The organism is Pseudomonas typographi (genome assembly GCF_014694385.1).
In the GTDB taxonomy this organism is placed as follows: domain Bacteria; phylum Pseudomonadota; class Gammaproteobacteria; order Pseudomonadales; family Pseudomonadaceae; genus Aquipseudomonas; species Aquipseudomonas typographi.
On record NZ_JAAOCA010000012.1, the window covers coordinates 1 to 115,343 of the forward strand.

The following is a 115,343-nucleotide window of genomic DNA, read 5'->3' on the forward strand; positions in this document are numbered from 1 at the left end:
ACAAGACCCGGTGCCGTTGAAACCTACCGTACCCCCCACCATCGGCGACCCGCCAAGCGAAACGCCGCCGGAACGGGTATGAGCGTAGCTCACCGGCTATGCTCAGGGGCTGTGCAATCGCTGTGCGGGAAGAAAACCAGGCGTACTCGCCCGACAACGGCACCGCCCTGTGGCGCCTATACGGGTGCCGCCCCGCCCGGCGGCAAAAGGCACCGTCTACAGTGTGCAGGTAACGGCTCAGACACCCTACCAGCCCAAAACAACTGCGGGGAACCCAGATGACGGCAGCGGCGACCACCTCCGACAGTGCGTTACAGCCCGCGGTAAAGGCCCATGTTGACAATGGCCTGGGCTGGCTGACCCTCAACCGACCAAGCGGCCTGAATACCCTCACGTTGGAGATGCTTCGCCAACTACAGGCGGCCCTCGATGCGTGGGCGCAAGATGCCGAGGTGCAGGCGGTGGTGCTGCGCGGCGCTGGCGACAAGGCGTTCTGCGCCGGGGGCGACGTGCGTGCGTTGTACCACAGCTACCACCACCGCCTGGCCCTGCATGAAGCTTTCTTCAGCGAGGAATACGCGCTGGGCCTGGCGTTACACCACTACCGCAAACCGGTGTTGGCGATCATCGACGGCTATTGCCTGGGCGGTGGCATGGGCTTAGCCCAGGCCGCCGCCCTACGGGTAGTGACCCAATACAGCCAGTTGGCCATGCCGGCGACCGCTGTCGGCTTTTTCCCCGACGTGGGTGGCAGTTATTTTTTGTCTCACGTACCCGGGGAACTGGGCACCTATTTGGGCATTACCGGTGAGCGCATCGATGCGGCCAATGCGTTGTATTGCGGCTTGGCCGACTGGTACCTGGCGCGTGAGCGGCTGGCAACGCTTGAGGCACGGCTACTGCGTATCCAATGGTCCGCCGCCCCGCTTAAAGACCTACAAAACGTTCTTGCCAAGCTCGGTGTGCAAGTGCTGCCCGAACCCTCATTGGCCCCGTTGCGCACGGCTATCGACCATTTTTTCGGCCAGGCCGACGTGCCGGCGATGATGGAACAACTACGCCAGGTCGAGGTGGGCGGCAGCCGCGCTTGGGCATTGCGTACCGCCGCGACGATGGCGCAACGCTCGCCGCTGGCGATGGCCGTAACCCATCAGTTGCTCTTGCGCGGGCGCCGCTTACCGCTGGAGGCCTGCTTTGCCCAGGAGACCCACGTAGGCAAGCAATGGTTGGCCCACGGTGAGTTTCTGGAAGGGATCCGGGCCCTGTTGGTCGACAAAGACAACCAACCCCGTTGGGCCCCGCGCACGCTCGCGGGCCTGGACCCGGCCATCGTCCATTCGTTTTTCGAACGCCTGTAGCCCATTGCAGGGGGCAGCCGATGAACGCCGGGGGACCGCCAGAAGAAGACCAGCAGTTCCATGGCATGGCCCACCCAGTCACCCAGGCCGAGATCCCCCCGCGCGCCTACGAACTAATGGCGAAGCCGGCAGCTAAGTGCCGGATACCCTCATCCCGCAAATGGGCCTACTCAGGCGCGCAGCCGACGACCGTTCGTCGCCATAGTGGCACTGAGGCAGCGTTGTGAAGCCCAACCTTCATACCCCGCAGACCAAGAGGTCCATCATGAAAAAGCATTTGATCAGCCTGACCTTGACCAGCGTACTGGCCGCGATGTCCCTGGGCGCCATGGCCGCCCAGCCCGACGCCGGTGCGTCGAACACCCCGGAACATAACACTGGCAACCCCAGCACCCAGGCCAACCCGAGTTCCAAAGGCACCGGTGGTAACGGCGGCGCGTCGATTCCCGACCCGCAACAAACCCCCGCGGGCCACAGCAAAGCCACGAAGGGCGATGCCAGTGCCCCGTCTGGGAGCGGTGCGGTGGGTGGCAATAGCCAAGGCAAGGGCAGTGAAAAACAGGAATAACCTGGGCGGTGCAGCCCCGAGGCCGTACCGCCAGGCGGCTCAGGGCCAATTCCCGTGGATTATTTCCCCAGTTAAGTGCCCGATCAATACACGTTCGGCCTGGGCGCGGGCCTCGAGCAACAACTGCCCGGCGCGTTGGTACAGTGCACTTTCCCCAGGGTAGCGGCCGGCCGCCAGGCTAATACGCTGCAAGGCGCCATTCACTCGCCAAGCCAGGCCAGGCACATCGCCCAGTTCGCGCTCCAGCGCTTCGATGTAAGGCGTAGGTACGCGCGGGCCGGCATAAGGCCCAGGTGCGCCGGCCGCCTCGCTCAACTCGGTGTAATACTCGGCAGCAGCATCCCACTGCCGGCCGAAGCCAGTGAATGCCTGCGGGCGCAGGCGGCGTAGCCACGTGGTCCAAAATGGTTGCTCTATGGCCCAATTGCCAATCGCCTCTCCGGTGGCCTCGGCCAACACCGCATCGCCCAGGTGGGCTAACGTCGCCTCGCTTAACCTGGCCAATTCGCCGAACAGGATGTGCTGCGGTTGCGGTGGCAAGCCTAAGCGGTCGAACAATGCCATGCGCGCGTACAACGCCATTTCTATCTCATCGACCAAATAATCCGGTGCGGTCAGTGCCTCGTCGCTGAGGTCATCACCCGCCTGTAAGGCCGGCGCCTCCCCCGCCTGTGGGGCCTGCTCGGCATTGGCCAGGGCGCGGCGCCGGGCGACCCGGGCGTTGTAGAAGGCACCCACGCGTTCATCCAACAGGTTCTGCCGCAGCAACCCAGCGGCGGTACTTACGGCGACAACTTCAGCGTTTTCCCCAGCCGCGGCACCGTTGACCATGTGCCATACCAGCACATCGGTTTCGATACGCTGGAATAACAAGCTGGCCTGGTCAACGCAGGTTTGCGTGGCATCGCGCAGGTGCTGGAGCACCTGCTCATGCAGGCCCGCCCGGCCCCAGGCGGGCCCATCGGGGCCGCCATCAGCGCCAAGCGTACGCAATACATACTGTATGCGCAGGCGCATGCCCTGCGAGTTACTCAAGTAATCGCCGGTATTGCCCAAGCGGTTGAACAAATCATAAAGTGGTTGCCAATCCGGAGCTTGGGCGTAGGCCTGCCAATGGGCCTGCAAACCCGGCGCAAGTTCGGAATACCAAGGCGGGTTATCGGGCTCGCCGGCGACCGCCGGCAACCCCGCCCCGGCCAAGTTGCGCAGGGCTTGTTCGCTGAAGGGGTTGCCATCGAACTCATAGCTCACCCCCGGCCGCCCTTCTAGGATGGCCCTTGCGAAGGTACTGCCATGGAGCCTCGGTGCGTCTGTCAAGGCGTTGCCTGCCAAGTCGATGTCGCGCAACACCAAAGGGTCCTGGTTCAGCAACGCTTCCAGCCCCGGCGGCCACTGCGTCAAATTGCATTGCGAAAGATCGAGCCGTTGTAAATGTACCCAACCGCTGAGGTCTGGCGGCATGCCCAGCGGGTTTTCTTCCATGAACAACGCCTGTAAATGGCTCAGTTGCGCCAATGCGGCGACGGCGTCTTCGGTTAGGATAATTTCGTTCGAGCCCAACGCCAGTATCTTCAGCGCAGGCCAGCGCTGCAAGGCTTGGAAGTGTTCGGCGCCCAGTTCCAGATCGTTCAGGTCCACATACAAGCCTTCCAACTGGGGCAATTCGGCCAGTTGGTCCAGCACCGCTACCGGCAAATCGACCAGGGCATCCATGACGCTTAGCCGGTGCAGTGAGGTTAAGCGTCGCAGCACGCCCAGGTTATGTTCAGTACTGAGGTCGATGCGGTTTTCCGACAGGTCCAACGACTCAAGGCTGGCTAGGTCACCCATCTCGGTCGGTATTTGGGCAAGCCTATTGCTGCCCACATCCAGGTGTTGGACGCGCGGAAACGCGCGCAAAAATGGGCCCAACATGGGCGTCTCGTTCACGCCATCACCGGTAATCGTCAGCGAACGTACGGGCTCTAGCTGCACCGGCAATTCGGGAACGCCTCCGGCGTCCTGGGTGTGAATCACCAAATGAACGTAATCATGGCTACCGGTGGGCGCATCGGGGTTTTCCCGCCGCCACGCACGGCGTATCTGCTCGGCCATGCGCCTGCGGGCAGCTATGCGCGTTTCCTGGCCGCCTTCGATAGGCGGCTCTGGGTGGCCATTAACCCAGCTTTCCAGCGCCGTGTTCAGTTGGCGGTATTCACTACGCAACCGCTCAAGCAAACGCCCGAACGCGCCTGGCCTACTGCCCGCTTGGTGGCGCAAATGCTGCCGGAGCAGCGGGCGGCCATCGCCTTCGGCGCTGGGGTACAACTCGTCGAACAACTCGTCTTCGGTCAACCAGCCACGGCCCCTGCCGCTGAGCCGGTAGCCGATGTGTCGTCCATCGACGGCACGGCTGGGCAAACGATACAGCGGGCGAACCGGCGCCAGGCCGAGCTGCGCCGCGGTTCGTGCGCGGCGTTGGGCCGCACGTTGGAACAACCCATCACGCAGCTTCAGTGGCTCATGGATATCCATACCCAACGCGCGGCGTTCGCTGTCGGGCAGCGCGTTGAGCACCGCGTGATACACATCGACGTAACCGGCCAGGGCCTGCCCCTGCTCATCGCGCGGCTCATAGCCTTCGGCCCGGCGCACCACCGTCTTGGTCACCCCCCCGCCACCGCTGGCATGCACCACGGCGCCGGTGGCGCTACCCTCACGCAGTTCCACGCGCACGTTGCCGGTCCAGCCCGGCAAGTGCTTAAGCCCTTGGATCACCAAAGCGTCGCGGTCGGCAGCCGGCCCCGCAGCCTGGTAAAAACGCGCCAGGGCCCGGTTGATACGCCCTTCGCGCAGGTATAGCCGGGCGCTTTCGCCCAGCGCCAGCGGTACTTGGCCGCGTTCGCGCAGGGCGGTGAGGTCCGCCGGGCGCGCATGTTCGAGGATTTCAACCTGGGCGCGCCGGCTCAAACCGGGAAAATCCCGCGCCAGCAGCGCGCTGTTTGGGTGCGTGGGCGGTGCCAGGCCTTCGCCGCCAAACGCCTCCAGCAGGTCCAGCAGCAATGCCGGCGTGGCGCTGTGGTCCAGGTGCACGCGGCGCAGCGCCGCCTCGCTGTAGCCGCCGCAGTGCAATGCCCGCATCAGCGTATCGTCGCTCAAGCCCTCTGCGGCCGGGCCCAGCCGCCGCAGCAACTGCGGCCCTTGCCACGCCAGCGGCCGCTCATGCGCCAGGCGCCAGGCACCCTGGCCATTGCCCAGCAGCCGCGGCTGGTAATGCTGCCCCGGCGCACGCTGCAGTTGCCACAGGCCATCGTCGCCGGCCTCCAGCGGATATGCTTTGCCCTCCAAGCCCAGCCAGCTTTGCCCGTGCCAAGCGTACAGGCCCTCGGCATTGGCCGCGGTGCCCGCCGGCCAGGGGGTCGCCCGGGCAAACGGCGCCAGCTCGCCATGCCACAAGCGCTCGCCTTCGGGCCCCGGCACCGCCACCCAGTCGTGCAGTGGGCCCAGCGGCTCGGCCACATGGCTCGCGGCCCCCAGCGCGGCAAACTGTGCCAGGGCCTCGAACACTTCGAACAGGTGTGCGACGGCCGCGTCGGCCTGCCCTTCGTCGGCCGCATGCACGCCTTCGAGAAACTCATCGACCACTTCGGCGCCACCCACTATCAGCAGCCCTTCGGCCAACCCCGGCACGAAAAAACTTGCCACGTTCAGCACGGTCAGCCCCACGCCCAGCCAATGCTCCACCCGCGCCCACTGCGCGGCACTGTCCAACTGGCTGACCGGCACCACCAGCGCGGCGGCATCGAGCAACTGGCGTTCGACCTGTACCCGCGCCCGTGCGCTGAAGCAGTCCCCCAGCCACGGGCTGAGCTCGAACGGCAGGCGGACGTTTTCGTCCAGGGTTTCCTGCCAGAGGTCGCGCGGGCCGGGGAACAGGCGCTTGAGCCAGCTAACGGCCTCACCTTTTTTCAGCACCGGTGTGGTGCCGTGCAACTCGCGGTAGGGGTAACGTGGGAATAGCGTTGCCCGCAGGCGCGTGGCGAACTGCGGCTGTTGCGCATGGCCCACGAAGCGGCAGAAGTACGGCCAATAGGCTTGCGACCACAGTTTACGGGTCAGCGCCATGGCCACAGCCTGCGCCGAGGGGTACTGGCGCAGCGCCCCTTCGGGGTCGCCGGGCAGGTACAACAGGCATGGCTCCGGCTGGTTTTGCGGCGCCAGGCGCAGCAGCAATGGCCCGCTCAAGGGGGTGCCGAACAGGCTCAGGTAATTGCACTGCAAGGGCCGCCGCGCCGGGCCGACCTCGCTCACACCGGCCAACAGCGATTCGGCCAACGCCTCACCGCGGCTGTCTAGCCGGCCCTGCAACAACCCCGCCGTCACCTCCGCGGCGAATGCTGCACGGTCCTGCCCGCGCAGGGTGTTGCGAAAGGTGTCGGTGTCCAGGTGGTCACCCAGGTGGTCGCGGTAACGCCGCCCCAGGTCGAGGTTACGCACCCCGCTCACGAACCGGCCAGGGTCCAGCCCCAGCGGGGCGGCGGCCTCTTCATCGGCATAGAGGGTCACGCGGGCACCGGCTTCAAGATTTTGCATCGCCACTTCAAGCCAGCACAGCACCCGCCGCTGGCCCTCAACATGGCGCACCAACCGGGCCCTTGCCAGCGGCGGCAGCGTGGCGCCGGGGTACCAATGCACCAGCGCTCGCTGTAACAGCGGGGTGCAGAACGCTTTCGGGGTTTGTACCGGGGCCAACGCCTGGGCCAATTGCCTATGCGCGCGCAGGCTGGCACGGATACGCTGTTGCAGCAGTGTGCGCCGGGCCTGGGTGGCTTGGCGCAGCCAGGCGGGCAGGCGCTGGTCGATCAGCGCCAGATTGGGGGACAGAAAGCGGGGCATGGGGCCGGTCCTTACGCGAAAAAACCAGTAGCCTAGGGGCCCGAAACGCCTTGCCTGCCCTATACCTTTACTACCTCGCCGCTTGCAACACCTCCAGCGTGAGGTGACGAACTTGCCCAACCTGTTCTAGCCGTGAACGCAACCGCACCGGTTCCACAGGGCCAACCACGCTCACAATAGCCGCGCACGCTTGCGGCCCCACCCGCCATACGTGCAGGTCTGCCAACTGTGCTCCGGGCAGGGCTTGCACCTCGCGCCGCAGGTGCTCGGCCACCTGCGCCTCGGTACGGTCCAGCAGCACCTGGGCACTGGCGCGCAACAGCGACCACCCCCAGCGCAGAATCACCAGGGCGCCCACCACGCCCATGGCCGGGTCAAGCCAGACCCAACCGAGAAAACGCCCGGCCAGCAGCGCGACGATGGCCAGCACCGAGGTAAGCGCATCGGCCAGCACATGCACATAGGCTGAACGCAAGTTGCTGTCGTGGTGCGCGTGGGCCGTGTGACCGTGATCGTGATCGTGATCGTGATCGTGATCGTGATCGTGATCGTGATCGTGATCGTGATCGTGATCGTGATCGTGATCGTGATCGTGATGAGCATCACCGTGGCCCAGCATCAAGGCGCTGGCGATGTTAACCAGCAATCCCACAGCGGCAATGGCCATGGCCGTGTCAAACGCCACCTGGGTTGGGTTGACCAAACGCACCAGCGATTCGCCAGCAATGCCAACGGCCACCAACATCAGCACCAGCGCCGAGGCGAACCCGGCCAATTCACCGACCTTCCCAGTACCAAAGCTGAAGCCCGGGTCATCGCTGTGGCGGCGCGCATAGCCATAGGCAGCCGCGCTAATCCCCAAGGCGCCGGCGTGGGTGGCCATATGGAAGCCATCGGCAAGCAGCGCCATGGAGCCGGTCACGTAGCCCATGACGATTTCGCCGAACATGGCCAGCAGGGTTAGCCACATCACCGCGCGGGTGCGGCGGGCATTGTCGTCGTGGCTGGATGAGAGAAACCGGTGATCGTGGCTCATTTGCCGTAACGGCGCAGCGCGCCGAGCAGTTGCTCAAGGCCCACGGGCCGAGCATCGCTCAATGCAGGGTGAGCTACGTGCTCACGCGGGTGGTGTTGGATGCTTTCGTCGAGTAGGCCATTGAAGGCACGGCGCGTGGCGGCGACCAAGCGCAGTGTTTTGCCGTGGTCGGCGCCGCTTTCCAGCACCCGTTCGATAGCCTGGACCTGGCCGCCGATGCTGCGAACCCGTTGCAGCATCGGCTGGTGGTTCGCATGTGTGTTCATATACCCTACTCCCTGTGCCTATAGGGTACGAATACTGCCCGAGCCGGGCCGGAAGGGCAATCGGCCCCGGGCGATGCCTGAACACGGCCGGTAAAGCCACAGGCGCCCTACAGCTCGCGCAGGATCCACGCCAGTGCCCGCCACGGGTACTGGTCGCCCACGTTGCCGCCCCGGCAGCCGGGGTCATGCACGAAGGAACGGTCGGCATGCAACGCCGTTTGCACACTGTGGCAGAACGGGCAGCGGACCATGTCCGCTTCAAGCGCCCACTGGCGACCCCATTCGACCATCTGCTCGCCCATTTTCAAGCGGCGCAATCGGCTCTCGTCATTATTCAACTGACGGCGCCCTCCCTTGCGAAAAGCAGCCACGTTCTGAAATACCACACGTGCCGCGAGGGTACAGGATGCCGCGGGTTTTACCTAGTGTGGTGTCTCAGAAGTTGCGTGGCCCTTTTGGCGGTGCTTTTGCCGCCGTGCTGCGTTGCCCTTATACCGGTTGCGGTGGCCACTGCTGCGTACGTTCCACCCGTGCCACCCGCACATTGAAGCGGGCATACCATTGCGCCTTGCCCAAGTGGCGGGCGCCGCTATGCTCGGCGTGCTCGCGCCAGGCGGCAATGGCCTGCAGGCTCTCCCAGTACGATACCGTGATGCCCAAACCATCGTCGCCGCGGGCCGACTCGGCACCGAGAAACCCCGCTTGGCCTGCGGCCAGGGCCAACATCCGTGTGGCCATGGCGGCGTAACCCTGTTCAACCGGTGTGCGCAGCGAGCTGAACACCACGGCGTAGTACGGCACCGCGGGTGTAGGCGCCAGCATCGGGCGTGGTAAGGCACGGTGTTGCGCGGCGCGCAGCAAGGCGACCGCCAACGGCGGCACGTGCCCATCGAGCGCCGTGCGTTCCGGTTGGAACAGTGCCAACACGTAAAACGGGTGCCCGGCCAGCTCCAGGCCGCGAACCTGCCCGTCGGCATCCCAGGCTATCGGTTGCAGGCCAGTGCCGGCCAACTGCGCCTCGAAGCCCGGCGCCATCTCATAGTGGCAGCGAAACCGCCCCTCTACCGACAGGCTGGCGTGCGCGCCTGCGCAGTGCGAGCCTGGCGCCAGGCGCAACGGCAGCCGCTGCTCGATCAACGCACAGGCCAGGGGTGTGATGACCGGGTTGGCCGCGTGAGGGTGGATTTCCCCGTGGGCGGCATCGGCCTGGCCTAATACTGAACGGGCAAACTCCAGCACCCCATGCTGGAACCCGGCGCAGGTACCCAGCAAGGGGATACCTTCGGTGCGTGCCTGGCCGATGATGGCCAACACCGCGTCGGTGTCGCGATAAGGGCTACCCGGGGTAACCCACAGGGCGTCGAATGATGCCGCGGGTATGTCTCTCAATTCGGTCGTCGGCAGCCAGGTCATCGCTACCGCTACGCCCAGCACGGCCGCCGCGCCGTCCAGGGCCAGAGGGATCGCACGGTGCGCGGCAATATCCGGGCTGTAGTCACCAACCAAGCCAATACGCAATGGTAAACGCTCATACATGCGGGGTTTCCTTTCGCTGGGCAATCAGGGCCAGGCCAGCTTAAGATCGCCGTACCCCTGACGGAATAGGCGCGGCCACACAGCATGCTTGCACCCACGCACTACCCCTTGGAATACCACGACCTTCGCCTGGTGCTAGCACTGGTGCGTGGCGGCAGCCTGGCCAAGGCCGCCGACCTGTTGGGCCAGGATGTATCCACCGTATTCCGGGCCATCCAGCGCCTGGAAAAAGCCTTGGGCACCCGCCTATTCGACAAACCTCGCAGCGGTTACAGCCCTACACCTTTGGCCGAGGCATTGGCGGCACAGGCACAGCAAGCGGAACAAGCATTGGCACGCGCACGCCAACACACCCTGGGCGGCGAGCAGGTCCAGGGCTGCGTGCGCCTGACCTGCAGCGAAGCGGTACTGCAAGCGCTGGTCGCACCCGCCCTGGGTGCGGTGCTCGAGGCGCTGCCGGGGGTGGAGTTGCGCCTGCACGGCGGGCCGGGTTTCGCCAATTTGAGCCGCCACGAGGCCGACATTGCGGTACGCCTATGCCAGCAGCCGCCACAGCACCTGGTCGGCCGGCCATTGGCAACGGTGCCGTTCGTGCTGTGCGCGCATCCGCGGCTATTGCAAGGCGACGGCGGTGGCGCGCCACCCTGGATCGCGCTGGAAGAAGGGCCCGGTGAAGACCCGACCGGCGATTGGCGCCGGCAGCATTTTCCGGCCGCGCGCATTGCCCATAGCGCCCACGGCCTGCATGGTGTGGCCCAGTTGGCGCGGGCCGGGCTGGGCCGGGCGCTGTTGCCCCGCTGGCTGATCGAGGCGCCGCTGCAAGTGCTCGATGAGCCCACCGTCGCCTGCGCTAGCACCCTATGGCTGTTGATGCGTCCGGATTGCCGCCATATCCCCGCGGTGGCGAAGGTGTTCGAAGGCCTGGCACGGCACTTCACGACCGCCGCCAATCACTGATCGCGCCACGGCACCTGCAGCGCTGCACGGCCACGGTGGGCTTCGATGGTACGCGCATTGGGCTCGTCGGTTTGCTGTACCCAGCGCTCGGCCTGCTCACGGCTGCGGCCATAGCGCATGTGCCGCTGCACGAGGCGCAGGCGGCGCTGCTCGGCCGGTACATCAACATACCAACATTCGGCGAACAGGTTCGCCACCGGCGCCCAGGGGCCTTCTGGCAGCAACAGGTAGTTCCCCTCGCTGATCACCAGCCGCACCTGCGGCGCGACGGCGATGCCACCGGCAATGCCCTCCTCCAGTTCGCGATCAAAATACGGCGCATACACCACCTCCCCTGGGCGTACTTCGGCCAGCCGTTGTAGCAAGGCGCGGTAGCCCTCGGCATCGAACGTATCCGGAGCACCCTTGCGCTCGCTACGCCCCAGCCGGGCCAGCTCTCGGTTGGCCAAATGAAATCCATCCATCGGCACGATCACCGCCTGCTCGCCTAACGCTTGCGCGAGCAATTGGGCCACGGTGGATTTGCCCGCACCGGGCGCACCCGCGATGCCGAGCAAGGTTCGTGGGCGGTTGCCCATCAGCGCGTGGGCCCGGCGGATCAAGGCATCAGGTAACTGCATAGCGGGGGTGGCCTCTGAGGATAAAACCGTTCAAACAAGACATTTTTTATTACAAATAATTGCACTAATTGTGCTTACGCACGTCTTTAACGGCGAGTAAACCCTCAGCGCATCGGCAAGGAGACTGCTATGCATTCGAATAATAATCCGCAAAACCCTGCCAGGCGCCAGCCCGGCCTGGTCATTTGGATCGCGGTGATCGCTGCCCTGGGCGGGATGTTGTTTGGTTACGACACGGGCATCATCGGCGTGGCCCTGCTGGGCCTGGGCCGCGAATTCGCGCTTAACGATACGCTCAAACAGTTGGTCACCGGCGGCATCATCTTCGGCGCACTGTTTGGCTGCCTGGGCACCGGGCCGGTGTCGGACCATTTTGGCCGGCGCCGCTCGATCATCCTGGTGGGCGTGGTGTTCGCCCTCGGCTCGCTGCTGTCGGCTGCGTCCGGCAGCGTGCTGATGCTGGTGCTGTCGAGGTTTCTGTTGGGTTTGTCGGCGGGCAGTTCGACGCAGATTATCCCCGTGTACATCGCCGAAGTGGCACCGCCAGAGCACCGCGGCAAGCTGGTGGTGCTGTTCCAATTCATGGTGGTATTCGGCATCACCGTTGCCTACTTCACAGGGTTTGCCCTGGGCGAACATTGGCGCTGGATGTTCGCCCTCGGGGTGCTACCGGCGTTGATACTGCTGGCCGGCATGGTGGTATTGCCGGAGAGCCCACGCTGGTTATTGATGAAACAGCGCGAAGCCGATGCTCGGCTAGTGTTGGAAAAGGTGCGGGGTAACCCCGAACGCGCCCAGGCCGAGATCGAAGAGATCAAGACCGTTTCGCTCAAGCAGCCCGAAGGCAGTTGGAAAGACCTCTTCCAGCCGTGGGTGCGGCCCGCGCTGGTGGTGGGCGCAAGCATCTCGATGTTCTCGCAGATCACCGGCAACAACGCGCTGATTTACTATGCGCCGACCATCCTCACCAAAGCGGGGTTCTCTGACGAAATGGCCGTGCTGGCCACCGGCGGCAGCACGCTGTTGATCGTGATCATGACGGTGATCGGCAGCGTGCTGGTCGACCGCTATGGCCGGCGGCGCTACCTGCTGTGGATGATCCCCGGCTCGATCGTGGCATTGGCACTGATGGGCTATTTGTTTCAGGGCGCGGGGCCGACCACTGACAACGAACGCTACCTAGCCGTAGCCTGCCTGGCGGCCTACCTGATGCTCAATTGCGGCGGCTTCGGGGTGTGTATCTGGCTTATAAACTCAGAGGTGTACCCGCTGTTCGTGCGCGGCAAGGGTGCCAGCGTGGGCGCGTTCAGCCACTGGTTCTTCGACCTGTTGGTGACGCTGACCACCCTCAGCCTGGTGACTTGGTTGGGCATCGCCCATACCTTATGGGTCTATACGGCTATTTCGCTGGTGTCCCTGGTGTTTATCTACCGTTATGTGCCAGAAACTCGAGGCCGCAGCTTGGAATCGATAGAACACGCCCTGCGTGCCGATCACTTTTACCCTTATAAAGAAAAACGCGCCGGCCAACGCGCTCAGTAGCGGCCCTTCATTAGCGCGCGCACGTCTATGCGTGCCCATTCCCGCGCCGGCCCTTGGGCCGGTGGCGGCACCCAGCGCTCGGCGGCCTCGCTGATCTGCCCGTGCAGGCGTTCCCACTCGGCGAAACCGTCTAGCAGCCCTTGATAATACAAGGCATTGAGCCACCCCAAGGCCATGCCCGTGCTTAACATCAACGCGTGCTGATCGTCGCTGTATTCAAGGTCTGCCACCAGGTCGTCGAACTTGGCCAGCAATTGTTGTTTGTCCATGCGGCGCGGCCTCCCATGTGCCTATGGCACTTCGACTCGGCCTGAGGATGATCGGTTTCTTTTCATGTTTCAATAGGGTTTCCGGCGAACGGCCAGCCATTGGGCGGCGGCACCTTCAGCCGGCCAGCAACGCCTCAAGCGAGGCCAGCGCTTGGGCCTGGCATTCGTCGCCTAGCCAGGCACGCAGGGCGTTGGGCGGTAAGTAGCTGCCGGGATAAGCCTGCGCCCACGATGTAACCAACGCATTCACGTACGCCACCTTCTGCTGCAAGGCACCCGCACCACGAACGCCCGGCACGCCGATGGCGCCATTGTGCCCCCAGCCCGGCATGGCCGAACCCGGCGAATAGAACACCGTGGCCTGGGCCTCGGTGCAACCCAGCATGCAGTCCCAGATCAATTTGCTCTGCACGGCCGCGGCACCGCGTGGGGCGAATGCCGCCGGGTAGCGCCATGGCACCGCCAAGCACAACCCAGGGCGCACCGCGTAAAGCAACTCGGCGAAATGCTCAGCGTGCCAAGTCATCAAGGCAGGGTCTAGCGAGCAATACTCAACATCGGCGCGCCGCTCCAGCGCTACCCCAAGTTCGAGTAGGCGCTCGCTACTACTGGCGCCTTCAAGCCGGTACAAGTTATTGAAGCGCCGCAACACCGGCGCTTGCGCGCAGGCCGGGGCCAGCAGCCCGGCGTTGAATACCGCCCGCAGCCACTCACCGCGGCGCAGTTCAGGCAGCGCCTGGGTGCTGGTCAGGCGGTCTTCGCGGAACATCACGTGTAACTCGGCACGGCCCTTGAACCGGCCATGCAGGCTGCCCTTCAGGCCCGTGCGGGCCGCCACTGAAGGCGGGGTAAGCTGGGCCCACTGGGCAGCCGTGGGCAAACACGTACTCATGGGCTCCAAGGCACCATTGCGCGTGCAAAAGCCATACAGCCGATAATCGGTGCCCGCCTCTACCGCCCACACCAGCAGCCGGCCACCGCTGATATCGGCCGAATGGGACAGGGTTTCAAATCCGCCAAACCGTTGTTTGAACAATTTGAGCGTCAGCCGTGCGCCCTGCGGCGGCTTACACAGTACATGTAGGCGCCCGGGCGCCGTGGGGCACCGCCAAACACACACTGGATACCGCACTGCAATCATCTCCAACCCGCGATGGCGCATGATAGGCAGCGACGGACACATTTCGTAACTGTTACATAGAACAGGTCACGCCGGCTTGCCTAACCGCTCATGCAAAAAACGCCGGCGGCAGCAAGAGGCACCGGTAACATTGTGCGAACTTCTGAAACACCCTGCCCAGGCGGTACACTGCCCTACCCATTGTCGATAGAGGCCACCCATGCTCACACTTCGCAAGCACACCGACCGCGGCGTCGCCCACCACGGCTGGCTCGAATCGCACCATACCTTTTCTTTTGGCGCGTATCGCGACCCGCAACAGCAAGGTTTTTCCGACCTGCTGGTGATCAACGACGACCGCGTGGCGCCGGCCAAGGGCTTCGGCCAACACCCGCACCACGACATGGAGATTTTTTCCTACGTGCTCGAAGGGGCATTGGCGCACAAAGACAGCCTGGGCACCGGCTCGGTGATCCGCCCGGGCGATGTGCAATTGATGAGTGCAGGCACAGGGGTGACCCATAGCGAGTTCAACCACTCTTCCAGCGAAGGGGTGCATTTTCTGCAGGTCTGGATCGTGCCCAACGTGGCCGGTGCCGCACCGCGCTACCAGCAGCAGCACTTCAGCGAAGCCGACAAACGCGGCCGCCTGCGCTTGATCATTTCGCCAGACGGTGCGCAGCAGTCGTTGCAGGTGCGCCAGGATGCACGCGTGTACGCCGGCTTGTTCGACGGCCCGGACAACGCTGAATTGACCTTGCCGCCAAACCGCTACGCTTATGTTCACGTGGCACGTGGCAGCCTGGTACTCAATGGCCAAACGCTGCAGGCCGGCGATGGAGTGCGGGTGCGCGAGGAGCGCACCCTGCAGCTGGGTGGCGGCAACGCTGCCGAGGTATTGGTGTTCGACCTGCGGCCACATGAGCTACCGGAGGTTTAGGGTGCCATCTGCTCCGGTTTTTCAATGAACAACTGCCCCTGTTATGCCACCGAGCGCCGGCGCATGATTGCACCTACCCCACTCTGAAGCCCTCAAGGAGGTGCGATATGGACGGTATCATCATGTTGATCATCGTGGCCGGCACGCTGGGTTCGTTCGCCTACACCATGTACCTGATTCACAAATCAAGCCGCGACGATCAGTGAAAACGGCTAGGCTTGGCGGGTTTCCACAATAAAAAGGCCCCGCCATGCTTCGCCGTTACCTTCGCCTCGCCGTTACCCTGCTCACCCTTACCGGCCCGCTGGCGCCCTTGGCCCAGGCCGCTGAAGTCAATGTGATGACCTCCGGCGGCTTTACCGCCGCGTACCAAGTGCTCGGGCCGAAGTGGGCCCAGGCCACCGGCAACACCTTGCACACCGAACTCGGCCCGTCCATGGGCCAGGCGCCCCAGGCCATTCCCAACCGCCTGGCCCGGGGCGAGCCCGCCGACGTGGTGATCATGGTCGGCTATGCCCTGGATGAACTCATCAAGCAAGGTAAAGTGCGCGCGGATTCACGGGTAGAGCTGGCCGATTCGCGCATTGGCGTGGCAGTGAAAGATGGCGCGCCGGTGCCAGACATTTCCACCGAAGCCGCGTTCAAGGCCACCTTGCTCAACGCTCGCTCGATCGGTTACTCCGACAGCGCCAGCGGGGTGTATATCGAGCAACAGATGTTCAAGAGGCTGGGCATCGAGGCGCAGGTAAAAGGTCGCGCGCAGATGATTCCGCGCATTCCCGTGGCCTCGCAGGTGGCCGAAGGCAAGGTTGAGTTGGGCCTGCAGCAGGTGAGCGAACTGTTGCCGGTTAAGGGTGCGCATTTCGTGGGCAAGATCCCGGAACTGCTGCAGTCGGTGACGCGGTTTGCGGCCGGGGTGCCGACGGGTGCCCGGCATACTGAAGAAGCGAAGGCACTATTGCGGTATCTGGCTGCACCTGAATCTCAGCCAACCGTACAACGAACCGGGCTGGACTCTGTATCAAGCGAGTAGGGTAACGATACGAAAAGTGCGCACGGCCGCCTAGGCGCGAACCAGGTGTGCCCAGCTCATGCGGGCTTGAAATATCGCGGCTTATAATATTCGGAGATCCCGGACGGACTTTCCGGCTGGTCGCTGTATTTAACCCAGGGAAGTTCGATGTTTTTAACTTGAGCCCTGGTGCGGATATGTTCAAACCAATTATCATAGGGCTCGGGAGTGGTCGCAATAACCGGCCCACGATACGCTTTAACGCGCAACCCGCTATTGTTCGCCAAGTCTTGGGCAAAGGGAAGCGGGCCAGGCGTCACTGTACCTGCGCCGTAGCACATAATGAGCTCAATACTACGGCTTTCAGCCAGCCAGCCATTAACAGCCGGGTCGTTTCGCAGCAACTCATGAACCTCTGTCGCAGTGGCGAAGTGTCTTTCTGAGCCAGGCCCAGTTATCTGCATGCGAGATTCGGTGTTGCCATGGCCCTGTATGACCAGGCGGTGCTTTTTAGGGGCAAACCCGACGGCCATGCCGTTACCCATAAACACCGCCGGCCCAGTCCTGCTCGCGCGGTCTACCAATTCGGCCGCTCGCCCCTGCCCGACTGAGCGCCCGCTTCGCCCGAATAACGAGCGCAATGCCGACGACAGCGAAAAATGGCCCGTAGGGTCCAAGCGGTTGATGGGATCTGCTATCGCGTATGCATAGGCGTTGGTGCCACCGGCGTTAAATGGACTCAATGCATCGGCGCCCGAGAAACGCAGCATGCTGGCTAGATAAGTACGGTAACCGTTGCCCAACGCATATCGGCCAGCAGGCTCAGCCCACTGGCCGTTGAACGCTGAGCGGCAACCAGTTAGCGGCGCAAAACCGAATGGGCCATAATTCGTCATCCCGGTACTGGCACCGCCTAGGCGCCGCATAACGCTCCCATTCATCTCCACGCTCAGCAGGTTTCCAGCCATGGTCACTCCTACCTTTGGCAACTTGGACGTCCGGCGACGTTGGCAGGTAGCCAGCCCAACCACAACTAGTAGCCTTGCTAGGTTTCGACGTATCGCTAAAGTGCTGTTCGGATCGAATAAAATGTTCAGTATTCAGTCTCAGTTGAGTACTTGACCACTTCAGGAGCGAACGATGGACACAAAAGCCCTGCTCGCCTGCTTGGTATTTCTCGGCTGCCTGAGCGACGCCAGCCTGATCGCCCAGGCCGCCGAAGATATCCAGGCCCAGGCCCTCATCCGCGATGAACTGAAAGTAGGCGACGCGGCGCCAGACAAATACACCCGCAGCGACACGCAACTGTCAGACTGGCAACAACGCGGCCTTAAACAGCCGCCGGCCGGTACGCAGTGGGTGCAGTTCGGGGGGAAGTATGTGCTGGTCAACCGCGCCAGTTCGACCATCGAACAGATCGAGCCGGGGGTTAACTAACACTTTTATGCGACGTTCCCTCGCTGGGTTTATTTTTCGGCGGGTGAACCCCTGGTGCCCAGTTAGCCTCGCACCTGGCAGTGCAAAATAGTATCACCCCGGGTGCGGCGCTGGCGTTGTTCAACCGCCACCACAACGTTGTAATGCATGAACGCACCTGCCCTGTGCAGTACAGGTGAAAACAACAATAATCAGGAGAGCACGATGCGCATTCCAGCAAACGCGTGGCTGGCAGCCGCCTGCCTGGGCTTGGCAGGGCCGGCATTGGCTGCAGAGACGTTGACCATTGCCACGGTCAACAACAGCGACATGATCCGCATGCAGCGGTTGAGCAAGACGTTCGAAGAGCAGCACCCGGATATCAAGCTGAACTGGGTGGTGCTCGAAGAAAACGTGCTGCGCCAGCGGCTGACCACCGACATCGCCACCCACGGCGGCCAATTCGACGTTTTGACCATCGGCATGTACGAAGCCTCACTGTGGGGGGAGAAGAGTTGGCTGGTGCCGATCAAGGACCTGCCGGCCGATTACAACCTTGATGACGTGTTCCCCTCAGTGCGCGAGGGCTTGTCGGCCAATGGCAACCTTTATGCCCTGCCGTTTTACGCCGAAAGCTCGATCACTTACTACCGTACCGACCTGTTCAAGCAAGCCGGCCTAACCATGCCGGAAAAACCCACCTGGGAGCAGATCGGCCAATTCGCCGCAAAACTCACTGACAAAGGCAAAGACCAGTACGGCCTGTGCCTGCGCGGCAAGCCGGGCTGGGGTGAAAACATGGCGCTGCTCACCACGCTGGCCAACGGTTACGGCGGCACCTGGTTCGATAAAAGCTGGGCACCGCAATTCAAAGGCGATGCCTGGAAAAACGCGCTCAATTTCTACGTCGACAACATGAAAAAATCTGGGCCACCCGGCGCGTCGAGCAACGGTTTCAACGAAAACCTGGCGCTGTTCAACAGCGGCAAATGCGCGATTTGGGTCGACGCCTCGGTGGCCGGCTCGTTCGTGACCGACAGATCGCAAAGCAAGGTGGCCGACAGCGTAGGCTTTACCTTCGCCCCGCACCAAAGCACCGAGAATGGCACATCGTGGCTGTACTCCTGGGCATTGGCGATCCCTGCCAGTTCCAAAAAACAGGCTGCGGCGAAAACCTTCGCCGCCTGGGCCACCTCGGTCGATTATGCCAAGCTGGTCGCCGACAAAGACGGCATCGCCAACGTGCCTCCAGGCACTCGCGCCTCGACCTATAGCGAAGCCTACTTGCAAGCGGCGCCGTTTGCCAAGGTTACCCTCGAGTCGCTGAAAGTGGCCAACCCGGCCGCCACGGCAGACAAACCCTACGTGGGTATCCAATTGGTCACGATCCCAGAGTTCCAGGCCATCGGCACCGAGGTGGGCAAGATTTTCTCTGGCGCCCTGACCGAGAAGATGAGCGCCGACCAAGCCCTGGCCGACGCGCAATCGAGGACCGAGCGTGACATGCAACACGCGGGCTATCCGAAGTAAACCGCCGTTGGCCCGGCCGGCGCCCGTCGGCGCCAGCCGGGCCTGGCCCTTCGCAGGTGCGAACCCCATGACGACCCAAACCGCCAACAAGGCCCAGCTTCGCGACACACGCAAGGCTGTGGGCCGCCGCAGCAGCAACCCAGGCTGGTTCCTGGTCAGCCCCTCGGTACTGCTGCTGTTGCTCTGGATGATCGTGCCGCTGGGCATGACCCTTTATTTTTCGTTGATCCGCTTCAACCTGCTGTACCCCGGCGAAAACGAATTCGTCGGCCTTGAGAATTTCAGCTTCTTCCTCACCGACTCGGGCTTCCTACCCGGCATTTGGAACACGGTGGTGCTGGTGCTCAGTGTGCTGATCATCAGCGTGGTCGGCGGCGTATTGGTCGCCGCGCTGTTGGAAGCCTCGGACTTTATCGGCCGCGGCATCGTGAGGGTGATGTTGATTTCACCGTTCTTCATCATGCCCACGGTGGGCGCGCTGGTGTTCAAGAACCTGATCTTCCACCCGGTGTCGGGCATTCTCGCGGCGCTGTGGCGGGCGTTTGGCGCACAGCCGATCGACTGGCTGGCCAACTACCCGTTGGCGTCGATCATCATCATCGTGGCCTGGCAATGGTTGCCGTTCGCCATTTTGTTGTTGATGACCGCCATCCAATCCCAAGACCTGGAACAAAAAGAAGCCGCACGCCTGGACGGCGCGGGCCCGGGGGCGATCTTCTGGCATTTGACCCTGCCACACCTGTCGCGGCCGATCGCGGTGGTGGTGATGATCGAGACGATCTTCCTGCTGTCGGTGTTCGCCGAGATCTTCACCACCACCAACGGCGGCCCGGGCTTCGCCTCGACCAACCTGGCGTACCTCATCTACAACCAGGCACTGGTGCAATTCGACGTGGGCATGGCGTCAGCCGGCGGCCTGATCGCCGTGGTCATCGCCAACATCGCGGCGGTCATCCTGGTACGGATGATCGGCAAGAACCTGACCGACAAAGGCTGAGGGCCGGCTCATGATGACGCTCAAACAATCCCGCCGTTTGCAAAGTGTGGCGCTGGGTGGCCTGTCGTGGCTGATTGCGCTGCTGATCTTCTTCCCCATCCTGTGGATGGTGCTGACCAGCTTCAAAACCGAAATCGACGCCTTCGCCACGCCGCCGCTGTTTTTCTTTCATCCTACCCTTGAGAACTACATCCACATCCAGGAGCGCAGCGACTACCTGCACTTTGCCTGGAACTCCATCGCCATTTCCTTCAGCGCGACGATTCTGTGCCTGCTGATCGCGGTGCCAGCGGCGTATTCGATGGCCTTTTACGAAACCAAGCGCACCAAACAAACCCTGCTGTGGATGCTCTCGACCAAAATGCTGCCACCGGTGGGCGTACTGATGCCGATATACCTGCTGGCCAAGGGCACCGGCCTGTTAGACACCAAGCTGGCCCTGATCATCATCTATACGTTGGTGAACCTGCCGATCGTGGTGTGGATGGTGTACACCTACTTCAAGGACGTTCCCCGCGACATCCTCGAAGCCGCGCGCCTGGACGGCGCCACCCTGCTGCAAGAGATGCTGCGGGTGCTGTTGCCGATCAGCAAGGGCGGGCTGGCGTCCACCGCATTACTGTCGCTGATCCTGTGCTGGAACGAGGCGTTCTGGTCGCTGAACCTGAGCAGTTCCCAGGCCGCCCCGCTCACCGCGCTGATCGCCTCCTATTCAAGCCCCGAAGGGCTGTTCTGGGCCAAGCTTTCGGCCGTCTCGACCTTGGCCTGTGCGCCGATCCTGATTTTCGGCTGGATCAGCCAGAAACAACTGGTACGCGGCTTGTCTTTCGGCGCCGTGAAATGAACCGCGCGCAACCGACCTTACGCATTGCAACGAGGAGCCAGCCATGGCGACGTTGAAACTGAAAAACCTGAAAAAAGGCTTCGAAGGCCTGCAGATCATCAAAGGCATCGACCTTGAAGTGCTCGACAAAGAATTCGTGGTGTTCGTCGGCCCCTCGGGCTGTGGTAAGTCCACCCTGCTGCGGCTGATCGCCGGGCTTGAAGATGTGTCCAGCGGGCACATCGAACTGGACGGGCGCGATATCACCGAGGTCAGCCCGGCCAAGCGCGACCTTGCCATGGTGTTTCAAACCTATGCGCTGTACCCGCACATGACCGTGCGCAAGAACATGTCGTTCGCCCTAGACCTGGCAGGGGGGGACAAAGCCGAGGTGCAGCGCAAGGTCGATGATGCCGCGCGCATCCTCGAACTTACCCCCCTGCTCGATCGTAAACCGCGCCAACTCTCTGGCGGCCAGCGCCAGCGGGTGGCGATCGGCCGGGCGATCGTGCGTAACCCGAAGATTTTCCTGTTCGATGAGCCGCTGTCTAACCTGGACGCCGCGTTGCGCGTGCAAATGCGCCTGGAATTGGCGCGCCTGCACCAGGAGCTGCAAGCCACCATGATTTACGTTACCCACGACCAGGTCGAGGCGATGACCTTGGCCAATAAAGTGGTGGTGCTCAATGGTGGGCGTATCGAGCAGGTCGGCTCGCCATTGGAGTTGTACCACCACCCGGCCAACCTGTTCGTGGCGGGTTTTCTCGGCACCCCGAAAATGGCGTTTCTCAAGGGCAAGGTCAGCGCGGTGGATACAGGCGGCTGCGAAGTCAGCCTCGACGCCGGGCTGCAGTTGGCGTTGCCCCATAGTAGCGCCGCGCTCAAGGTCGGCGATCCAGTGACCCTGGGCATCCGCCCCGAGCACCTGGAACTGGCCACCGCGGGCCAACCGGGCCTGAGCGTGACCGCCGATGTGAGCGAACGCCTGGGCAGCGACACCTTCTGCCACGTGCTAGCCGATTCGGGCGAGCCACTGACCGTGCGCCTGCGCGGCGACCTCAATAACCCGTATGGCCAGCGCCTGCAACTGCACCTGGGCGCCGAGCACTGCCACTTGTTCGATGCCAATGGCGATGCCGTAAGCCACGCGCTGCGTGCCGCCGCCTGACCGCCCTGGAGTTCCCATGAGCCAACCGCCGATCAAACTGTGCTCCGCCAACCTCGAATACCTGCCCGATAACGTGAAACGCCCGGCTTATCCGCGCGGCCGCATCAGCGAAGGCATCGTACACATCGGCGTGGGCGGTTTTCACCGCGCCCACCAAGCGTTCTACACCGATGCCCTGATGAATCAAGGCCAGGCGCTGGACTGGGCCATTTGTGGTGCCGGGCTGCGTGCCGAAGACCGCAAGGCCCGCGACGACCTGAAAGCGCAGGATTACCTGTTCACCCTGTTCGAGTTGGGCGACACCCCCGACACCGAGGTGCGGGTGATCGGGTCGATGCAGCAAATGCTGCTCGCCGAAGACGACCCCCAGGCGCTGATCGCCAAGCTCGCCGAACCGAACATCCGCATCGCCTCGCTGACCATCACCGAAGGCGGCTATTGCATCGACGACAGCACGGGCCAGTTCATGGCCCACTTGCCGCAGGTGCAGCACGACCTGGCCCACCCCGAAGCCCCCAAAACCGTGTTCGGCTTTTTTTGCGCGGCCCTTGAGCGCCGCCGCCAAGCCGGCATCAAGCCGTTCACGGTGATGAGCTGCGATAACCTGCCGCACAACGGCCAGGTGGCCCGCAAGGCGTTGCTCGCCTTCGCCGCCCTGGCCGGCGATGCCTACGGCGCCGGGCTGCACGGTTGGATCGCCGAGCACGTGAGCTTTCCCAATGCCATGGTCGACCGCATTACGCCTATGACCAGCGCCGCGCACCGCCAGCAATTGCTGGAGCAACAGGGCGTGGACGACCACTGGCCGGTGGTGTGCGAGCCGTTCGTGCAGTGGGTGCTAGAAGACAGGTTCAGTGCTGGCCGCCCGGCCTGGGAAAACGTTGGCGTACAGTTCACCGAAGACGTGACCCCCTACGAAGATATGAAAATCAAGCTGCTCAACGGCAGCCACCTGGCCCTGACCTACCTCGGTTTTCTCAAGGGTTACCGCTTCGTTCACCAAACCATGAACGACCCGTTGTTCGTCGAGTACATCCAGACGTACATGGACCGCGACGTGACGCCGCAACTGGCACCGGTGCCGGGCATCGACCTGGTGGCCTACAAGGCCAAGCTGATCGAGCGGTTTTCCAACCAAGCGATTGCCGACCAACTGGAACGGGTGTGTTCCGACGGCTCGTCGAAATTCCCCAAGTTCACCGTGCCCACCCTTAACCAGTTGATCGCCAGCGGCGGCGAGCTCGACCGCGCCGCGCTGGTAGTGGCCGCCTGGGCGCTGTACTTGAAGGGTACCGACGAAACCGGCGCCACGTACCGCATCCCCGACCCGCGCGCCGCGTTTTGCCAAGCCCTGGTGGCCAGTGACGAGGGCTTGACCGGCCGCCTGCTGGGTGTTGAGGAAATCTTTGGCCAGCACATCCCAGCCTCGGCTGCGTTCGTCGAAGCCTTCGAACGCCAACTGCACAACCTGCGTACACTCGGCGTGACCGGTACACTCACCGCCCTGTTGGGCAAACCCTGAGGAGGCGCCATGTATCTGGGCATCGATTGCGGCACCCAAGGCACCAAGGCCCTGCTGCTCGACGCAGACACCGGCCAGGTGTTAGGCCTGGGCTCGGCACCGCACAGCATGATCAGCGGGCCGAACGGCCGCCGCGAGCAAGACCCGGCGCAGTGGGTCGCCGCCGTCGAACAGGCGACCGCTCAGGCCTTGGCCACCGCCGGTGCCCATGGCGAGCAAGTGCTGGGCATCGGGGTGTCCGGCCAGCAGCATGGGCTGGTGATGCTCGATGGCCAAGGCCACGTGCTGCGCCCGGCCAAGTTGTGGTGCGACACCGAAACCACCCCAGAGAACGACCGCCTGCTCGAACACCTGGGCGGCGTGCCGGGCTCGCTGGAGCGCCTGGGGGTGGCGATCGCCCCAGGCTATACGGTGTCTAAGCTGTTGTGGAGCAAAGAACAATTCCCTGAATTGTTCGAGCAGGTGGCTTCGATCTTGCTGCCCCACGACTACCTCAACCACTGGCTCACCGGCCAGCACTGCAGCGAATACGGCGATGCCTCCGGCACCGGCTATTTCAACGTGCGCACGCGCCAATGGGACCGGGCCCTGCTGCGCCACATCGACCCCAGCGGCCGGCTGGAAGCGGCATTGCCGCGCTTGCTCGGCCCAGACGAAAGCGTAGGCCGCCTGCGCCCGGACGTGGCCCGGCGCCTGGGGCTGAACCCGCACGCCCAGGTGGCCAGCGGCGGCGGCGACAACATGATGGGCGCGATCGGCACTGGTAACATCACCGCTGGGGTGGTCACCATGAGTTTAGGCTCTTCGGGCACCGTGTACGCCTACGTAGGCCAACCCCAGGTGAGTGAAGCGCCGGCGGTCGCGACCTTTTGCTCATCCAGCGGCGGCTGGTTGCCGCTGATCTGCACCATGAACCTGACCAACGCCACGGGCGCGGTGCGCGCATTGCTTCAACTGGACCTGCCGGCCTTCAACGAGCACGTGGCCGCCGCGCCGATCGGGGCCGACGGCGTACTGGTGCTGCCGTTTCTCAACGGTGAACGGGTGCCGCCCCTGCCCCATGCCACGGGCAGCGTGCACGGCCTGACCAGCACCAACCTGAACCGCGCCAACCTGTGCCGCGCGGTGGTCGAAGGCACCACCTTCGGCCTGCGCTATGGCCTGGACCTGCTGCGCGAGGGCGGCTTGCCCAGCGATGGCATCCGGCTGATCGGCGGCGGCGCAAAAAGCCCGGTGTGGCGGCAGATCGTCGCCGACATCATGGCCACCCCGGTGGTGTGCGCCGAACAGCCCGAAGCCGCCGCCCTGGGCGCGGCCATCCAGGCAGCCTGGTGTGCCGGCGGCGGGGGCGCAACCCTGCTGGGCCAACTGTGCGAGCGCTGCGTACGGCTCGATGCGACCAGCCGCGCCGAACCCAACGCCGCAAACGTTGTGGCCTATGAACAGGTCTACGCACATTATCGCCAGCAGGTGCTGGCCACCGAAAACGGCTAAGCTGCCGCCCTGCCCCCTCAAGCCACCCACACCCAGATCCAAAGCGTTCCAGGAGCCACCCATGTACCTCGTCTGCGGCGAAGCGCTGTTCGATTTTTTCTCCGAGCCGGACACCGGCGACCTGGCCCACGTCAGTTACCAGGCCGTGGCCGGTGGCTCGCCGTTCAACGTCGCCATTGGCTTGGCGCGCCTAGGCACCGCCAGCGGCCTGTTGGCAGGGCTCTCCACGGATTACCTGGGCCAGCGCCTGGCCGGCCTACTCGAGGCTGAGGGCGTGAGCGAACGCTACGTGCAGCGCTTCGACGCCCCGACCACGCTGGCGATGGTGGCGCTGGGCGCCGACGGCTCACCGCAATACAGCTTTCGTGGCGAAGGCTGCGCCGACCGGCAGATCACCCAAGCCAGCCTGCCGGCGCTGGGTGATGACGTTCGCGGCCTGCACGTGGGGTCTTTCTCGCTGGTGGTCGAGCCAATCGCCACGGCCTTGGCTGCACTGGTTGCACGCGAGGCCGAGCGGCGGTTGATCAGCCTCGACCCGAACGTGCGGCTGAACCCGGCCCCCAGCATCGACACCTGGCGCGCGCGCATCGAGCCCCTGGCCAGCCAGGCGCACGTGATCAAGGTCAGCGATGAAGACCTGCACCTGCTCTACCCCGGCCAAAGCCCAGCGAGCATCGCCGAGCGCTGGCTCGGTGGGCGCTGCCAATTGGTATTCGTGACCCACGGTGGCGACGGCGCCGAAGTGTTCAGCCGCACGTTCGGGCGCTTCAGCGAAACCGCCAGCGCCGTGAATATCGCCGACACGGTGGGCGCCGGCGACACGTTCCAAGCCGCATTACTGGCTTGGCTGGCCGAACAAGGGCTGGACAGCCCTAACGGTTTGCAACAATTGCAGGCGGGGCAACTGCAGCAACTTTTACAGTTCTGCGTGCGTGCTGCGGCGATCACCTGCAGCCGCACCGGGCCGGATCTTCCGCGCCGCGCCGAGCTTTAACTTTTTTGTACTTTCGGCCCAGCGCAGGCCTTGCACCAAGGCGCTTAGCGAGGCTGCCAGTTCCATTGACCCGGTTAACAAATATTGTCGGATTGCCCGCGAGATACTATTCTATCGGGCAAATCCACCTATTAGCCGGAGCCTCATCATGTCCAGACTCGCCGAATTCCGCGCCGCGGAAAAAGCACTTCAAGAACAACTTGCCCAGTTGGAAGCGCTGAAAAACGACGCGGGCCTTAAAAAGGAAATCGAATTCGAGGAAAAGCTCAAAAAGCTGATGGACCATTACGGCAAGAGCCTGCGCGAGGTAATCGCCATCCTCGACCCGGGCAAGGTATCGAGCAAACCCGTGGCGGCGCCCAAGCAAACGCGCAAGCCGCGCGTGGTCAAGGTGTACGAGAACCCCCACACCGGCGAATTGATCGAAACCAAGGGCGGCAACCACCGTGGCCTGAAGGCGTGGAAGGCCGAATATGGCGCGGCCACCGTCGAAAGCTGGGTGCGCGGCTGAGGCGTTGGCCGGCGGCGCGGCCTTTCACAGATTTTTCACGGCCTGCGGTGCAGGATGAAATCTGCTGAAGGACCAGCGCCCCATATGCCCGCTTCGGCGGGCTTCTTATTTTTTAAATCTCGTTGTTTCCCCCTACATTCCCGACCCTGACCGGAGTTCACATGAGCCTTCATGCGCTGAACAACCTGCCGGGCGTTACCGCTGTACCGGATAGCGCCACCCAACACTTCGTGTTCAACCACACCATGCTACGGGTAAAAGACATTACCCGCTCGCTGGACTTCTACACCCGTGTGTTGGGTTTTAGCTTGGTTGAAAAACGCGACTTCCCCGATGCGGCCTTCAGCCTGTACTTTCTGGCGTTGGTCGATAAAACCCAGATTCCCGAGGGCGATGCCGCGCGCAACCAGTGGATGAAAGCCATACCGGGCATTCTTGAACTCACGCACAACTATGGCACGGAAAACGACGAGGGCTTCGCCTACCACAACGGCAACACCGAGCCGCGCGGTTTTGGCCATATCTGCGTGTCGGTGCCAGACATCCACGCGGCTTGCGCACGCTTCGAAGAACTGGGTGTGGAGTTCCAAAAGCGCCTGGCCGACGGCCGCATGAAAAGCCTGGCCTTTATCAAAGACCCAGACGGGTATTGGGTGGAGATCATCCAGCCGACGCCAGTGGCGGGTGCATAATTAGCCCCCCGCCCTTGGTGGGCTAGCGAATGGCCTTCCGGGGCACAGGCGGGCCTTTTATTCGGCATCGCTGGCTGCTACTGGAAGGCTCATCCAGGTTCAATCCCTAGCTATTTCACACGCTTTTTAGCGCTAGTGTTCGCCTCGTGGCGCCGATCGCCCTGCAGCGCTACCAAACTGGATTGCGAACCGAGTGCCGGTAAGCCTATCAGGTTTGCCGCTTCTAATCGCCTGGCCAAGCTCGATGTTGATGCAGCGGGCGATACCGATGGGGTGTCGTGGCGGAGGTTGTGCAATCTACGCTCAATATCGAATACTTTTCGTGCATGGCGGGCTTGTTGTAGGTTAAAGGGCTGAGATAGGTCTGGGTAAGGCGCGGCAGCATAGGCGGGTTTACCCGTCCTCCGTTCGGTTGCCGCTCCCGCTGCATAGGCCGCGAAGCCGGCATTTCGCTCGCGTTGCCGGGCGCCTCCACGTGCTGCCGCAGCTTGGTCTTATCGTTGAAGCTTTCCAGCCATCAGCATTGCTTGTCGGTCAGCCTCTGCTTCGTTGCGCCGTATGCTGTTTTGTGCGGCAACGGCTTGAAACGCCATCCCGGTGGTCACAATTGCGCTGACCAAGGCGTGTGTACGCTGCTCTCTTCCAGCCATGGCGGCCTGTTCACGCGCCCGCCTTTGCTGGTCGGCTTGCCGAGCGGCTTCCAGGGCTTTGTCGTTCGCCTGTTTCAATTGGGATAACGAGCTTTGATGGCCGCAGCTTCTTCACTGATTACCGTTCCGAGGCGCCGGCTATCGGCGTGGACACGCGGGTAATTGCCCACGACCACCGGCTGGGCAAGCGCCGTGCCTAGGGTAGAAAACTCCCGCTTGCCGGCCACGATCTCCATCTGTAGCAAATCGATGAGGGAAACATGCCCTCAAACGTTCCGGCGCCTGCTGATACGCATCGCCCCGATAGTAGGTGCCCCACAGGCTGTTCACTCGCCCCAGCCGCCACCCAACGCCGCGATCAATTCCACACTGGTCACCATTTGCGTGCTCACCAGGGTCAATAGGCTTTGCCGGGCGTTGAGCAGGGTGGCCTGGGTGGTGGCCACGTCCAGGTAATCGATTTTCCCCGCCTCGTATTGGTCGAGGGTGACCCGCGCCGATTCTTCCGCCGCCGCCACCTGGCGCTGGCGCACGTCGATTTCCGGTGCCTGGGTGCGCAATTGCACCAGGTAGTCCTCCACCTCGCCTAAGCCTGTGAGCACGGTTTGCCGATAAGTCGCTACCTGGGCGTCATAGGCCGCCTGGGCCTGCTCGACGCTGGCGCGGGTGGCGCCGAAATCCAGCAGCGTGCCGGTTAGCGAGGGGCCGATCGACCAGAAGCGGTTGGGCACGTTCACCAGGTGGCTGAATACCGAGCCCTGGTAGCCGCCGCTGGCGCTGAGGGTGAGGTCCGGGTAATACGCTGCGGTGGCAACACCCACCGCGGCATTGGCGGCCGCCACTTGGCGCTCAGCGGCAGCGATGTCGGGGCGCCGTTCCAGCAAGCGGCTGGGCAGGCCGACCGGGATGGCGGGCACGCGGTACTGCCACTGGGCGTCTTCGGCCAAGCTGAAGTCGGCCGGTGCCTTGCCGACCAACAAGGCGAGCGCATGTTCGTATTGGGCGCGCTGCCACTGCGCTTCGAGCAACGATGCCTGGGCGCCTTCAAGTTGGGTCTGGGCCTGGGCGAGGTCGGCGCGGGTCGACAGCTCGGCCTCGTATTTGTCGCGGGTTACGTCCACATAACGCTGGTAGGTGCGCACCGTTTCACGGTACAGCGCCATTTGCTGGTCGAGCAGGCGCAATTGGAAATAATCCTGGGCCAATTGCGCCTGCGCACTGAGCGTGGCCGAGGCCAACTCGGCGGCGCTGGCGTCGGCGCTGGCGCGGTTTTCTTCGAGCGTACGGCGCAGCTTGCCCCACAGGTCGGCCTCCCAGCTCAAACTGAGGGTGGCGCTGTGGCTGTTGTTGACCGCGCCCTGGCTACCCCCGCCGGTGCCATTTGAATAGGTACTGGCGGTGCCGCTGCCGGTTTGGCTGCGGGTGCTGTCAACAGTGGCCGCCAGGGTGGGCAGCCGGTCGGCCTGCGACCCCCGCACCAGCGCCAAGGCCTGGCGGTATTGGGCGGCGTAGCTGGCGACGTTCTGGTTGTTCAGGCTTACCTGCGCCAACAACGCCGCCAGGGTGGGGTCTTGGTACACCTGCCACCAGGGGCCGCGGGTGGCGTCGTCGTCGGGGCTGGCGGGCTTCCAACCGGCGGCCTCCTTGAACACCTGCGGCACAGCGGCATCGGGGCGCTGGTAATCCGGGCCCACGCTGCAGCCGCTGAGTACGGCCAGGGCCAGCAAGGTCGGGGTGAACGTTGAACAGCGTAACGACAGCATGGCATCAACCCTGGCGGCGGAAGCGGGAATTCCAGAGGCGCCGGGTGGCCCGGCTCATCCGGTCGAAATACAGGTACACCACTGGTGTGGTGAATAGCGTCAACAACTGGCTCAGTGCAAGGCCGCCGCAAATGGCCACACCCAGCGGGCGGCGTAAATCGGCGTCACCGCCGTGGGCGATGGCCAACGGTAAAGCGCCAAAGAACGCCGCCAAGGTGGTCATCAAGATCGGCCGCAAGCGCATGCGGCACGCTTCGATGATCGCCTGCTCGGGCGCCATGCCGTGCTCACGCTCAGCGATCAGGGCGAAGTCGATGAGCATGATCGCGTTCTTCTTGACGATGCCGATCAACAGCAAGATGCCGATCAAGGCAATCACCGTCAGTTGCATGCCGGTGATGTGCAGCAACAACAGGGCCCCGACCCCGGCAGACGGCAAGGTGGTGAGAATGGTCAGCGGGTGCACGTAGCTCTCGTACAACACACCCAGCACGATATACACCGCCACCAGCGCCGCGAGAATCAACCACGGCATGCTTTGCGCCAATTGCTCGGTGGCCTGGGCGGTGCCCGAATAAGTACCGTGCACGTTGCTGGGCAGGCCGATGTCAGCCAGTGCTTGCTTGATCGCCTGTTGCGCGTCTGCCAGCACCACGCCATCGGCGAGGTTGAACGCCAGGGTAGTGGTCGCCGCCTGGCCTTGGTGGGCCACCGCCAACGGCCCTTCGGAGGGGCCGAAGTGGGTGAAGGCCGACAGTGGCACTTGCGCACCAGCGGTGCTGACCACATAAAGCTGGTCGAGCACCTCCGGGCCTTGGGTGTAGTCGCTGGCCAAGCCCATCACCACGTAATACTGGTTAAGGGTGCGATACACCGTAGCCACATTGCGCTGGCTGAAGGCATTGTTCAGCAGCGTGTCGACGTCGTCTACCGTCACACCCAAACGCTGGGCGGCGGCGCGGTCGACGGTCAGCATTACCTGCTGGCCACCGGCCTGGGCGTCGGAATCCACCCCGGTCAGCTGGGGCAGGCGCTGCAGCGCCTGTTGCACCTTTGGTGCCCAGGTACGCAACAGCGCCAGGTCATCGGCCTGCAGGCTGAACTGGTAGCTGGCATTGGCGCTGCGCCCGCCGATGTGCAGGTCTTCGATCGGCATGCTGAAGACCTGGATGCCGGCGTGGTTGCTGTAGGTTTTGCTCAGGCGGTTGGCGATCACCTGGGCGCTGTCTTTGCGTTCGCTGTAATCTTTGAGGCGTATGAACAACTGCGCAGTGTTGCGCGAGCCGGCCATGCCGCTGCCGGTGGAGGCCATCACCGCCGCCACGTCCGGTTCTTTCGCCATCTTTTGGGCGATACTCAGCAGGTAAGGGCGCAGGGCCTGGTAAGAAATGTTCTGGTCCGCGCGGATGGCGCCCATCAGCACGCCGGTGTCTTGCGCCGGAAAGAACCCCTTGGGCACCATCGTGTACAGGTACACGGTCAATAGCAGCGTCAGCAGCCAGCCACCCAGGGTCAGTAACCGGTGGCGCAGCACCCGGGCCAGGCCGGCCATGTACCCTTGCTGCAGTGCACCCAAGCCGCGCTCGATGATGCGGTAGATCGCAGGGGCCTGACCGCTGCGCTGCGCAGGGCGCAAGAATGCCACGCACAGCACCGGCGTCACGCTCAACGACACCAACATCGACAGTAACAGCGCCACGCTCAGGGTCACGGCGAACTCACGAAACAACCGGCCAACGATGCCCCCCAGCAGCAGCAAGGGAATGAACACTGCCACCAGCGACAGGGTCATCGACAGCACGGTGAACCCCACCTCCTGGGCGCCCTTGAGCGCTGCGCGCAGCGGCCGCATGCCCTGCTCCTGATAGCGGGCGATGTTCTCCAGCACCACGATGGCGTCGTCCACCACGAAGCCGGTGGCGATGATCAGCGCCATCAACGAGAGGTTGTCCAGGCTGTAGCCCAGCACGTACATCACCGCGCACGTGCCCACCAACGACACCGGTAAGGCCACCGCCGGGATCAACGTGGCGCGTACATTGCGCAGAAACACGAACACCACCGCCACCACCAGCAGCACGGCGATCAGCAGCGTCACTTCGGTGTCATGCAGCGATGCACGGATGGTCGGCGAGCGATCGATCACTTTCACCAGTTGCACGTCACCGGGCAGCATGGCCTGTAGCTGCGGCATCAGCGCCGTGACTGCATCAATGGTGTCGAGCATGTTGGCACCGGCCGAGCGGGTCACGCCCAGGGTCACTGACGGTTGGCCGTTGTAATAACCGCTGACGTACACGTCTTCGACGGCGTCGTACACATTGGCCACGTCCTGCAGCCGTACAGCGTTGCCGGCGCTGTAGCCCACCAACAGGCCGCGGTAGTCCTTGGCGGTTTCCAATTGCTGGTTGCCATCGATCAGCCAGTTCTGCCCTTGCCCCTGCAACAGGCCCAGGGGTTTGTTACCGGTGGCGCTGTTGATCGCCTGGCGCACGCTGTCGAGCGAGATACCGGCATGGGCCAGTTGCTGCGGTTGCAGGTCTACCCGCACCGCCGGCAACGAACCACCACGCACCGACACCTGGCCCACCCCCTGGACCTGGGCGATTTTTTGTTGCAGCACGCTGGAGGCCAAGTCGTACAGCTCGCCGGCGCCACGGGTGCTGGAGGTGAGCGCCAGCATCAGCACCGGGCCGTCGGAGGGGTTGGCCTTACGGTAGGTGGGTAACGACTTCATGCTACTGGGCAGCAGGCTGCGCGCGGCGTTGATCGCCGCTTGCACGTCTCGCGCCGCGCCGTTGATGTCGCGGTTCAGGTCGAATTGCAACACGATGTTGGTCGAGCCCTGGGAACTGCTGGAGGTCATCTCGGTGACCCCGGCGATTTGCCCCAAGGCACGCTCCAGCGGCGTGGCGATAGTGGCGGCCATGGTTTCCGGGCTGGCGCCGGCCAGGCTTGCTTCGACCATTACCGTGGGAAAGTCCACCTGGGGCAACGGTGCCACCGGTAGCAGGCTGTAGCCCAGGCCACCGAGCAACAGCGTGGCCAGGGTCAGCAGCACGCAGGCGACAGGGCGGGCGATGAACAGCCGGCTGAGGTTCATCGGGCCGCCTTGCCTCCCAAGCGGGCCTCGAGCCGATCAGCCAGGCCGTCGAACATCAGGTAAATCACCGGTGTGGTGAACAGCGTCAGCACTTGGCTAATCAATAAGCCGCCCACAATCACCAGCCCCAGCGGCCGGCGCAGTTCGGCACCGGCGCCATCGGCGAACATCAGCGGCAAGGCACCCAGCAAGGCGGCGAAGGTGGTCATCAAGATCGGCCGCAAGCGCAGCAGGCAGGCGCGGTGGATTGCCGCTTGCGGGTCGAGGCCTTGCTGGCGGCCGTCGAGGGCGAAGTCGACCATCATGATGGCGTTTTTCTTGACGATGCCAATCAGCAGAATCACCCCGATCAAGGCAATCAGGCTGAAATCGTTACCGGTCACGATCAACGCCAGCAATGCACCGATGGCCGCCGAGGGCAAGGTCGAGAGAATGGTCAAGGGGTGGATGTAGCTCTCATAAAGCACACCGAGCACGATGTACATGGTCAGCACCGCCGCCAAGATCAGCCACAGGGTGTTGGCCGATGCTTGCTGGAACGCCGCAGCCGCGCCCTGGTAGCGTAACGTCACCGATGCCGGGGCCTGCACCTGTTGCATCACCGCGGCGATGGCCTGCTGCGCCTGCTCCAGCGCATAACCCTTGGCCAGGTTGAACGACACGGTGACCGCCGGAAATTGCCCCAAACGGCTCAGGCTCAAGGCGCCGGTGCGCTGGCTGATGCGGGCGATGTTGGCCAGGCGCACCATCTGCGGGGTGCTGGCCGAAGTGCTCGATGTGCTCGATGTGCTCGATGTGCTTGACGTGCTCGATGTGCTTGACGCGCTCGATGTGCTGCTGCCGGCGGTAGTGGCCGAGCTGCTGGCGGCCAGGTAGATGTGCTCGAACGCCTGCATCGACTGCTGGTAGCGGCCAGGCACCTGCAGCACCACGCGGTATTGGTTGGCCTGGGTGAAAATCGTTGAAATCAGCCGTTGCCCGAAGGCGTTGTACAGCGCCGTGTCGACGTCTTCGGCGGTGATGCCGTAGCGCGCCGCGGCTTGGCGGTCAAGGTCGACGTAAGCGACCAAGCCCTGGTCTTCGAGGTTGTCGATCACATCCGACAATTCCGGGCGCTGCTGCAACTTTTCCATCAGCTTGGGCAACAATGCGCTGAGGTTGGCGCTGTCGGCGTCATCCAGGGTGAACTGGTACTGGCTTGGGGTGAGCTGGTCGTCGACGGTCAGGTCTTGCGCCGGCACCATGTTCAGTTGCATGCCGGCCACGCTTTGGCTGGCCTTGGCCAAGCGGTTGATCACCGCGCTGGCGGTGTCGCTGCGCGCTTCAAAGGGCTTGAGCTGGATCTGCAAGCGGCCGTTGTTGAGCGAGGCATTGTTGCCGTCTACGCCGAGGGTCGAGGCCACTGACTCCACGGCTGGGTCTTGCAGCACGAGCTTGGCCATGGCCGCTTGGCGGCGAACCATTTCGTTGAACGACACATCCTGGGAGGCGCGGGTAAAGCCCTGGATCATGCCGGTGTCTTGCAGTGGGAAGAACCCCTTGGGCATCGCCAGGTACAGCACTGCGGTGAGCACGAACGTCGCCAATGCCACCAGCAGGGTCAGCGTCTGATGCCCGAGCACCCAGCCAAGCCCCCGGTCATAGGCGCCGACCAAGCGCTCGAATTGGTGCTCGCCCCAGCGCGCGAAGCGGCTCTGCTCCTGCGCCGGCACGTGGCGCAGCAGGTGCGCGCAGAGCATGGGCGTCAAGCTCAGCGAAATCAGCATAGACACGCCAATGGCCACCGCCAGGGTGATGGCGAATTCACGGAACAGCCGCCCGACCACATCGCCCATGAACAGCAGCGGTATCAACACCGCCACCAGCGAGAACGTCAACGAGATGATGGTGAAGGCCACCTCCCCGGCCCCCTCCAGCGCCGCCTGCATCGGTGTTTTGCCCTGTTCCAGGTGGCGAGAGATGTTCTCCACCACCACGATGGCATCGTCGATCACAAAGCCGGTGGCCACGGTCAATGCCATCAGGCTGAGGTTGTTCAGGCTGAAGCCGGCCAGGTACATCACCCCAAAGGTGCCCACCAGCGACAACGGCACCGCGACGCTGGGGATCAAGGTGGCGGTGAAGTTGCCCAGGAACAGGAACGTTACCAGCACCACCAGGCCGATCGACAGCAACAGTTCGACCTGCACGTCGTGCACCGAGGCGCGGATGGTTTGGGTGCGATCGGAAAGTATCGTCAGCGTGATCGTATCCGGCAGCGCCGCCTGCAACGCGGGTAATTGCGCCTTGAGGCTGTCGACCACCTGGATCACGTTGGCGCCTGGCTGGCGCTGCACGTTGATCAAAATAGCCGGCGCGCCGTTGGCGCTGGCCTGCAGGTAGGCGTTCTCGGCGCCGTCGCTGCTACTGGCGACATCACTGACCCGCAGCGCCGCGCCGTTTTCGTACTTGAGCACCAACTCGCCATACTGCTGAGCACTGCGCAACTGGTCGTTGGCATCGATGGTGATCGAATGCGCCGGGCCGTCGAAGCCGCCCTTGGAGCCATTGACGTTGGCGGCATTGATGGTGTCGTAAAGGTCTTCAAGGGTGAGGCCGTGGGCGGCCAGCGCGGCCGGGTCGGCGTCGATGCGCACCGCGGGCTGCTGGCCGCCGGCCAACGATACCAGCCCTACCCCGCTGATCTGCGAGAGCTTCAGGGCGATGCGGGTATTGATCAGGTCTTGCACCTGGGTCAGGGGTAGCGTGCTGGAAGTGGCCGCCAAGCTGATCACCGCGGTGTCGGCGGGGTTTACCTTTTTGTAGGTGGGCGGGTTGGGCAGGTCGTTGGGCAGCAGGCTGTCGGCGGCGTTGATGGCCGCTTGCACTTCCTGCTCGGCCTCATCCAGCGACAGGCTGAGGACGAACTTCAGGGTAATCACCGACGCCCCGGCAGAGCTGGTGGAGTACATCTGCTCAAGCCCGGCCATTTGCCCCAATTGCCGTTCCAGGGGCGCGGTCACCGAGGTTGCCAGCACATTGGAACTGGCCCCGGGGTACAGGGTAGTGACCTGAATGGTCGGGTAATCCACCTCCGGCAAGGCCGAGGTAGACAACAAACGGTAGGCCACGCCACCGGCGAACAACACTGCCAGCATCAGCAACACCGTGGCCACCGGGCGCTGGATGAACAGCCGTGATGGGTTCATGGGGCGAGCCCGGCGCCGGGTTCGCCCTCGCCCTGGGCTTCGACCTTGACCGTGATGCCGGTACGCAGGTGGTCGATGCCCCGGGTTACTACCTGCTCGCCAGCCTGCACGCCCTGGGTCACCGCCGTGCGCTCGGCGGCGCTGGGCCCGGTGCTGATGGTGCGCCGCTCGACGCTGCCATCGGCCTTGATCACATAGACGAAGCTACCATCACTGCTTAATTGCACCGCTGCCGAGGGGATGGTCACCGCTTGCTTGAGCGTGTCGGTTTGCAACTTTACGTTCACGAATTGATTGGGGTACAGCGCCTCGGCCGGGTTGGCGAACTCGGCCTTGAGCTTGATGCTACCGGTGGCGGTGTCGATCTCGTTGCTGATGAACTTCAACTGGCCTTGGGCGAGGGTCTGGTTTTGCAGTTGATCCAGCGCCAGCACCGGCAGCGCCTGGCCCTGGCGCACCTTGGGCAATAGCGCTGCCAACTGCGCCTGCGGCAGGCTGAACGTCACAGCGATCGGGTCGGTTTGGGTAACCGTGACAATCCCGCTGGTGTCGCTGCTGTGCACCATGTTGCCCGGGTCGACCAGGCGCAGGCCCACGTAGCCATCGATGGGCGAGACGATGCGGGCATATTCGAGGTTCAGCCGGGCGGCGTCTATCTGCCCTTGGTCGGCCTGCACCGCACCTTCGTATTGGCCTACGGCGGCAGCCTGGGTGTCCAGGTCTTGCTTGGCCAGCGATTGCTTGGCATAGAGGCTGCTGTAGCGCGCCAGGGTGAGCTTGGCGCTTTTAAGCAAGGCTTGGTTCTGCGCCAGGTCGCCCAGGTACTGGGCCAGGGTAGCCTGGTAGGCGCGCGGGTCGATCTGCGCCAGCAACTGACCCTTTTTTACTTTTTGCCCTTCGCTGAAGTACACCGCCATCAGTTGGCCATCCACCCGGCTGGTGACCGTCACCGAGGCGTTGGCCACCACCGTGCCCAGGGCCTGCTGGTACACCGGCACATCAGCCAGGGTGGCCTTGCCCACCGCCACGGTGACCGTATCGCCAGCGCCCCCCCGGCCGGGGAAGCCGCCAGCAGGCCCACCTGGCGGGCCACCACCCGGCGGGCCACCGCCAGCCACCTCGGTGTGATGGGCGGCGCGCCATAGGCCAAGGGCAATAAAGCCCAACAGGGCGGCGGCGGCGAGAGACAGAGTGATGTACAGCAGGCGCTTGGTCGGCTGGCTCATAGTTTCCGCAGCAACAGATCGGGAGGCTGGCTACGTTGGAATGCAAATGTGCAGGAACTATGGAGGGCCCCCCAAGGTGCCGAGATCGCGCCGATTTTGCCGGCACTGTACCGCTTCGGCGCGCCCCCGCCTCAAGAAACATTTTGAAACTACTGATGAAGAACCACTTCAGGTTTTTACTTTTTATTTACATTTAATTGACTGCCTGAGCACCTGGTGGGCAGGACACTGCCGGCATTTATATGAAGGATGCCGGCTATGACTAAGCCCGTGAAATTGCCCTTTTCGGAAAAATACGACCGCGCCCATGCACAGCGTTATTTTCACAAGCACCAGGCCAACCTGTCACGGCGGCTGTCGCACTACCGCGAGCTGCAATTGGCGCGCAAGGCCGTGGCGTTGGCCGGTGACCCAGGGCTGGTACTCGACCTGCCCTGCGGTGCCGGGCGCTTTTGGCCGATGCTCGCGGAAAAAACCGGGCGGGCGATCATCGGCGCGGACAACTCTGCCGGCATGCTCGACGCTGCCTGTACCTCGCAGCCGCCCGAGGTGGTGGCGCGGGTAAGCCCGTTGCAAACGTCGGCCTTTGGCATAGACCTACCCGCCAACGCCGTCGACAGCATCTTTTGCATGCGCTTGATGCACCACATTGGCGACCCGCAGAACCGCGCGACCATCCTCCAGGAGTTCCACCGGGTCACCCGCGACAGCGTCATCCTGTCGATGTGGGTCGACGGCAACTTCAAGGCCTACAAACGCCAGCGCAGTGAAGCCCGCCGCGTGGCCGCAGGCAAGGCGCGCGATTATCAGAACCGCTTCGTGATCCGCCGCGACGTCGCGGAGGCGGAATTCGAAGCGGCGGGGTTCCGCATCCAAAACCGCCTGGATTTCATCCCGCTGTATGCGATGTGGCGGGTGTATGTGTTGCGTAAGCAATAAGCGGCACGCTATGCGGCGGCCGCCTGCAAAGCCTAAGCGGCGGTCGCGCGCGCAGGCGCGCCTTGCCGCTTGGGCTTTGCAAGGCGCCGTCAGGCGCCGGGGCTGAGGGCCAGGTCCGCCAATTCCCGGTTGGCCACGGCATACATGGCATAGTCGGTCCCGCTGGCGCCGCGGATGTCGTCGAGCATCGCCCGCCAGCGCTGCACAGGCAGGCGATGCTGTTCAAGCCACAACGCCACCCGCTCATCCACCTGCCCAGGCGCATCGGCCATTTGCAATGCGGCGATGGTGATGGCCCGCTGTTGCAGGTCGAGGTCATCGCGGAACGCTTCGCGCGCCAAGGCTTGCCAGTTGCTTTGCACCGGCAAGCCACTGATCTGTTGCAGGTACCAGTTCAGGTCTAGCGCAGCGCCCATGGCGAAGTACGCCTTGGCCACCAGTGCCGGGTCCTGGCCGGTCACATCCGAAGCCTCGATGATCGGCAGCAGCGTGTACAGGTGGCTGGTGCCGGCGACCATGCGCGCCAATAATTCTGGCACACCGGCATCGACGTAAGCCTGGTAGCGTTGCGCCCACAGTTCGCGGGTTTGCCCTTGCAATAGCTCGTTGAGCTTAAGCCCCAGCGCCGCCAAGTGCGGCCCGAAGTGCGCGACGTCGCGGCCAGCATTCAGGTCGCTTCTGCGGTTGCGCAGGAACCAGCGGGTGGCGCGGCGGCCCAGGCGCATCAGTTCTTCCATCAGCTTGAGCTGGATATCGGCCGGCACCTGGTAATCCAGCGCTTCGATTTGGCGAAACCAATGCGGCAAATGGAAGATGTCCCGCACCACCACATACGCCCCGGCCACGCTCGCCGCGCTCATACCCGCGGATTCCTTCAACCGTTGCACGAAGGTAATGCCCATGGTGTTGACCAAATCGTTGGCGATCTGGGTGCTGACGATTTCCCGCTTCAGGCGGTGGCGGTGCATCGCTTCACGATAGGGCTGCGCCAGGCTCTGAGGGAAGGCGCTTTCGATGTCGCGGGCCAGGTAGTCGTCGTCGGGTACCGTCGACTTGAGCAGGGTTTCCTTAAGGTCGATCTTGGCGTAGGAAATCAGCACGCACAGTTCGGCACGGGTCAGCCCCTGGCCGGCTGCCGCGCGCTCGGCGAGCACGTCCTCGGCGGGCAGGAACTCGATGGCGCGGTCGAGTTTGCCGCGGCTTTCGAGGTCGACCATCAGCCGCTTGTACTCCGGCAACCGCTCATGGGCGCGGCGCGCCGCCAGCGACAGCGCCTGGGTTTGCTTGTAGTTGTTGCCCAACACCAGGTGCGCCACCTCGTCGGTCATGCTGCCCAGCAGTTGGTTGCGCTGCTTCTCGGTCATGTCGCCGGCGGCCACTGCTTCGTTAAGCAGAACCTTGATGTTCACCTCATGGTCGGAGCAGTCCACGCCGCCGGCGTTGTCGATGAAGTCGGTGTTGCAGGCGCCCCCGAGCAAGCCGAACTCGACCCGGCCCAGTTGGGTCATGCCCAGGTTGCCGCCCTCGCCCACCACCTTGCAACGCAGTTCGTTGCCATTGACCCGCAACCCGTCGTTGGCCTTGTCGCCCACGTCGGCATGGCTTTCCTGGCTGGATTTCACGTAGGTGCCGATACCGCCATTCCAAAGCAGGTCTACCGGGGCCTTGAGGATTGCGTTGAGCAATTCGTTGGGCGCCAAGCGGTCGGCCTGGATGTCGAAGCGGGCTTTGATCGGGGCGCTGATGGCGATGCTTTTGGCGCTGCGCAGGAACACACCGCCGCCCTCGGACATCACTTGGGTGTTGTAGTCGCTCCAGGCCGAGCGCGGCAGGTTGAACAGCCGCTGGCGCTCGGCGAAGCTGGCGGCTGGGTCGGGGTTGGGGTCGATAAAAATGTGTTGATGATTGAAGGCCGCCACCAACTGCAATTGGTCAGACATCAGCAGGCCGTTGCCGAACACGTCACCGGCCATGTCACCAATGCCCACCACGCTGATGCTTTGCTTTTGCACGTTCACGCCCAACTCGCGGAAATGCCGCTCTACCCCCACCCAGGCGCCGCGGGCAGTGATGCCCATGCCTTTATGGTCGTAGCCAGCCGAGCCACCCGAGGCAAAGGCGTCGCCGAGCCAAAAACCGTAGTCGATAGCGATGCCGTTGGCGATGTCCGAAAAGGTGGCCGTGCCCTTGTCTGCCGCCACCACCAGGTAGGGGTCATCGGCATCATGGCGCACCACGTTGGCCGGTGGCAGCACTTCACCCTCTTTGAGGTTATCGGTGATGTCGAGCAGCCCGGAAATGAACAACCGGTAACAGGCGATCGCCTCGGCCTGTACCTCGTCGCGGCTGCCACCGGCAGGCAAGCGCCGGGGCACGAAGCCCCCCTTGGCGCCGACCGGTACGATCACCGAGTTTTTCACCTGCTGCGCCTTGACCAGGCCCAACACCTCGGTACGGAAGTCTTCTTCGCGATCGGACCAGCGCAGGCCGCCACGGGCAACCTTGCCGAAGCGCAAGTGCACGCCCTCCACCCGGGGGCTATATACGAAAATCTCGAACTTGGGCACCGGCTTGGGCAGCTCGGGGATCAGCTTGGGGTTGAACTTGAAGCTGAAGTAGCCTTTGTTTTGGCCGGCCGCGTCGGGCTGGTAGAAGTTGGTGCGCTGGGTGGCCTTGATCAGCTCGAGGTAGCGGCGCAGGATGCGGTCTTCGTTGAGCACCTGCACATCGTCCAGCGCACCGAGGATGGCCTGCTCCAGGCGCTGCTGCTTGTCGTCCAAGTCATCGCCGGTGAGCTTGCGCGCCAGGTAGAAGCGGGTTTTGAACAGGCGGGTCAATTCACGCGCGATCGGCGCATGGTTGTTCAACGCCGCGGCGATGTAGCCCAGGTCGAAGCCCAGGCGGATTTGCTTGAGGTAGCGCGCATAGGCGCGCAACAACGCCACATCGCGCCACGGCAGGCCAGCGGTGAGTACCAAGCGGTTGAACGCGTCGTTTTCGGCATCGCCCTTGACGATGTGCACGAACGCATCCTGGAAGGTGTCGTTCAGTTGCTGCAGGTCGAGCTCGCGGCTATCGGCGCAGGTAAAGGCAAAATCGTGGATCCAGTACTCGCGCCCGCTCTTGTGGCGCAAGCGATAGGGGAACTCGCCGAGCACTCGCAAACCGAGGTTTTCCAAAATCGGCAGCACGTCCGACAGCGCCAACGGCTGGTCGGCCTGGTACAGCTTGCAGTGCAACAGGTGCTGGCCGCTCTGGGCCAGTGGCTGATAGAAACTCATCACCAGCGGGCGCGCATCGGCCAACGACAGCAAATGCTGCAAGTCGACCACCGCCGAATGCGGGGCGAAGCGTTCACGGTAGCCGGCCGGGAAGCCTTTGGGAAAGTCGGCCAGCAGGTGGGTACCTTGGGCTTCGCCGAAATTCTCGATCGCCAGGGCGTGGTAGTCGTCTTGCCATGAACGGCAGGCCTGCACCACTTCGCGCTCCAATTGCACCGGGTCGAGCTCCAGGCGCACCTTTGGGTCTACCCGCAAGATCAACTGCACTCGCGCCAGCACCGATTCGGAGAAGAACGTCCAGAACTCGCAATCGCTGGCCTTCAGGCGCTCCATCAGTACCTGTTGGATTTTTTGCCGCACCTCGGTGGAGTACACCTCGCGCGGCACATAAGCCAGGCAATAACAGAAGCGCCCGTAAGGGTCCATGCGCAGAAACACGCGGATCTTATTGCGCTCCTGGATCTGCACAATCGCCATGACCGTGCTGAACAGTTCATCCACCGGGGTTTGGAACAGGTCGTCGCGGGGCAACACTTCGAGCACCTGGGCCAGCTCCTTGCCCAGGTGCGCACGGGGGTCGAAGCCCGAGCGCCGTTCGATTTCGGCGACCTTGCTGCGCACGTAGGGGATGCGATGAACGCTTTGGCCATAAACGGCCGAGGTGTACAGGCCCATGAAACGACATTCACGCAGCACGCGGCCCTCAGCGTCGAGCTGGCGCACCGAGACGTAGTCCGGGTAGGCCGGGCGGTGTACCCGGCTGGGTTCGGCGGCCTTGGCGAACGAGAGCAGCAGCGGCGCATGCAGGTAATCCACCGCGTAGCCTTCCAGGTGCAAGTCATCGGCACCAAGGCCTGCGCGCAGCAAGCGGGCCAAACCGAGATAGGCGCTGTCGTCATAGACCAGTTGGCCGCCCTGGCCATCGGCATGGACCACGAATTCTTCATAACCCAGGAAGGTGAAGTGATTGTCGAGCAACCACTGCAGGAACGCCTTGGCCTCGTTCTTCTCGGCCGCCGACACTTTGGCATACGGCGTGGCGTCGACCAGGGCGAGCAGTTCCCCCACCTTGGCCTTCATCGGTTCGAAATCCTGGACTGCGGCGCGCACTTCTACCAGCACCTGCAGCAGTTCGTTGGCCAGCGCGGTCATCTGCGATGCATTGGCGCAGCGGTCGATCTCCAGGTACATCAGCGACTCATAGGCCACACCCGGCCCGGCGTCACCCTTGGGCAGCACTTCGAGCAACGCACCCGAGGCGTCACGGCGCACCGACAGTACCGTGGTTTGCAAGGTATGGATGCTGTAACCGCGGCGGTTGAGTTCGGTGCGCACCGAATCGACCAAAAACGGCAAGTCGTTGTGCAGCACTTCGACCACGCTGTGGGTAGACTGCCAGCCATGGCGTTCGTAGTCGGGGTTGTATACCCGCACCTGCGGCTGGCTGGCGTCGAAACGCTGCAGCAGGCGCCAGGCCGATAACGTACAGCCGGCCAAGTCAGGCAACCGGCGCTGGGTGAGTTCATCAAGGGAAATGATGCCGAAGAACTGCTCGGCGAACAGGGCTATTTGTGGCAAGGCCTGCTCACTGACATGTTGCGCCAGGACCGCTCTCAGTTGCTGCTGGAAGTCGGCTTTGCTGGCCGCGGTGAAGAACGCCATCAATGGATTACTCCGCTGGGGATTATTTTTGATCGAGTGTGGTGCGCCAGGCGCCATGTTGCGCGTGCGCCTGGATACCCCACCCGGAGCCTCGCTGCGCGGGGCCCATCAGTTACCCATGATCTTGTTTTGATCAAGGCCTGGTAGAGAGTTCCTTTTATAGGGCCATGAAACCGGCAGTGGCCCTACAAAAGCCGCCCAGCTTAACGAGGCGCTTGCAACAGGGTCTTGCGCTGGCGCGACAAATTCGGTCATCGCCGTGTTGTACGACCTCCGCCCCCTCTCGACAGCCTGCCGGGCTCTTGGCAAACTCGGCTGCCACACTGCATGTCACCAACCGTCGGCCTTCGGGAGCCATGGCGGTACGCCGTGTGTCCAATCGTCGGTCCTTTGCCGCTCGCGAGCCACCATGCCCTTGCACTGCTTCATGTTCAGCATCGCCGCCGGCGGGTTACGCCAAGCGCGGGCGCGGCCGCACCCGGGCGGTGCCCATGCGACCCTACATCGAAAACGGTGGTAAGCCCTTGAGCCCCCCCGTACACGACCCCACACACGCCACGATGGGCCGCGAGCGCCCACTCGGCCACCGCTTGGTGGTGGCCACGCTGTGTTTTTGCCTGTTGTTCACGGTCGCCACGGTAAGCCTTCGCACCTGGTTCGCCTGGCATTCGGGGCGGGCGAACATGGCCGCCGAGCTGAACCTGGTCGATCAAATATTCCAGGGGCCGTTGGCCAAGGCCGTGTGGGAGTTGGACAGCGACAGCTTGGATGCCCAGCTCGACAGCGTAGCCCAGGCCGCCCCGGTCGGCCGGGTGACCTTGCATATCGCGCGGCCCGGCCGCGATGATGAAGTATTGCTGCGCCAGCGCGCCGCTTTCACTGGCGTGGGCGCGGCACCGGCGCTGCTCAAGGAGTTAGCCGTCAGCCCGTACCCAGGTGCCCACTTGGTCGTCGGCACGTTGTTTTTGGAAGGTGACCCCAACCTGCTATGGCATCGCCTGTGGCGAGAGCTGGCCTTTATCATCACTACCCAACTGGTGCAATCGGTGGCGCTGGCGGGGCTGATCATGATGATGTTCAACCGCCTGGTCACCGTGCACGTGCGGCATATCGCCCGCCACCTGGGCGAACTGACCCCACAGACGCTGGGTACGCCGCTGCGCCTGGAACGCCTGGGTACGCGCAACGACGAACTCGACCTGTTGCAGAACGGCATCAACCACTTGCAAGCCAGCATGGGCACCTACCTGGCACGCCAGCGTCGCGCCGAGCAGGCGCTGGCCCACAGCCGCGACCAACTGGCCGAACAGGTAGACGCCCGCACCGCCGAACTCAAGGCCGCCAACGCCAGCCTACACGCGTTGTCGCGCCACGACCCGTTGACTGGCCTCGCCAACCGCCGTTATTTCGACGAAGTCAAAGAGACCGAATTTCGCCGTGCCGTGCGCAGCGAGCAACCGCTGGCGGTGCTGATGTGCGATGTCGACTACTTCAAGGCCTACAACGACCACCACGGCCATGGGCAGGGCGATGAATGCCTTAAGTTGATCGCGGGCGTCATGCAGCACTTGTTCAACCGAACCGGCGAGCTGTGCGCTCGCCTGGGCGGGGAAGAGTTCGCGGTGGTGTTGCCGTCGCATAACAATGCCCAGGCGCGGCTGGCGGCAGAACGCTTGCGCCAAGGGATCGTGGCGTTGGCCCTGCCCCACGGCGCGTCGCCCGTGGCGCAATGGGTGACACTGAGCATCGGCATCGCCCAGTTGGATGCGACCATGACCGGTTTCGACCAATTGCTGCAGCGTGCCGACCAGGCGCTGTATCGCGCCAAGGCCGACGGCCGCGACCGGGTACACTCGTAAAAGCAGCCGGGGCCACGACGCTTGGCCCGCGGCGGAATTACAATGCCGGGCGCAATTGCTCCAGCAACCAGGCATGCAGTACCGGGTCACCGGCGGCCACCACCGCGCCGCCGTGCTGGGCGGTGCCGCCGTCCCAGGCGGTCATGCAGCCACCGGCGGCTTCGATGATGGGTATCAATGCCTGCACATCATAGGGCTTGAGGTTGTCTTCGATGACCACATCGACCAGGCCCATGGCGAGCATGCAGTAGGCGTAACAGTCGCCGCCGTAACGGGTCATGCGCGCTTGGCCGCTAAGGGTATCGAACACCGCCTTGCGGCTGGGGATGTCGAACAGTTGCGGCGAGGTGCTCATCAGCACGGCGTCGGCCAGGCTCGCGCAGCGGCGCGTGTGCAACCGCTGCTCGCCGAGCCAGGCGCCTTCGGCGCTGCCCACGAAGCGTTCGCCGGTGAACGGCTGGCTCATCACCCCCAGCACGGGCCGGGTGCCGTCGTTCAGGGCGATCAACGTGCCCCACAGCGGCAGGCCGGTGATGAAGGCGCGCGTGCCGTCGATGGGGTCCAGGACCCAGGTCAGCGGCGAACTGCCCGGCTCCTCGCCGTACTCTTCACCGAGAATGCCATGCTCGGGGTAGCGCGCGTGAATCAACGCGCGCATCGCCTGTTCGGCGCCCTTATCGGCCAGGGTCACCGGGTCGAAGCCGCCCTCAAGCTTGTTTTCCACCGCATGGCGAGTGCGAAAGTGCGGCAATGCGGCGTTCGCAGCGGCCTGTGCCAAGGTTTCTGCAAAGGCGCGCAATTCGGCGAGGGGCAAGGGCATGGCGGGTCTCCAACGATTCGTGCGGGCATGCTGCCTGAAACTGCTCAGTGCGCCAAGGCCCTGCCCAAGGTTTCGATATTGCTGCGGGAAAACCCCAGGTAAGTACTGGCCGGACCACTGGCGGCCAGCGCATCGGAATACAACGTACCACCCATACGGGCGCCGCTTTCGCTAGCCACCTGCTGGAGCAGGCGAGGGTCGGCAATGTTCTCCAGGAACACTGCCTTGATATGCTGCTCGCGGATTTGCCGTACCAGGTTAGCCACATCTGCCGCGCTCGGCTCGCGCTCGGTGGAGATGCCCTGCGGGGCGATGAACTGGATACCATACGCCTGGCCCAGGTAACCGAAGGCGTCATGGGAGGTGACGATGCGCTTGTTGCCCGGTGGCAAGCTTTCGAAGGTGTGCTGGGCCAGCGCCAGCAGCGCGTCGATGTTGGCCACATAGGCGTCATGGTTACGCTGGTAGGCCGCGGCGTGGACAGGGTCCACGTGCTGTAGGCCATGCAGGATGTTCGCCGCATAAATGCGCGCATTGGCCAGGCTGTTCCAGGCGTGCGGGTCGGGAACGGTCTGGCCGCCTTCTTTCAGGGTACGCGGTAGCACGCCTTCACTGGCCTTCACCTGCCGGGCGTGGGTTTCACTGCTGGCGATCAGGCGGTCGAGCCACGGCTCGAATTGCAGGCCGTTTTCCACGATCAAGTCGGCTTGCTGCACATGGCGCCCATCGGCGGGGGTGGTTTCGTAGGTGTGGGCGTCCGAGTCGGGCCCAACAACATTGGTAAGCTCAATGTCCTCGCCACCGATCTGCTGGACCATATCGGCCAAAATGCTAAAGCTGGTCAATACCTTGACCGGTTCGCCCTGGGCCGCCAAGGGCAACACGAGGGCAAGCAATAACAGCGCGCAGCGCATGGGCGTTTCCTTACTACAGGGGAATAGGTTGGCGCGAGCGCTGCAGCACACCGTGCACAGGCCCGACCAAAACAGACAGCACATAGAACGCCCCGGCCACCACCACAATGGCAGGCCCACTGGGCAAGGCCAGGTGGTAAGACAGCAACAGCCCCAGCCACACCGCCAACCCGCCCAGCAGCGCCGCCAGCAGCAGGCGCCAGGGCAGCCGGCGGCTCCAGAAGCGCGACGCCGCCGCCGGCAGGGTCATCAAGCCCACCATCATCAGCGCCCCGATGGCCTGGAACCCCACCACCAGGTTGAGCACTACCAGGCCCAGGAACAGCCCGTAGGCCCAGGGCCCCACGCGGCTTACGCTGCGCAGGAACAACGGGTCAAGGCAATCGAGCAACAGCGGCCGGTACAACGGCACCAGCAGCACCACGCTGAGCACCGCCACCAACACCATTGCCTGCAAGGTCGCGGCATCCACCGACAACGCTGAGCCGAACAACAGCCCAAGCAAATCCAGGCGCCTGCCGGCCAAGCCCAGCAACAGCACGCCACTGGCCAGTGAAATGGGGTACAGCGCCGCCAAGCTTGCGTCTTCACGCAGGCCCGTGTTGCGGGTCACCCACGCCGCCAGGCCCGCCACGCCCAGCCCCGCACCCAGGCCGCCCAGGGTCAGGGCCGGCAGCGACAACCCCACCAGCCAGAACGCCACCGCCGCGCCGGGAAGAATGCCGTGGGCGATGGCGTCACCGATCAGGCTCATGCGCCGCAGCATCAGCAACACCCCGAGCGGCGCCGCGCTCATGGCCAACGCCACACCGCCAAACAACGCCTGGCGCATGAAGGCGAACTCCATGAACGGTTGCCACAACGGCGCAAGCATCAGGCCACCTCGTACAGTTCGGCCCGCTCAGGCGCCAATGCCAGGCAGTGCCGGGCATGGCGGCGCACAGCCGCCGCGTCATGGCACACCACCAACAGCGTGCGGCCCTGGGCCTGCCACGCCCGCAGGTGTGCCCACAGCAACGTTTGGCCGGCGGCATCGAGGTTGGCCTCCGGCTCGTCCAGCAATAACAGCGGTGCGTCGGTCAGGCTCATACGCGCCAGCAGCGCACGTTGTAGCTGCCCACCAGACATCGCCTGCAAACTCAACCCCGCCAAACCATCGAGCTGCCACGCCGCCAACGCCGCTTGCAAGCGCTCCGCCTTCTGTGCGCGGGCCAGGCGCTGGCCCCAGAAGCCTGCCGCCACCAGTTCACCCAGGGTGATAGGAAACTGCCGGTCGATGGCGTGTTGCTGCACCAGGTAGCCGACCGGCCCGCGCGCTACCTGCAAAGTGCCGGCCAACGGCCGTTGCAACCCCGCGAACACCTTGAGCAAACTGGTTTTGCCGACCCCGTTGGCACCGGTTACAGCGGTGAAGCTGCCGGCGGGCAGGTGCACGATCAGGGGTGGCGTCAGCGGTTGCCGGGCTGGGCCCCATAGAAGGGCGTGGCAATGGATCATCATGAACAGCCTGCGCTAGGGTTTCAAACATTGTTACACTATAACATCTCAAAAAGCCAACCTAAATCGAATTTTCCGGCCCGCCAAAAGGAGTTGGACGTTTCATTGGTTCAGCCTCCTGGGCCCTGCTAACCTTTGCCCTTTGCCACCCAAGGAGGCCACGCGCATGCCTGAAGAAGCCCACCTATTGCCCCGCTTGTTCCCTGCACCGGAGCACATCCCGCAGGCTTACCAACTGGGCCAGCCCCAGGAACAACGCGAGTACTTGGTAAACGGGCGCTTCGAGCACTGGGCCGGCCCCTTGGCAGAAGTGCGCAGCCCGGTCTACCTGCACACCGAGCAAGGTGATGAACCGGTGATACTCGGCGCGACCCCGCGGCTCGATGCCAGCGCTGCGCTGGCGGCCCTGGACGCCGCGGTGCACGCCTACGACAAAGGCCGCGGCGCATGGCCGATGATGCGGGTGGCTGAACGCATCGGCTATGTCGAAGGTTTTTTGGCACGCATGCGCGAACAACGCGAGGCCGTGGTCACTTTGCTGATGTGGGAAATCGGCAAGAACCTGAAAGATTCGCAGAAGGAGTTCGATCGCACCTGCGACTACATCGTCGATACCATCAACGCCCTCAAAGACCTCGACCGCCGCTCCAGCCGCTTCGAACTCGAGCAAGGCATACTTGGGCAGATCCGCCGCGTGCCGTTGGGCGTGGCACTGTGCATGGGCCCTTACAACTACCCGCTCAATGAGACCTTCACCACGCTGATCCCGGCGCTGATCATGGGCAACACCGTGGTGTTCAAGCCAGCCAAGTTCGGTGTGTTACTGGTGCGCCCGCTGTTACAAGCCTTCCGCGACAGCTTTCCACCCGGGGTGATCAACGTGATCTACGGCAGCGGCCGCGAAACGGTGACGGCGCTGATGCAAAGCGGCAAGGTCGACGTCTTCGCCTTCATCGGTACACACAAGGCCGCCAGCGACCTTAAAAAGCTCCACCCCAAGCCCCACCGGCTACGCTCGGCGCTGGGCCTGGATGCGAAGAACCCAGGCATCGTGCTGGCCGATGCCGACCTCGATCACGCGGTGAACGAGGCGCTCACCGGCGCCTTGTCGTTCAATGGCCAACGCTGCACGGCGTTGAAGATCCTGTTCGTGCACCGCAGCATCGCCGAGGCGTTTACCGAGCGGTTTTGCGCGCAGCTTGCCAAATTGAAGCCTGGCATGCCCTGGGAAGAGGGCGTGCAGCTTACGCCCCTGCCCGAGCCTGGCAAGCCCGAGTACCTGGCCGGGCTGGTCACCGATGCGCTGAGCAAGGGCGCCCGCGTCGCCAACCCAGGCGGCGGCAGCATCCGCGCCTCGTTCTTCTACCCGGCGGTGCTTTACCCGGTGGCCCCGCACATGCGCGTGTACCAAGAAGAACAGTTCGGTCCAGTGGTGCCCATCGTGCCTTTCGACGACTTGGACAGCGTGATCGACTACGTGCTTGAGTCCCACTACGGCCAGCAATTGTCGATTTTTGGCCAGAACCCGGAACAGGTCGGCCGCCTGATCGATACCTTCGCCAACCAGGTGGGGCGCATCAACCTCAACGCCCAGTGCCAGCGCGGCCCCGATCAATACCCGTTCAACGGCCGCAAAGATTCGGCCGAAGGCACGCTGTCGGTGCACGATGCCCTACGCACCTTCTCGATCCGCACCCTGGTGGCTACCCAATTCAACGCGCAGAACAAGCAACTGGTCAGCGACATCATCCATGACCGCCATTCCAGCTTCCTCACCACGGACTATATCTTTTGAAACACCGGTTGATCGCTGCGCTGCTGGCGGTGCCGCTGCCCGCCCTGGCCAGTACCTTCGAGCGCTTCGACAGCCTGCCCGGCCATGGCAGCCTGGGCGCTTACGTCAGCACCGCGCAAGCGCCGCAGCAGGCAGTGATTACCTTGCACGGCTACCCGCGTGACGCGCGCCGTACCTTCGACGCCACGGTGGCGGCGGTAGCCCCCGATACATTGGTGTTGGCGCCGCTGTTCCAAGTGCCGGCGGGCGAGGCCGAGCATTGCCACAGCCCTGCCGAACCGGCGGCGCAAGCCGGCGACTTGCTTTGGCGTTGCGGCAGTTGGCTGGCCGGCGCCCCGGCCGAAAACGACCGCGCCGTCACCGCCTTTGCCGCCGTTGACGCCCTGATTGCGCAGGTCGGGCAACGCTGGCCGAGCGTGAAAGTGGTGACCGTGGCGGGCTTTTCCGCCGGCGCACAATGGGTGCAACATTACGCCGCCTTTGCCCAGCAGCCTCCGGCGGGGGGGCGTTTGCGCTTCGTGGTGGCCTCCCCCGGCAGTTGGCTGTATCCCGATACCTGGCGCCCTTACCCCCAGGCCGATTGCCCGGCGCAGAACCACTGGAAATACGGCCTGGAGCAGTTGCCTGGCTGGCTACCCCAGGGTGCCGAACAGGCGCGCGCGCAGTATCGCGCGGCGGATATCAGCTACCTGGCCGGTGCCCTTGACCACGGCGACAGCCCCGCGGCCCACGGTAAGATCCTCGACCGCAGTTGCCCCGCCCTGGCCCAGGGGCCGTGGCGCCTGCAGCGGGCGCAGGCGTTCACCGAGCATTTGGGCCAGCCGTTACAGGTGGTGCCGGGCTGCGCCCACGATGTGCGCTGCGTGTTCGGTTCGGCACAAGGTCGCCAGGCGCTTGCCGCACCGCCGGCAGGTTGATGCCCCGGCGTAGCTTTCGTAAGCTGTGCAGCCCTGCCCGACGCGGATGCCTCATGCCCAAAGCCTTGCGCTATTTACTGATCGGCCTGGCAGTCGTCATTGTCGTTGCCGCCACCGCGTGGTGGCGGCGCCCGGCGCCCGCCCCTGCACCGGCGCTGGCCCAGCACAGCTACACAACTGCTCTCGAACAAGCGCACAATGGCGCCCCGGGCGCCGCCCGGGTGCTTTACCAGCAACTGCAACGCAGTGATCTACCACCTGAACGCCGCGCCCGCCTTTACGCCGAGCTGCCCCACTACCCCAGCCCCCGCGCGCTGGCTTTCGCCAGGGCCGACCTGGGCGCCGACAACCTGCTGGTACGCAACGCCGCCATCGACGCGATTGCCGGGTTGGTGGCACCCCCGCAGCGCGGCGCGTTGCTCGGCCCACTGCTGGACGACCCCATCCAAGACATTCGCTACCACACTGCGCGGGTGCTGTTGGAGCTGGCGCCGCAAGACCTGGGCGTGTTCGCCGGCCCCTTGCAAGCGGTGCTCGACGACTACGTGAACACCCTTGAAAGCGAACCGGATAGCGTCGAGGCCCAGGCCGAGCTGGCACGCCTGTACCGCCACGACGGCGACTATCGGCAGGCGAGCCTGGCCATTCACCGAGTGTTGGCGCAAACCCCCGGCGACCTCGACGCGATCGTAACCCTGGCGCAGATACAGGACGCCCAGGGCCAGCCCGATCAAGCGCGCAACACCCTCGCCGATGCACTGAACCGCCAGCCGGGCTCAGCGTTTTTGCAGCACCAACTGGGCCTTTGGCTATTGGCCCACGGCCAAGAGGAATACGCCCTGTTGGCCCTCACCCGGGCGGTGGAACTGGAACCACAGCACAGCGACTACCGCTACGACCTGGCCGTTGCCCTGCACGGCATCAACCAGCTACAACCGGCGCAGCAACAACTGGACGAACTGCTCCGGCGCGACCCCGCCGACCGCCGCGCGCGGTTGTTGTTGATCGACTACTGGAAACAAAGCGGGCAATTGCAGAACGTGCAAGTGTTGCTGGCAGAGCTGGAACAGCAGAACCCGGATGACCCGGCACTGTGAAAAACGGCCCCACGGCCCCGCGTTAGCAGGCAAGCCGTTATCAATTGGCAGCCGCCGCCAACTTCGCCACCACTTGGGCCACCCGCGGGTAATCCTCAGCGCGGTGGAAGTTCGCCCGCCCAAGGTACGGGCTGAAATCCTCAGTGCCGTAGCCGATCACCTGGCTGCCGGCCGCCAAGCCCGCCTCCACGCCCGCATGGCTGTCATCGACCAGTACGCATTCGGCCGGCGGTAGGCCCATCACCCGCGCGGCTTCCACGATCAACCCAGGGGCCGGTTTCCAGGCCTGTACTTCGTAGGCGCTGACGATGCGCCCGGCGAAGCTCTCCAGCAACCCCACCTGGCCCAGGCAGGTGTGAATTTTGTCTACCGGGCCGTTGGAGGCCACGCATTTGTCCAACGCCAAGCTTTGCACGAACGGCACCGCCCCCGGCATCGGTTCGAGCCCGGCGCGGAACGCATCCAGGCTGCGGGCTCGGAACTCATGCATGAAAGGTTCGGCGTCCAACTGCGCGTACTGTTCGCACAGTTGCCCTACGAATACCGCGAACTGCACACCGCGAAAGCGCTGCAGCACGTCACGATGGTCCAGCTCGATGCCGCGCTCAGCCAGCAGGCGCTGCAGCAACCGCGCCGCCACCGGCTCGCTGTCGACCAGCGTGCCGTCCGAATCGAATATCACCCCTTTGATCGCCACCTATATACCTCACCGCACAACCGAACCTGACGGGTGTGGTGCCTCAGCCGTTCGCGCGAGCGTTGAGCCGCAGATTTCGCTACCGGCCAGCGCGGCCGGGCGTAAATCCCACACTCAACGTGTGCAACTAACGTCTGAGCCGCCCACTAGGACCGCCCCTTTGGCCAGGACATCCCCCTTGGGCAAGAAACCGCCTGCATCCCGGGGATATGGCAACCCAATAACGCCTGGCAAGGGCCCAGTGTGTATCAAAGGCTACGCTGTGACCAGCCAAAGCCCGCGGTTATTCCCAATAGGCATGCAGCGCATGATTAACATGAATTTCTATTATGCATCGCAAGGCGATACCGTAGCGGCATCACTGTAGCGGAGCTCTGTTATGCCCCCTGAAGCCGTAGACCCCTGGCAGCGCAACTTGGCAGTGTGCGTGTTCGGCGCCTTTACCACCATCGTGGCCATGACCCTGTTGCTGCCTTTTTTGCCACTGTATGTAGAGCAATTGGGTGTGACTGACCCGGCCGCGATTGTGCAGTGGTCCGGCGCGGCCTTCGCCGCGACGTTTTTTTCAGCGGCCTTGACGGCGCCGCTTTGGGGGCGTTTGGGCGACCGCTATGGGCGCAAGTTGATGTTGATTCGCGCTAGCCTGGGCATGGCCGTGGCGATGTCGCTGATTGGCTTGGCGCAGAGCGCTTGGCAATTGGTAGCCCTGCGCTTGTTGGCCGGGCTGCTGGGTGGCTATGCGTCGGGCTCGACCATCCTGGTCGCCACCCAAACGCCGAAGGCCCGGTCGGCCTGGGCGCTGGGTGTACTGGCCTCGGGCATCATGGCCGGCAACCTGGCCGGCCCCTTGATCGGCGGCCTGCTACCGCCGTTGATCGGCATCCGCAATACGTTTTTCCTCGCCGGCGCGGTCATTTTCGTAGCGTTCCTCGCCACGACCTTGCTGCTCAAGGAAGCGCCGCGCCAAGCGGCGGCCAAGCCGCACGCACCGAAACCAAGCTGGCGCGATGTGCCCGATCTGAAACCGGTGCTGGCGATGTTCACCGCCGCGTGCCTGCTGATGTTCGCCACGCTGTCCATCGAGCCGATCATCACCGTGTACCTCAAAGAGCTGCACAGCGAACCGCTTACCCTGATGGCCGGCCTGGCCATGTCGGCCACGGCGCTGGGCAGTATTTTGTCGGCACCACCGTTGGGCAAACTGGCCGACCGCGTCGGCCATTGGAAAGTGGTCGCCGCCAGCCTTGCCGTGGCCGCGCTGGCCGTATTGCCGCAAGCCACGGTGAGCAACGGCTGGCAACTGGTGGCGCTGCGTTTTGCCATGGGCTTGGCGCTGGGTGGGCTACTGCCGTGCATTGCGGCAGCGGTCCGCCACAGCGTGCCAGACCGCATAGCCGGCCGTGTGCTGGGTTATTCCACCTCAGCACAGTACACCGGGCAGGTGCTCGGGCCATTGGCGGGCGGCTACCTCGGCGGGCACGTGGGCATGCGCGCGGTGTTCGTGATGACCGCCGCGCTGTTGGCACTCAATGCCGGTTTAAGCTGGGCCTTTCGGCCGCGGCCTGCCGATACGCGCTAATCAGGCATGGATGGCCCAGAAAACGGCTGCGACGGCCACCACCACGAGCAAAAACGTGGTGGCCCAGGCGTCGACGTGATGAGTGGGCTTGCGAGGCTTCACGGGATGGCTCATGGTGGGTCCTTCTTATTGTTGTCTATAGAACGCTTGTAACAGTTAAGGCCAAGCTGGCGGCAAGCACAAGGGGAATGCTGGCGGGGGCGAACACCTATCTAAAGCCTTTGGTTCTTTAGATATACCCAAACGTCGCTTTCTCGAATATGTAAAAAAGAGTATCTTCCGTCGGCTCTGCGAAGAGTGCGCGGCCGTGCGCGCAGAATCAGCCTGAAGACAGGATTCATATGTACGTTTACGATGAGTACGATCAACGGATCATCGAGGACCGCGTCAAGCAGTTCGGTGACCAGACCCGCCGCTACCTCGAAGGCGAGCTGAGCGAAGAAGAGTTCCGCCCGCTGCGCCTGCAGAACGGCTTGTACATCCAGCGCTTTGCCCCCATGTTGCGCGTGGCCGTGCCCTATGGCCAATTGACCGCCCGCCAGGCGCGAATGCTGGCCAAAATCGCCCGCCACTACGATAAAGGTTACGCGCACATCAGCACGCGCCAGAACGTGCAGTACAACTGGCCGGCGCTGGAAGACGTGCCGCAGATCCTGGCAGAGCTGGCCACCGTGCAGATGCACGCGATCCAGACCAGCGGCAATTGCCTGCGCAATGTGACCACTGACCAGTTCGCCGGGGTAGCGGCCGACGAGTTGATCGACCCGCGCCCCTGGTGCGAGATCGTACGCCAGTGGACCACCTTCCACCCCGAGTTCGCCTACCTGCCGCGCAAGTTCAAGATTGCCGTGAATGGCTCGCGCAGCGACCGCGCCGCCATCGAGGTGCACGACATCGGCCTGGAGCCGGTGTACAACGCTGCCGGTGAGCTGGGCTTCCGGGTGTTGGTCGGCGGCGGCCTGGGCCGCACCCCGGTGGTGGGCGCGTTCATCAACGAATTTTTGCCCTGGCAAGACCTGCTCAGCTACCTCGACGCGATCCTGCGGGTATACAACCGCTACGGCCGCCGTGACAACAAGTACAAGGCGCGCATTAAGATCCTGGTCAAGGCGCTCACCGCCGAAGTGTTCGCCGCGAAGGTCGAAGCCGAAATGGCCCACCTGCGTGGTGGGCCCACGACCCTTACCGAGGCGGAAGTGGAGCGGGTGGCCAAGCACTTCGTCGACCCGGCCTACTTGCCCCTCACTGACCAAAGCGCCGAACTGGCCGCGCTGGATGCCGAGCACCCGGGCTTCGCCCGTTGGCGCGCGCGCAACGTGCAGCCGCACAAACGCCCTGGCTATGCGGCGGTCACCTTGTCGCTCAAGCCCACCGGGGTGGCGCCGGGCGACGTGACCGACAAACAGCTCGACGCCATTGCCGACTTCGCCGAACGTTACAGCTTTGGCGAGCTGCGCACCTCCCACGAACAGAACATCATCCTCGCCGACGTGGAACAGCGCCAACTTCATGCGCTGTGGCTCGAAGCGCGCGAACAGGGGTTCGCCACACCGAACGTCGGCTTATTGACCGACATCATTTGCTGCCCCGGCGGTGACTTCTGCTCGCTGGCCAACGCCAAGTCCATCCCGATCGCCGAATCCATCCAACGCCGTTTCGACGACCTGGACTACCTGTTCGACATTGGCGAGGTCGACCTGAACATCTCTGGCTGCATGAACGCCTGTGGCCACCACCATGTGGGGCATATTGGCATCCTGGGCGTGGATAAAAAAGGCGAAGAGTTCTACCAGGTGTCCCTCGGCGGTAACGCCGCGCGCAACGCCAGCCTGGGTAAAATCCTCGGCCCGTCGTTCGCCCAGGGCGAAATGGCCGATGTGATCGAAAAACTGATTAACGTTTACGTCGAATCCCGTACCGAAGATGAGCGCTTCATCGACACCTACCAGCGGATCGGCATCGAGCCTTTCAAGGAGCGCGTCTATGCAGCGAATCATTAAGAACGGCGAAGTGGTGGATGAAACCTGGCATCTGCTGCCCAAAGACGCAAGCTTCAACGAGTTGACCAACTGCGACGACTACATTGTGCCACTGGCGTTGTGGCGCGAGCATGCCCACGCGCTGAAAGCCCGCGACGGCGGCCTTGGGGTGTGGCTGGACAGCGACGAAGAGGCCGAGGAAATCGGCGAACATGTGGCCGACTTCAAGGTCATCGCCTTGAACTTCCCGGCCTTTACCGACGGGCGCAGCTATTCCAATGCACGCCTGCTGCGCGACCGCTACGGTTACACCGGCGAGCTGCGGGCTATTGGTGACGTGCTGCGCGACCAACTGTTCTATCTACAACGCTGCGGTTTCGATGCGTTCGCCCTGCGCCCCGATAAAGACCCGGTAGAGGCGCTGCAAAGCCTGCAGGACTTCTCCGTGACTTACCAAGCCGCTGCTGACCAGCCGCTGCCGCTGTTCCGCCGCCGGCAGTGATAGCCAGCCTTGAACGGCCGCCCACCTCGGGGCGGCGGTTCAAGGCTGCGGGCCCGACGCTCAAAGGCGGGCCCCTTCAGCGGCTCAGCCTTGCACATTTGCCCAATTGACCCAGCCGAACTGCCAAGTCGCGAGGATCAGCAGGCCAAATGCGATCCGGTACCAGGCGAAGAGTGCATAGCTATGGTGGGCGATGAACTTGAGCAAACCCCGCACGGCGAGCATCGCAAACACGAACGACACCACGAAGCCCAGGGCGAACACCGGCAGGTCGCTGGCCTGAAACAGGTGCCGGTACTTGTACCCGGAGTAGACCGCCGCGCCGACCATGGTCGGCATGGCCAGGAAGAACGAAAATTCGGTAGCCGCCCGGCGCGACAGGCCGAACAGCAACCCGCCGATGATGGTCGAGCCGGAACGCGAGGTGCCGGGGATCATGGCCAGGCACTGGCAGCAGCCGATTTTCAGCGCATCTGACCAACGCATGAAATCGATGTGCTCCACGCGCACCACATGTGGCCGCTGCTCGGCCCAGAGCATCACCACCCCGCCGGCGACCAGGGCAATGGCGACGGTAACGGGGGTGAATAAATACGCCTGGATTTGATCGGAAAACGCCATACCCAATGCCACCGCGGGCAGGAACGCCAGTATCAGGTTAACGGTAAGGCGCCGCGCTTTGGGCTCGCGGGCCAACCCCCCGACCACTTCGAGGATTTTACGGCGGAACTCCCAGACCACCGCCAGGATGGCACCCAACTGAATAATAATGTTGAATGCTTTGAAGCGTTCACCACCGAACCCTAATAAATCGGCAACGATGATCTGATGCCCGGTGCTGGAAACCGGCAAGAATTCCGTAAGCCCCTCGACTACGCCGAGAATAACCGTTTGTGTTGCCGTCCACGCGTCCATCTTTCCCCCTGGTGAGCGCACATACGGATGCGAGCCTAGTGATACCGACTAATCTAAAGACTGCCGCCTGAAAAAAACGTGAAATTTATCAACAAGTTCGCGAGGGCCATGGGCAGTGACGGTTTTACGGCCAGCGGATAATAGCCTATTGCTATATCGCACCGTTGAAAACTTCGCGGTGCCGGCGTACGTACGACCCAGGGTGCCGAAGTACCCGGCACCGCTTACAATCGCCTGCTTGCCGGATTTTTTTGGAGCAGTCCCTCTATGTCCAACCTCGAATGGCTGGCAGTGGCCATCAGTGCACTGTCGGTGTGGCTCACCGTGGTCAGAACGCCGTGGTGCTGGCCCATCGGGCTGCTGGGCGTAGCGTTGTATGCCTGGTTATTCTTTACCGTTAAGCTCTACTCCGACGCCCTGCTGCAGGTGGTCTTCGCCGTGTTGCAACTGTATGGCTGGTGGCAGTGGACTCGCGGTGGTGCCCAGCACCACGGCCGGGAACTGACCCAACTGGCAGGGCGCAGCATGGCCCTGGGCCTTGCCATCGGCGCCGCCGGTGCCCTGCTGCTCGGTACGCTCATGGCCCACTGGACAGACGCCGAGCAACCTTGGCTGGACGCCGCGCTGACCGCGTTCAGCTTGGTGGCGCAGGTGTGGATGGCCCGCAAGTTCGTGCAGTGCTGGCCGCTATGGCTGGCCATCGATGTGGTGTACGTGGGCCTGTACGTATTCAAAGGCCTTAACCTCACCGCCGCGTTATACGTGGTGTTCGTGGTGCTGGCAGCGTTGGGCTGGCGCCAGTGGCGGGCCGCCCAGGCGCCGGCACAATGAAGGTGGTCACCCTGCTCGGCCCGGAATCGACCGGCAAAAGCGCCCTTGCCCGGCACCTGCAGGCACGCCTGGGCGGCGAGGTGGTCGAGGAGTATGTGCGCACGTATGTTGCTGCCCTACCCCGGGACACCACCTTGGCCGACGTCACCCCGATCGCCGAGGGCCAATTGGCGGCGGAAGATGCCGCCCGCGCCCGCCAGCCCTCACTGCTGCTGCTCGACACCCACTTGCTCAGTAACCGCCTGTGGAGCCTTGCGCTGTTCGGTGCCTGCCCGGGCTGGCTAGAACCGGAATTGCTGCGGCGCCGCTATGACCTGGCCCTGGTGCTGTCGCCCGACGGTGTGCCCTGGTGCGCCGATGGCCAACGCTGCCAGCCTGTGCTGGCCGACCGAGTGGCTTTTTTCGAGGCTACCGTGCACTGGCTGGGCGAACACGCGCAGCCTTACAGGGTGATCAGCGGTAACTGGCGCACCCGGGAAACCGAAGCCCAGCGACACATTGCCGCACTTTTGAAAAGTTAGACAACTGTCGCCGTTTGTCTGCGCGGCCGGGCGCATTGGAATTTCCGCCATGAATAAAAGTCTCACGTGCGGCTAAACCGTTATTTTTACTCACCGGTGTGACTTAACGCGTCGGTGCAAGCATCCATATGTTCGACAGGCTGCCATACACGCTGTTCAGGTATGGTCGCCACCTTCCTGTTTGGTCATTAGAGAGTCCGAACCCCATGAACGCAACGCTGCGTGTCAACGAAGCACTTCTGATTGCCGGCCATGCCTTCCAACCCTTCCAGTGCGTAGCGTGGGCCCCCGATGCCAACGGTGAGCTGAGCTTGGCGGTGGTGGACCGCACCAGTACCCGCATCGGCCAGGCAGTAATCCCCAGCAGCACGTATACCAATGCCGAACAATTGGCCCAGTGCCTGGAAGAAGTGCGCAGCGAACTGCAAGAAGAAGGCTATTCGCTACAAGCCTGGCATATGCCACGTTGAATCCACAGTTGGGCACTTAGCGCCATACTGGCGTACCATTAAAGTGCCAACTTTTACGGGTAGGTATTTGCCATGACCATTGTTATGGACACTGCAGGCTCTTCTAGACGCGACGCCTAACGTTTATGTATGGGACATGGCGGGCGTCGCGCCCTGCCTTATGTCGTCGCCTTCTTTTTTATTTAACACCGCCGGACGCCCCGCCACCGGCGGCGCACCTTCATAACGCGTCGATATGCACATACGCGGCCGCCAGTTGCTGCGCCAGCTCCGGCCCACGCCCCAGCCGAACCTGCCCGCGTTCGATGTCCAGCAGCAACGTCGCGCAGCCGACAGGCTCAAAGCCGCCACGCACCCTGCCATCGGTCACCAGCAAACACTGCTGCTGTTCGTTCGGGTGGGCGCGGCGGCGGCGGGCCAACCATTGGCGGGCCAGGGCCAGGGCTTCGGCCAGTGGCGTGCCGCCGCCAGCGCCCAGGGCCTGCAGCCAGGGTTGCAGCGCGGCGCTGGCCTTCAGGCCGTGCCGGGCCCAGCGCGGCGCGGCACCACTGGCCGTGAGCAAGGCCAAGCGCGCACGGGCACGGTAGGCTTGGTCGAACAACGCCGCCAGAGCGCCCTTGGCATCACTGAGCGCGGCGTGCCGGCGGGTGGACGCCGACGCATCGACAATCACCAGCCATAACGCCGGGGGCCGCCCTTGGCGCATGCGCCAGCGTAATTGCGCGTACTCGCGCGGGCGCCCGGTGGCCAAGGTCGCGGCCCAATCGATGCGCCCGCTGCGTGTCCCCTTGCCCACTTGGCCACGCGGGCCTGGGCTCAGGGCTTTTTTGGCCAGCCCGGCACCGCGCGGCGCGCCCCCATCGGCTGCGCCTGCGCCGGCAAGCTACCCCAGTCCCCGCCGCCACCTGCTCCCGGCGCCTCTTGGGGGGGGCTGGCTGGGGGCTGCTGCGCAGGCGGGGCCGGCTTGCGGCGATGGCGCAGGGCAAACTCGGCCACCGCGTCGATGTCCACCTGCTCGATGCCCCCGGCGCCCCGCCACGCAGCATGCGCACGGGCCGCGCGCAACCACACCAAATCTGCGCGCAAGCCATCGACCCCTGCCGCATGGCAACGCTGGTTTATCTGCGCCAACGCTGCTTCGTCCAAGGCGATGCCTGGCAACTGCTCGCGGGCCGCCTGGCAACGGGCACGCAGCGCGGCTTGCGCCGCCGCCCATTGCTGGGTGAACGCCGCCGGGTCGCTGTCGAACGCCAGCCGGCGGCGCACGATCTCACCGCGCTCGGCCGGTGCAGGCACCTGGTCCAAGGCCAGGTTCAAGCCGAAGCGGTCGAGCAATTGCGGGCGCAATTCGCCCTCTTCCGGGTTCATCGTGCCCACCAACACAAAGCGCGCCGGGTGTTGGTGCGACAGCCCGTCGCGTTCGATGCGGTTCACCCCACTGGCTGCCACGTCGAGCAAGACGTCGACCAAATGGTCAGGCAGCAGGTTGACCTCATCCACATACAACACGCCACCGTCGGCGGCCGCCAGCACCCCCGGCGAGAAACGCACCTGGCCTTGGCCAAGCGCGGCGTCCAGGTCGAGGGTGCCGATCAGCCGCTCTTCACTGGCGCCCAATGGCAACGTAACGAACGCCCCGCCGTCGAGCAGGTCGGCCAAACCCCGGGCCAGGGTGCTCTTGGCCATGCCGCGTGGCCCTTCGATCAATACACCGCCCAATTTCGGGTCGATGGCCGCCAGGCATAGCGCGAGCTTGAGGGCGTCGGCACCAACCACGGCGGCCAGGGGGTAGTGGTTCATCATTGTTCTTCGCTGTCGATCAACAGGCTCTCAAGGGCCTGGCGGTAATCGCCAGGGGCTTGCCATAGGCCGCGCTGCTGCGCTTCTACAAGGCGCTCGGTGATGTCATGCAGCGCCGCCGGGTTGTGCTCGTGCAGAAACGCCCGGGTGCCAGGGTCCAGCACATAGGCGTCGGCCAGCAAGGCGTATTGGTGGTCGACGATCAGCTCGCTAGTGGCGTCGAAGGCGAACAGGTTATCGACGGTGGCCGCCAGTTCGAAGGCGCCCTTGTAACCATGGCGCTTGGCCCCTTCGATCCACTTGGGGTTGGCTGCACGGCCACGCACCACCCGTGCCAGTTCTTCTTTGAGGGTGCGTACACGCGGCGCGTCGGCCAGGCTGTGATCCCCGTGATAGCTGGCCGCTTCCCGGCCGCTCAGGTGCTTCACCGCCGCCAGCATACCCCCCTGGAACTGGTAGTAGTCGTTCGAGTCGAGCAGGTCGTGCTCGCGGTTATCCTGGTTGTGCAGCACTGCTTCCACCTGGCCGAGGCGCGCGGCGAAAGCTTCATGTGCCGCGTGGCCGTCGCCCTGGCCGTTGTAGGCGTAACCACCGTGGTTCAGGTACACCTGCGCCAAGTCCGCCCGGCTACCCCACACGCGCCCTTCTATCGCCCCTTGCACCCCTGCGCCGTAGGCGCCGGGCTTGGCCCCGAATACCCGCCAGCTGGCTTCGCGCGCAGCCTGTTCGGCACTGGCACCGGCCGCTTGCAAGCGCACTTGCGCTTCGCGTACACGCGCCGCCAACGGGTTCATGTCGGCGGGCTCGTCGAGCGCAGCCACCGCTTGAACGGCCGCATCGAACAGGCGAATCAAGTTGCCGAACGCATCGCGAAAGAACCCCGACACCCGCAGGGTCACGTCCACCCGCGGGCGGTCGAGCAACGACAACGGCAGGATTTCGAAATCGTCCACACGCTGGCTGCCGGTGGCCCACACCGGGCGCACCCCCATCAAGGCCAGTGCTTGGGCGATGTCATCGCCGCCGGTACGCATGGTCGCCGTGCCCCATACCGACAACCCCAAGTGCCGCAGATAATCGCCGTGGTCCTGCAGGTGCCGCTCCAGGATTAAATTGGCCGAGGCGAAACCGATGCGCCAGGCGGTGACCGTGGGCAGGTTGCGCACATCCACCGAGTAGAAATTACGCCCGGTCGGCAATACGTCCAACCGGCCCCGGCTGGGCGCGCCGCTAGGGCCGGCCGGGACGAAGCGCCCGGCGAGCGCCGCGAGCAGGCCGGCCATCTCCGCCGCACCGCAGGCATCCAGGCAGGGCGCCACCTGTTCGGCGAGCCCGGCCAGTATCATCCGCACCGGCGCGAAGGCGGCACCCGCCGGCACATCGGCACCCTGCACCAACGCCAGGGCGAACGCCTCCAGGCGTTCGCGGGTATCACCCACGGTGCGCCAGGGCGCATCGCTTTGCTGCTGCAGGGCGGCGGGTCGGGGGCCCCGCCAAGGCTCGCCGAACAGGCAATCCAGCGGGTCAAAGGCCAGCGCCCAGGCATCGGCCAGCGCCCGCAGCAAGCTGGCGTTGGCGCCTTTGCCATCGCCACGCGGCACCCGCAACAGCGCCACCAACGTGTCGCTGCGCAGGCGGCCGCTGGGCGATTCGCCGAACACGTGCAGGCCGTCGCGGATTTGCGACTCCTTAAGGTCGCACAGGTAAGTGTCCAACCGCGGCAGCCATTCGCTGGCGGCTTGCGCGGTGTCCAATTGCAGCTCGCGGTCCAGGGCGGTTTCCCGCACCAGGGCGAGGATGTCTTTTTGCAGCGCCAAGGCCCGGCGTGGGTCGAGCAGTTGCGCTTCGTAGTATTCGTCGGCCAGCCGCTCCAGGTCGCGCAACGGGCCATAGGTTTCCGCGCGGGTCAACGGTGGCATCAAGTGGTCGATGATCACCGCCTGGGTGCGCCGCTTGGCCTGCGCCCCTTCGCCGGGGTCATTGACGATGAACGGGTATACATTCGGCATCGGCCCAAGTAGGGCATCCGGCCAGCACAGTGCCGACAAGCCCACACCCTTGCCGGGTAGCCACTCAAGGTTGCCATGCTTGCCCACGTGCACCAGGGCATCGGCGCCATAACCATGGCGCAACCAGAAGTAGAAGGCCAGGTAGCCATGCGGCGGCACCAGGTCCGGGTCGTGGTAGACGGCGCTGGGGTCTAGCTGGTAGCCGCGGGCCGGTTGGATACCGACGAACCCGAAGCCAAAGCGCAACCCGGCCACCATCAAGCGCCCGCTGCGGTACATGGGGTCTTGCTCGGGCGCGCCCCAGCGCTCGTTTACCGCCGCCTGCAGCGCCGCCGGCAAGCGCTCGAAGGCCGCATGGTAGTCGGCCAACGCCAGGCTCTGGGCGCAGGGGCGCTGGTCGAGCTGGTCCAGGTCGTTGGTCACCCCGCCCAGCAGTGCGTGAATCAGCGCGGTGCCGGTATCGGGCAGCCCGGTTACCGGGTACCCCTGGGCCTGCAGTGCGCGCAAGATGTTCAGCGCCGCCGCCGGGGTGTCCAGGCCCACGCCGTTGCCGATACGGCCGTCCCGGGTGGGGTAGTTGGCCAATACCAGGCCGATACGTTTTTCGCCGTTGCCCTTGCGCGCCAGGCGTGCCCAGCGCAAGGCGAGCTCGGCCATGAACCCCATCCGCTCAGGGTGGGCGCGGTAGCACACCACGTCGCTTTGGCTGCGCTCGCTGCGCCAAGCCAGGTCTTTGAAGCAAATCGGCCGGCCGATGATCCGCCCGTCAAGCTCCGGCAGGGCGATGTGCATGGCCAGGTCACGCGGCCCCAGGCCTTGGGCGTTGGCCTGCCAGCCGGGTTCGTTGTCTTGTGCACAGATCGCTTGCAGCACCGGGATGTCGCGGCGTAACGGGCGCAGGTTGGGCTCCTCGGGATTGGACAGCGCAAAACCTGTGGTATTGAGCACCACGGCTGCTTCAGCCTGGTCCATCCAGGCTTCGGCCTGGGCCAGGCACGCAGGCTCCTTCAGGCTTGCCACGGCAATCGGCAATGGGTTCAAGCCGTGCTCGGCCAGCACCCGGCAAAATACGTCGATAAAGGCCGTGTTGGCCCCTTGCAAGTGCGAGCGGTAGAACAGGATCGGCGCGACCGGCTGCCCGGATTGCCAATCGCGTTGCCAGTCAGCCAGCGTGGGCTGCGCCAGTGCCGGGTGGTACAGCGCCACCCGCGGCAATGCCTGCGGCTCAACCCAGGGCTGAGGGCACTGCAAGTAGCGGTCGGCAAGAAACCCGTACAACGCGCGGGCGTTGGCCAGGCCTCCCTGGCGCAAGTAGTACCACACCCGTTCGCAGTCTTCTGCCGGCACACCCGACAGCTCGGTCAGTTGCGGGTCGGGGCGGTCATCGCCCGGCACGAACACGACCCGCAGCCCAGCCTCGGCCAAGCCCAGCAGCCGCTCCACGCCGTAACGCCAGTAGCCTACGCCACCGTGCAGCGATACCACCACCAACTGGGCATGGCGCAGCACCTGGTCGGCATAAAGGTCGACCGAGGCGTGGTTCTGTACTTGCATCGGGTTGGCCAAGCGCAAACCTGGGTAGCCTGGCGGCAACTCGCGCGCGGCCTGGGCGAGCAAGGCCAGGTGCGAGTCGCCGCTGCACAGAATCACCAGCGGTGCCGGGGTTTGGCCCAGGTCGGCGATACTGTCGTCTGGCACTAAACCGCCGGGCTGGGTGCGCAACAGGTGCATGGCTCAGCCCTGCAACGCGGCCAGCAGTTCGTCGCGCAACGCCGCCGGGTTCAAATCCTGGCCGATCAGTACCAAGCTGGTGCGGCGCGCCTCGCCTGCACCCCAAGGCCGGTCGAAGTGTTTGTCGAAACGGCAGCCCACGCCCTGCACCAACAGCCGCAAGGGTTTGCCGGGCACCGCGGCGAAGCCTTTCACCCGCAGGATGCCGTGGCGCATCACCAGCGCGGTGAGGGTGGCGAGTAGCTTGCCTTCTTCGGCCTCGGGCAGCTCCAGGGAGATCGAGTCGAAGGCGTCATGGTCGTGCCCATCAGCGCCATCGTGGTGGCTGTCGTGGTGGCTAGCGCGGCGGTCGATGTGCGCTTCGGCTTCAGCGCCCATACCCAGCAGCACCCCCAGCGGCAGGCGGCCATTGCTGGCTTCCACCACCTTGACCGCGGCCGGCAGCGCTTCACTGACCTGCGCCCGCACCGCCAGCAAATCCTCGGCGCTGATCAGGTCGGCCTTGTTCAGCACCACCAGGTCTGCGCTGGCCAGTTGGTCTTCGAACAGCTCATGCAGCGGCGACTCGTGGTCCAGGTTTGGGTCTTGCTTACGCTGCGCATCGACCTGCTCGGGGAAGGCGGCGAAGGTGCCAGCGGCCACCGCTGGGGTATCGACCACCGTGATCACCGCATCAACCGTGCAAGCATTGCGGATTTCTGGCCATTGGAACGCTTGCACCAAGGGCTTGGGCAAGGCCAGGCCACTGGTTTCAATCAGGATATGGTCCAATTCGTCACGGCGTTGCACCAGCTCGCGCATCACCGGAAAGAACTCTTCTTGCACGGTGCAGCACAGGCAGCCATTGGCCAGTTCGTAAACGCGGCCCCGGGCTTCCTCTTCGCTGCAGCCAATGCTGCATTGCTTGAGCAGGTCGCCATCGATCCCCAGTTCGCCGAATTCATTGACGATCACCGCGATACGCCGGCCATGGGCGTTATCGAGCACATGGCGCAACAGGGTGGTCTTGCCCGAGCCGAGAAAGCCGGTAACGATGGTAACGGGGGTTTTGGCCAGTGTGTTCATCAGGTGCCCTTCGGCTGCGCGGCGGGCGCGGCGCCATGGCTACCGCCGGGCTACCGAAGCGCACCCGTGGGAAGGCATTCGCCACCGGATCACCCCGCCCGGTTGAAAGAAGTTTCGCTCAAGGTAGGTCTCCTGGCTCATGGCTTGGCTTGCGCCGGCCCCGGCGCCTTCCCGCTAAGCTGCGCAGTGGCGATGCCGGGCCCTAGGGCCACTTACAGTTGCGGGGGCAGCCGCGGCATTTACCGCGTTCCCTTTTAGCCCCGGCCGGCGGGGCACCTCGAATGCGCAAGGCTACGCGCTACATCGCCGTTGGGCAAGCAGCGGCACGCACCGGCTCAAGCCTCTTGCCCCAGCCCGGGTAGGTTGCGCGCATACCACGGGCGGTGGGCCTGGCTCAGGTCGCTGCCCAGGCGGCTGCGCTCCAGCACAGCGATCGACAACGCCAGCTTCATCACATCCAGGTCTTTTTCCACAGATGTATCGATCCAAATGCCTGGGCCAGTGCTGCAGTCGTGGGTCACCGGCCCCAGCCACGGGTCGTCGATCTCTACCCAGCGCCCCTTGGCGAACCAGGCCACACCGTTGTTATCGGCGCGCAGCACTTCGCCGGGGTGGGCGCGCTGGTGGGCGTCGTACCAATCATCTATGCGCTCGTCGATCCAGCCGTGGAACCCCCAAAACACCGGGTTTACGTGGGACGAAAAGGGGTCGCCGAGAAAATCGTTGGCTTGCGCGAACCAATGCTCGGCAAAATCCGCCGGGTCGCGCGACCAGGGCAGTGGTGTACCGCTGGCCGGGTCGCGGGGTACCGCCGCCCAGCAAATGTGCAGCCAGTCATGCAGGGTCATTTCCAGGTCCGAACCGAACTGGCCGAGGGTTTTGCTGGCCAGGTAATGGGGGTCGCGAAAGCGCGATTCCCACACTTGGAAGTTGCCATAGAACGTATCGCGGCTTTTGATTTGCGCAACGCCAATACTGTAGGCGTTATCTTGCGGCGCCAGCCAGGTGGGCGGCGCGGATTGGCCGTGGTGGTTTTCGAAGTAGCGAATGAACCCCACCCGGTCGGTTTCAGCCATCGGCACCGGCAACGGAAAATGCTGCCAGGGCCCGGGGGCTTGCTTGGCACGGGCGATCCCCAGCATGTGCCGGTGCATGTAGAGAAAGTCGATGCCCGAGCCATTGTGCTCTTTGTTCTTGCCGCGCGAATCGCGTTCGCTTTGCTTCGGCCCGGGTTGCCACCCCAGGGTGCGCAGGGCCACGCGGCGGTCTTCGCCGAGCAAATGCCACTTATCGCGCACGGTGTGCCAAAGCTGGTGCGCCACCCGGTGCTGCGGTGCGACGACCCACGCGGCCAGCTCTGCCGACAACGGCACGCGGTCACGGGCCTCGACGAAATCACGCTTGCGCGCGATGAACGGCTGCTCCAGCGGCTCGGCCGAATCGGCCAGGTCCAAGCGCCGCAGCACACCGGTGAGGGTATCTTCCCGGTCTACACCGAACTGCCCCCACGGGTCGGCCAACTCCGCCACGAACTCGTAGGCGCTGGCGCCCCGCGCCGAGGCCAGGTCGAGCAGGCGCCAGCGCACCTGCCCACCAGTCGCGCCGACCAGGTCCCCAAGCACCTGGTACCGCGGCACGGCACCGGCGTCGATGAGGTTATCGTAATGGTCGATATAACCACGCAAGCCACGGCCACGCTCGCCCACATCCAGCAACAGGGTCATCCCCTGCAGCGAGCCGCCACCGGCGGCGCCCGTGGGGCTAGCCACCTCCAGCGCCCATACGCCGCGCAACAAGTTGGCCAAGCGCTGCATCGGCACATCGGCCAGTTCCTGGCTGGCCTCGTTGGGCGTACCGCCTTCGGCCCACCACCGCTTGACCTGGTACGCCTCTTTGTACGCCACCGGCACCATCAACCCGGCACCGGCCACCGCCACACCTGCCATCAACCTGCGTCGTGAGAGTTTCATCCAGTCACCCATGTCCTATGAGCCTGCCAAAGACCAAACGCTATGAAACGAAAAGCCCAGCTGAAACAGCAGATTGAATTCCATTAAACGAGCGCCAAGCAGTTGCGACGGCTTGTTGGCGAAAGGTGTAGCAGAATGTTTCTGGGCGCAAGAAACTTCTTTAAGGCACCTCGCCCGGCGCTTAAATGGCCCGGGGCAGTGCTGGAAAGCCGCAGCGATGGCGCCAGCGAAGCGCTGCGGCGGCATACCGTCGCGCTATGCCCGCCAGAAAATCGTCAGGCCCCGAGTTGCTCGGCCAGCCGCGGGAGGATGTATTCGCAAGGGTCGGCCAGCTTGGCCGCCAGCAAGGCGTCTGCGCGGGTACGGCCGAGATTGATCGCCAACAGGGGCTTGCCTTGCCGCGAGATCTCCTGGCACAACCGGTAACTGGAATACGCCATCAGCGAGGTACCTACGATCAGCAGTGCCTCGGCTTGCTGCACCGCCTGCCATGCCTCGCTGGCGGTGACCTGCGCCACACCGTCGCCGAAGAACACCACATCCGGCTTGAGCAGGTCGCTGCCGCAGCCAAGGCAGTGGGGCACCTGGAACTGCTGCAGAAAATGCGTGGCCAATTGGGCGTCGCCGTCAGGGGCCAGCACGGCATGAACATCCTGCAAATAGGGGTTCAATGCCTGCAGTTCGGCTTGCACCTGCTGGCGCGATCGGCGCTTGCCACAATCCATGCACACCACACGGTGCAAGTTGCCGTGCAGCTCGATCACCCCCGTACTGCCAGCCGCCTCGTGCAGGCCGTCGACGTTTTGGGTGATCACGCCGCTCACGTGGCCACTGGCCTGTAGCCGCGCCAGGGCGTGGTGGGCGGGGTTGGGGCGCGCTAGGCTAACACCGTGCCAGCCCAGCATCGCCCGCGCCCAGTAGCGCTTGCGTGCCTGTGCCGAGCCGAGAAACTCCTGGTGCATCATCGGCGCATTACCACGCCGAACACCGTCAGTGTCACGGTAATCGGGAATGCCCGAGGCGGTGCTGATGCCCGCACCCGTGAGTACCAACACCGATTGCCGGGCCAGTTGGGCATGGAGCGTATCGAGGGCGGCGGGCGTTTGCGGGCCGAGCATGGCAAGCCTCCGTGACGGCGGGTTCCCCATCATCCAGGTGCCAGCCAGGGTAACTCATGGGGGCCAGTGTGCAACCTGCACTCCATCGGATATGACCACTGATCGGGGCCTGGCGTGGTGCTTCAGAAGTTCGCGCAAGAATGAACGAGCGCGTTGCCGCCAGGCAACCTGGCCCAGTGGCAAAAGGCGCCGCCAACAGTGTGCCGCTAACTTTCCGAGGCAGTATTAGGCTCGCCCCATGGCCCCTGCAGCGGGTTGAGCTAACGCTCCAAGCCCAAACGCTGGTGCCACTCGGCAATCGATTCTTGCGGGTAGCCGTCGAAGCGCAGATCTTGCTCACCACCCTGCACCTCCACCCAACTGGCCTTCGAACCGATCAGCAAGTGTGTGTGCTCTGGCGGCACCGGCAGGTCGGTGTCGATAGCACTGGCGAACGGGTGGACCAACTCCGGCCATTCTGGGCTGAACAGCCACAAGCCGCTGCCGCACAGGTGGCAGAAATGCCGCTCGGCGGTGCTGGCATGCTCATGGCCTTGGCCGTCACGCATTTTTGCATGGTACACCGTAATGTGTTGCTTACCCTTGACCTCCAGGGTGTTGGCGGCGCCGCCGAGGTTGATCGAGAACCCCCCGCCGCCTTGGGTTTTACGGCAAATCGAGCAATAGCAGCGTTGGTAGGGGTAAGGGTGGGCGCTGTCGAGGCTGAACGAAACCGCGCCACAGTGGCAGGAACCTTCAAGGTGCATGGCGTTTCTCCCGGTGGGTGGTCCAGGATGGACCGGCGCGCCGACGCCTCAGTTTCGTAAATATCGCCCGCTGGCGGCCACGAACAGCAATAAAGCGATCAACCCGCCCAGCGCCCAGGCCAGGGTGGTGAGGTGGGCGGCCAAGCCGATGGCCGCCGGCCCCAGCAAAATGCCAGCATACCCGAGGGAGATCATCGCCGGGATTGCGGTACGCTGGGGCATGCGGGTTTGCCGACCCACCGCGGTAAACAGCACCGGGACGATGTTCGAACACCCGGCGCCCACCAGGGCATACCCCACCAAGGCCACCGGCCAGCCCAGCGGCACCAGCGAGATGGCCAGGCCCAGCGCGGCAAGCAACCCGCCCAGCACCACCAGGGTTGGCCCGCCCAAACGGCTGACCATGGCATCGCCGGTAAGCCGGCCCGCGGTCATGGTAGCCGCGAACGCCGCGTAACCCAGCCCAGCCCAGGCCGGCTCCATGGCGCGGTTGCCCACCAAGAATACGGCGCTCCAATCGAGCATGGCGCCTTCGGTCATGAATACGATGAAACACAGCACACCGAGAAACAGCACCACACCATGGGGCACGGCGAAGGGCGGACCCTCTCGCGCGCTGCCGTAGGGCAAAAAATACCGCCCCGCCACCAGCAGCAGCGCCACGGTGAGCGCCACCACCCCCAACACCGCGGGCAATGCCCCCAGGCCCAAGCTCAACAACCCGGTCATGCCGGCCGCCCCGACGATCCCGCCGACGCTGAACAAGCCGTGGAACCCCGACATCAGCGGCCGGTCGCTGGCTTGTTCGACCAGCACGGCCTGTATATTCATGGCGCAATCGAGCAGGCCCATCGCTGCGCCGAACAGCAAAACGGCCGCGGCCAAGCCCGCCGCGCTGGAAAAACTCGCCAGCATCGGCAGGCTCAGGCAGGCGCCCAGGCTGCCCAGCAGCATCACCCAGCGGCAACCGCGCAGGCTCGACAAGTGGCCGGCCAAAGGCATGGTGAGGATCGAACCCGCACCCAAACCTAACAACAGGATGCCCAGGGTCCCTTCATCGAGCTGCGCCCGCGCCTTGGCCAATGGCACCAGCGGCGCCCAGGCCGACATGCAGAGGCCGGCGATAAAGAACGCAATGCGCGTGGAAAAACGCTCCGCCGCGCCCACCGGGGCCGGGTCGAAGTGTTGCTGGGCAGTCATGGCAGGCCGAGTCCGTTAGGCACAAACCCTATACCCTGGGCGTTACCGGCAGAAAAATCAACTGTATAGCGGTCCGCCAGGGGCCTGGGGCTTATTGCCTTGGCATTGGTCATTGAACCACCCCAGCCCCTCCAGTGTGCCGGCCAGCGGCAGGTACTCACACCCCACCCAGCCGCGATAACCGATGCGGTCCAAATGCTCGAAAATAAACGGATAGTTGATCTCCCCGGTGCCGGGCTCGTGGCGGCCGGGGGTATCGGCCAGTTGCACATGGTGGATCGCCGCCAACTGCGTGCTCAGTGTGTGGGCCAGGTCGCCTTCCATGATTTGCATGTGGTAGAGGTCGTACTGCAAAAACAGGTTGGCACTGCCCACTTGCTCACGTAACGCCAAGGCCTGGGCCGTGTTGCATAGGTAAAAGCCTGGGATGTCGCGTGTGTTGATGGCCTCGATCAGCAACCGGATGCCGGCCGCTTCGAGCTGCTCGGCAGCGTAACGCAAGTTCTCCACCAGGGTGCGTTGCAAACTTGCCTCGCTGGCACCGGCCGGGCGCACGCCAGCCAGGCAGTTCACTTGGGTGTTGCCCAACACCCGGGCATAGTCGATGGCCTGCGCCACACCCGCGCGAAACGCGTCCTGGCGCGCCGGCAGGCATGCAATGCCCCGCTCGCCCTGGGCCCAGTCACCGGCCGGCAGGTTGAACAGCACCTGGGTCAATTGGTTGTCCAACAGCCGTTGCCGGAGTTCAGCGGCGCTGTAATCGTAGGGAAACATATACTCGACCCCCTTGAAGCCCGCCTGGGCGGCCGCCTGGAAGCGATCGAGAAAGGCATGTTCGCTGAACAACAAGCTCAGGTTGGCGGCAAAACGTGGCATGGCGCGTGTCCTCCCAAAGTCGCCGGGCGGCAGCGGGGCAACCGATGCCCGCCAAGGCGAGGTCTTCGAATCCGTTGATGGTGTGAAGCCTGTCGCCATGGCGATGGCGGTTGCCCGCTCCAGGGGCACCTCCGTCACCACCGGCATCTACTATTGGGCCACCCATTAGCCGCCGTTGGCAAAGGCCGGTTACAAACCCGTGCCTGGGCGCCCACAAGGCATTGAGGTCGAATGGGCGCCCGCGCTTAGCCGGGCCCCGGAGGCAAGCCGAGGTAGGTGTTATGGCGTCGAACCGGTCGCATCGAACCTATGCAGCCGCAATACAACCGCCCCGGTGGCTGGGCCGGCGTTTGACCGCTTGGCGCGACTGCCCTACCCTACGCGCCTTTGCGCCTGGCGCGGGAAGCCGGTGCGAATCCGGCGCGGTCGCGCCACTGTGTTCGGGTACCCCGAAAGCCAGACCCCACGCCAGGCCTACATCTCTTCAAAGGGGCGCGTATTCCCCGGAACCTTCGCCATGCCTGCCACCTTCAAGCGGGGCGCCATTGCCCTCGCCCTGTACGGCCTTATCGCCACCGCCCAAGCCCAGCCGTACCCGCTGACACTCGACAACTGCGGCCACCGGCTCACCTTCACCCACGCGCCGCAGCGGGTGGTCAGCATCGGCCAGGCGAGCACTGAAATCCTGCTAAGCCTGGGCGTGGCGCCGAGGGTGGTAGGCACCGCGCTGTGGTTCGGCCCCTTGCCGGCGAACCTACAGGCCGCGGCGGCGAACATACCGCGGCTGGCCGACAACGCCCCGAGCTTCGAAGCGGTGGCGGCACAAGCGCCAGAACTGGTGACCGCCCAGTACACCTACAACATTGGCCGCCACGGTGACGTAGGCACTTTCGAGCAATTCCGGGGCCTGGGCATACCTGCCTATGTGTCACCCAGCGATTGCGAAGGCAAGGCGCTGACCGAACGCTCCAATGGTGACGGTGCGCGCCAAGTGCCCTTCGACATGACGCTGATCGACCGCGAGATCACCGAGCTTGCGCAGGTGTTCAATGTGCCTGGGCGCGGCCAAACATTGCTGGCCACGCAACAGGCCCGGCTTGGCCAAGCGGTGGCGCAGGCGCGGTCACAGGCAGGCAACGCCTCGGTGCTGTTCTGGTTCTCAAGCGCGCGCCTTGAAGGTGACCCGTGGGTCGCGGGCAACAGCGGGGTACCGGCATACATCGCGCGCACCCTGGGCCTTCGCAACGTAATCGACAGCGACGAAGAATGGCCGAGTGTGAGTTGGGAACAGGTCGCCAGGCAAGACCCGGACTACCTGGTCATCACCCGTATGGCCCGGCGCCGCTACCCCGCCGACGACGTCGAGAAAAAACTTGCCTTTCTGCACGCAGACCCAGTGGCCTCGCAACTGGCTGCCGTGCGGGGTGGCCGGGTGATCGTGGTCGATGCGCAGTCGCTGAACCCGTCGCTGCGCGTGGTCGAGGCCATCGAGGCGGTGGCCGCGGGGTTGGGCCCGGAGGCGCCATGAGCGGCCGCGGCACTGGCGCGCTGCTGCTCGGGCTGTCGGCATTGCCGTTGTCGATGCTGCTGGCCACCGCCCTCGGCGAGATGCCCATTCCGTGGCGGGCGACCTTACATGCCGTGCTCAACGGGGTGGGCCTTGGGCCTTACCCCGTCACGCCGATCCAGCAGGGCATTATCTGGGATTACCGTGCCAGCCGGGCGGTGGTAGCCGCCTGCTGTGGGGCGGGCTTGGCGCTATGCGGCACGCTGCTGCAAGCGCTGTTGCGCAACGCCCTGGCCGAGCCCTATGTGCTGGGCATCAGCGCTGGGGCATCCACCGGCGCAGTGCTGGTGATGGTGGTGGGGGCCGGCGGCGCAGCGCTGGGCCTGCCGCTGGGGGCGTTCCTCGGCGCCACCCTGGCCTTCGTGATGGTATTGGCGTTGGCGGCGCGGCTCGAAGGCGGCCCCGCCGGGATGATCCTCGCCGGGGTGGCCGGCTCACAATTGTTCAACGCGCTAACGGCCTATGTCGTTTCGACCTCAGCCAACGCCGAACAGGCGCGCAGCGTAATGTTCTGGCTGCTCGGCAGCCTAGGCGGGGTGCGTTGGGGCGACGCGGGCATGGCACTGGCCGCGGTGGCACTGGGGCTGTTGATCAGTGCGTTGTTCGCCCGCAGCCTGGACGCTTTCACCTTCGGCGAAACTGCCGCCGCCAGCCTCGGCGTGCCGGTCACCGCCGTGCGCCTGCTGTTGCTGGCCATCACCGCGCTGATCACTGCGGCGCTGGTGAGCATCGTGGGCGCGGTGGGGTTCGTGGGGTTGGTGGTCCCGCATGCGGCACGCTTGCTGGTCGGCCCCGGGCACGCCCGGCTGTTGCCAGCGGCGGTTTTGATGGGTGCGCATTTCGTGGTATTGGCCGACATCGCCTCACGCCTGCTGGTGCCCCAGCAGGTGCTGCCGATCGGCGTGGTCACCGCCCTGGTCGGCGCCCCGGCTTTCGCCTGGATACTCTACCGCACGGGTAAACGCCCATGAGCCTGCACGCCGATGAACTGGCCTGGCGCCTGCGCGGCCAGCAATTGCTGCACGGGGTGAGCGTGAAGGTGCCAGCCGGCGGGATGTTGGGCGTGATCGGCCCTAACGGGTCGGGCAAATCGTCGCTGCTCAAGCTTTTGGCTGGGCTGGCCAAACCCGACAGCGGAGAGGTGAGCCTGGACGGCGTGGCCCTCTCGCAGTGGCGCCGGCGGCCGTTGGCGCGGCGCTTGGCGGTGGTGGAACAGCACGCCCATACCGAGGCCGCCATCAACGTGCAAGATGTCGTACGCCTGGGCCGTAGCCCGCACCGCGCCTTGCTCGAGCCCAGCAGCGCCACCGACGCCGCCATTGTCGATGCCGCGCTGCGCCAAGTCGGCATGGCGCAGCACCATCGGCGCCCGTGGCATAGCCTCTCCGGTGGCGAGCGCCAACGCACGCAGATCGCCCGCGCGCTGGCTCAGCAACCCAGCGAGCTGCTGCTGGACGAGCCCACCAACCACCTCGACATCCAACACCAATTGGCGCTGCTGGCACTGCTGCGGCAACTGCCCACCACCTGTGTGGTGGCGCTGCACGACTTGAACCTGGCGGCGCGTTTCTTTGACCGCTTGGTACTGCTGGACCAAGGCCGGGTGTTGGCCGAGGGCACGCCAGAACAGGTGCTCACACCCTCGCTGATCGAGCAGGCGTATGGCGTGCGTGCCGTGGTGGGGCGCTCCGCCGCCACTGGCGGATTGCGCGTCGAGTACCTGGGGTAACGGCGCCGGCACCGCGGCGTAGCGCGGTTCAGATCGAAAAGGTGCCCACCAGGCGCGTGAAGGCCGTGGCCAGGCGCGACAGCTCCTGGCTCGAGGCGCTGGTCTGGTTGGCGCCGGCGGAGGTTTGCGCGGACAGATCTTGGATGTTCACCAGGTTGCGATCCACTTCGCGGGCCACCGCGGCTTGCTCTTCGGCGGCGCTGGCGATCACCAGGTTGCGTTCGTTGATTTGCCCGACCCCGGCATTGATGCGTTCCAGCGCTTGCCCCGCCTCGCTGGCCAAGGCCAGCGTGCTCTGCGCCAGCGCCTGGCTTTTGCCCATGGCTTGTACGGCCTGGTCGGCACCGCTACGCACGGTGTTGATCATGGTTTCGATCTCACCAGTAGAGGCCTGGGTACGGTGCGCCAGGGCCCGCACCTCATCGGCCACCACTGCGAAGCCGCGGCCCTGCTCACCCGCCCGGGCGGCTTCGATGGCAGCGTTGAGCGCCAACAGGTTGGTTTGTTCGGCAATGCCGCGGATCACATCCAGCACTTTGCTGATGTCGCGTACCCCTTCGGCCAGCGCGCCCACCTGCTGGGTCGATGCGTCGATCTCTTGGCTCATGCTGTTCATCGCCCCTACGGCCTGCTGTACCTGGCGCTGGCCACTGAGCGCCTCGTTGGCGGCGGCACTGGAGGCCTGCGAGGCGCTTGCGGCATTACGGGCGACCTCTTCCACCGCGGCGCTCATTTGCGTGACGGCGGTGGCGGCCAACTGAATTTCGTCGTTCTGCTTAAGCAAGCCGCGGCTGCTGTCGTCCGTGACGGCAGTGAGTTCTTCGGCCGCGCTGGCCAATTGATCAGCGGCGCTGGCGATTTGCGCTACGGTGCCCTTGAGGTTGTCTTGCATGGTGGCCAAGGCACTGAGCAATTCGCCGGTTTCGTCGGCACCCCGCACGGGGATGGCCTGGGTGAGGTCACCGTTGGCGACCCGCTGGGCGCTGGCCAGCGCCTGATGCAAGGGCCGGGTGATCATGCCGGTGACGACCATCCCCAGCGCGATGGCGCAGAACACCGCGATCAAGGCGCCAATGCCAAGGGTCCAGGTGACCTGGCTGTTGGTTTGCACAGCCAGCTCCCCTGCCTGCTGCGCTTGCTGGGCGTTGGAGTCGATGATGATCTTCAACTCACCGATCGTCTTGCGGTACGCCGGGTTGACCGTGTTCAGCGCCATGTCCCGTGCTTGCTCCAGGTTACCGGCGCGGGCGGCATCCAGCGTTGCATTGACCGTTGCCAGGTAAGCCGGCCAATCCTGCGCGAAGGCGTCCCCGGCCACACGCTCGTCGTCTTCGGCCGGCGTTGCGCGGTAGATCTTGAAATCGCGCTCGGCCTCGCCCTGGTTGTCTGCAAGCGACTGAACGCTGGCTTGCACCTGCGCCGGGTCGCCCTTGAGCGCCAGCATCGCCAAGGCTTTGAAGAAATCACGGTGGCTGGCGATCACATTGGCTTTAACCGAATCGGCCTTGGCAACGGACACCACGTTGTTATTGAGCAGGGTGTCCATCTGGGCATTAAGGCGGGCAATACCCACTTGGCCGAGCGCCCCCACCACCACGGTGATCAACGCACACAAGCAAAACGCGACCAGCAATTTGGTTTTAAGCTTTAAACCGGATAGCCAAGCCATGGGCAGGTACTCGCAAAGGGGCGACAGTGGCCCGGCACACAAGCCGAACCTTCAACACGGTTATCGGCTTGTTTCGCCATTAGTTGATAACCCTTGGCCGTACTTCGGCAGGGCGGTGATACGCAGGGCTATGGCCAGGGGTGGCAACGCGCGCCGGCAGCAAAATGGAACGGCCAAAAGGGGGCAGCAAACTTCTCAGGCGCCACACCCGTGGCCGGCGGTAAATGATTCGGAACTGGCAGAGCGCCGGCACCGTCGTATTGCAGAAGTGAGAGCCAAAGGTTCATTACGCCCAGAGCCCAGCCGTACTCAAGCCGCCATGACCGATGAGGAGCTCTTTGCCGCCACGTACGCACAGAGGACGCCGCCCATCATGCTGCTCATGAAGTCCAAATCCATACACAGCGATAACCTGCGCAACTATCTGGAGGCAATGGAACGGGCGGTTTGCCATAAGGAAATCAGTGATAACGAACGCCGCGCCGAAGGGTACCTTGCGTGCCTTTTCCATACCGGGCTGATCGACCCCGGCCAATATGCCCAGGCCCATGAGGTGCTAAAACGTACCCATGAAAAATGGAAGGCGGGCCACTCGCTGGGTGTGTAGCCCGCAAGCGCGGTATAAGCCATGGGCCCCGTCGGCGCCCCAGCCGAGGCGCGTTCACGCATTCGGGTTGCCCGAGCGGATCAAGGAATACCGGTCGATATCCTGGCGTAGCTGCCACCCCTGGCGCTGCCAATACCGCGCGGCGGCGTCGTTGGTTTTAAGCACGTCGAGGTGGCATTTAAGGATGCCATGGGTTTGCAAGGTATCCAGGCAGCATGCCACCAATGCACGGGCAATCCCGCGTCGGCGATACGCTGGCAGTACCACCAGGTGCTGTAAGTAGCCCCTGCGCCCGTCATGCCCGCACATCACGCAGCCGCACAGCTTACCGCCGGCCTCGGCGACGAAACTCAGGCCAGGGTTGCGTTCCAGGTAGCGGGCAGTGGCCTCACGAGAATCGGCGTCTCGTAAGGAAATACCGGGGGTGTTACGCATCAATTCGATCACGGTGTCGTAATCGTCTACGGTCATGGTGCGAAGGGTGTACATCGGCTGGCCCCTGCGGGTGAATGAGTGGTTCAGTACCGCTTTAGTGTGGGGCGTCCGGGCCCGGCTGCACAGCCTTGGCGGAGCCTTTTGTGGCCGGGCTGGGTTGGCGACAGGTCTATGCACCCGCCGATAACGTGAGCGCCCAAGCATGGCTGTTCCCGCCATTGGGCCCGCGGGTAGACTGCGGGCTCTTCCCCAAGGCAGGCCGAGGTGCGGCATGAAGGTTGGCGTCATCTCAGATACCCATGGCTTACTGCGCCCGGAGGCCCTGGCGGCCCTGCAGGGGTGCCAGCGGATCATTCATGCCGGCGACATTGGCGGGCCGGAGATTCTCGACCCACTGGCGGCTATCGCCCCGCTGTATGCAATACGCGGGAACAACGACCTGGGCGCGCCGTGGGCCAGCGCGCTTACCGACCATCTGTGTTTTGACATCAATGGCTGGCCGACCCTGTTGGTGCACGATGTCGCCGACGTGCCAGCGCTGCTCGATGGCGGCATAAAACTGGTGATCACCGGCCACTCGCACCGCCCAAGTATCGAATGGCGCGAGGGGCGGCTTTACCTAAACCCGGGCAGCGCCGGCCGGCGGCGCTTCACGCTGCCGGTGGCGCTGGCACTGCTGCAGGTGTCAGCGGCATCTATCGAGCCGCGTATCGTCACGCTTCTGGGCTGACCATAGCCACGCTCAAGCCCAGGGCAGGGCCGGCCGAGCGCTGCCCTACCCTGCGCCGTCGTGCGCATCGGCGTTAGCCTAACCCCGCCTGGCGGCCTTATCGCACGGCGCCCGAGCCGGCCAACCCGAGGATCTTCCACGCCGTTTCTACCCGCTGTGCATTAGGCCACGCTTTATTGGCCAGGATAATCAGCGCGGTCTGTTCTTCGGGGATGAACACCGCGTAGGCCGAGAACCCGTTAGTGCTACCGGTTTTGTTGTACCAAGCCGTGCGCTGTGCCGGGGAAGGCGGCGTGAGTGCCCGCAAAGGCTGGGGCTGGGTGATGTTCGTGCTGTCGTTGCCGGCCAGCAGTTGGTCGAGTGTCACCGGTAAAGCGTAACGCTCCCACATCAAGCCTTGGGTATACCCGCCCACAGTGAAGTAGCCTTGCTGGGTGAGCCCAAGCGCCTGGGACCATGCCGGCGCCACGGGCACGGCGCGCATATTGATATTCAAGTAACGGATCAAATCGGCACTGGTGGATTTGATGCCATAGGCTTCGGCATCGAGCATCCCGGGGCTCACCCGAACCGGGGCGTCGTGCTTGTCATAGCCTTGCGCGTAGCGCGGCATGGCAACCGTTGGTACATGCAGGTAACTGTTGTGCAAGCCGAACGCCGTGAGTAACTGTTGCGCCATGGCCGTTGAAAACGGCTGGCCGAGAGTCTTGGCGGCGATCACGCCGAGCAGGCCGATACCGGGGTTGGAATAAACCCGCACACTGCCGGGGGTGGCTGGCGGTTGCCACTGTCGGTAATAGTCCATCAGTTGCTGATCGTTTTTGATCTCATCCGGCACTTGCAACGGCAAGCCGCTGGTGTGTGTGGCGAGGTTCAGCAATGTGACGTGGTCGAAGGTACTTCCGGAAAGTTCTGGTAAGTACTGGCTGGCACTGCTGGAATAATCCAGCCGGCCTTGAACCACCGCATAACTGGCCAGCGCGGCGGTGAAGGTTTTGCTTAACGAGCCGATTTCGAAAAGCGTTTTTGAAGTGACCGGCGCGTGAGTCGTTTTGGACGCCACCCCCTGGTTGTAGAAGGTGGTTTGGCCCCTCACCGATACGGCTACGGCCACACCGGGTATACCGTATTGGGCCATTTCATCGCGTAACAACGTATTGATGGACTGCTCAGGCGAGGCGGCGCATGCCGCAAAGGCCGTGAACAACAATGCTGCGGCAAGCACCGCCTTTGTTTTGTTCAGAGGCATTCAACGATCCCAGGTGCGTAAGGGCTTTCTCGTTATTGTTCGGTCGATAGGGCGCGGCGATTTTTACACCTGCGCACATCGCCTTCAATGTCAAAAGCCCTGGAAAACACACTGGGCAACCTCTCAAAACCATTTGCCGGTAAACGCCGTTGGCCGGCTTCCACGTGCGCCTGGACATAAACCCTCACGCCTTGCCGAACATCACATCCAAGGTCATGGCATCGGTATGGCGCATCGGGTTCTGGCCATCGCCCAATTGGTCATCGGTAGGGTGCATGTAGGTCATGCCGGTGCCCAACTGGCCAACCATGTAGGCCCCGCCGTCGCGCATGGCCGGCGTGCTGCCGTCGTACCAGCCGGCGACGGTCTTGTTGCCCGCCGAGTCGGTGGAGACAGTGCCTTCTGGCGCACCGTCGGCGATACTTTTTTTGTCACCGACCTCGAAGCCTTTATGGTCAGTGGCGTAGATGGAAGCGTTACGGCCATCGATGTCGCTGGTGTTGATGAAGCCGTTGTAGAACTCAAGCCGGCTGGCGTCAGGCTTGTAGTTGCCATCGGCGTCAGCTTGCTTGAGCAAACCGGTAAAGTCGTTTTCGTATTTCATCTGCCCGGTTTGCCCCGGTTGCAGCGACAATTCCCCCACCAGCTTATCGTTCTTATCGAATTGGCCGATTTTAATCGCTTGGTCCTGGTTATTGGTCACGTTGAAGGTGCGTGGGCCACTGCCGGCCACCGGCCCCCCGCCTACCGAGGAGGCCCCGGCAGCGCCGTTCACTTGGCCACTATCCTTATCGGTGTCGGCAACGGCTGGCGTCGGGGTGCTCGCGGGCTGCGTGGCTGCCGTGCTCGCGGGCTGCGTGGCTGCCGTGCTCGCGGGCTGCGTAGCCGCCGTGCTCGCGGGTTGCGTGGCTGCCGTGCTCTCGGGCTGCGTGGCTGCCGTGTTCGCGGGTTGCGTGGCTGCCGTGCTCTCGGGCTGCGTAGCCGCCGTGCTCTCGGCCTGCGTGGCTGCCGCCGGCTGGGTGGCCTGCGCATTTTGGCTGCTGGTATCGGGGTAAGTGATGGCGGGTTGGCTGTCACCGGCCGTGCTCGCCTTCGAACCGATCGCCTGGGAGCCCTTATTCCCGCTGTCGCTATCCGTTGCGCCATCGGCGTTCTGGTTAAGTTGCTGTAGATACTGCAGCAGTGGGCCGATTTGCTCCAATATCGCCTTGAGCAACTGTGCGATGGTTTGTTGCTGCGAGCTCATGCCTGAACGTTGCGAGGCGTCGCTGGTGGCCGGTTGGTCCGATGCCTTGCCAAAGTTGACCGCGCCGCCGCTGTCTGCCCAACTGACCTTGCTGGAATCCCCAAGCGGCTGGGCCTGCGGTTCCCTGGGCGGCCCAGAATCGTTACCGAGGTCCAACGGAATGTGTGTCGAAGGGCTGATCACTTGAACTGACATGGGCAACCTCACGCAATGGCGGAATGACCGCTAAGTGGCTACCCACCCGAAGAAGGTTCCGCACACACCGAAGAAAACCCACGCTGCTTGGCATTCACGAAGCGGCTAAAGCCAGCCAGCGCCCGGTATTGGCTGGGTCACAACGAGCCCACTGGCACCCATCGCGCCCGCAGCGCCTGCACCACCTGGCGCAGCGCCGGGCTGTCGCCCTCGACCCGAACCGGGAGCCCCTCCACCTCACGCCGATACGGGTACTGTTTGCGCAGCAGGTCGAACGCTTGGCGCTGGGCGGCCTCGTTTTCGTGCAGGCTGCGGCGAAAATCGGCGTCATCCCGGCGCGGGTCGTATACCGCGCGGCAGAGCATCGCCATGGCCCACTCCGGGTCGCAACCGGCATCCAATACCACCTGCGCCAGCCACGGTGGCGGCAGCAGTTCAGCCAATTTCACGGTGGGGGCCACACCCTGCCACTGGCAGAATGCGTCGAAGACCTGCGCCGTGCCCCGCTGTTTACCATCCAGGCTGTGCCCGGCAATGTGCGGCGTGGCGATCGCACAGCGCGCGGCCAACGCCCGGTCGATGCTTGGCTCATGCTCCCACACATCCAGCACGGCGCGGAGGTCTGGGCGTTCGGCCAGCACCGTGGCCAGCGCGGCGTTGTCAATCACCGGCCCTCGGGCGGCGTTGATCAACCAGGTGCCAGGGCGCAGCCCGCGCAGCCGCGCCGCGCCGAGTAAATGCCGGGTGCGGTATTCACCCACTTGGGTCAACGGCGTGTGCAGGCTGACCACGTCACATTCGGCCAGCAGAGTATCGAGGGTAACGAAATCGCCGCCCTCGGCGGCTTGGCGCGGCGGGTCGCAGGCCAGCACCCGCCAGCCCAGAGCACGCAGGGCGTCGACCAAACGCCCGCCGACCTGCCCCACGCCGACCACCCCGTAAGTGCGCCCAGCCAGTGTGGCGCCTTCACGTTCGGCCAGCACCAACAGGCTGCCGAGCACATACTCGACCACGCCTCGGGCGTTGCAACCCGGCGCGCTGGCCCAGTGGATGCCGGCCTGGGCGAAGTAATCCAGGGCCAAGTGGTCGGTACCGATGGTACAGGTGCCCACGAAGCGTACTGGGGTGCCCTCAAGCAACGCCCGGTCGACCTGGGTGATCGAGCGCACCAACAGCGCGTCGGCACCGGCCAGGTGAGTGCGGCTCACCTGCCGCCCCGGCACCCGGCGTATGGCGCCGAATGCGCCGAAGAACTCATCGACCAGGGGTATATTCTCGTCAGCGACGATCAGCATGGCAGGTTCACCGCGAAGTCAGGCTTTTTTACGGATCCAGTACAGGTAGGTACCGGCGCTTTCGCGCTGGCCAAGCAGTTCGTGATCCAGAAAGTTACAAAATTTTGGGATGTCGCGCTGGGTCGAGGGGTCGGTGGCGATCACCTTGAGCAAGCCGCCAGCGCCCAAGTCGCGCACGTGCTGATGCAGCATCATGACCGGCTCCGGGCAGTTCAGGCCACTGGCATCGAGCACTGCGTCGATCGGCAGGCTATCGAAGGTATCAGGCATCGGAATACTCCATTGTCAGGGCGCCATTGTCGCGCAAAACGCTCACTTGTCGAGCCGGCGCAGATGGCAGGTGACTTCCTCACGGTCGTGGTACAACTGCTTGCAGCCGATCGCCACCTTGACCTTACGCGCCTTGAAACCGGCGTCGATACGCTCGAGCAACCGCCGCACCTCGGCATAGCGCTGCTTCATCGGCAGCTTCAGGTTGACCACCGCCTCCCGGCAATAACCCTCGCCCAACCACGTTTCGAGCAAGGCTGCGTTGCGTGCGGGCTTTTCGACGATGTCGCAGACCATCCAATCCACAGTGGGCTTAGGCACATAGGTGAAGCCGTCGGCCATCAGGTGGCGCACCAGGCCGGTGTCCATCAGGCTTTGCGCCATCGGGCCGTTGTCTACCGCGGTCACCAGCATGCCGCGCCGTACCAGTTGGTACGTCCAGCCGCCGGGGGCAGCGCCGAGATCGACCGCCGTCATGTCACCGTGCAGGCGGGTGTCCCACTGTTCGCGCGGCACGAAGTGGTGCCAGGCTTCTTCCAGCTTCAGCGTCGAGCGGCTGGGCGCCTCGCGCGGGAACTTGAGCCGTGGGATGCCCATGGGCCACATGGCCGAGTTACCGGCTGGGGCAAGGCCGGTAAACACTTCCCGGCCGCTGACGAAACTCAGCAGCAGCCGCGGGCCACCGCCCTGTTCATCCAACCGGCCGGCCTTGAGCAAGGCCTTGCGCAGCGGCACCTCGAACTTGCGGCAAAAGGTAGAGAGCGCCTTGCCCTCGTTAGTGTCCATCACCTCCAGCCACAGGCTACCGCAGACCGGGTAATCGGCCAGTGCGCCGAGCAGCACGCCGATACGATCGGTGTCCGGCAGCGCTATGAAGGCCCCGCGCGCCCACTGCCGGGGAAAAATCAAATCAGCAAAGCGCACCTGCGCCATTAGCTGTGCGGGCCCGTCGGCGCTATGGCACACGAACTCAGCACACGCGCTTTGCGCCCTGGCCTTGGCATAACCGGCCACACCCCGGGCGGTGGCCAGTTCACTGAGCTCGGCACACGCCTCGCCCTCGAAGCCTGGCCGGCAGTGCACGAACAGCGTATTCATGTAAAAAACCTGCGCGACTAAAGGTGAGCATGATAAATGAATTCGGAACTGCCGGCGCGCGGCTAAACTCCATTGACAAAGACCATAGTGATAGGCCCGTGCCGTGCGGGCCGCGTAGGAGACACTGCAAATGCCCTCGCAAGATAGCCTGAATACCCTTCGCACCCTCGACGTGGCTGGCAAGCCATACCACTACTTCAGCCTACCGGAGGCCGCCAAGACGTTGGGCGACCTGCAAAAGCTGCCGATGTCGCTCAAGGTGCTGCTGGAAAACCTGCTACGTTGGGAAGACGGCACCACCGTGACCCGCAAAGACCTCGATGCCCTCGCCGCCTGGCTGCAAGAACGGCGCTCGGACCGGGAGATCCAATACCGCCCCGCGCGGGTACTGATGCAGGACTTCACCGGGGTGCCGGCGGTGGTCGACCTGGCGGCCATGCGCGCCGCGGTGGCCAAGGCCGGGGCCGACCCGCAAAAGATCAACCCGCTGTCACCGGTAGACCTGGTCATTGACCATTCGGTGATGGTCGATAAGTATGGCGATGCCAGCGCCTTCGGCCAAAACGTCGACATTGAGATGCACCGCAACGGCGAGCGCTATGCCTTTTTACGGTGGGGGCAGAACGCGTTCGACAACTTCAGCGTGGTGCCGCCGGGCACCGGAATTTGCCACCAAGTGAACCTGGAATACCTCGGCAAGACGGTTTGGACCAAGGAAGAGGACGGCCGCACTTATGCGTTCCCCGACACCCTGGTCGGCACCGACTCGCATACCACCATGATCAACGGCCTGGGCGTGTTGGGCTGGGGCGTGGGTGGTATCGAAGCAGAAGCGGCGATGCTCGGCCAGCCAGTGTCGATGCTGATCCCCGAGGTGGTCGGCTTCAAGTTGACCGGTAAGCTCAAGGAGGGCATCACCGCCACCGACCTGGTCCTCACCGTGACCCAAATGCTGCGCAAAAAGGGCGTTGTGGGCAAGTTCGTCGAGTTCTATGGAGACGGCTTGGCCGAGCTGCCGTTGGCCGACCGTGCCACCATCGGCAACATGGCGCCGGAATACGGCGCGACATGCGGCTTCTTCCCCGTCGACGACGTGACGTTGCAATACCTGCGCTTGTCTGGGCGCAGCGAACACACGGTGCAACTGGTAGAGGCCTACTGCAAAGCCCAAGGCCTATGGCGCCTGCCCGGCCAGGAACCGGCGTTCAGTGCTACCCTGGAGCTGGACATGGGTACTGTGGAATCGAGCTTGGCCGGGCCCAAGCGCCCGCAAGACCGCGTGCCCCTGCCCAAGGTGGCACAGGCGTTCAACGACTTCATCGGCTTGCAACTTAAACCCACCAGCAAGGACGAAGGCCGCCTGGAGAGCGAAGGCGGTGGCGGCGTGGCAGTGGGCAATGCAGCCCAAGCGGGCGAAGCCGAGTACAGTTATGCCGGCCAAACCTACCGCTTGCGCAACGGCGCGGTGGTGATCGCGGCGATCACCTCGTGCACCAACACCTCAAACCCCAGTGTGATGATGGCCGCCGGCTTATTGGCCAAGAACGCCGTCGAAAAAGGCCTGCAGCGCCAACCCTGGGTCAAGACCTCGCTGGCTCCCGGTTCGAAGGTGGTCACCGAATACTTCAAGGCGGCCGGGCTTACACCGTACCTCGACCAACTGGGCTTCGACTTGGTCGGCTATGGCTGTACCACTTGCATCGGTAATTCCGGGCCGTTGGATGCGCCCATCGAGCAAGCCATCCAACAAGCGGACCTCACCGTGGCCTCGGTGCTGTCGGGGAATCGTAACTTCGAAGGCCGGGTGCACCCACTGGTGAAAACCAACTGGCTGGCCTCCCCGCCCCTGGTGGTGGCCTACGCACTGGCCGGCAACGTGAACATCGACATTAGCAGCGAGCCTCTGGGCCAGGGCTCAGACGGCCAGCCGGTTTACCTTCGTGATATCTGGCCCAGCCAGAAAACCATCGCCGACGCCGTGGCGAAGGTACAAACCGAGATGTTTCACAAGGAATACGCGCAAGTATTCGAAGGTGACGCCCAATGGCAGGCGATTGAGGTGCCCCAGGCCGCCACTTACGAATGGCAACACGATTCCACCTACATCCAGCACCCACCGTTCTTCGAAGACATTGCCGGCCCCTTGCCGGCCATCGAGAACGTCCGGGGCGCCTACGCCCTGGCGTTGCTGGGCGATTCGGTGACCACCGACCACATTTCCCCGGCCGGTAATATCAAGGCCGACAGCCCGGCTGGCCGTTACTTGCGGGAAAAGGGCGTGGAACCGCGCGACTTCAACTCTTATGGCTCACGCCGCGGCAACCACGAAGTGATGATGCGCGGCACCTTCGCCAATATCCGTATCCGCAATGAAATGCTCGATGGCGAAGAAGGCGGCACGACCATCCATGTACCCAGCGGCGATAAGCTGCCTATCTACGACGCGGCCATGCGTTACCAGCAAGCCGGCACGCCGCTGGTGGTGATCGCCGGCCAAGAATACGGGACCGGTTCAAGCCGCGACTGGGCGGCCAAGGGCACCAACCTGCTGGGCGTCAAGGCGGTGATCGCCGAAAGCTTCGAACGCATCCACCGCTCGAACCTGGTCGGCATGGGTGTGCTACCGCTGCAATTTTTGTCTGAGCAAAATCGCAAAACCCTTGGCCTCACCGGCCGGGAAACCTTCGACATCACCGGCCTTGAAGGCCGCGAACTGCAGCCGCGGATGCATCTGACGCTGGGCATTACCCGCACCAATGGCCAACGTGAGGAAGTCGAAGTGCTGTGCCGGATCGACACCTTGAATGAAGTGGAATACTTCAAGGCGGGGGGGATTTTGCACTATGTGTTGCGGCAGTTGATTGCGGCGTAACGGCCAACGGCAACCGGTTTGATCCGATTGGCGCCGGGCCGCTCGGATCAGGCTTACGCGACTATTCGCCGGCGCCTGCCCAGCGCCGGCCGCCGGTTGGGTTGCGCTACCCCCGCCCCAGCGGAGCTACCAGCGCTGGCAGTATATGTGCTACTGCCAGGTGGCCGGCCAATGGGCTACTTGGCACAGCAGGCGGGTGTAGAGCAGGCCGGCTCTTTGAGAAGCCCACCAGCCACCGGCATCGATGTGCTGTTTGCTATGCCGTGGGAACCCACACGCCGTGCGTAACGTTAAATCCCAGTGTTTGCAGTCTCAGCCACCTGCCCATACTTTTTGGATAAACTTTTCTTTACACCCCAACCCGCTAGAACAAATATGAGGAACCCGGTAGTGCAGTAGAACTGAACGCTCAGGCTGTCGATAAATGCCTGGGATATGTACAGCGCTATGCAAAGTGCAATAAACACATAACTCAGCCCGGGGAATAGCCACATCTTAACAGCCAGTGAACCTTCGCCATTTCGTTTGCGGATGACCACGTGTGACGCGGCGATGAAGATGTACACCAGAATCAGAATGCCGCCGGTACAGTTCGCCAAGAACGTGAACAGATCCACAAATGCGGAAGTGTTCACCAGCGTCAGCAAAAAGGCAATCGCCACGGTCGCCACAATTGAATGGGTAGGCGTACCGCGGCTTCCATATTTCTTGCAATACGAGGGTGCATTATTCTGTTCTGCCAGGGCCGTTAGCATGCGTGCCGCGGTGTAAATACCCGAGTTCGTCACCGAAAGTATCGCGATGAATATGACAGCCTGCATGGCGGCACCAGCCCAATCGATACCGGCGATTTGGAAGACGCTGACAAACGGCGCCTTCAGCAGCGCGCTATTATCCCAGGGGATAACGGTGATGATCACGAACACCGAGCCCACATAAAACAAAATCACCCGCGACACGGTGGAATTGATAGCTTTAAGCACGTTTTTTTGGGGATGCTCACTTTCACTGGCCGCGATGGCGGCGACCTCACTACCGCCAGTTGAGAAGATCACCAATACCAAGCTTGCGAACACCGCGCCATAGCCCTTCGGGAAAAAGCTGCCGGGCGCAGACCAGTTAGACCAGCCGACAGCGCCCGTCGCGGGTTTGATAAGCCCAAGCAGCAACGAGGCGCCAACCAACAGGAACGCGACAATCGCAACGACCTTGATCAGGGAAAGGACATATTCAAAGTTACCAAAGTTGCGAACCGAGGCGATATTCACCCAGGTCATACTGGCGAGTATCAGGAACGCCGCCAACCCAATGGATAGCTGAGGGATCCACTGATGTACCATGTAGCCCAACAATGAGACTTCATAGGCAATGGTGATTGCCCAAACTGCCCAGTATAACCAACCGATCGTGAACCCTGCCCACGGCCCAAAAGCGTCTTTCGCATAAGTCGAGAAAGAGCCTTTCGCCGGTTTGACGGCTGCCATTTCTCCGAGCATGCGCATCGCCAGAATAATGATGATACCGCCCAGAAGGTAAGAAATAATCGCGGCGGGCCCTGTGTGCATGACCACGGAGCCACTCCCGACAAACAGCGTTGCTCCGATCACGCCGCCAATGGATATCATCGTGACGTGGCGGGTAGCCAAATGATGGGACTTTTCTGAATGATGCATGTGCGACCGCCTCATGTAATAACAATGGGAACGTGTACCCCCGGCGGGGGGCGTAGGTCGGCAGTAAAAAGTAATGCTTAAGTTATTATTATGGGCGGGCTATTACGTCGCTCAGCGCTGCTGAGAGAATTTCAAACATCTCGTTCAATTGGGCGGCGGTGATGATCAATGGCGGAGCCATTGCTATGATTTGCCTTCCATCAGGATTGGTCAGTGAACGAATACGCAGGCCGCGTGCGAGACAGGCGCCATAGATACGGGCTGCAAGGTCGTTGTCGTCCGTTGGCTGGGGTTGCATCAGGCCCTGTGTGGAGACTTCGATTGCGCCGATAAGCCCCCGCGCGCGGAAGGTCGTAACCATAGGGTGCTTGCTCGCCAGCGCAGACATCTCCTTGAGCAAGGTCGATTCCATAGCGGCCGCATACTGCGGGCGCCGCTCTTGCTCGATCAGCTCGATATTGCGCATTGCTACGGCACAGGCCACCGGGTGCCCGCTTGCGGTAAACCCATGGGGCAGGAAATCGGCGCCCTGCTCAAGCATCTCTTTGAGCAGGGCGTCTCGCAAGATCGCCGCACCCATAGGGACGTAGCCGCTGCTAATACCTTTGGCGACGGTAAGGATATCCGGAACCACACCCCAATGCTCGACGGCAAACATCTTGCCAGTGCGGCCAAAGCCCGTGACGACCTCATCGATGATCAGCAGAATCCCGAATTCATCACACAGGCGCCTAACGGCCGGCAGATAGTCATCGGGGCAGATGTGTACCCCGCCCGCACCTTGGATCGGCTCCAAGATGACCGCCGCGACCTGTTGCTCGCCGAGCTTCTCGATCATACCTCGAATGCTCGAAGCGTAATCAGGATGAGTACGGTCACCTTTTTCGCATTCAGTCAGGTACCCGGTGGCGTGGTAGAAGCCTGGGGCGTTGGCCTCAGTCATCGTGTTGTAGGCACGAATGCCAGTGGCGGCCGAAGCTGCAATCGTTAAACCGTGATAACCATTTTGGATGCAAATGATATCAGTACGGTTAGGCTGCCCCTTGGTTTTCCAATAAAAGCGCGCCAACTTGAACGCGGTTTCGTTGGCTTCCGAGCCGCCGCTTACGAAGAAGCTGACGTTCAAATCGCCAGGCGTAAGGGTACTGAGTTTCTTGGCCAGCATCGCGGCGGGCGCATTCGCCATCCCGGAGAGCGTGGAACCGTAGGTCAAGGTCAATATCTGTTCGGCGGCTGTTTCAGCCAGTTCCTTGCGGCCATGCCCCAGGTGGACGTTCCATTGGCCAGACAAACCATCGATATAACGAGTGCCGTTGCAGTCATAGAAGTAGATGCCCTGTGCCCTGGACAACATCAGTGAAGGGCCATGCAAATGCTGGTGCTGTAGCGAGGTCACAGCATGCATATGGTGCAGGCGGTCCCATTCCACGAGCTGTTCACGTGAGCAACGGTTGTAATCGATTTCGCTCATTGCTTTTGTTCCGCCAGGAAGGCGTTCATTGCCGGTACCGCTGCCTCGATCGTGCGGGTAGCCAGCGCGATATGCTCGGCATTCATAGCCGTGGAGACATAAAGGGTTCCGCGGGGCGAGATAAAGACGCCATTGTTCAACAAAGACACATGCAGCACCCGGTAGAGCCCGGCCGCATAGGGCGCGGCCGGCTCGGCGCGCTGCGGTGCCTGCCGCGCGAAGTGAATGTGCAACATCGACCCGGCGCGCGTCACTACACAGGGGCTATGCAGCTGGGACAGGGCATTCTGGATACCTTGCTCAAGCGCTGCCGACAGCGACTCCAAGCGCGTAATCGCAGCGCCATCCAGCAGTTCCATAGCCTTAAGCCCGGCGACGAGGGAAATATTATTGCCGCTGAAGGTTCCGCCGTGATTCACCACCCCGCTGCTCGATGGGTCAAACAGGCTCATGACCTTGCGCAAACCACACACCGCGCCGACGGGAAACCCGCCACCGATAATCTTCGCAATCGTGGTCAAGTCAGGCGTAACACCATAAAGCGCCTGGGCGCCGCCCTCGCCCATGCGCAAGGTCTGGATCTCATCGAAAATCAGCACGCATTGGTATTTATCTGCCAGCGCGCGAAGCCCCTGCAGGTATCCCGGTGCTGGCAGGATCATTCCTGCGGCCCCCATCACCGGCTCAAGCATTATTGTTCCGATGTGTGAACCATGGGTTTGCAGCGTGGTTTCAACGGCCGCTAGGTCGTTGAACGGAACGACGAAAATCTCATTCGCGGCACTTGGGGCGATGCCCGGACAGTTGGGCTGCATAACCGAGTCAGGCCCTTGCGCTGAAGTAGAAAACTCAACAGCGTCGTGCAAGCCATGGTAGCCGCCTTGCATCTTGATGAAGCCACTTTTGCCGGAGTAGGCCCGGGCTACGCGCAGTGCATACATCGTGGCTTCCAAGCCCGAATTGCAAAAGCGCACCATTTCTGCGGAAGGAATTCTTGCGCAGAGCATTTGGGCGAAGCGAGTGTGTTCGGGAATCGACGCGGCGATGGCGGTTCCCTTACCCAGTTGAGCACGCACTGCTTCAAGTATTGCCGGATTGGTATGGCCGTGGATCAACGAGCCGTAATTGCCGACGAAGTCCAGATAATCGTGCCCATCCGCGTCCAGAAGCATGCAACCCTTCGCCGCGACCATCGTGAGCGGATACGGCGGATAAAAATTGGTAAAGCGGGTCACGCCGCCCGGCAGAACAGCCTTGGCTTGCTCATGCAGCGCCGCAGATTGAGACGTTCTGCTGCGATAAAGGTGCTCTACGGCATCGCGGTATTGCTCGATTACTGTCATGTTTTCGTCCATACGGATGTTCAGCGTGACAATGCCAGAGCAGCAAACGTGCCAATGTTGAATCACTGTAACCAATTGATTTTTAACGACTACAAATCGATAGAATTCACTCGCGGTTTATATCCGATGCGTTAATGCATCATTTCGATGTTATTATGCATCACTGATGCGAATTGAGCGGGTATCACGGGCATATGAGCGACGACCTTACGCGAGCGTTTATCAACATCGAATCAGCTTTTAATTTTCTGATCGATGGGCAATGCACGAAGGAATCGCTTTTAGCGAGCAGCAGGACACTCAGCCTCCCTCATCTGGACGATACGATTGCATTGCTGCGCGCCGGCGCGAGAAGGTTTTGTGTGTTGTGGCCCCACGCGCAGGTAGACGCCATCGACTGCGAAGCTGGCCTGCTGGGCTCCATCCATCTGATCGGGGCGGCAACCCTCACGCCATTGGCAGGGCTCAGTGAGCCATTCGGCCCGGCGGTGATTCAAGTTCTGGATTCGATCTCTGACGGGATCGTGGTCTGCGACAGCAGCGGGGTCGTCCTTTTTCAGAATCGCGAAGACCGCGTGCTGGTGGGCAGCGATTGCACGGGGAAATCGATGCAAACGTGCGTAACGGAAGGGCTGGTTTCCAACTCGGCGACGCTGCAGGTGTTGTCGCAACGCCGCCCTGTCAACCTCCTGCAAGACTACGCCAATGGCCGAAAGATACTCGTGTCTGCGGTTCCTATCTTTGATGAGCAAGGCAACGTTCGATTCGTGACCTCCAGCAGCCGCGACCTTACACACTTGAAGAACCTGGAGTCGGAAATCTCCCGCCTCGAGAAGAACAACCGGGCCATGATCGAGGTGATGGGCAATTTCCGCTCCGTTGGCGTGCCCGCCAAAAAGATCGTCTTGAACGACGCCGCCATGAAGTCGGTGATGGAGCGCGCGACGCGGATTGCTGGTGTAGACGCCACGGTGTTAGTACTTGGCGAGTCGGGCGTAGGCAAGGAGATGTGGGTTAAATACATGCATGAAACCAGCCCTCGCAGCGCGAAGAACCTGGTATGCATCAACTGTGGTGCCATTCCAGAGAACCTGCTTGAGTCGGAGCTGTTCGGTTACGAAGGCGGTGCCTTTACCGGGGCAAAGGCCAAGGGGAAAATTGGCTTATTTGAACTGGCCCAAGGAGGAACCCTGTTTCTGGACGAGGTGGGAGAACTGCCGCTGCAGCTCCAAACAAAGCTGTTGCGAGCATTACAGGAACTCGAAATCACCCGCGTGGGCGGCCTTACGCCCATCAAGGTCGACGTTCGTATTATCGCTGCGACCAATCGCGACCTAGAGCAGCGAGTGCGATGCGGCGCCTTCAGAGAGGATCTGTTCTATCGGCTGAATATCCTACCGCTGCATATTCCGCCACTTCGCCACCGCCGGCTCGATATTCCGAGCCTCATTGAAATGTTTCTCAATGAGCTGACGCAAAAGTACCAAATGCAACGCTATTTCAGCGAAGACGCCCTGGCCATTCTCGTGCAGCATGATTGGCCCGGCAACATCAGGCAGTTGCGCAATATTGTCGAGCGGCTGTGTATTACCTCTTTGGACAACGCAATCTCTGCGGTACAGGTGCGTAAAGAGCTCGGGCCTGGCGCCGCGCCAGGCATAACACAGGACATCGACGGCGCACACTTGGCCAACCAGCCCGCCGCGGTTGATAGCTCCGGCGACCTGACGATGCAGGTAAAGCGCTACGAAAAGCAGATCATCGTGGCTGCTCTGGCGCGGCATCCAAGCATTCGGCAAGCTGCAAAGGCCCTAGGGTTGGACCAATCGACCCTGGTGCGAAAGATCCAACGGCACGGTATCAAGAAGCACGTGAGCTACGAGCAATAACCGACCTAAAAGGGAGGCACAGGGTGCAGCGCGGTTTTCCTGCTGGCCTAGGCCGTACCGTAAACGGCCTGCGTCAGGCATCCCTGAGCAGGTCATTGGCATCGAGCAGCGCCCAGGCGATCTCCGGGCGCTTCTCCAGCGCCCGGCGTATCGCAGCCGGAATCGACTGGCGGGTTTTGCGGCACAGCCCCGGCGGCCCCAGCACCTCGATGCGGAGGCCACGCATGGTGCGCACCTCGTTTGGCCCCGGCGCGACCTCTACCTGCAGCCCCAACTGCTCATACATGCGCCGTTGCATATGGGTAAGGTCTTGCAGGGTGGCCAGTGCCTCCAAGCGCTCGACCAAGCGCTTTTCCTCGGCCCGGGTCAATCGCAGGATGCGCAAGTCCGCCCCCGGTGTCGCCAGCAATTGTTCGCGGTCGCAAACGCAGGCACCGGGTGGGCAGGGATGTCGCAGGATCAACGGTGGGTCGCTCATGGCTCAGAAGCATAGCCGGGCTGTACGCCGTTGCCCATCGCTATGGGCACGGCTCACGCCAGGCAGCCGCCTTGGTGCCCTGGGCAGCCCCGGGCAGCAGTAACAGGCTCAGCGCAATTGGGCCCATAACGAAAACCCGCCCAGCATCAGCCAGAACGCACTGAAGATCCAAGGCGTACGCAGGCTGAACAACAAGGAAACATGGTAGCCCTTCTTGCTGTTTTCCCAGTCGCTGAACAGCGGTGAGTCGTCGTAGGCCTGGCCCATGGCCGGTTCGCTGGCCAGCAATTGGCGCTGCTTGAACTGCCAATGGCAGATGATTTCATACGACGCGCGAATACCCGGCCAGGCGTGCATCGAACTCACCATCCCCAACAGTGCCAGCAAGGTGGGTACCACCAAGGTGAATAAATGCCCCCAGGAGGCATTGACGTTGGCCATTGACGACGCATAAGCGATCACCAGAAACGACTGCGCCGAGAGGTAAGCATTGGTACGGTTAGACAATAAGCTCGATTCAAAATGGATTTCATGGCGGTAGAAATCCAAGCGTGCCCGCGGGGAGTCGAACACCCCGGACTCCGCTGCCCCAGTACCGGCCGTGGCCGGAGGGTCGACGATGATTCTTTGCATGAACAGCCCTTTTTTGGCGGCGAGGTATGGCCGGCGGGTTTCTCGGAAGTTCGCACAAGCATTGCCGCATGCATGTCGTCGTCGGCGTCAGGACGATCATCGCAGGGCCATGGCGTGGGGCGGCTACGCCGCCAACTTTCAGGTACCCACAGCGATATGGCTGCGCCGGCCACCGCCCGGTTCCCTCGAACTGCCGAACGCCGGCCAATTAGCACGGCCGAAGCATCGCATAGCGGGCATGGGCAGGCGGCTGTCGCGCTACTTGGCCAGCGGTGCTGAAGGTAAAGGCCCCCCGCCCGCCTGGGCATGGCCAGGCCGGGCCACCTGGACCACCGCCGGCCCGCTGCCCACCTGCGCTTTACAATGCTGGTAAAACGCCGTGAACTGTTCAGCAGGCATGGCCTTGGCGTACAGCCAGCCTTGGCCGAAGTCGACCTGGCGGGCGCGCAGGTAGTCGGCCTGGGCCTGGGTTTCTATTCCTTCGGCGACGATGAACAGGTTCAGCGCCCGGGCCATGTCGATGATGTGCCCGGTCACAGAACTGGTGGCAGCCTCGGCCCCGAGGGTATCAATGAACGCCTTATCGATTTTGAGCGCATCCAGGGGCAGGTTCTGCAAGTACTGCAAGCTCGAAAACCCCGTGCCGAAATCGTCGATCGCCACCGAATGGCCGCGGGCGCGCGCCGCCTCGATCGTTTGCCGGGCACTGTCGGGGGCCATGAAGCCACGCTCGGTCGCCTCCAACCACAGTTGCTCGGGGCGCACATCGGTGCCGTGCAACGCCTGGTCGATCACCGGCAGGATGCGCCCGCTTTTGATGTCTTCTGCGCACAGGTTCACCGCGATGTGCACGCTGCGGTCGGCCGCCAACAACGTACCCAATTCGCGCACTACGGCCCGCACCACCTGGTCGGTGATCGGCTGTACCAAGCCACTCTCTTCGGCCAATGGAATGAACAGATCTGGCCGAACCATAGTGCCGTCGGGCCGTTGCCAGCGCACCAACGCCTCGGCCCCCACGCAAACGCCCGTGGCCAATTGCATGATGGGTTGATAATGCACCACGAATTCTTCATGGCGCACGGCCAGCGCCAGTTCCGCCAAAGGCGACAGCCGCTTGCGGCTCAGCCACACCACCCACGCCACCAGCACCGCCGCGGTCAGCATGCCGATGGGCAACAGCCAAAGCAACTCACGGCCCAGCGCGCCACGCAGGTGCTCACGGGGTTGCATGGCCACCGCCTGCCAACCCTCGCCCTGCACCTGTGCCTGCAGCCAATCCGGGTGGGCCTCACCCAGCCATTGCGCGCTGGCCCCGGCGCTGGTCGCGATCCATTGGCCATTGCTCGCACGCAGGCCGATCTGCACGTCGCGGTCGGTGATCACATCCACCAACCGCGCCGGTAAAATCAGCACGTTGTAGTCGCCTTGTTGCAAGGCCACCATGGTCGAGCCCTGCGCCACCAGCGGCTGCACCTGGGTGTGCACGTCAATGCCGTCGGCGCTGCGAAAATCCGCAGGCGTTGCGTTGACCTGGGTTTGCACCACCCCCCAGGAGCTGCACCGCAGCATACCGCCGGCGATGTAACCCACCTCTTCGATGAATGGTGTGTTGGCCGTGAGCGCTTGCATATGTGCGATGTGCGCCTCAGAGCACGGCGCCAGCGTCGTGGCCTGCATCGTACCCAACACTTGGGCGGCCCCCCTGAAAGAGCGCTCGGCACGGGCCAGGGCCAACTCTGCCACGTTGGTAAGCCTGGCGTTTTCAGCATTCAACGCGCCTTGCCAGGCCAGCCACGCCGCCAGCACCACCGGGAGAACGGCCGCCACCACGGCCAATGCGATACTAACGGCGATCACGCGGTGACGGTTCACTGCCCAGCTCCCAAAACGGTTTGCGTGTTAGCTTAGCCGCTTCACCCAGCGCAACGGCCCATGCATCAGGTTTTTCAATCACACCGATGGCGTAACTGTATTGGCAAGCGTAACGGACCCGGGCCAAGCTTCATTCCCTAACTCTCCCAGCCAGTGGGGCCATAATAATGAAAAACGTCGCACAATTACTCAAACTCAAACTCAAACACACCGCCCAGGTGCACACCATCGGGCCCGACCAGCCTGTGCTGGAGGCTGTGCAGCGGATGGCCGAGCACAACGTGGGCGCCTTGCCGGTGGTGGCCGATGGGCAAGTGGTGGGCGTGCTCAGTGAACGCGACTATGCGCGCAAGATCGTATTGCAAAAGCGCCAGTCGAGCACGACGCCCGTACGCGCAATCATGAGCGCACCGGTGATCACCGTGGGCCTGGCAGACAGCCTGGAGGCCTGCATGGCGATCATGACCGACAGCCACCTGCGCCACTTGCCGGTGGTAGACAATGGCAAACTGGTGGGGCTGCTGTCGATCGGCGACCTGGTCAAGGAAGCCATTGCCGAACAGGCCAGCCTGATCGAGCAATTGCAGCAGTACATTCGGGGGGAATGACCCCCCAGTAGCTAAACGGTGAACACTGTGGCTTGAAGCAGGGCCTTCACAGGCACTGCTTGGCCATATCGGTCCAGGCTGTCGATTCCTGCCACTGGATCGGCACGAACAGTTTCACGCTGGAACCGTCGCCTTCGCGATCCACCAGCGCGTTAATATACGCGTGGGTGAAGCCTGCGGTAGCGGTGAGTTTCACACCCGTATCGGTGGCGCTTTGCTGCGCCTCGGGGCGCCAAGCCTGCCACTTGGGCAACAAGCAATCGGCATATTGCTGCGGTGCCTTGGCAGTGCTGGCGGTAAAGCTGGCGCCGCCTGGCTGTTGCGCTGTGCTGCTGCAGCCTGCCAGCAGCCCGGCCACGATCAAACCCAGTGCCACGTTTTTCATACACCTTCCTCTGTTAGCGTGTGGCCATCACTGTAGCAGGCTCACGTCAGCTACCGCGTCGGCTACCGAGGTCGGGGGCCTCGGCGGCGACTATGGCAGCAACGGAGCCTTGCGCAGCCATGGCGCCCATTCTCCCTGGGCGCCGGGCGGGTCAGTACCACAGGCCGCCCAGGTAGCGATGCCCGGCCGGCGTGAGCTGCAGCAGGGTCTGCGCCTGGCCGGCGCTGTCGTAGTGGGTGTGTGTGGCGAGAAAGCCAGCCAGTATCAGGGCCTGTACGGTGCGGCCAGGCCGGGTATACAGGTATTGGCGGCCAGCGGCGACTTCGCAAAGCAGGCAGCGATGTTCGGTTTTGTAGTCGATCATGATGCACCCCTTATGTTGTTTTTATTGTTGAGCCGTAGTGTATGCCAGGGTTCAGTCCAGTTCCACCCTTGCGCGCGTCTAGCGCGCGGCCGTTTGGCGATTCGGCGAAAAAAAGCCGAAATCGCAGCTAACGCTCTGAGCGTTTCCCACCGGGTTCGCGCGCCGGCGCTCGCTCACCCTCCAACAAGCGCGTGACCCGCTGCCCTAAAGCTTCTACGCTGAAGGGCTTGGTCATGATGTGCATGCCGTCGGCCAGTTCACCGGCGCCCAGCACCGCCTGCTCGGCGTAACCGGTAATGAACAGCACTTTCAAATTTGGGCGCAATTGCCGCGCCGCATCGGCGAACTGCCGGCCATTGAGGCCGCCAGGCAGGCCGATGTCGGTGACCAGCAGGTCAACCTGGAGGTTCGACCTCAGCAATTGCAGGCCCGCGGTACCCTCTGCCGCCTCGACCAAGGTGCAGCCGAGGTCGGTGAGGATGTCGACCACCAAGGCGCGCACCGTGGGCTCGTCATCGACCACCAATACCGTACCGCCGCTTGCCACCGGCGTGCTGGCGCCTACCGCACCGCTTGGCGACTCCACGGCTAGGGTATGGCAGCGCGGAAGGTACAGGCGCACACAAGTACCCTGGCCCGGGTGTGATTCGATCCAGGCCATGCCGCCGGACTGCCGGGCAAAGCCGTAGATCATCGATAAGCCCAACCCGGTACCCATGCCCAACGGCTTGGTGGTGAAGAATGGGTCGAACGCCTTGGCCAATACGTCGGCGGCCATGCCAATGCCATTGTCGGTCACGCTCAACATCACGTAGTCACCCACCTCCAATTGCAAGGGGCCGGCCTCCTGCATGCCGAGCGTGCAGTTGTGCGTAGCGATGCACACTTCGCCGCCCTCCGGCATTGCGTCCCGGGCATTGATGCACAGGTTGAGCAAGGCGTTCTCCAACTGATGCGGGTCTACCTGGGTACTCCACAGCACCGTTTCGGGTGCTACCCGGGTCGCCACCGCAGGCCCCATGGTGCGGCCGATCAGCTCTTGCATGCCGGCCACCAGTTGGTTCAAGTCGGTGGGCTGCGGGTCCAGCGTTTGCCGCCGGGAAAACGCCAACAGCCGATGGGTAAGCGCCGCGGCACGGCGGCTGGCGCCTTCGGCGGCATCCAGGTAACGATCCAACTCGGCCAAACGGCCTTGTTGCACGCGCGCGCGCAGCAGTTCCAAGCAGCCGGAGATCCCGGTGAGCAGGTTATTGAAGTCGTGCGCAATGCCACCGGTCAATGGCCAACCGCTTCCATTTTCTGCGATTGTCGCAGCAGCTCTTCAGAGCGTAACAGTTCTGCGCTGCGTGCCTGGACCAAGTCTTCGAGCGAAGCGTTCAACGCACGTAATTGGTTTTCGGCACGGCGCCGTTCCAAGGCATTGCGCGTGCGCCCGGCCACTTCGCGCACGAACTGTAATTGCTCAGCGGTCCATATGCGCTGGCGGCGGCAAGCTAGGTACATCACCGCCACCGTGCGCTGGCCCTCGACCAACGGGAAGCTCACGAACGAAACGACACCGTCGTCGAGCAGGCGCTGCACGGCGGTAATGCGCGGGTCGGCGCGCACGTCCTCGACGATCACCGGTTCGCCGGCCAGCAAGCGCTGAAAAAAAGCCCCCAGCTCGGGCAGGCGGTGTTCGCCCGCCAGGCTGAGCAGGTCTTCTACGTACCAGTCATTGCGCACGTGCAAACTGGCCGTCTCGATGTCGACCTCACAATAGCCGGCGCGGTCAATGCCTAACAGGCTGCCAATGGTGCGGGCCGCCTCGAACGCCATCGCCTCCGGCTCTGTCAATGCCAGCAGGCGGTCGCTCAGGCGCAGGGCCTGCTCGGTCAAACGGCGGGCAGTGATGTCGGTGAACAGTACCGCCACCTGGGCAAGCTCTACGGCCCCCACGCGAGTGGCGTGTACTTCGTACCAGCGGTTCAGCGCGTGAGCATGGTCGACGAACCGGCGCGCTTCACCGCTGCGAACGATCTGGCCATACATGTCGAACCAGTGCTGTTCGTGCTGCGGCGCCAGGTCACGCATCCAGCGGCCGCTGGCATCGTGCAGGCCGGTATGCCGCTCGAACGCGGCATTGGTTTCGAGAAACCGGTAATCCTGGGCGTGCCCGTCTTCGGCAAACCGCACGTGGATCAGGCAAAAGCCAGAATTCAGCGAGCCGAGCAGGCCGCGATAATGCGCCTGGTCCGCTGCATGCAGCGCGTCTGCTTCGAGGCGTTCCTGGCGAAGCGCCGCCAATTGTGCCTGCAGGCGGCGGTTTTCGATGTGTAGCGCGGCGGTATCGGATGGGTTCATTAACAAACGGCACGCCAGTGTAGGTGGGATACTGGTTGAGATTATTCCGTTGGCGCGGAGTTCGAGTATTCACCGCTGGCCTGCTGGTGGGCCTTCATCACCCGTGCACGGCTGTTGGACAGGTGCACGCGCATCGCTGCGCGGGCCGCGTCGTAGTCCACCCGGGCAATGGCGTTGTAGATGTGCTCATGCTCACGCACCAGCCGGCTGTGGGTTTGCTGGCGGTCGAGGCGGGCGATGGCAGCGCTGTTCAGGCGCGCCCGGGGGAACATGCTGGTACCGAAATGGGTGATGATCTCGGTGAAATAACGGTTATTGGTGGCCGCGGCGATCTGCAAGTGGAACTGGAAATCGGACACGATGGAGCCGCCGGTGTCGCTGGCCAGCTCGAAGCGCGCCAGGGCTTGCTGCATCGCTTGCAGTTGTGCTTCGGTGCGGCGCAATGCGGCGATGCCGGCGGCCTCTACCTCGAAGCTCATGCGCACGTCGAGGATGGCGATCACATCCTGCAAGGTGACGATCGACGATGGGTCCAACCGGCTGACGTCGCTGCCTGGAGTATTGAGCACAAAGGTGCCAATGCCGCGGCGGGTCTCGACCAACCCGGCCACTTGCAAACGCGACAGCGCATCGCGCACCACCGAGCGGCTCACGCCGCCCACTTCCATCAGCTCGACTTCGCTAGGCAGTTTGTCGCCGGGCTTGAGCGTGCCCTGCTCGATCAACCGGGACATCTCATCGACCAGGGTCTGCGCCAGGCTGCGTGAACGCCGCGGTGGGTGGCCAGTCAGGGAAAGTTCGATAGGCAAGGTACAGTCTTCGTCCAGGGGTAGAAACCGCATCATATAGCAAGCGCAACCCGCGTGTACGACCCGTTCGCACTACCTGATGGCGCCTGCGCGCGCCCAGCGATAGTGCTGCGCCGCGGCGGCCTTGGGTGGGTACCAGATACGCACAGCGCAGGCCCGCGACCGGGACTATAGGGCACCATCACAGCTTGGCCACAAAACAGCGTGTAGCCCGGGGGAACCCTGGCTAGACACGTCGGTCGGTAACTACACCGCCACCGAACGAAGCCCGGCCGATGAATGACCTGATACCCGAAGCGTGGCTCGACCGTATACCGCTACCCTGGGTCAGCACATTGATCGCTGCGCTCATGGCGGTGGCCATTGTATTAGTGGCCCGTTGGGCCGGCTTGGTGGTGCTGCGGCGTATTGCCAACTCGTTCACCCTGGCCCAGCAGTTGATCGCCCACTCGACCCAACCGAGCCTGTGGCTGCTGCCCTTGTTGGCGCTGCAGTCGGTATGGACCGGCGCCCCCGACGACTTACCCATGATCAACAGCGTGCGCCACAGCAATGGCCTGCTGGTGGTGCTGGCGTTTATCTGGTGGGCCCTGCGCTGTGTGCGCGCGGTGGCCGAAACCGTGAGCCTGAAAAACCCCCTGGAGGTTGAGGATAACCTTACCGCGCGGCGTATCCAGACCCAAGTCAAGGTGCTGGTGCGCTGCCTGAACGTGGTGGTGATCCTGTTCGGCACCGGCCTGATGCTGATGAGCTTCCCAGCAGTCAAGCAAATCGGCACCAGCTTGCTCGCCTCGGCGGGGCTGGCGGGCCTGGCTGCGGGTTTTGCCGCCAAGCCGGTGCTCGGTAACCTGATCGCCGGCCTGCAGATCGCGATATCGCAGCCCATCCGCCTGGACGATGTGGTTATCGTCGAAGGCGAATGGGGGCGAATCGAAGAAATCACCGGCAGCTATGTGGTGGTCAAGATCTGGGACGAGCGGCGCTTGGTGGTGCCGCTGACTTACTTTATCGAAAAACCTTTCCAGAACTGGACGCGCAGCAGCTCCATGCTGATCGGCTCGGTGTTTCTCTGGGTCGATTACTCCCTGCCGCTGGAAGCGCTGCGCGAAGAAGTCAAAGCCATCTGCGAAGAGATCCCGCACTTATGGGACGGCCGAGTGAGCGTGCTGCAGGTCACCGACACCAGCGAAAAGTCGATGCAACTGCGCGTTCTGCTCAGCTCGGCGGATTCCTCCCGCAATTGGGACGCACGCTGCCATATGCGCGAGCGCCTGATTACCTGGATCAACCGGGAGTTCCCAGAGTGCCTGCCGCAATTGCGTGCCGAAATGTCGACACGGGTAAACCGCCCGGATGTTCACGAACGCGTGAAACCCCAGGACGTCGAGCGCCAGCCACCGGTATGAATATTGTTTTTGGAAGTGCCGCTTCGAAAGCGGAGGTAGTGCGAAGGTGATGCGGGTGTTACAACATCTGGTCGTTGCTCATCATCGCCTGCATCACGATGCCTTTCTGCTGCTCGGTCAGCGTGTCCCACAAATGGGTCTTGGCGTAGAAACCCAAGCCACCTGCGATGTACAGCGACAAACCAATGACCATTACCAGCGAAGCCAACGAAAAACCTTCGTGTTCTTCTTCATCGCGGGTAGCCCGCGCCTGCGGGGTGACGCTATCGATGATGCGTTTTACAACGTGAGACAGGTACAGCAGTACTTGGCGCCCCATGGCAACTATTCGAACCTCGTGCATTGAACGGACAAAACCCACAGGCCATGCCTGTGGCTATGCCATCGAACAGGGCTCGGTGCCCGGTCGGCCTCTCAAACAGGCCTACTCGATCTGCTAGTGCCGGGCACGAAGGGAGCCTTGCCCACGGCGGTTGTATGATAACTTAGGTAGTGGACGAACATTAATTAGTTTGCTAAATATTTCCGACGAAAGGCGGCGTCGATTTCCGCCCGGCCCTCTAAGGCCCCTCGCCTTTTTCATTGCCAATGCCCGGCCCAGAGCCCTGGCGCAGCCCACTAAAGGAAACCTTATGCATTATCGCCCGCTCGGCCGTACAGCGACCACCGTCAGCGCCCTCACCCTCGGCACCATGACCTGGGGCGAGCAAAACACTGAAAGCCAGGCGTTTGAACAAATTCGGCTGGCCAAGGATGCTGGGATCAACACGCTGGATACCGCCGAGATGTACCCCGTACCGCCCAGTGGGCAAACCTATGCCAGCACCGAGCGCATCATCGGCAACTACTTCAAAACGTTCGGTGATCGCGCCGACTGGGTGTTGGCCAGCAAAGTGGCAGGCCCTGGGCGCATGGACCACATCCGCGACGGCAACCCGCGGCTGGACCGCAAGAATATCGTCGCCGCGCTCGATGCGAGCCTTGAGCGCTTGAATACCGATTACCTGGACTTGTACCAGTTGCACTGGCCGGATCGTAAAGCCAACTTCTTCGGCCCATTGGGCTACACCCACCACCCCGATGACGAGAGCACCCCTATCGAAGACACGCTCGAAGTGCTCGATGAATTGGTCAAGGCCGGTAAAATTCGCCATATCGGCCTTTCCAACGAGACGCCTTGGGGCACCATGCGCTTTTTGCAATTGGCCGAAGCGCGCGGCTGGCCGCGGGTGGTGTCGATCCAGAACCCCTACAACTTGCTCAACCGCACCTTCGAGGTGGGCCTGGCGGAAGTCGCCCTGCGTGAGGGCGTGGGCCTATTGGCGTATTCACCCTTGGCGTTTGGCGTGTTGGCTGGCAAGTACCTGGGCGGCGCGCGCCCGGCCAAGGGCCGCTTGACCCTGTACGAGCGCTTTCAGCGCTACAACAAGCCGCAAGCTACACACGCGACCGAAGCCTATGTGAAGCTGGCCCACGAACACGGCCTGGACCCCGCGCAAATGGCCCTGGCCTTTGTGACCCAGCAGCCCTTCGTGACCAGCAACATCATTGGCGCCACCACCTTGGAACAGCTCAAGAGCAACCTCGAAAGTGCCTCGCTCACCCTCAGCGAGGAGCTATTGGCGCAGATCGAAGCGATTCACACCGCGCAGCCTAACCCGGCACCCTGATACACAAACCGCCACGGCCCCGTGGCGGTTTATTCGAACTCTCACGGGCACCGGCACGTCGTAACAAAATATGACTGCAGGCGCGCCCACTATGCACACCCCCTCTTCCGCCCGTTATCGCCCCTATACGCATGCCTCCGGTGGCTGGGGCTCGGCGCGCTCGGTGATGAATATCCTTTGGCGCGAACAGGCGCTGGCGCAGGGGCCCTTGGCACTGTACCGGCAAAACAAACCCGGCGGTTTTGCCTGTGTCAGTTGTGCCTGGGCCAAGCCCGGCCATACCCACCCCTTGGAGTTCTGCGAAAACGGCGCCAAGGCCACCGCGTGGGAATTGACCACCCATCGCGCCGATGCGGCGTTTTTTGCCCAGCACCGCCTCAGCGAGCTACGCAGTTGGCCTGACCAAGCGCTGGAGCAACAAGGGCGCCTGACCGAACCGCTGCGCTACGACGCCACCAGCGACCGTTACCTACCCGTAAGCTGGAACGAAGCCTACGCGGTCGTTGGCGCCAAGCTCAAGGCGCTGAAACCGGCCAGTACGGTGTTCTATGCCTCGGGGCGGGCCTCGCTGGAAGCCTCGTTCATGTACCAATTGTTCGCCCGGGCCTATGGCCACAATAACCTGCCCGACAGCTCCAACATGTGCCATGAAAGCACCTCGGTGGGGCTGCAGGAAAGCATCGGCGTGCCGGTGGGCACCGTAACGCTCGAAGATTTCGCCCAGGCCGATTGCCTATTTTTTTTCGGCCAAAACGTAGGCAGCAACAGCCCGCGGCTGCTTCACCCGGTGCAGGAAGCACGCCGGCGTGGCGTGCCGGTGATTACCTTCAACCCGTTGCGTGAGCGCGGCCTTGAGCGCTTCGTAAACCCCCAGTCGCCCCTTGAGATGGTCGGGCCGCAATCTACGGTGGTCAGCACCCAGTACCACCAAGTGGCTATCGGCGGCGACTTGGCGGCCATGGTCGGCATTGCCAAGGCATTGCTGGCGCTGGATGACCAAACCTCGGCCGGCGGCCAACCCAGCGTGCTGGACCAAGCCTTTATCGCCCAGCACACCCACGGCGTGGTTGAGTTCATCGCCGCCGTGCGGCGCTGGGAATGGGCCGAACTTGAACAGCGCGCCGGCCTATCACGGGCGGCCATGGAAGCGGCCGCGGCAGTGTATGCCCGCAGCGAACGGGTGATCTTCCTGTACGGCATGGGCCTGACCCAGCACCGCCACGGGGTGGAAACGGTGCAGATGCTGGTCAACCTGCTATTGCTGCGCGGCAACATCGGTAAACCCGGTGCAGGTATTTGCCCGGTGCGTGGCCACTCCAACGTACAGGGCCAACGCACGGTCGGGATTACCGAAGACCCGGCCAAGGTGCCGGGTGAGCGCATCGCCGAGTTGTTTAACATCAACGTACCCGAGCATAAGGGCTTGGCCACGGTGGATGCCTGCGCGGGGCTGCTCGACGGCAGTGTGAAGGCCTTCATCAGCCTGGGAGGCAACTTTTTGCGGGCGATCCCCGACACCTCGCGCATGGAGCCGGCCTGGGCCAACCTGGCGCTGAACGTGCAGGTGGCGACCAAGCTTAACCGGAGCCATTTGGTGACCTGTGCCGACAATTGGCTGCTGCCCTGCTTGGGCCATACCGAAACCGACCTACAAGAGGGTGTCGCCCAAGCGTACAGCACCGAAGACAGCACCGGCTGCATTCATGGTTGGAACAGCCAAGCGCGCCCCGCCAGCGAACAATTGCGCTCGGAGGTGGCGATTATCGCGGGGCTGGCCCAAGCGACGTTGGCGCCGAACCCCAAGCTCGATTGGGACGCCTGGCGGCGTGACGCACGGCTCATCCGCCAAGCCATCGCCGCCACCTACCCGGACACCTTCCACGACATGGAACAGCGCATGTGGCAACCCGGCGGTTTTCGCCGGCCGCTGCCGGCTGCCGAGCGGCGTTGGAACACCGAACCTGGCAAGGCGCTTTTTATCACGCCAAAGGCGCTGAGCGAGGACAACGACGTAAACCCCGGGCGGGAACGGCGGGATGTACTGCAGTTGATGACGATCCGCAGCAACGACCAGTTCAACACCACCATCTATGGCTACGATGACCGCTTTCGCGGCGTGAAAGGCACCCGCAAGGTGGTGTTGATGCACCGCAACGACATCGCCCGGCTGGGCTTGGAACCGCTCGGTTGGGTGACGCTGCGCACCGCAGTGGAAACCGAAGTGCGCCGAGAGGTCGGGCCGCTGCAGATCCTCGCTTATGACATCCCCGAGGGCTGCTGCGCCGGCTATTACCCGGAGTGCAACCCGTTGGTACCGCTGTGGCACCATGCCGAGCGCAGCAAAGTGCCGGCGGCCAAATCCGTACCCGTCACGTTCGAGCGCGCCACACCGGGCCCCGACGACGTGTCGATACAGTTGCCGGTGGCCGGGCAAGTGGCATAACGTTGCCGTTGGCGGCCGATTCGAGGCTGTGCCTTTGTGGCCGGGCGACGCGGCTACGATATTCACGGGGTTTGCGAACGGCTGAATCAGCCGCCCACCACCTTTTCGTCGAGGTCTACCGTGCAGGGCACCACGCACCACACCTCCAAGATAAAGTCAGCTTCCTGGTGGCTTACCGCCTTGTGCAGGCCCAGGCCCTCGTCCAGAAGCTGATGCACCTGGCGGCCGCGCTGCGGGGCGCCTTCGATGGGGTGCAGCCAATGGCAGGCCAATACCGAGCCGGTAGGCGCCAGGCTGAGCAGCATCTGCTCGATCACCTCACGCCAAGCCGGCTCACCCAGGTAGTAGCCCACCTCGCTGAGCACCACCAGGTCAAACATGCCCCCGGGCCAGTCGCCCGGCAAATGGCCTTCCAGCACTTCAGCGTTGGGGTAGTCCCCCAGGCGCTGCTTCGCCAGGGCCACGGCGCGTTCGTTGAAGTCCATCACCACCAACTCGTCGCAGCGCTCAGCCAGCGCCAGGCTCAACTCGCCGTTGGCACAGCCCGGCTCGAAGGCGCGCTCGTAACGTTGGCGTGGCAAGCTGGCCAAGGTCAGGTCGCGTTTGCGCTTTTCATACCAGCGTTGGCGAAACGCCCAGGGGTCGTCACTGCCTTGAAAGAGTCGGTCGAAATACTCGGCGGGGGTATTCATACAAACACCAATTCGAAAGGTTGCAGCAAACGCGCCAGGGTCTGTTCGTTGAGCACCGGCGCGGCGCGGGTGGAGGCATCGGGCAGCAGTTGGGTAACGTGTTCGGCGATCGCCTGCCGTTTACGCCCCTGGGCCTGCTCGCTGAGCATGAACTTGCGCGCCCGCGCCCACGGCAAGCGAGGGTCTTGCGGTTCGGCCCAATGCCAGGCCCACACCGGCGCCTCCAGCAGCACGGCGCCGCTGATCCGCGCCGCCTCGGCGGCCACCTTACCCAACGCTTCATGGTCGCAGTGGCCATCGTAGCGCCAAGTGCTGAGCAAACGATCGCCGCGGCCCAAGTGCCGGCACAGTTGCCCGAGCAGTTCGTCTTCGAAGGTTGCCACCTGGCCGTCGGGCAGGCCCAACGGGTGCCAGTCGAGCACGCGGGTGTCGAACCCTAACCGGGTCAGCGCGCGCGTGCTTTCCAAGTGCCGCTCGTGGCGCAGCCGGGCGGGCGGCCATACGCTCGAACCCGGGTGGCTACCGTCGCCGTCGGTGACCGACAGCAGCGTCACCTCGTCGTGCCGGCTGGCCATGGCGGCCAGCAACCCGCCACACGCCAGCACTTCGTCATCCGGGTGCGGGGCGGCGACCACCAGCCGCGTACCCGCCGGCACCAATTCATCCAAGCTAATGGGGGCTACGTGCTGCAGGTGCTCACTGGCTTGCCATTTTTCCAGTGGTGTGCCCGCCAGCCCAAAGGGGTCGCCCGTATCTGGCGCAGTCATAGCGACCACTCTGGCGAGGGCTGCTCACACAACAGTTGGCCCAACCCTGCCAAGTCGCGCTCGGCGTGGCTTTGCCGGATGAACACGGGCAGGTCGGCGAACAGCCGGGCAAAGCGCGCCTGGCGGCAGAAAGGCGTCGCGCCCAGGGCACGGCCCACATGGTTCAGTACCCCTTCGACACTGTGCTCGACGATCGCCCGCAGCCGCTGCACGGGCAAACGGGCATCCGCGACCGGGTGCGCGTCTAGCCACTGCGCACAGGCCTGCAATGCCGCCCTTGCAGCTCCCAGGTGAGCGTCCACCGCGCCGAGGTGGGCATCGGCATGAGGGTCGTCACGGCGCTGCACGCAGTGCCCGCGCAGGTATTCACCCGCGGTCACCGCGGCGCCGTACCAACACGCCGCGACGCCGGCACCGCCATGCCAGAAACCGGGGCGCGCAAGGTACTGCCCCGGGTCGCCAACCAACTGGCCATGGGCGCCGTCGAACAGCACCTCGACACTGGCGGTGGGGGCCATGCCCACCGCTTGCCAGCCCTGGCCAGTCACTTGCACGCCCGGCTGCGCCAGCACCACGGCCACCAATTGCGGGCGCTGCTGCTCATCCCAGGCGGTAATCAACGCTTGGTCAACCTGCCGGGCGCCAGAGCACCAGGCTTTGCGCCCCTGCAATTGCACACGTTCGCCGGCCCGGGCGCGGCCAGTGATGGTCACCCGGGCTTGGGGCGGCTCGGCCGCCCACACCGCCCACAGCCCATCGCCCGCGAGCGCTGCCGCACCCAGTTCGCTAAGGATCGCCAAGGCATCGGTATGGCCTTCGAAAAGTTTGACCAAGGCCAAGTCGAAGCCGGCCATCTCGGCCAAGGTACGCCAGCGCTGCAAGGTGGCGCCGCCACCCGGCAGCGGCAACTGGTCCAGGCGCTCGCGCTGGGATTGACGAAGTACTTGCCCAAGCTGGTCTAATGCCAACAGCGAATGAGTGCGCTCGGCAAAGGCTTGGAGCAGTTGCGCGTAATGTTCTGGGGCCGATGCCATAGTCGTCGCTCCGTGCATAAGGCATTGTTAAGGTTTGGAGGCCAAGGGGTGGTAACAGGTTCAATACAGTGAGGGCTGGGGGCTTTCACGTTTTTTTCACACTCCCATGACTTCCATCTCACACGAAAGCGGCGACCCTTCGCGCCGTTTTCGCCCCTCTTCAGTGATCGACGGCGGTATGGATTTCAAGTACACGCTCAGCAAGCGGATTGTCATTGCCTTCGCCGCGATGAGCGCCTTTGTGGCCGGCACCTTTGCCATCGGCATCGTAGTCAGCGAAAAGGTCGTCGAAGGGCGCCTGACCGAACTCGGCTTGTCGGGTAACCTGCGCCGGTTGCTGTTACTCGATAACCGCGACGCCTGGGTGCACCGCCCGGAAAAAGACGAGCTGTTCTACGTACAGGGTGGGCCGCAAGACCTCGCCTTGCCGGCCAACCTGCAAGCGCTGCCGCGCGGCTTTCATGAAATCGGCGAAGGCGATAACGGCTACTACGCGGCGGTCGAGGTGGTCGACGGGCGTAAATACGTGCTGCTGCGCAACCAGCAAAGCCTGATGCAGCGCCAACGCATTCTCTACTCGGTCGCGGTGGCCGGTTTCAGCTTGAGCGTGGCGCTGGCCGTGTTACTCGGCTGGCTGATCGGCCGCCGGGTCATCGCACCGGTCAGCAACCTCGCGGCCCAGGTTCGCCGCGCCAGTGCCTTGCCCGTAGAGCAGGCGCCTGCGGCGAGCGGTTCGTGGGCCAACGATGAGGTGGGTGAGTTGGCCGCCTCATACAACCAAACCCAAGGTCGCCTGGCCGCCGCGCTGCGCCGCGAACAACAGTTCACCAGCGACGTCAGCCATGAACTGCAATTGCCGATCCACACGCTTGAGGCGGCCTGCCAGGAACTGCTCCAGGCCCATCACACGGACCCTCGCATCCAGCGCCAGATAAGCCGCATGGCACGTGCCACCGAACAAATGGAGCTGCTGGTCAGTACCTTTTTGCTACTGGCGCGGGACTATGAAGCGCCAGCGCTGCGCAGGGCCGCGATCACCCTCAAGGCCGCCAGCGATGAGGCGGTCGACACCTGGGCCACGGCCATTCGCGAAAAGGGCCTGGCCTTCGAGTACCAGTACGTGGGCCACGGCGGCGAAGCCTGCTACAACTCCACCCTGCTGCTGTCGGTGATGGGTAATTTGTTGCGCAACGCCTGGCATTACACCGATGAGGGGTTCATCCGCCTGACCGTGGGCGATACCGGTTTCATGGTCGAAGACAGCGGCATCGGCATCCCGGAAGAAAAACGCCATGCCATGTTCCAACCCTTTGTGCGCGGCGATGAAAAACGCGGCGAGGGGCTGGGCCTCGGCTTATCGCTGGTCCAGCGGATCTGCCTCGACCAAGGCTGGCGGGTGGAACTGACCGGGCGTGAACCGCAGGGGTGCTGCTTTACCGTGGCGCTGGTCGCTGAACCGCCAGCGTTGCCAATTGCTGCTCGAACCATGCCTGCATAAAGCGCCGGGTTCCCATGCCGTCGCCACATGCGCAGGCCAAATGGCGGTCGGCGCTGCGCAAGTGGGCCCGCAAGCGCTGGTGTACCGTGTCGGCGCCGAGCAGGGCCACCAGCGTGGTCTTACCAGCATCTTGGTGACAATCCTTACCGGTATGGGTGTGGCCATCGGCAAGGTCGTCCAGCAGTTGGAAGGCCTGGCCCAGCTCAAGGGCAAAATGTGCCAACGACTCGCGCACCGCGGGTACCGCGCCCGCCGCGACCGCGGCCATTTGCACGGTGGCGCTGAACAGCACACCGGTTTTCAACGCGTTGGTCTGCACGATCGCCTCGGCACTGCGTGCCCTAGCGCCCTCGCGAAGGTCCTGGTATTGGCCGGCGACCAAGCCCTGGGTGCCCACCGCGGTAGCCATCTGCCCAACCAACTCGGCCGCGCAGGCCGGCGCGTGCGCGCTCGCTGCCGCGATGACACCGAAGGCGCGGCTGAGCAACGCCACGGCAGCGAGGATCGCGACATCTTCACCGAATTGGCAGTGTACGGTCGGCCGCCCCCGGCGCATCCGGGCATTGTCCATGCAAGGCATGTCGTCGAGCACCAGCGACGCGGCGTGGACCATTTCAACCGCGCACGCCAGGTCAACTATGCTGGCAAGCTCGCAGCCCAAATCCCGCGCAGTGAGCAGCAGCAGCAATGGGCGCAGGCGCTTGCCTGGCGCCAGCACGCCTTCGCGCACGGCAATGCCCACCAGGTCTTGCTCCGCAGCGGGGGGTAGTAGTTCCTCCAGGCGGCGCTCCACCGCGTCGCGCAGCGCCAGCAGTTCATCGGCTTGCTCCAAGGCTTGGTGGGCGGTGGCTGTCATCGATCCATTCTCTGCGGTGTTTTAACCGTTGCCAGTCGTTTGCATGGAACGCCTGCGTTCAAGCGGTGCCATACCCATGGTTAAGTTGTACCAAACTTTGAATATGGACCAAAGTTGTACAACTGCTCACAGCAATGACAGCTCGATTCATTGGATTACTCCCGGGAGCTTCCACGATGGAAACCGACCTGGTTCACCGCAAGAACGATCATCTGGATATCATTCTCAATGCCCAGCGTGACCCGGTAACCCAGGCCAATGGCTTCGATCGCTTTCGTTTCGAACATTGCGCGCTGCCGGAACTCGACCTGGATGCCATAGACGTAAGTACTCGCGTGCTTGGCCGTACCCTACGCGCGCCGTGGTTGATCAGCTCGATGACCGGCGGCGCCAGCCGGGCGCGCACGATCAACCTGCACCTGGCCGAGGCGGCCCAAGCCTTGGGCATCGCCATGGCAGTAGGCTCGCAACGGGTGGCGCTGGAAGGCGCCACCGATTGGGGGCTCACCCGCCAATTGCGCCATGTGGCGCCAGATATCCTGCTGATGGCCAACCTGGGCGCCGCCCAACTACGCGGGGCCCAGGGCATCGACTATGCGCGCAGGGCGGTGGACATGATCGGTGCCGATGCCCTGGTGGTGCATTTGAACCCGCTGCAAGAGGCCCTGCAACCGGAAGGCGACCGTGACTGGCGCGGCGTGCTCGCGGCCATCGAGCAGGTGGCGCGCACGTGCGAAGTGCCGCTGGTGGTCAAGGAGGTCGGCGCAGGGTTGTCGGCTCGGGTGGCGCGGCAGCTGGCCGATGTGGGCGTGAGCATGCTCGATGTGGCGGGCACCGGCGGCACCAGTTGGGCTGCCGTGGAGGGCGAACGGGCCCGGCGCAAAGCGCAGCGCGAGGTCGCCATGGCCTTCGCCGCGTGGGGCATCCCCACGGCCCAAGCATTGCACGCGGTGCACCGGGCACTGCCGCAAATGCCGCTGATCGCCTCGGGCGGTATCCGCCACGGCATCGATGCGGCCATGGCGCTGCGCCTGGGCGCCAGCCTGGTCGGCCAGGCGGCGGCCGTGCTGGCTGCCGCGTGCGATTCCAGCGATGCGGTAATCGAGCATTTCCAAAGCCACATCCAACAATTACGGGTGGTGTGCTTTTGCACCGGCAGCGCCAACCTGGCCGCGCTCAAACAGGCCCCGCTGATGCTGACCGAGGCGCGCCCATGAGCCACTTCGCCGTGGTCGCGCCGCCGCTGTACAGCCATTTCCGCGCCTTGCAAGCGCTGGCCCAGGCCTTGATCTGCCGTGGCCACCGCGTGACCTTCGTGCACCAATACGAAGCCGCCGGGCTGCTTAGCGACCCCGGCATTGGCTTCGAGCCAGTAGGGCTGGCCAGCCACCCGGCCGGCAGCCTGGCGCGCGCCTTGCGCCACGCCGCAAACCCGTCGGGGCTGGCTATCCGGCGGGTGATCGCTGACCTGTGCGCCACCACCGACATGCTCTGCCTGGCATTGCCCGCCGTGCTGCAACGGCTGCAGGTCGACGGGGTGATTGCCGACCAGATGGAAGCGGCCGGTGGCCTGGTCGCCGAAGGGCTCGGCCTGCCGTTTGTGTCGGTGGCCTGCGCCTTGCCGGTGAACCGCGAAGAAGGTGTGCCCCTGGCGGTGATGCCCTTTGCCTATGCCACCGACGAGCGCGCCCGGCAGTTGTACCGCGGCAGCGAGCGGGTGTACGACTGGCTGATGCGCGACCACGGCCAGGTCATCGCCCGCCACGCTTACGCGTTTGGGCTGCGGCCTCGGCGGGGCTTACATGAATGCCTCTCGACCTTGGCACAAATCAGCCAAACGCCGCCTGGCCTGGACTTTCCCCGCCAACAGTTGCCGGATTGCTTCCATGCGGTGGGCCCCTTGCGCCCTGCCCTGACGCGGCCCGGCAGCGACCCGGTGTGGCCGCTGGAGCCGGCGCGGCCCTTCGTGTTCGCCTCGCTGGGCACGCTGCAAGGCCAACGCTATGGGCTGCTACGTAGTATCGTGCGTGCCTGCCGGCGGGTGGGCGCACAGGTGTTGGTGGCCCATTGCGGCGGCTTGGATGCGGCGCAAGCGCAAGCCCTGGGTGAACACGGCGCCACCTGGGTAACCGCTTTTGCCGACCAACGCCAGGTGCTACGCCAGGCCCATGTGCTGGTCAGCCATGGCGGGCTCAACACTGTGGTTGACGCCATCGCCGGCGGTACCCCCATCCTGGCGCTGCCGATTGCCTTTGACCAGCCTGGGGTGGCGGCACGGGTGGCCTACAGCGGCATTGGCCGGCGCGCGTCGCGGTTCTGCCGCAGCGGTGCGCTGGCCGAGCACCTGCAGGCATTGCTCGAGGGCGAGCATTACCGCCAGGCGCTTCAGCGGCTAAGCGGCCAGGTGCAACAACTACCCGGCACCGACGGTGCCGCCAGGGTCGTCGAGCAAGCCCTGTGCAGCAAGCGCCCGGTATATGCGGAGCGTGCCGCATGAGCCGCGGCTGGGACTTGATATTGGTGGGTGCGGGCTTAGCCAATGGCTTGATCGCCTGGCGTATGCGGCAACTCCAGCCACAGCGGCGGGTGTTGCTGATCGAACAAGGCGCGCGGCCTGGCGGCAACCACACCTGGTCATTCCATGAAGCCGACCTGCAACCGGCGCAGCGGCAATGGCTGGGACCTATGGTCGAGCATTGCTGGCCAGGCTACACCGTGCGCTTCCCCGGGCTGCAGCGGCATTTACGCGGCGGCTATTGCAGCATCGGTTCGGCGCACTTCGGCCAGGTGCTGGAAGCCACGCCGGGCTTGCAGTGGCTGCCCCATAGCGTTGTCACCCGCATCAGCCCCGACACCGTGCAACTGGCCGACGGGCAAACACTGGCGGCCGCGGCGGTGATCGATGGCCGCGGCGCCCTGCCCAGCCCCCACTTGCAATTGGCCTACCAGGCGTTCGTCGGCCAGGAGTGGCAACTGCCGCGGCCACATGGCTTGCGCTGGCCCTTGCTGATGGACGCGCGAGTCGACCAAGGTGAGGGCTATCGTTTTGTCTATACCTTGCCGCTGTCGGCCGACCGCTTATTGATTGAAGACACCCACTACGTCGATACGCCCTGGCTCGACCCGCAGCGGCTGCGCGAGAACATCGGGGCGTATGCCAATGACCAAGGCTGGCAGGGTGGCCTGCTGCTACGCGAGGAGCACGGCTGCTTGCCGCTCACCTTGAGCGGGCAGTTCGACGCCTTTTGGGCCAGCGCACAGGGTGTGCCGCACAGCGGACTGCGTGCCGGGTTGTTCCACTCTACCACCGGCTACTCGCTGCCTTGCGCGGTACGCCTGGCCGATGAGATCGCCCGGCAAACCGACCTCGGCCACGAGCACCTGTTCGCCCTGGTGCAAGGCATCGCGCGGCGGCATTGGCGCCAGCAGCGGTTCTTTCGGTTGCTCAACCGCATGCTGTTTTTGGCTGGCCAGCCCCATGACCGCTGGCAAGTGATGCAGCGTTTTTATGGCCTGCCCGAAGGCTTGATCCAACGCTTTTATGCCGGCCAGCCCAGTATGGCCGACAAGGCGCGGCTGCTCATGGGCAAACCGCCAGTGCCCATGGGCCAGGCCCTGCGTGCAGCGCTTAAAGGGTCCCCACAGTTCAAGGCCCAGATATGAAGCGAACGTTGGTCATCGGCGCAGGTTTCGGTGGGTTGGCCCTGGCCATCCGCTTGCAGGCGGCGGGCATTCCCACCGTATTGCTCGAAGCGCGCGACAAGCCGGGTGGGCGCGCCTACGTGTACCAAGACCAAGGCTTCACTTTCGATGCGGGCCCCACGGTGATAACCGACCCCAGCGCCCTTGAGGAATTGTTCCAGGTGGCTGGGCGGCCAATGAGCGACTACGTAACGTTGCTGCCGGTACGGCCCTTCTATCGGCTGTGTTGGGAAGATGGCCGCCAGTTGGACTACGACAACGACCAAGCGAACCTCGAGCGCCAGATCCATGCCTTCAACCCACGCGACGTCGAAGGCTACCGGCGGTTTCTGGCCTATTCGCAGCGGGTGTTCGAAGAAGGCTACCTCAAGCTTGGCAGCGTACCGTTCCTGTCGTTTCGTGACATGCTTCGCGCCGGCCCGCAACTGGCACGGTTGAAGGCCTGGCGCAGCGTGTATGCCACGGTGGCGGGGTTT

Annotated in this window: 97 protein-coding genes and 2 riboswitches (1 of these 99 running past the window's edge); of the genes, 44 read left to right on the top strand and 53 right to left on the bottom strand. The window is 63.6% G+C overall.

Annotation, left to right across the window (positions count from 1 at the left end):
- Positions 1-278 precede the first annotated feature (278 nt).
- A complete protein-coding gene (locus HAQ05_RS10935) occupies positions 279-1,358 on the top strand; it encodes an enoyl-CoA hydratase/isomerase family protein (RefSeq protein ID WP_190420328.1) in 1,080 nt (359 codons plus the stop codon).
- A 265-nt stretch (positions 1,359-1,623) separates the two neighbouring features.
- A complete protein-coding gene (locus tag HAQ05_RS10940; protein WP_190420330.1) occupies positions 1,624-1,926 on the top strand; it encodes a hypothetical protein in 303 nt (100 codons plus the stop codon).
- Between the two features lie 39 nt (positions 1,927-1,965).
- Here the strand turns inward: HAQ05_RS10940 and HAQ05_RS10945 are convergent, their stop codons facing one another.
- From HAQ05_RS10945 to HAQ05_RS10965, 5 genes are all read right to left on the bottom strand, one after another.
- Positions 1,966-6,801 (bottom strand): dermonecrotic toxin domain-containing protein, encoded by a 4,836-nt coding sequence (locus HAQ05_RS10945; protein WP_190420332.1) that lies wholly within the window; start codon positions 6,799-6,801, stop codon positions 1,966-1,968.
- A gap of 70 nt (positions 6,802-6,871) precedes the next feature.
- Positions 6,872-7,837 carry a CDF family Co(II)/Ni(II) efflux transporter DmeF gene (dmeF, locus tag HAQ05_RS10950; RefSeq protein ID WP_190420334.1) on the bottom strand — a complete coding sequence of 322 codons (966 nt, stop codon included), beginning with the start codon at positions 7,835-7,837 and terminating at the stop codon, positions 6,872-6,874.
- Positions 7,834-8,103 carry a metal/formaldehyde-sensitive transcriptional repressor gene (locus HAQ05_RS10955; RefSeq protein ID WP_190420336.1) on the bottom strand — a complete coding sequence of 90 codons (270 nt, stop codon included), beginning with the start codon at positions 8,101-8,103 and terminating at the stop codon, positions 7,834-7,836. Before HAQ05_RS10955 ends, dmeF begins: the two co-directional genes overlap by 4 nt.
- A 107-nt stretch (positions 8,104-8,210) precedes the next feature.
- The gene (locus HAQ05_RS10960; RefSeq protein ID WP_190420338.1) at positions 8,211-8,420 is read right to left on the bottom strand and encodes a hypothetical protein; all 210 of its coding nucleotides are present in this window, start codon (positions 8,418-8,420) and stop codon (positions 8,211-8,213) included.
- Between the two features lie 172 nt (positions 8,421-8,592).
- Entirely contained in the window at positions 8,593-9,639 is a 1,047-nt protein-coding gene (locus HAQ05_RS10965) for a glutamine amidotransferase-related protein (RefSeq protein WP_190420340.1), read from the bottom strand.
- 84 nt (positions 9,640-9,723) lie between these two features.
- Between HAQ05_RS10965 and HAQ05_RS10970 the strand changes: the two genes are divergently transcribed.
- A complete protein-coding gene (locus HAQ05_RS10970) occupies positions 9,724-10,596 on the top strand; it encodes a LysR family transcriptional regulator (protein ID WP_190420342.1) in 873 nt (290 codons plus the stop codon).
- Here the strand turns inward: HAQ05_RS10970 and HAQ05_RS10975 are convergent.
- Complete coding sequence (locus tag HAQ05_RS10975; RefSeq protein ID WP_190420344.1) at positions 10,590-11,216, bottom strand: nucleoside/nucleotide kinase family protein; 627 nt, start codon at positions 11,214-11,216, stop codon at positions 10,590-10,592. The genes HAQ05_RS10970 and HAQ05_RS10975 overlap by 7 nt on opposite strands.
- A 129-nt stretch (positions 11,217-11,345) precedes the next feature.
- Between HAQ05_RS10975 and HAQ05_RS10980 the strand changes: the two genes are divergently transcribed.
- Positions 11,346-12,758: a sugar porter family MFS transporter gene (locus HAQ05_RS10980; protein ID WP_190420346.1), complete on the top strand. Its 1,413-nt coding sequence runs from the start codon at positions 11,346-11,348 to the stop codon at positions 12,756-12,758.
- Here the strand turns inward: HAQ05_RS10980 and HAQ05_RS10985 are convergent.
- Together HAQ05_RS10985 and HAQ05_RS10990 are read right to left on the bottom strand one after the other, a co-directional pair.
- Positions 12,752-13,027, bottom strand: coding sequence for a hypothetical protein (locus tag HAQ05_RS10985; RefSeq protein WP_190420348.1), 276 nt, complete (start codon positions 13,025-13,027; stop codon positions 12,752-12,754). The genes HAQ05_RS10980 and HAQ05_RS10985 overlap by 7 nt on opposite strands.
- Positions 13,028-13,142: 115 nt before the next feature.
- The gene (locus HAQ05_RS10990) at positions 13,143-14,063 is read right to left on the bottom strand and encodes a hypothetical protein (RefSeq protein ID WP_190420350.1); all 921 of its coding nucleotides are present in this window, start codon (positions 14,061-14,063) and stop codon (positions 13,143-13,145) included.
- A 304-nt stretch (positions 14,064-14,367) separates the two neighbouring features.
- On the opposite strand from HAQ05_RS10990, the gene HAQ05_RS10995 reads away from it, so the two are divergent.
- Both HAQ05_RS10995 and HAQ05_RS11000 read left to right on the top strand, forming a co-directional pair.
- On the top strand, positions 14,368-15,087 hold the full coding sequence (locus tag HAQ05_RS10995) for a pirin family protein (protein WP_190420351.1): 720 nt from the start codon (positions 14,368-14,370) through the stop codon (positions 15,085-15,087).
- Between the two features lie 250 nt (positions 15,088-15,337).
- Positions 15,338-16,120, top strand: coding sequence for a substrate-binding domain-containing protein (locus HAQ05_RS11000; protein WP_190420353.1), 783 nt, complete (start codon positions 15,338-15,340; stop codon positions 16,118-16,120).
- Between the two features lie 56 nt (positions 16,121-16,176).
- Here the strand turns inward: HAQ05_RS11000 and HAQ05_RS11005 are convergent, their stop codons facing one another.
- Positions 16,177-17,067, bottom strand: a complete 891-nt coding sequence (locus tag HAQ05_RS11005; protein ID WP_190420355.1) for an RHS repeat-associated core domain-containing protein — start codon at positions 17,065-17,067, stop codon at positions 16,177-16,179.
- 172 nt (positions 17,068-17,239) lie between these two features.
- On the opposite strand from HAQ05_RS11005, the gene HAQ05_RS11010 reads away from it, so the two are divergent.
- From HAQ05_RS11010 to HAQ05_RS11060, 11 genes are all read left to right on the top strand, one after another.
- Entirely contained in the window at positions 17,240-17,536 is a 297-nt protein-coding gene (locus HAQ05_RS11010; RefSeq protein WP_190420357.1) for an RcnB family protein, read from the top strand.
- 204 nt (positions 17,537-17,740) lie between these two features.
- Complete coding sequence (locus tag HAQ05_RS11015) at positions 17,741-19,045, top strand: ABC transporter substrate-binding protein (protein ID WP_190420359.1); 1,305 nt, start codon at positions 17,741-17,743, stop codon at positions 19,043-19,045.
- 67 nt (positions 19,046-19,112) lie between these two features.
- Positions 19,113-20,042 carry a carbohydrate ABC transporter permease gene (locus HAQ05_RS11020; RefSeq protein WP_190420361.1) on the top strand — a complete coding sequence of 310 codons (930 nt, stop codon included), beginning with the start codon at positions 19,113-19,115 and terminating at the stop codon, positions 20,040-20,042.
- 10 nt (positions 20,043-20,052) lie between these two features.
- Positions 20,053-20,886, top strand: coding sequence for a carbohydrate ABC transporter permease (locus HAQ05_RS11025; protein ID WP_190420363.1), 834 nt, complete (start codon positions 20,053-20,055; stop codon positions 20,884-20,886).
- 43 nt (positions 20,887-20,929) lie between these two features.
- Positions 20,930-22,033, top strand: coding sequence for an ABC transporter ATP-binding protein (locus tag HAQ05_RS11030; protein WP_190420364.1), 1,104 nt, complete (start codon positions 20,930-20,932; stop codon positions 22,031-22,033).
- A gap of 31 nt (positions 22,034-22,064) precedes the next feature.
- Positions 22,065-23,555: a mannitol dehydrogenase family protein gene (locus tag HAQ05_RS11035; protein ID WP_338050196.1), complete on the top strand. Its 1,491-nt coding sequence runs from the start codon at positions 22,065-22,067 to the stop codon at positions 23,553-23,555.
- Between the two features lie 9 nt (positions 23,556-23,564).
- Positions 23,565-25,049 carry a xylulokinase gene (gene xylB, locus HAQ05_RS11040; protein WP_190420367.1) on the top strand — a complete coding sequence of 495 codons (1,485 nt, stop codon included), beginning with the start codon at positions 23,565-23,567 and terminating at the stop codon, positions 25,047-25,049.
- A 61-nt stretch (positions 25,050-25,110) separates the two neighbouring features.
- A complete protein-coding gene (locus tag HAQ05_RS11045; protein ID WP_190420369.1) occupies positions 25,111-26,043 on the top strand; it encodes a carbohydrate kinase family protein in 933 nt (310 codons plus the stop codon).
- A 148-nt stretch (positions 26,044-26,191) separates the two neighbouring features.
- Positions 26,192-26,554, top strand: coding sequence for a histone-like nucleoid-structuring protein, MvaT/MvaU family (locus HAQ05_RS11050; protein WP_190420371.1), 363 nt, complete (start codon positions 26,192-26,194; stop codon positions 26,552-26,554).
- A gap of 161 nt (positions 26,555-26,715) precedes the next feature.
- A complete protein-coding gene (gene gloA / locus HAQ05_RS11055; protein WP_190420372.1) occupies positions 26,716-27,246 on the top strand; it encodes a lactoylglutathione lyase in 531 nt (176 codons plus the stop codon).
- Between the two features lie 500 nt (positions 27,247-27,746).
- Complete coding sequence (locus HAQ05_RS11060) at positions 27,747-27,983, top strand: hypothetical protein (protein WP_190420374.1); 237 nt, start codon at positions 27,747-27,749, stop codon at positions 27,981-27,983.
- Here HAQ05_RS11060 and HAQ05_RS11065 read toward each other — a convergent pair.
- From HAQ05_RS11065 to HAQ05_RS11085, 5 genes are all read right to left on the bottom strand, one after another.
- Positions 27,971-28,132 (bottom strand): hypothetical protein, encoded by a 162-nt coding sequence (locus tag HAQ05_RS11065; protein WP_190420377.1) that lies wholly within the window; start codon positions 28,130-28,132, stop codon positions 27,971-27,973. The two genes, HAQ05_RS11060 and HAQ05_RS11065, sit on opposite strands and share 13 nt — an antisense overlap.
- A gap of 90 nt (positions 28,133-28,222) precedes the next feature.
- Positions 28,223-29,659, bottom strand: coding sequence for an efflux transporter outer membrane subunit (locus HAQ05_RS11070; RefSeq protein WP_190420379.1), 1,437 nt, complete (start codon positions 29,657-29,659; stop codon positions 28,223-28,225).
- 4 nt (positions 29,660-29,663) lie between these two features.
- Positions 29,664-32,762, bottom strand: coding sequence for an efflux RND transporter permease subunit (locus tag HAQ05_RS11075; protein ID WP_190420381.1), 3,099 nt, complete (start codon positions 32,760-32,762; stop codon positions 29,664-29,666).
- Entirely contained in the window at positions 32,759-35,950 is a 3,192-nt protein-coding gene (locus HAQ05_RS11080) for an efflux RND transporter permease subunit (RefSeq protein WP_190420383.1), read from the bottom strand. Before HAQ05_RS11080 ends, HAQ05_RS11075 begins: the two co-directional genes overlap by 4 nt.
- Positions 35,947-37,176: an MdtA/MuxA family multidrug efflux RND transporter periplasmic adaptor subunit gene (locus tag HAQ05_RS11085; protein ID WP_190420386.1), complete on the bottom strand. Its 1,230-nt coding sequence runs from the start codon at positions 37,174-37,176 to the stop codon at positions 35,947-35,949. The genes HAQ05_RS11080 and HAQ05_RS11085 overlap by 4 nt, the downstream gene beginning before the upstream one ends.
- 258 nt (positions 37,177-37,434) lie before the next feature.
- Here HAQ05_RS11085 and HAQ05_RS11090 point away from each other — a divergent pair, with 258 nt between their 5' ends.
- Entirely contained in the window at positions 37,435-38,115 is a 681-nt protein-coding gene (locus HAQ05_RS11090) for a class I SAM-dependent methyltransferase (RefSeq protein WP_190420388.1), read from the top strand.
- 89 nt (positions 38,116-38,204) lie between these two features.
- Here the strand turns inward: HAQ05_RS11090 and HAQ05_RS11095 are convergent, their stop codons facing one another.
- A complete protein-coding gene (locus tag HAQ05_RS11095; RefSeq protein ID WP_190420390.1) occupies positions 38,205-43,058 on the bottom strand; it encodes an NAD-glutamate dehydrogenase in 4,854 nt (1,617 codons plus the stop codon).
- Positions 43,059-43,549: 491 nt separating this feature from the next.
- On the opposite strand from HAQ05_RS11095, the gene HAQ05_RS11100 reads away from it, so the two are divergent.
- Entirely contained in the window at positions 43,550-44,917 is a 1,368-nt protein-coding gene (locus tag HAQ05_RS11100) for a GGDEF domain-containing protein (RefSeq protein ID WP_338050192.1), read from the top strand.
- A gap of 37 nt (positions 44,918-44,954) precedes the next feature.
- Here the strand turns inward: HAQ05_RS11100 and hisN are convergent, their stop codons facing one another.
- The 4 genes from hisN to HAQ05_RS11120 are packed head-to-tail and all read right to left on the bottom strand — an operon-like array spanning position 44,955 to position 48,148.
- Complete coding sequence (hisN, locus tag HAQ05_RS11105) at positions 44,955-45,737, bottom strand: histidinol-phosphatase (RefSeq protein WP_190420392.1); 783 nt, start codon at positions 45,735-45,737, stop codon at positions 44,955-44,957.
- 44 nt (positions 45,738-45,781) lie between these two features.
- Positions 45,782-46,651, bottom strand: a complete 870-nt coding sequence (locus HAQ05_RS11110; RefSeq protein WP_190420394.1) for a metal ABC transporter substrate-binding protein — start codon at positions 46,649-46,651, stop codon at positions 45,782-45,784.
- 13 nt (positions 46,652-46,664) lie between these two features.
- Positions 46,665-47,525, bottom strand: coding sequence for a metal ABC transporter permease (locus tag HAQ05_RS11115; protein ID WP_190420396.1), 861 nt, complete (start codon positions 47,523-47,525; stop codon positions 46,665-46,667).
- Positions 47,525-48,148 (bottom strand): metal ABC transporter ATP-binding protein, encoded by a 624-nt coding sequence (locus tag HAQ05_RS11120; protein WP_190420603.1) that lies wholly within the window; start codon positions 48,146-48,148, stop codon positions 47,525-47,527. The genes HAQ05_RS11115 and HAQ05_RS11120 overlap by 1 nt, the downstream gene beginning before the upstream one ends.
- 166 nt (positions 48,149-48,314) lie before the next feature.
- Between HAQ05_RS11120 and HAQ05_RS11125 the strand changes: the two genes are divergently transcribed.
- Genes HAQ05_RS11125 through HAQ05_RS11135 form a run of 3 tightly spaced genes read left to right on the top strand, consistent with a single transcriptional unit; the run spans position 48,315 to position 51,957 of the window.
- Positions 48,315-49,943: an NADP-dependent glyceraldehyde-3-phosphate dehydrogenase gene (locus tag HAQ05_RS11125; RefSeq protein WP_190420398.1), complete on the top strand. Its 1,629-nt coding sequence runs from the start codon at positions 48,315-48,317 to the stop codon at positions 49,941-49,943.
- A complete protein-coding gene (locus tag HAQ05_RS11130; RefSeq protein WP_190420400.1) occupies positions 49,940-50,860 on the top strand; it encodes a hypothetical protein in 921 nt (306 codons plus the stop codon). The genes HAQ05_RS11125 and HAQ05_RS11130 overlap by 4 nt, the downstream gene beginning before the upstream one ends.
- Positions 50,861-50,913: 53 nt before the next feature.
- The gene (locus tag HAQ05_RS11135; protein WP_190420402.1) at positions 50,914-51,957 is read left to right on the top strand and encodes a tetratricopeptide repeat protein; all 1,044 of its coding nucleotides are present in this window, start codon (positions 50,914-50,916) and stop codon (positions 51,955-51,957) included.
- A 40-nt stretch (positions 51,958-51,997) separates the two neighbouring features.
- On the opposite strand, the gene HAQ05_RS11140 is transcribed toward HAQ05_RS11135, so the two are convergent.
- Positions 51,998-52,654, bottom strand: coding sequence for an HAD-IA family hydrolase (locus HAQ05_RS11140; RefSeq protein ID WP_190420404.1), 657 nt, complete (start codon positions 52,652-52,654; stop codon positions 51,998-52,000).
- Positions 52,655-53,033: 379 nt separating this feature from the next.
- Here HAQ05_RS11140 and HAQ05_RS11145 point away from each other — a divergent pair, with 379 nt between their 5' ends.
- From HAQ05_RS11145 to HAQ05_RS11155, 3 genes are all read left to right on the top strand, one after another.
- Positions 53,034-54,233 (top strand): MFS transporter, encoded by a 1,200-nt coding sequence (locus HAQ05_RS11145; RefSeq protein ID WP_190420406.1) that lies wholly within the window; start codon positions 53,034-53,036, stop codon positions 54,231-54,233.
- A gap of 341 nt (positions 54,234-54,574) precedes the next feature.
- On the top strand, positions 54,575-56,233 hold the full coding sequence (locus tag HAQ05_RS11150) for a nitrite/sulfite reductase (protein WP_190420408.1): 1,659 nt from the start codon (positions 54,575-54,577) through the stop codon (positions 56,231-56,233).
- A complete protein-coding gene (locus HAQ05_RS11155; RefSeq protein WP_190420410.1) occupies positions 56,217-56,714 on the top strand; it encodes a DUF934 domain-containing protein in 498 nt (165 codons plus the stop codon). Before HAQ05_RS11150 ends, HAQ05_RS11155 begins: the two co-directional genes overlap by 17 nt.
- A gap of 84 nt (positions 56,715-56,798) precedes the next feature.
- Here the strand turns inward: HAQ05_RS11155 and HAQ05_RS11160 are convergent, their stop codons facing one another.
- A complete protein-coding gene (locus HAQ05_RS11160; protein WP_190420412.1) occupies positions 56,799-57,629 on the bottom strand; it encodes an undecaprenyl-diphosphate phosphatase in 831 nt (276 codons plus the stop codon).
- A 267-nt stretch (positions 57,630-57,896) separates the two neighbouring features.
- Here HAQ05_RS11160 and pnuC point away from each other — a divergent pair, with 267 nt between their 5' ends.
- The 3 genes from pnuC to HAQ05_RS11175 all read left to right on the top strand — a co-directional run bounded on the left by pnuC (position 57,897) and on the right by HAQ05_RS11175 (position 59,451).
- Positions 57,897-58,460 carry a nicotinamide riboside transporter PnuC gene (gene pnuC / locus HAQ05_RS11165; RefSeq protein ID WP_190420414.1) on the top strand — a complete coding sequence of 188 codons (564 nt, stop codon included), beginning with the start codon at positions 57,897-57,899 and terminating at the stop codon, positions 58,458-58,460.
- Positions 58,457-58,981 (top strand): AAA family ATPase, encoded by a 525-nt coding sequence (locus HAQ05_RS11170; protein ID WP_190420416.1) that lies wholly within the window; start codon positions 58,457-58,459, stop codon positions 58,979-58,981. Before pnuC ends, HAQ05_RS11170 begins: the two co-directional genes overlap by 4 nt.
- Positions 58,982-59,187: 206 nt before the next feature.
- Positions 59,188-59,451: a hypothetical protein gene (locus HAQ05_RS11175; protein WP_190420418.1), complete on the top strand. Its 264-nt coding sequence runs from the start codon at positions 59,188-59,190 to the stop codon at positions 59,449-59,451.
- A 220-nt stretch (positions 59,452-59,671) separates the two neighbouring features.
- Here HAQ05_RS11175 and HAQ05_RS11180 read toward each other — a convergent pair whose 3' ends face one another.
- From HAQ05_RS11180 to hyi, 9 genes are all read right to left on the bottom strand, one after another.
- A complete protein-coding gene (locus HAQ05_RS11180; RefSeq protein ID WP_338050193.1) occupies positions 59,672-60,247 on the bottom strand; it encodes a vWA domain-containing protein in 576 nt (191 codons plus the stop codon).
- A gap of 20 nt (positions 60,248-60,267) precedes the next feature.
- Positions 60,268-61,251: a magnesium chelatase ATPase subunit I gene (locus HAQ05_RS11185; protein ID WP_420825769.1), complete on the bottom strand. Its 984-nt coding sequence runs from the start codon at positions 61,249-61,251 to the stop codon at positions 60,268-60,270.
- Complete coding sequence (cobN, locus tag HAQ05_RS11190; RefSeq protein WP_190420422.1) at positions 61,251-64,991, bottom strand: cobaltochelatase subunit CobN; 3,741 nt, start codon at positions 64,989-64,991, stop codon at positions 61,251-61,253. The genes HAQ05_RS11185 and cobN overlap by 1 nt, the downstream gene beginning before the upstream one ends.
- A 3-nt stretch (positions 64,992-64,994) precedes the next feature.
- Positions 64,995-66,056, bottom strand: coding sequence for a cobalamin biosynthesis protein CobW (cobW, locus tag HAQ05_RS11195; protein ID WP_190420424.1), 1,062 nt, complete (start codon positions 66,054-66,056; stop codon positions 64,995-64,997).
- A gap of 105 nt (positions 66,057-66,161) precedes the next feature.
- Positions 66,162-66,351: riboswitch (cobalamin riboswitch) on the bottom strand.
- 40 nt (positions 66,352-66,391) lie between these two features.
- Complete coding sequence (pvdP, locus tag HAQ05_RS11200) at positions 66,392-68,026, bottom strand: pyoverdine maturation tyrosinase PvdP (protein ID WP_190420426.1); 1,635 nt, start codon at positions 68,024-68,026, stop codon at positions 66,392-66,394.
- 275 nt (positions 68,027-68,301) lie between these two features.
- Positions 68,302-69,144: an NAD-dependent protein deacetylase gene (locus HAQ05_RS11205; protein ID WP_190420428.1), complete on the bottom strand. Its 843-nt coding sequence runs from the start codon at positions 69,142-69,144 to the stop codon at positions 68,302-68,304.
- Between the two features lie 260 nt (positions 69,145-69,404).
- Positions 69,405-69,890 (bottom strand): GFA family protein, encoded by a 486-nt coding sequence (locus HAQ05_RS11210; protein ID WP_190420430.1) that lies wholly within the window; start codon positions 69,888-69,890, stop codon positions 69,405-69,407.
- Between the two features lie 48 nt (positions 69,891-69,938).
- Positions 69,939-71,090 (bottom strand): MFS transporter, encoded by a 1,152-nt coding sequence (locus tag HAQ05_RS11215; protein ID WP_190420432.1) that lies wholly within the window; start codon positions 71,088-71,090, stop codon positions 69,939-69,941.
- A gap of 57 nt (positions 71,091-71,147) precedes the next feature.
- On the bottom strand, positions 71,148-71,966 hold the full coding sequence (hyi, locus tag HAQ05_RS11220; protein ID WP_190420435.1) for a hydroxypyruvate isomerase: 819 nt from the start codon (positions 71,964-71,966) through the stop codon (positions 71,148-71,150).
- A gap of 391 nt (positions 71,967-72,357) precedes the next feature.
- Positions 72,358-72,440, top strand: a riboswitch (adenosylcobalamin (AdoCbl) riboswitch).
- Between the two features lie 43 nt (positions 72,441-72,483).
- On the opposite strand from hyi, the gene HAQ05_RS11225 reads away from it, so the two are divergent.
- The 3 genes from HAQ05_RS11225 to HAQ05_RS11235 are packed head-to-tail and all read left to right on the top strand — an operon-like array spanning position 72,484 to position 75,262.
- Positions 72,484-73,494 (top strand): ABC transporter substrate-binding protein, encoded by a 1,011-nt coding sequence (locus HAQ05_RS11225; RefSeq protein WP_190420437.1) that lies wholly within the window; start codon positions 72,484-72,486, stop codon positions 73,492-73,494.
- Positions 73,491-74,504, top strand: coding sequence for a FecCD family ABC transporter permease (locus tag HAQ05_RS11230; RefSeq protein WP_190420439.1), 1,014 nt, complete (start codon positions 73,491-73,493; stop codon positions 74,502-74,504). The genes HAQ05_RS11225 and HAQ05_RS11230 overlap by 4 nt, the downstream gene beginning before the upstream one ends.
- Positions 74,501-75,262: an ABC transporter ATP-binding protein gene (locus tag HAQ05_RS11235; RefSeq protein WP_190420441.1), complete on the top strand. Its 762-nt coding sequence runs from the start codon at positions 74,501-74,503 to the stop codon at positions 75,260-75,262. The genes HAQ05_RS11230 and HAQ05_RS11235 overlap by 4 nt, the downstream gene beginning before the upstream one ends.
- Before the next feature lie 28 nt (positions 75,263-75,290).
- Here HAQ05_RS11235 and HAQ05_RS29680 read toward each other — a convergent pair whose 3' ends face one another.
- A complete protein-coding gene (locus HAQ05_RS29680; protein WP_190420443.1) occupies positions 75,291-76,931 on the bottom strand; it encodes a methyl-accepting chemotaxis protein in 1,641 nt (546 codons plus the stop codon).
- 319 nt (positions 76,932-77,250) lie between these two features.
- Between HAQ05_RS29680 and HAQ05_RS11245 the strand changes: the two genes are divergently transcribed.
- Positions 77,251-77,538 carry a hypothetical protein gene (locus HAQ05_RS11245; RefSeq protein ID WP_190420445.1) on the top strand — a complete coding sequence of 96 codons (288 nt, stop codon included), beginning with the start codon at positions 77,251-77,253 and terminating at the stop codon, positions 77,536-77,538.
- A gap of 54 nt (positions 77,539-77,592) precedes the next feature.
- Here the strand turns inward: HAQ05_RS11245 and HAQ05_RS11250 are convergent, their stop codons facing one another.
- Complete coding sequence (locus HAQ05_RS11250) at positions 77,593-78,027, bottom strand: GNAT family N-acetyltransferase (protein WP_190420447.1); 435 nt, start codon at positions 78,025-78,027, stop codon at positions 77,593-77,595.
- 217 nt (positions 78,028-78,244) lie between these two features.
- Here HAQ05_RS11250 and HAQ05_RS11255 point away from each other — a divergent pair, with 217 nt between their 5' ends.
- Positions 78,245-78,703: a metallophosphoesterase family protein gene (locus HAQ05_RS11255; RefSeq protein WP_190420449.1), complete on the top strand. Its 459-nt coding sequence runs from the start codon at positions 78,245-78,247 to the stop codon at positions 78,701-78,703.
- Between the two features lie 97 nt (positions 78,704-78,800).
- On the opposite strand, the gene ampC is transcribed toward HAQ05_RS11255, so the two are convergent.
- The 5 genes from ampC to rlmM form a co-directional block, all read right to left on the bottom strand.
- On the bottom strand, positions 78,801-79,952 hold the full coding sequence (gene ampC, locus HAQ05_RS11260; RefSeq protein WP_190420451.1) for a class C beta-lactamase: 1,152 nt from the start codon (positions 79,950-79,952) through the stop codon (positions 78,801-78,803).
- A gap of 184 nt (positions 79,953-80,136) precedes the next feature.
- Positions 80,137-81,393 (bottom strand): hypothetical protein, encoded by a 1,257-nt coding sequence (locus tag HAQ05_RS11265; protein ID WP_190420453.1) that lies wholly within the window; start codon positions 81,391-81,393, stop codon positions 80,137-80,139.
- A gap of 137 nt (positions 81,394-81,530) precedes the next feature.
- Positions 81,531-82,688, bottom strand: a complete 1,158-nt coding sequence (gene pdxB / locus HAQ05_RS11270; protein WP_190420455.1) for a 4-phosphoerythronate dehydrogenase PdxB — start codon at positions 82,686-82,688, stop codon at positions 81,531-81,533.
- Between the two features lie 18 nt (positions 82,689-82,706).
- Positions 82,707-82,958, bottom strand: coding sequence for a sulfurtransferase TusA (tusA, locus tag HAQ05_RS11275; protein WP_190420457.1), 252 nt, complete (start codon positions 82,956-82,958; stop codon positions 82,707-82,709).
- 42 nt (positions 82,959-83,000) lie between these two features.
- A complete protein-coding gene (gene rlmM / locus HAQ05_RS11280) occupies positions 83,001-84,056 on the bottom strand; it encodes a 23S rRNA (cytidine(2498)-2'-O)-methyltransferase RlmM (protein WP_190420459.1) in 1,056 nt (351 codons plus the stop codon).
- A gap of 130 nt (positions 84,057-84,186) precedes the next feature.
- Between rlmM and acnA the strand changes: the two genes are divergently transcribed.
- Positions 84,187-86,928, top strand: a complete 2,742-nt coding sequence (gene acnA / locus HAQ05_RS11285) for an aconitate hydratase AcnA (protein WP_190420461.1) — start codon at positions 84,187-84,189, stop codon at positions 86,926-86,928.
- A 290-nt stretch (positions 86,929-87,218) separates the two neighbouring features.
- Here acnA and HAQ05_RS11290 read toward each other — a convergent pair whose 3' ends face one another.
- From HAQ05_RS11290 to HAQ05_RS11300, 3 genes are all read right to left on the bottom strand, one after another.
- Positions 87,219-88,601 carry an amino acid permease gene (locus tag HAQ05_RS11290; RefSeq protein WP_190420463.1) on the bottom strand — a complete coding sequence of 461 codons (1,383 nt, stop codon included), beginning with the start codon at positions 88,599-88,601 and terminating at the stop codon, positions 87,219-87,221.
- Between the two features lie 88 nt (positions 88,602-88,689).
- Positions 88,690-90,072: an aminotransferase family protein gene (locus HAQ05_RS11295; protein ID WP_202988058.1), complete on the bottom strand. Its 1,383-nt coding sequence runs from the start codon at positions 90,070-90,072 to the stop codon at positions 88,690-88,692.
- Positions 90,069-91,427: an aspartate aminotransferase family protein gene (locus HAQ05_RS11300; protein ID WP_190420465.1), complete on the bottom strand. Its 1,359-nt coding sequence runs from the start codon at positions 91,425-91,427 to the stop codon at positions 90,069-90,071. Before HAQ05_RS11300 ends, HAQ05_RS11295 begins: the two co-directional genes overlap by 4 nt.
- 182 nt (positions 91,428-91,609) lie before the next feature.
- On the opposite strand from HAQ05_RS11300, the gene HAQ05_RS11305 reads away from it, so the two are divergent.
- Positions 91,610-93,304, top strand: a complete 1,695-nt coding sequence (locus HAQ05_RS11305; protein WP_190420467.1) for a sigma-54 interaction domain-containing protein — start codon at positions 91,610-91,612, stop codon at positions 93,302-93,304.
- 73 nt (positions 93,305-93,377) lie between these two features.
- Here HAQ05_RS11305 and HAQ05_RS11310 read toward each other — a convergent pair whose 3' ends face one another.
- The 3 genes from HAQ05_RS11310 to HAQ05_RS11320 form a co-directional block, all read right to left on the bottom strand.
- Positions 93,378-93,782: a hypothetical protein gene (locus HAQ05_RS11310; protein WP_190420469.1), complete on the bottom strand. Its 405-nt coding sequence runs from the start codon at positions 93,780-93,782 to the stop codon at positions 93,378-93,380.
- A gap of 108 nt (positions 93,783-93,890) precedes the next feature.
- A complete protein-coding gene (locus HAQ05_RS11315) occupies positions 93,891-94,415 on the bottom strand; it encodes a RipA family octameric membrane protein (protein WP_190420471.1) in 525 nt (174 codons plus the stop codon).
- A gap of 258 nt (positions 94,416-94,673) precedes the next feature.
- Complete coding sequence (locus tag HAQ05_RS11320; protein ID WP_190420473.1) at positions 94,674-96,290, bottom strand: EAL domain-containing protein; 1,617 nt, start codon at positions 96,288-96,290, stop codon at positions 94,674-94,676.
- 167 nt (positions 96,291-96,457) lie between these two features.
- Between HAQ05_RS11320 and HAQ05_RS11325 the strand changes: the two genes are divergently transcribed.
- Positions 96,458-96,898 (top strand): CBS domain-containing protein, encoded by a 441-nt coding sequence (locus HAQ05_RS11325; RefSeq protein ID WP_190420475.1) that lies wholly within the window; start codon positions 96,458-96,460, stop codon positions 96,896-96,898.
- A gap of 46 nt (positions 96,899-96,944) precedes the next feature.
- Here HAQ05_RS11325 and HAQ05_RS11330 read toward each other — a convergent pair whose 3' ends face one another.
- The 5 genes from HAQ05_RS11330 to HAQ05_RS11345 form a co-directional block, all read right to left on the bottom strand.
- The gene (locus tag HAQ05_RS11330; RefSeq protein ID WP_190420478.1) at positions 96,945-97,283 is read right to left on the bottom strand and encodes a hypothetical protein; all 339 of its coding nucleotides are present in this window, start codon (positions 97,281-97,283) and stop codon (positions 96,945-96,947) included.
- A 151-nt stretch (positions 97,284-97,434) separates the two neighbouring features.
- On the bottom strand, positions 97,435-97,647 hold the full coding sequence (locus HAQ05_RS11335; RefSeq protein WP_190420480.1) for a hypothetical protein: 213 nt from the start codon (positions 97,645-97,647) through the stop codon (positions 97,435-97,437).
- A 127-nt stretch (positions 97,648-97,774) separates the two neighbouring features.
- Positions 97,775-98,926, bottom strand: a complete 1,152-nt coding sequence (locus HAQ05_RS28655) for an ATP-binding protein (RefSeq protein WP_238936506.1) — start codon at positions 98,924-98,926, stop codon at positions 97,775-97,777.
- Complete coding sequence (locus HAQ05_RS28660; protein ID WP_238936507.1) at positions 98,923-99,990, bottom strand: GAF domain-containing protein; 1,068 nt, start codon at positions 99,988-99,990, stop codon at positions 98,923-98,925. The genes HAQ05_RS28655 and HAQ05_RS28660 overlap by 4 nt, the downstream gene beginning before the upstream one ends.
- A gap of 41 nt (positions 99,991-100,031) precedes the next feature.
- On the bottom strand, positions 100,032-100,799 hold the full coding sequence (locus HAQ05_RS11345; RefSeq protein WP_238935107.1) for a FadR/GntR family transcriptional regulator: 768 nt from the start codon (positions 100,797-100,799) through the stop codon (positions 100,032-100,034).
- A gap of 275 nt (positions 100,800-101,074) precedes the next feature.
- On the opposite strand from HAQ05_RS11345, the gene HAQ05_RS11350 reads away from it, so the two are divergent.
- Positions 101,075-102,205: a mechanosensitive ion channel family protein gene (locus HAQ05_RS11350; RefSeq protein ID WP_190420482.1), complete on the top strand. Its 1,131-nt coding sequence runs from the start codon at positions 101,075-101,077 to the stop codon at positions 102,203-102,205.
- A gap of 58 nt (positions 102,206-102,263) precedes the next feature.
- On the opposite strand, the gene HAQ05_RS11355 is transcribed toward HAQ05_RS11350, so the two are convergent.
- Positions 102,264-102,524, bottom strand: coding sequence for a hypothetical protein (locus HAQ05_RS11355; protein WP_190420485.1), 261 nt, complete (start codon positions 102,522-102,524; stop codon positions 102,264-102,266).
- 313 nt (positions 102,525-102,837) lie between these two features.
- Here HAQ05_RS11355 and HAQ05_RS11360 point away from each other — a divergent pair, with 313 nt between their 5' ends.
- Together HAQ05_RS11360 and HAQ05_RS11365 are read left to right on the top strand one after the other, a co-directional pair.
- Entirely contained in the window at positions 102,838-103,875 is a 1,038-nt protein-coding gene (locus HAQ05_RS11360; protein WP_190420487.1) for an NADP(H)-dependent aldo-keto reductase, read from the top strand.
- Positions 103,876-103,966: 91 nt separating this feature from the next.
- Positions 103,967-106,318 (top strand): FdhF/YdeP family oxidoreductase, encoded by a 2,352-nt coding sequence (locus HAQ05_RS11365; RefSeq protein WP_190420489.1) that lies wholly within the window; start codon positions 103,967-103,969, stop codon positions 106,316-106,318.
- 86 nt (positions 106,319-106,404) lie between these two features.
- Here HAQ05_RS11365 and HAQ05_RS11370 read toward each other — a convergent pair whose 3' ends face one another.
- The 3 genes from HAQ05_RS11370 to HAQ05_RS11380 are packed head-to-tail and all read right to left on the bottom strand — an operon-like array spanning position 106,405 to position 108,811.
- Positions 106,405-107,010 carry a class I SAM-dependent methyltransferase gene (locus HAQ05_RS11370; protein ID WP_190420491.1) on the bottom strand — a complete coding sequence of 202 codons (606 nt, stop codon included), beginning with the start codon at positions 107,008-107,010 and terminating at the stop codon, positions 106,405-106,407.
- Positions 107,007-107,777 carry a PIG-L deacetylase family protein gene (locus tag HAQ05_RS11375; protein ID WP_190420493.1) on the bottom strand — a complete coding sequence of 257 codons (771 nt, stop codon included), beginning with the start codon at positions 107,775-107,777 and terminating at the stop codon, positions 107,007-107,009. The genes HAQ05_RS11370 and HAQ05_RS11375 overlap by 4 nt, the downstream gene beginning before the upstream one ends.
- Positions 107,774-108,811 (bottom strand): acyl-CoA dehydrogenase family protein, encoded by a 1,038-nt coding sequence (locus HAQ05_RS11380; protein ID WP_190420495.1) that lies wholly within the window; start codon positions 108,809-108,811, stop codon positions 107,774-107,776. Before HAQ05_RS11380 ends, HAQ05_RS11375 begins: the two co-directional genes overlap by 4 nt.
- A 106-nt stretch (positions 108,812-108,917) precedes the next feature.
- Here HAQ05_RS11380 and HAQ05_RS11385 point away from each other — a divergent pair, with 106 nt between their 5' ends.
- A complete protein-coding gene (locus HAQ05_RS11385; RefSeq protein ID WP_338050194.1) occupies positions 108,918-110,309 on the top strand; it encodes a sensor histidine kinase in 1,392 nt (463 codons plus the stop codon).
- On the opposite strand, the gene HAQ05_RS11390 is transcribed toward HAQ05_RS11385, so the two are convergent.
- The gene (locus HAQ05_RS11390; protein ID WP_190420497.1) at positions 110,245-111,165 is read right to left on the bottom strand and encodes a polyprenyl synthetase family protein; all 921 of its coding nucleotides are present in this window, start codon (positions 111,163-111,165) and stop codon (positions 110,245-110,247) included. The genes HAQ05_RS11385 and HAQ05_RS11390 overlap by 65 nt on opposite strands.
- A gap of 176 nt (positions 111,166-111,341) precedes the next feature.
- On the opposite strand from HAQ05_RS11390, the gene fni reads away from it, so the two are divergent.
- The 4 genes in view from fni to HAQ05_RS11410 are tightly spaced (each overlapping or abutting the next) and all read left to right on the top strand, a layout consistent with a single transcriptional unit that may run on beyond the window.
- Positions 111,342-112,382 (top strand): type 2 isopentenyl-diphosphate Delta-isomerase, encoded by a 1,041-nt coding sequence (gene fni, locus HAQ05_RS11395; protein ID WP_190420499.1) that lies wholly within the window; start codon positions 111,342-111,344, stop codon positions 112,380-112,382.
- Positions 112,379-113,662: a glycosyltransferase gene (locus tag HAQ05_RS11400; RefSeq protein ID WP_190420501.1), complete on the top strand. Its 1,284-nt coding sequence runs from the start codon at positions 112,379-112,381 to the stop codon at positions 113,660-113,662. The genes fni and HAQ05_RS11400 overlap by 4 nt, the downstream gene beginning before the upstream one ends.
- Positions 113,659-114,828, top strand: a complete 1,170-nt coding sequence (gene crtY / locus HAQ05_RS11405) for a lycopene beta-cyclase CrtY (protein ID WP_190420503.1) — start codon at positions 113,659-113,661, stop codon at positions 114,826-114,828. Before HAQ05_RS11400 ends, crtY begins: the two co-directional genes overlap by 4 nt.
- Positions 114,825-115,343, top strand: partial view of a phytoene desaturase gene (locus tag HAQ05_RS11410; RefSeq protein WP_190420505.1) — the 5' end (the start) only. The gene runs 963 nt beyond the window's last position; only the first 519 of its 1,482 coding nucleotides appear in the window; its start codon is at positions 114,825-114,827; the stop codon falls past the right edge of the window. The genes crtY and HAQ05_RS11410 overlap by 4 nt, the downstream gene beginning before the upstream one ends.

Bases quoted from the DNA above. Each gene is read 5' to 3' on its own strand.
- HAQ05_RS10935 (WP_190420328.1), top strand. From the start codon at position 279: ATGACGGCAGCGGCGACCACCTCCGACAGTGCGTTACAGCCCGCGGTA.
- HAQ05_RS10940 (WP_190420330.1), top strand. From the start codon at position 1,624: ATGAAAAAGCATTTGATCAGCCTGACCTTGACCAGCGTACTGGCCGCG.
- HAQ05_RS10945 (WP_190420332.1), bottom strand. From the start codon at position 6,801: ATGCCCCGCTTTCTGTCCCCCAATCTGGCGCTGATCGACCAGCGCCTG.
- dmeF (WP_190420334.1), bottom strand. From the start codon at position 7,837: ATGAGCCACGATCACCGGTTTCTCTCATCCAGCCACGACGACAATGCC.
- HAQ05_RS10955 (WP_190420336.1), bottom strand. From the start codon at position 8,103: ATGAACACACATGCGAACCACCAGCCGATGCTGCAACGGGTTCGCAGC.
- HAQ05_RS10965 (WP_190420340.1), bottom strand. From the start codon at position 9,639: ATGTATGAGCGTTTACCATTGCGTATTGGCTTGGTTGGTGACTACAGC.
- HAQ05_RS10970 (WP_190420342.1), top strand. From the start codon at position 9,724: ATGCTTGCACCCACGCACTACCCCTTGGAATACCACGACCTTCGCCTG.
- HAQ05_RS10975 (WP_190420344.1), bottom strand. From the start codon at position 11,216: ATGCAGTTACCTGATGCCTTGATCCGCCGGGCCCACGCGCTGATGGGC.
- HAQ05_RS10980 (WP_190420346.1), top strand. From the start codon at position 11,346: ATGCATTCGAATAATAATCCGCAAAACCCTGCCAGGCGCCAGCCCGGC.
- HAQ05_RS10985 (WP_190420348.1), bottom strand. From the start codon at position 13,027: ATGGACAAACAACAATTGCTGGCCAAGTTCGACGACCTGGTGGCAGAC.
- HAQ05_RS10995 (WP_190420351.1), top strand. From the start codon at position 14,368: ATGCTCACACTTCGCAAGCACACCGACCGCGGCGTCGCCCACCACGGC.
- HAQ05_RS11000 (WP_190420353.1), top strand. From the start codon at position 15,338: ATGCTTCGCCGTTACCTTCGCCTCGCCGTTACCCTGCTCACCCTTACC.
- HAQ05_RS11005 (WP_190420355.1), bottom strand. From the start codon at position 17,067: ATGGCTGGAAACCTGCTGAGCGTGGAGATGAATGGGAGCGTTATGCGG.
- HAQ05_RS11010 (WP_190420357.1), top strand. From the start codon at position 17,240: ATGGACACAAAAGCCCTGCTCGCCTGCTTGGTATTTCTCGGCTGCCTG.
- HAQ05_RS11015 (WP_190420359.1), top strand. From the start codon at position 17,741: ATGCGCATTCCAGCAAACGCGTGGCTGGCAGCCGCCTGCCTGGGCTTG.
- HAQ05_RS11020 (WP_190420361.1), top strand. From the start codon at position 19,113: ATGACGACCCAAACCGCCAACAAGGCCCAGCTTCGCGACACACGCAAG.
- HAQ05_RS11025 (WP_190420363.1), top strand. From the start codon at position 20,053: ATGATGACGCTCAAACAATCCCGCCGTTTGCAAAGTGTGGCGCTGGGT.
- HAQ05_RS11030 (WP_190420364.1), top strand. From the start codon at position 20,930: ATGGCGACGTTGAAACTGAAAAACCTGAAAAAAGGCTTCGAAGGCCTG.
- xylB (WP_190420367.1), top strand. From the start codon at position 23,565: ATGTATCTGGGCATCGATTGCGGCACCCAAGGCACCAAGGCCCTGCTG.
- HAQ05_RS11045 (WP_190420369.1), top strand. From the start codon at position 25,111: ATGTACCTCGTCTGCGGCGAAGCGCTGTTCGATTTTTTCTCCGAGCCG.
- HAQ05_RS11050 (WP_190420371.1), top strand. From the start codon at position 26,192: ATGTCCAGACTCGCCGAATTCCGCGCCGCGGAAAAAGCACTTCAAGAA.
- gloA (WP_190420372.1), top strand. From the start codon at position 26,716: ATGAGCCTTCATGCGCTGAACAACCTGCCGGGCGTTACCGCTGTACCG.
- HAQ05_RS11065 (WP_190420377.1), bottom strand. From the start codon at position 28,132: ATGGAGATCGTGGCCGGCAAGCGGGAGTTTTCTACCCTAGGCACGGCG.
- HAQ05_RS11070 (WP_190420379.1), bottom strand. From the start codon at position 29,659: ATGCTGTCGTTACGCTGTTCAACGTTCACCCCGACCTTGCTGGCCCTG.
- HAQ05_RS11075 (WP_190420381.1), bottom strand. From the start codon at position 32,762: ATGAACCTCAGCCGGCTGTTCATCGCCCGCCCTGTCGCCTGCGTGCTG.
- HAQ05_RS11080 (WP_190420383.1), bottom strand. From the start codon at position 35,950: ATGAACCCATCACGGCTGTTCATCCAGCGCCCGGTGGCCACGGTGTTG.
- HAQ05_RS11085 (WP_190420386.1), bottom strand. From the start codon at position 37,176: ATGAGCCAGCCGACCAAGCGCCTGCTGTACATCACTCTGTCTCTCGCC.
- HAQ05_RS11090 (WP_190420388.1), top strand. From the start codon at position 37,435: ATGACTAAGCCCGTGAAATTGCCCTTTTCGGAAAAATACGACCGCGCC.
- HAQ05_RS11095 (WP_190420390.1), bottom strand. From the start codon at position 43,058: ATGGCGTTCTTCACCGCGGCCAGCAAAGCCGACTTCCAGCAGCAACTG.
- HAQ05_RS11100 (WP_338050192.1), top strand. From the start codon at position 43,550: ATGCGACCCTACATCGAAAACGGTGGTAAGCCCTTGAGCCCCCCCGTA.
- hisN (WP_190420392.1), bottom strand. From the start codon at position 45,737: ATGCCCTTGCCCCTCGCCGAATTGCGCGCCTTTGCAGAAACCTTGGCA.
- HAQ05_RS11110 (WP_190420394.1), bottom strand. From the start codon at position 46,651: ATGCGCTGCGCGCTGTTATTGCTTGCCCTCGTGTTGCCCTTGGCGGCC.
- HAQ05_RS11115 (WP_190420396.1), bottom strand. From the start codon at position 47,525: ATGCTTGCGCCGTTGTGGCAACCGTTCATGGAGTTCGCCTTCATGCGC.
- HAQ05_RS11120 (WP_190420603.1), bottom strand. From the start codon at position 48,148: ATGATCCATTGCCACGCCCTTCTATGGGGCCCAGCCCGGCAACCGCTG.
- HAQ05_RS11125 (WP_190420398.1), top strand. From the start codon at position 48,315: ATGCCTGAAGAAGCCCACCTATTGCCCCGCTTGTTCCCTGCACCGGAG.
- HAQ05_RS11135 (WP_190420402.1), top strand. From the start codon at position 50,914: ATGCCCAAAGCCTTGCGCTATTTACTGATCGGCCTGGCAGTCGTCATT.
- HAQ05_RS11145 (WP_190420406.1), top strand. From the start codon at position 53,034: ATGCCCCCTGAAGCCGTAGACCCCTGGCAGCGCAACTTGGCAGTGTGC.
- HAQ05_RS11150 (WP_190420408.1), top strand. From the start codon at position 54,575: ATGTACGTTTACGATGAGTACGATCAACGGATCATCGAGGACCGCGTC.
- HAQ05_RS11155 (WP_190420410.1), top strand. From the start codon at position 56,217: ATGCAGCGAATCATTAAGAACGGCGAAGTGGTGGATGAAACCTGGCAT.
- HAQ05_RS11160 (WP_190420412.1), bottom strand. From the start codon at position 57,629: ATGGACGCGTGGACGGCAACACAAACGGTTATTCTCGGCGTAGTCGAG.
- pnuC (WP_190420414.1), top strand. From the start codon at position 57,897: ATGTCCAACCTCGAATGGCTGGCAGTGGCCATCAGTGCACTGTCGGTG.
- HAQ05_RS11170 (WP_190420416.1), top strand. From the start codon at position 58,457: ATGAAGGTGGTCACCCTGCTCGGCCCGGAATCGACCGGCAAAAGCGCC.
- HAQ05_RS11175 (WP_190420418.1), top strand. From the start codon at position 59,188: ATGAACGCAACGCTGCGTGTCAACGAAGCACTTCTGATTGCCGGCCAT.
- HAQ05_RS11185 (WP_420825769.1), bottom strand. From the start codon at position 61,251: ATGAACCACTACCCCCTGGCCGCCGTGGTTGGTGCCGACGCCCTCAAG.
- cobN (WP_190420422.1), bottom strand. From the start codon at position 64,991: ATGCACCTGTTGCGCACCCAGCCCGGCGGTTTAGTGCCAGACGACAGT.
- cobW (WP_190420424.1), bottom strand. From the start codon at position 66,056: ATGAACACACTGGCCAAAACCCCCGTTACCATCGTTACCGGCTTTCTC.
- pvdP (WP_190420426.1), bottom strand. From the start codon at position 68,026: ATGAAACTCTCACGACGCAGGTTGATGGCAGGTGTGGCGGTGGCCGGT.
- HAQ05_RS11205 (WP_190420428.1), bottom strand. From the start codon at position 69,144: ATGCTCGGCCCGCAAACGCCCGCCGCCCTCGATACGCTCCATGCCCAA.
- HAQ05_RS11210 (WP_190420430.1), bottom strand. From the start codon at position 69,890: ATGCACCTTGAAGGTTCCTGCCACTGTGGCGCGGTTTCGTTCAGCCTC.
- HAQ05_RS11215 (WP_190420432.1), bottom strand. From the start codon at position 71,090: ATGACTGCCCAGCAACACTTCGACCCGGCCCCGGTGGGCGCGGCGGAG.
- hyi (WP_190420435.1), bottom strand. From the start codon at position 71,966: ATGCCACGTTTTGCCGCCAACCTGAGCTTGTTGTTCAGCGAACATGCC.
- HAQ05_RS11225 (WP_190420437.1), top strand. From the start codon at position 72,484: ATGCCTGCCACCTTCAAGCGGGGCGCCATTGCCCTCGCCCTGTACGGC.
- HAQ05_RS11230 (WP_190420439.1), top strand. From the start codon at position 73,491: ATGAGCGGCCGCGGCACTGGCGCGCTGCTGCTCGGGCTGTCGGCATTG.
- HAQ05_RS11235 (WP_190420441.1), top strand. From the start codon at position 74,501: ATGAGCCTGCACGCCGATGAACTGGCCTGGCGCCTGCGCGGCCAGCAA.
- HAQ05_RS29680 (WP_190420443.1), bottom strand. From the start codon at position 76,931: ATGGCTTGGCTATCCGGTTTAAAGCTTAAAACCAAATTGCTGGTCGCG.
- HAQ05_RS11245 (WP_190420445.1), top strand. From the start codon at position 77,251: ATGACCGATGAGGAGCTCTTTGCCGCCACGTACGCACAGAGGACGCCG.
- HAQ05_RS11250 (WP_190420447.1), bottom strand. From the start codon at position 78,027: ATGTACACCCTTCGCACCATGACCGTAGACGATTACGACACCGTGATC.
- HAQ05_RS11255 (WP_190420449.1), top strand. From the start codon at position 78,245: ATGAAGGTTGGCGTCATCTCAGATACCCATGGCTTACTGCGCCCGGAG.
- ampC (WP_190420451.1), bottom strand. From the start codon at position 79,952: ATGCCTCTGAACAAAACAAAGGCGGTGCTTGCCGCAGCATTGTTGTTC.
- HAQ05_RS11265 (WP_190420453.1), bottom strand. From the start codon at position 81,393: ATGTCAGTTCAAGTGATCAGCCCTTCGACACACATTCCGTTGGACCTC.
- pdxB (WP_190420455.1), bottom strand. From the start codon at position 82,688: ATGCTGATCGTCGCTGACGAGAATATACCCCTGGTCGATGAGTTCTTC.
- tusA (WP_190420457.1), bottom strand. From the start codon at position 82,958: ATGCCTGATACCTTCGATAGCCTGCCGATCGACGCAGTGCTCGATGCC.
- rlmM (WP_190420459.1), bottom strand. From the start codon at position 84,056: ATGAATACGCTGTTCGTGCACTGCCGGCCAGGCTTCGAGGGCGAGGCG.
- acnA (WP_190420461.1), top strand. From the start codon at position 84,187: ATGCCCTCGCAAGATAGCCTGAATACCCTTCGCACCCTCGACGTGGCT.
- HAQ05_RS11290 (WP_190420463.1), bottom strand. From the start codon at position 88,601: ATGCATCATTCAGAAAAGTCCCATCATTTGGCTACCCGCCACGTCACG.
- HAQ05_RS11295 (WP_202988058.1), bottom strand. From the start codon at position 90,072: ATGAGCGAAATCGATTACAACCGTTGCTCACGTGAACAGCTCGTGGAA.
- HAQ05_RS11300 (WP_190420465.1), bottom strand. From the start codon at position 91,427: ATGGACGAAAACATGACAGTAATCGAGCAATACCGCGATGCCGTAGAG.
- HAQ05_RS11305 (WP_190420467.1), top strand. From the start codon at position 91,610: ATGAGCGACGACCTTACGCGAGCGTTTATCAACATCGAATCAGCTTTT.
- HAQ05_RS11310 (WP_190420469.1), bottom strand. From the start codon at position 93,782: ATGAGCGACCCACCGTTGATCCTGCGACATCCCTGCCCACCCGGTGCC.
- HAQ05_RS11315 (WP_190420471.1), bottom strand. From the start codon at position 94,415: ATGCAAAGAATCATCGTCGACCCTCCGGCCACGGCCGGTACTGGGGCA.
- HAQ05_RS11325 (WP_190420475.1), top strand. From the start codon at position 96,458: ATGAAAAACGTCGCACAATTACTCAAACTCAAACTCAAACACACCGCC.
- HAQ05_RS11330 (WP_190420478.1), bottom strand. From the start codon at position 97,283: ATGAAAAACGTGGCACTGGGTTTGATCGTGGCCGGGCTGCTGGCAGGC.
- HAQ05_RS11335 (WP_190420480.1), bottom strand. From the start codon at position 97,647: ATGATCGACTACAAAACCGAACATCGCTGCCTGCTTTGCGAAGTCGCC.
- HAQ05_RS28660 (WP_238936507.1), bottom strand. From the start codon at position 99,990: ATGAACCCATCCGATACCGCCGCGCTACACATCGAAAACCGCCGCCTG.
- HAQ05_RS11350 (WP_190420482.1), top strand. From the start codon at position 101,075: ATGAATGACCTGATACCCGAAGCGTGGCTCGACCGTATACCGCTACCC.
- HAQ05_RS11355 (WP_190420485.1), bottom strand. From the start codon at position 102,524: ATGGGGCGCCAAGTACTGCTGTACCTGTCTCACGTTGTAAAACGCATC.
- HAQ05_RS11360 (WP_190420487.1), top strand. From the start codon at position 102,838: ATGCATTATCGCCCGCTCGGCCGTACAGCGACCACCGTCAGCGCCCTC.
- HAQ05_RS11365 (WP_190420489.1), top strand. From the start codon at position 103,967: ATGCACACCCCCTCTTCCGCCCGTTATCGCCCCTATACGCATGCCTCC.
- HAQ05_RS11370 (WP_190420491.1), bottom strand. From the start codon at position 107,010: ATGAATACCCCCGCCGAGTATTTCGACCGACTCTTTCAAGGCAGTGAC.
- HAQ05_RS11375 (WP_190420493.1), bottom strand. From the start codon at position 107,777: ATGACTGCGCCAGATACGGGCGACCCCTTTGGGCTGGCGGGCACACCA.
- HAQ05_RS11380 (WP_190420495.1), bottom strand. From the start codon at position 108,811: ATGGCATCGGCCCCAGAACATTACGCGCAACTGCTCCAAGCCTTTGCC.
- HAQ05_RS11385 (WP_338050194.1), top strand. From the start codon at position 108,918: ATGACTTCCATCTCACACGAAAGCGGCGACCCTTCGCGCCGTTTTCGC.
- HAQ05_RS11390 (WP_190420497.1), bottom strand. From the start codon at position 111,165: ATGACAGCCACCGCCCACCAAGCCTTGGAGCAAGCCGATGAACTGCTG.
- fni (WP_190420499.1), top strand. From the start codon at position 111,342: ATGGAAACCGACCTGGTTCACCGCAAGAACGATCATCTGGATATCATT.
- HAQ05_RS11400 (WP_190420501.1), top strand. From the start codon at position 112,379: ATGAGCCACTTCGCCGTGGTCGCGCCGCCGCTGTACAGCCATTTCCGC.
- crtY (WP_190420503.1), top strand. From the start codon at position 113,659: ATGAGCCGCGGCTGGGACTTGATATTGGTGGGTGCGGGCTTAGCCAAT.